At 38.9% G+C, this 115343-nt stretch carries 95 protein-coding genes (2 of these 95 cut by a window edge); 47 read left to right on the top strand and 48 right to left on the bottom strand.

The annotated features are described in order from the left end of the window. Both FHT21_RS14440 and FHT21_RS14445 read right to left on the bottom strand, forming a co-directional pair. Positions 1 to 620 carry the start of a PAS domain-containing sensor histidine kinase gene (locus tag FHT21_RS14440; RefSeq protein WP_167295335.1) on the bottom strand. The gene continues 1240 nt to the left of window position 1, outside the view, so 620 of the gene's 1860 nt are visible here — the first part of the coding sequence; the start codon lies at positions 618 to 620; its stop codon lies beyond the left edge, outside the window. Positions 621 to 651: 31 nt separating this feature from the next. Beyond that, positions 652 to 1695: a DNA topoisomerase IB gene (locus FHT21_RS14445; RefSeq protein WP_167295336.1), complete on the bottom strand. Its 1044-nt coding sequence runs from the start codon at positions 1693 to 1695 to the stop codon at positions 652 to 654. 92 nt (positions 1696 to 1787) lie between these two features. Between FHT21_RS14445 and fmt the strand changes: the two genes are divergently transcribed. Beyond that, positions 1788 to 2696 (top strand): methionyl-tRNA formyltransferase, encoded by a 909-nt coding sequence (gene fmt / locus FHT21_RS14450; protein ID WP_167295337.1) that lies wholly within the window; start codon positions 1788 to 1790, stop codon positions 2694 to 2696. A 71-nt stretch (positions 2697 to 2767) separates the two neighbouring features. Here the strand turns inward: fmt and FHT21_RS14455 are convergent, their stop codons facing one another. The 3 genes from FHT21_RS14455 to FHT21_RS14465 form a co-directional block, all read right to left on the bottom strand. Next, positions 2768 to 3514: a hypothetical protein gene (locus FHT21_RS14455; protein WP_167295338.1), complete on the bottom strand. Its 747-nt coding sequence runs from the start codon at positions 3512 to 3514 to the stop codon at positions 2768 to 2770. Between the two features lie 130 nt (positions 3515 to 3644). Beyond that, the gene (locus FHT21_RS14460) at positions 3645 to 4484 is read right to left on the bottom strand and encodes an aminotransferase class IV (protein ID WP_167295339.1); all 840 of its coding nucleotides are present in this window, start codon (positions 4482 to 4484) and stop codon (positions 3645 to 3647) included. A 3-nt stretch (positions 4485 to 4487) separates the two neighbouring features. After that, positions 4488 to 5516 (bottom strand): RluA family pseudouridine synthase, encoded by a 1029-nt coding sequence (locus FHT21_RS14465; protein ID WP_167295340.1) that lies wholly within the window; start codon positions 5514 to 5516, stop codon positions 4488 to 4490. Between the two features lie 102 nt (positions 5517 to 5618). Between FHT21_RS14465 and FHT21_RS14470 the strand changes: the two genes are divergently transcribed. From FHT21_RS14470 to FHT21_RS14480, 3 genes are all read left to right on the top strand, one after another. Then, positions 5619 to 6647 carry a DUF6588 family protein gene (locus FHT21_RS14470; protein ID WP_167295341.1) on the top strand — a complete coding sequence of 343 codons (1029 nt, stop codon included), beginning with the start codon at positions 5619 to 5621 and terminating at the stop codon, positions 6645 to 6647. 19 nt (positions 6648 to 6666) lie between these two features. Beyond that, positions 6667 to 7581, top strand: a complete 915-nt coding sequence (locus tag FHT21_RS14475) for a pyridoxal-phosphate dependent enzyme (RefSeq protein ID WP_208398924.1) — start codon at positions 6667 to 6669, stop codon at positions 7579 to 7581. 245 nt (positions 7582 to 7826) lie between these two features. Beyond that, positions 7827 to 8684 (top strand): SGNH/GDSL hydrolase family protein, encoded by an 858-nt coding sequence (locus FHT21_RS14480; RefSeq protein WP_167295342.1) that lies wholly within the window; start codon positions 7827 to 7829, stop codon positions 8682 to 8684. Positions 8685 to 8978: 294 nt separating this feature from the next. On the opposite strand, the gene FHT21_RS14485 is transcribed toward FHT21_RS14480, so the two are convergent. Both FHT21_RS14485 and FHT21_RS14490 read right to left on the bottom strand, forming a co-directional pair. Beyond that, a complete protein-coding gene (locus FHT21_RS14485; protein ID WP_167295343.1) occupies positions 8979 to 9284 on the bottom strand; it encodes a GNAT family N-acetyltransferase in 306 nt (101 codons plus the stop codon). Between the two features lie 126 nt (positions 9285 to 9410). Beyond that, the gene (locus FHT21_RS14490) at positions 9411 to 9776 is read right to left on the bottom strand and encodes a helix-turn-helix domain-containing protein (RefSeq protein WP_167295344.1); all 366 of its coding nucleotides are present in this window, start codon (positions 9774 to 9776) and stop codon (positions 9411 to 9413) included. A gap of 98 nt (positions 9777 to 9874) precedes the next feature. On the opposite strand from FHT21_RS14490, the gene FHT21_RS14495 reads away from it, so the two are divergent. From FHT21_RS14495 to FHT21_RS14510, 4 genes are all read left to right on the top strand, one after another. Further along, positions 9875 to 10627 carry an SDR family oxidoreductase gene (locus FHT21_RS14495; RefSeq protein ID WP_167295345.1) on the top strand — a complete coding sequence of 251 codons (753 nt, stop codon included), beginning with the start codon at positions 9875 to 9877 and terminating at the stop codon, positions 10625 to 10627. Positions 10628 to 10781: 154 nt separating this feature from the next. Beyond that, entirely contained in the window at positions 10782 to 11135 is a 354-nt protein-coding gene (locus FHT21_RS14500) for a hypothetical protein (protein WP_167295346.1), read from the top strand. An 897-nt stretch (positions 11136 to 12032) separates the two neighbouring features. Further along, entirely contained in the window at positions 12033 to 13109 is a 1077-nt protein-coding gene (locus FHT21_RS14505; protein ID WP_167295347.1) for an RICIN domain-containing protein, read from the top strand. Between the two features lie 577 nt (positions 13110 to 13686). Continuing rightward, on the top strand, positions 13687 to 13932 hold the full coding sequence (locus FHT21_RS14510) for a hypothetical protein (protein ID WP_167292724.1): 246 nt from the start codon (positions 13687 to 13689) through the stop codon (positions 13930 to 13932). Between the two features lie 114 nt (positions 13933 to 14046). On the opposite strand, the gene FHT21_RS14515 is transcribed toward FHT21_RS14510, so the two are convergent. The 13 genes from FHT21_RS14515 to FHT21_RS14575 form a co-directional block, all read right to left on the bottom strand. Beyond that, entirely contained in the window at positions 14047 to 15735 is a 1689-nt protein-coding gene (locus FHT21_RS14515; protein WP_243853998.1) for a sigma-54 dependent transcriptional regulator, read from the bottom strand. A 343-nt stretch (positions 15736 to 16078) separates the two neighbouring features. After that, positions 16079 to 16705 carry a TMEM175 family protein gene (locus FHT21_RS14520; RefSeq protein WP_167295348.1) on the bottom strand — a complete coding sequence of 209 codons (627 nt, stop codon included), beginning with the start codon at positions 16703 to 16705 and terminating at the stop codon, positions 16079 to 16081. Between the two features lie 7 nt (positions 16706 to 16712). Then, positions 16713 to 17327, bottom strand: a complete 615-nt coding sequence (locus tag FHT21_RS14525; RefSeq protein ID WP_167295349.1) for a dienelactone hydrolase family protein — start codon at positions 17325 to 17327, stop codon at positions 16713 to 16715. Positions 17328 to 17331: 4 nt separating this feature from the next. Next, positions 17332 to 17637, bottom strand: a complete 306-nt coding sequence (locus FHT21_RS14530; protein WP_167295350.1) for a GNAT family N-acetyltransferase — start codon at positions 17635 to 17637, stop codon at positions 17332 to 17334. A 3-nt stretch (positions 17638 to 17640) separates the two neighbouring features. Further along, positions 17641 to 18576 carry a ring-cleaving dioxygenase gene (locus FHT21_RS14535; protein WP_167295351.1) on the bottom strand — a complete coding sequence of 312 codons (936 nt, stop codon included), beginning with the start codon at positions 18574 to 18576 and terminating at the stop codon, positions 17641 to 17643. Between the two features lie 5 nt (positions 18577 to 18581). Beyond that, entirely contained in the window at positions 18582 to 20885 is a 2304-nt protein-coding gene (locus FHT21_RS14540) for a sensor histidine kinase (protein ID WP_167295352.1), read from the bottom strand. 2 nt (positions 20886 to 20887) lie between these two features. After that, the gene (locus FHT21_RS14545) at positions 20888 to 21577 is read right to left on the bottom strand and encodes a YoaK family protein (RefSeq protein ID WP_167295353.1); all 690 of its coding nucleotides are present in this window, start codon (positions 21575 to 21577) and stop codon (positions 20888 to 20890) included. A 13-nt stretch (positions 21578 to 21590) separates the two neighbouring features. Continuing rightward, on the bottom strand, positions 21591 to 22064 hold the full coding sequence (locus FHT21_RS14550; protein ID WP_167295354.1) for a DNA starvation/stationary phase protection protein: 474 nt from the start codon (positions 22062 to 22064) through the stop codon (positions 21591 to 21593). Between the two features lie 22 nt (positions 22065 to 22086). Then, complete coding sequence (locus FHT21_RS14555; protein ID WP_167295355.1) at positions 22087 to 22521, bottom strand: DoxX family protein; 435 nt, start codon at positions 22519 to 22521, stop codon at positions 22087 to 22089. A 3-nt stretch (positions 22522 to 22524) separates the two neighbouring features. Continuing rightward, positions 22525 to 24417, bottom strand: a complete 1893-nt coding sequence (locus tag FHT21_RS14560; protein ID WP_167295356.1) for an amidohydrolase — start codon at positions 24415 to 24417, stop codon at positions 22525 to 22527. Between the two features lie 27 nt (positions 24418 to 24444). Then, positions 24445 to 25185 (bottom strand): M17 family peptidase N-terminal domain-containing protein, encoded by a 741-nt coding sequence (locus FHT21_RS14565; protein ID WP_167295357.1) that lies wholly within the window; start codon positions 25183 to 25185, stop codon positions 24445 to 24447. Positions 25186 to 25196: 11 nt separating this feature from the next. Continuing rightward, entirely contained in the window at positions 25197 to 26576 is a 1380-nt protein-coding gene (locus FHT21_RS14570) for an alginate export family protein (protein ID WP_167295358.1), read from the bottom strand. 16 nt (positions 26577 to 26592) lie between these two features. Continuing rightward, on the bottom strand, positions 26593 to 27225 hold the full coding sequence (locus FHT21_RS14575; RefSeq protein WP_190326304.1) for a hydrolase: 633 nt from the start codon (positions 27223 to 27225) through the stop codon (positions 26593 to 26595). Positions 27226 to 27773: 548 nt separating this feature from the next. Between FHT21_RS14575 and FHT21_RS14580 the strand changes: the two genes are divergently transcribed. From FHT21_RS14580 to FHT21_RS14595, 4 genes are all read left to right on the top strand, one after another. Beyond that, a complete protein-coding gene (locus tag FHT21_RS14580) occupies positions 27774 to 29465 on the top strand; it encodes a sigma 54-interacting transcriptional regulator (RefSeq protein WP_167295360.1) in 1692 nt (563 codons plus the stop codon). 6 nt (positions 29466 to 29471) lie between these two features. Beyond that, positions 29472 to 31826, top strand: a complete 2355-nt coding sequence (locus tag FHT21_RS14585; RefSeq protein WP_167295361.1) for a histidine kinase dimerization/phosphoacceptor domain -containing protein — start codon at positions 29472 to 29474, stop codon at positions 31824 to 31826. Between the two features lie 6 nt (positions 31827 to 31832). Further along, complete coding sequence (locus FHT21_RS14590; protein ID WP_167295362.1) at positions 31833 to 33746, top strand: sigma 54-interacting transcriptional regulator; 1914 nt, start codon at positions 31833 to 31835, stop codon at positions 33744 to 33746. A gap of 176 nt (positions 33747 to 33922) precedes the next feature. After that, positions 33923 to 35875, top strand: coding sequence for a sigma 54-interacting response regulator (locus FHT21_RS14595; RefSeq protein ID WP_167295363.1), 1953 nt, complete (start codon positions 33923 to 33925; stop codon positions 35873 to 35875). A 31-nt stretch (positions 35876 to 35906) separates the two neighbouring features. Here FHT21_RS14595 and FHT21_RS14600 read toward each other — a convergent pair whose 3' ends face one another. Then, entirely contained in the window at positions 35907 to 37529 is a 1623-nt protein-coding gene (locus tag FHT21_RS14600) for a Na+/H+ antiporter (RefSeq protein ID WP_167295364.1), read from the bottom strand. Between the two features lie 483 nt (positions 37530 to 38012). On the opposite strand from FHT21_RS14600, the gene FHT21_RS14605 reads away from it, so the two are divergent. Next, entirely contained in the window at positions 38013 to 38831 is an 819-nt protein-coding gene (locus FHT21_RS14605) for an alpha/beta hydrolase (protein WP_131032265.1), read from the top strand. A gap of 562 nt (positions 38832 to 39393) precedes the next feature. Here FHT21_RS14605 and FHT21_RS14610 read toward each other — a convergent pair. The 6 genes from FHT21_RS14610 to FHT21_RS14635 form a co-directional block, all read right to left on the bottom strand. After that, a complete protein-coding gene (locus FHT21_RS14610) occupies positions 39394 to 40335 on the bottom strand; it encodes a hypothetical protein (RefSeq protein WP_167295365.1) in 942 nt (313 codons plus the stop codon). Between the two features lie 34 nt (positions 40336 to 40369). Next, positions 40370 to 41578: a DUF4998 domain-containing protein gene (locus FHT21_RS14615; protein WP_167295366.1), complete on the bottom strand. Its 1209-nt coding sequence runs from the start codon at positions 41576 to 41578 to the stop codon at positions 40370 to 40372. Between the two features lie 12 nt (positions 41579 to 41590). Then, on the bottom strand, positions 41591 to 42856 hold the full coding sequence (locus FHT21_RS14620) for a DUF5000 domain-containing lipoprotein (protein WP_167295367.1): 1266 nt from the start codon (positions 42854 to 42856) through the stop codon (positions 41591 to 41593). Positions 42857 to 42871: 15 nt separating this feature from the next. Then, positions 42872 to 44797 (bottom strand): RagB/SusD family nutrient uptake outer membrane protein, encoded by a 1926-nt coding sequence (locus tag FHT21_RS14625; protein ID WP_167295368.1) that lies wholly within the window; start codon positions 44795 to 44797, stop codon positions 42872 to 42874. An 11-nt stretch (positions 44798 to 44808) separates the two neighbouring features. After that, positions 44809 to 48051, bottom strand: coding sequence for a TonB-dependent receptor (locus FHT21_RS14630; protein WP_167295369.1), 3243 nt, complete (start codon positions 48049 to 48051; stop codon positions 44809 to 44811). Between the two features lie 140 nt (positions 48052 to 48191). Beyond that, a complete protein-coding gene (locus tag FHT21_RS14635; protein WP_167295370.1) occupies positions 48192 to 49601 on the bottom strand; it encodes an alpha-L-fucosidase in 1410 nt (469 codons plus the stop codon). 236 nt (positions 49602 to 49837) lie between these two features. Here FHT21_RS14635 and FHT21_RS14640 point away from each other — a divergent pair, with 236 nt between their 5' ends. From FHT21_RS14640 to FHT21_RS14655, 4 genes are all read left to right on the top strand, one after another. Further along, complete coding sequence (locus tag FHT21_RS14640; RefSeq protein ID WP_167295371.1) at positions 49838 to 51271, top strand: HAMP domain-containing sensor histidine kinase; 1434 nt, start codon at positions 49838 to 49840, stop codon at positions 51269 to 51271. Between the two features lie 12 nt (positions 51272 to 51283). Next, positions 51284 to 51988, top strand: coding sequence for a response regulator transcription factor (locus FHT21_RS14645; protein ID WP_167295372.1), 705 nt, complete (start codon positions 51284 to 51286; stop codon positions 51986 to 51988). A gap of 594 nt (positions 51989 to 52582) precedes the next feature. Further along, the gene (lat, locus tag FHT21_RS14650) at positions 52583 to 53914 is read left to right on the top strand and encodes an L-lysine 6-transaminase (protein WP_167295373.1); all 1332 of its coding nucleotides are present in this window, start codon (positions 52583 to 52585) and stop codon (positions 53912 to 53914) included. Between the two features lie 2 nt (positions 53915 to 53916). Continuing rightward, on the top strand, positions 53917 to 54318 hold the full coding sequence (locus FHT21_RS14655) for a hypothetical protein (protein ID WP_167295374.1): 402 nt from the start codon (positions 53917 to 53919) through the stop codon (positions 54316 to 54318). Positions 54319 to 54711: 393 nt separating this feature from the next. Here FHT21_RS14655 and FHT21_RS14660 read toward each other — a convergent pair whose 3' ends face one another. Further along, a complete protein-coding gene (locus tag FHT21_RS14660; protein ID WP_167295375.1) occupies positions 54712 to 56073 on the bottom strand; it encodes an acyl-CoA dehydrogenase family protein in 1362 nt (453 codons plus the stop codon). Positions 56074 to 56210: 137 nt separating this feature from the next. Here FHT21_RS14660 and FHT21_RS14665 point away from each other — a divergent pair, with 137 nt between their 5' ends. Beyond that, complete coding sequence (locus FHT21_RS14665) at positions 56211 to 56585, top strand: YtxH domain-containing protein (RefSeq protein ID WP_167295376.1); 375 nt, start codon at positions 56211 to 56213, stop codon at positions 56583 to 56585. 111 nt (positions 56586 to 56696) lie between these two features. Here the strand turns inward: FHT21_RS14665 and bshB1 are convergent, their stop codons facing one another. The 3 genes from bshB1 to FHT21_RS14680 are packed head-to-tail and all read right to left on the bottom strand — an operon-like array spanning position 56697 to position 58555. Beyond that, positions 56697 to 57413: a bacillithiol biosynthesis deacetylase BshB1 gene (gene bshB1, locus FHT21_RS14670; RefSeq protein WP_167295377.1), complete on the bottom strand. Its 717-nt coding sequence runs from the start codon at positions 57411 to 57413 to the stop codon at positions 56697 to 56699. An 8-nt stretch (positions 57414 to 57421) separates the two neighbouring features. Beyond that, positions 57422 to 57934 carry a glutathione peroxidase gene (locus tag FHT21_RS14675; protein ID WP_167295378.1) on the bottom strand — a complete coding sequence of 171 codons (513 nt, stop codon included), beginning with the start codon at positions 57932 to 57934 and terminating at the stop codon, positions 57422 to 57424. Positions 57935 to 57940: 6 nt separating this feature from the next. Continuing rightward, entirely contained in the window at positions 57941 to 58555 is a 615-nt protein-coding gene (locus tag FHT21_RS14680; RefSeq protein WP_167295379.1) for a DUF4294 domain-containing protein, read from the bottom strand. 109 nt (positions 58556 to 58664) lie between these two features. Between FHT21_RS14680 and FHT21_RS14685 the strand changes: the two genes are divergently transcribed. The 3 genes from FHT21_RS14685 to FHT21_RS14695 all read left to right on the top strand — a co-directional run bounded on the left by FHT21_RS14685 (position 58665) and on the right by FHT21_RS14695 (position 62851). After that, positions 58665 to 60872 carry a bifunctional (p)ppGpp synthetase/guanosine-3',5'-bis(diphosphate) 3'-pyrophosphohydrolase gene (locus FHT21_RS14685; protein WP_055906427.1) on the top strand — a complete coding sequence of 736 codons (2208 nt, stop codon included), beginning with the start codon at positions 58665 to 58667 and terminating at the stop codon, positions 60870 to 60872. 163 nt (positions 60873 to 61035) lie between these two features. Beyond that, entirely contained in the window at positions 61036 to 61533 is a 498-nt protein-coding gene (locus tag FHT21_RS14690; protein WP_167295380.1) for a transcriptional repressor, read from the top strand. A gap of 37 nt (positions 61534 to 61570) precedes the next feature. Next, a complete protein-coding gene (locus FHT21_RS14695; RefSeq protein WP_029278901.1) occupies positions 61571 to 62851 on the top strand; it encodes an adenylosuccinate synthase in 1281 nt (426 codons plus the stop codon). A 213-nt stretch (positions 62852 to 63064) separates the two neighbouring features. Here FHT21_RS14695 and FHT21_RS14700 read toward each other — a convergent pair whose 3' ends face one another. Next, positions 63065 to 63436, bottom strand: coding sequence for a hypothetical protein (locus FHT21_RS14700; protein ID WP_167295381.1), 372 nt, complete (start codon positions 63434 to 63436; stop codon positions 63065 to 63067). Between the two features lie 127 nt (positions 63437 to 63563). Here FHT21_RS14700 and FHT21_RS14705 point away from each other — a divergent pair, with 127 nt between their 5' ends. Next, entirely contained in the window at positions 63564 to 64820 is a 1257-nt protein-coding gene (locus FHT21_RS14705; RefSeq protein WP_167295382.1) for an anthranilate synthase component I family protein, read from the top strand. Between the two features lie 209 nt (positions 64821 to 65029). Here FHT21_RS14705 and FHT21_RS14710 read toward each other — a convergent pair whose 3' ends face one another. The 4 genes from FHT21_RS14710 to FHT21_RS14725 form a co-directional block, all read right to left on the bottom strand. Continuing rightward, entirely contained in the window at positions 65030 to 65836 is an 807-nt protein-coding gene (locus FHT21_RS14710) for a M48 family metallopeptidase (protein WP_167295383.1), read from the bottom strand. Positions 65837 to 65932: 96 nt separating this feature from the next. Further along, positions 65933 to 66580, bottom strand: a complete 648-nt coding sequence (plsY, locus tag FHT21_RS14715) for a glycerol-3-phosphate 1-O-acyltransferase PlsY (RefSeq protein WP_029279402.1) — start codon at positions 66578 to 66580, stop codon at positions 65933 to 65935. A 49-nt stretch (positions 66581 to 66629) separates the two neighbouring features. Beyond that, positions 66630 to 67472 carry a carboxylating nicotinate-nucleotide diphosphorylase gene (gene nadC, locus FHT21_RS14720; protein WP_167295384.1) on the bottom strand — a complete coding sequence of 281 codons (843 nt, stop codon included), beginning with the start codon at positions 67470 to 67472 and terminating at the stop codon, positions 66630 to 66632. A 142-nt stretch (positions 67473 to 67614) separates the two neighbouring features. After that, on the bottom strand, positions 67615 to 68013 hold the full coding sequence (locus FHT21_RS14725) for a DUF4783 domain-containing protein (RefSeq protein ID WP_167295385.1): 399 nt from the start codon (positions 68011 to 68013) through the stop codon (positions 67615 to 67617). Positions 68014 to 68186: 173 nt separating this feature from the next. Here FHT21_RS14725 and gpmI point away from each other — a divergent pair, with 173 nt between their 5' ends. Together gpmI and FHT21_RS14735 are read left to right on the top strand one after the other, a co-directional pair. Further along, positions 68187 to 69710 carry a 2,3-bisphosphoglycerate-independent phosphoglycerate mutase gene (gene gpmI, locus FHT21_RS14730; protein WP_167295386.1) on the top strand — a complete coding sequence of 508 codons (1524 nt, stop codon included), beginning with the start codon at positions 68187 to 68189 and terminating at the stop codon, positions 69708 to 69710. After that, the gene (locus FHT21_RS14735) at positions 69710 to 70240 is read left to right on the top strand and encodes a hypothetical protein (RefSeq protein WP_167295387.1); all 531 of its coding nucleotides are present in this window, start codon (positions 69710 to 69712) and stop codon (positions 70238 to 70240) included. Before gpmI ends, FHT21_RS14735 begins: the two co-directional genes overlap by 1 nt. 52 nt (positions 70241 to 70292) lie before the next feature. Here FHT21_RS14735 and bamD read toward each other — a convergent pair whose 3' ends face one another. Continuing rightward, on the bottom strand, positions 70293 to 70913 hold the full coding sequence (gene bamD, locus FHT21_RS14740) for an outer membrane protein assembly factor BamD (RefSeq protein WP_167295388.1): 621 nt from the start codon (positions 70911 to 70913) through the stop codon (positions 70293 to 70295). A gap of 317 nt (positions 70914 to 71230) precedes the next feature. Here bamD and lon point away from each other — a divergent pair, with 317 nt between their 5' ends. From lon to FHT21_RS14755, 4 genes are all read left to right on the top strand, one after another. Beyond that, positions 71231 to 73702 carry an endopeptidase La gene (gene lon / locus FHT21_RS14745; RefSeq protein ID WP_167295389.1) on the top strand — a complete coding sequence of 824 codons (2472 nt, stop codon included), beginning with the start codon at positions 71231 to 71233 and terminating at the stop codon, positions 73700 to 73702. Positions 73703 to 73785: 83 nt separating this feature from the next. Next, entirely contained in the window at positions 73786 to 74736 is a 951-nt protein-coding gene (locus tag FHT21_RS14750) for a lipid A deacylase LpxR family protein (protein ID WP_167295390.1), read from the top strand. Between the two features lie 47 nt (positions 74737 to 74783). Further along, a complete protein-coding gene (locus tag FHT21_RS25065) occupies positions 74784 to 74906 on the top strand; it encodes a hypothetical protein (RefSeq protein WP_262889356.1) in 123 nt (40 codons plus the stop codon). A 12-nt stretch (positions 74907 to 74918) separates the two neighbouring features. Continuing rightward, positions 74919 to 75299: a L,D-transpeptidase family protein gene (locus FHT21_RS14755; protein WP_262889364.1), complete on the top strand. Its 381-nt coding sequence runs from the start codon at positions 74919 to 74921 to the stop codon at positions 75297 to 75299. On the opposite strand, the gene arfB is transcribed toward FHT21_RS14755, so the two are convergent. Further along, a complete protein-coding gene (gene arfB / locus FHT21_RS14760) occupies positions 75300 to 75710 on the bottom strand; it encodes an alternative ribosome rescue aminoacyl-tRNA hydrolase ArfB (protein WP_167295391.1) in 411 nt (136 codons plus the stop codon). 74 nt (positions 75711 to 75784) lie between these two features. Here arfB and cmk point away from each other — a divergent pair, with 74 nt between their 5' ends. The 6 genes from cmk to FHT21_RS14790 all read left to right on the top strand — a co-directional run bounded on the left by cmk (position 75785) and on the right by FHT21_RS14790 (position 84711). Then, positions 75785 to 76465, top strand: a complete 681-nt coding sequence (gene cmk, locus FHT21_RS14765) for a (d)CMP kinase (RefSeq protein ID WP_167295392.1) — start codon at positions 75785 to 75787, stop codon at positions 76463 to 76465. Between the two features lie 261 nt (positions 76466 to 76726). Beyond that, complete coding sequence (locus FHT21_RS14770) at positions 76727 to 77557, top strand: DUF1080 domain-containing protein (protein ID WP_167295393.1); 831 nt, start codon at positions 76727 to 76729, stop codon at positions 77555 to 77557. A 60-nt stretch (positions 77558 to 77617) separates the two neighbouring features. Next, positions 77618 to 79120, top strand: coding sequence for a TPM domain-containing protein (locus FHT21_RS14775; protein ID WP_167295596.1), 1503 nt, complete (start codon positions 77618 to 77620; stop codon positions 79118 to 79120). Positions 79121 to 79247: 127 nt separating this feature from the next. Next, positions 79248 to 80228: an SH3 domain-containing protein gene (locus FHT21_RS14780; RefSeq protein WP_167295394.1), complete on the top strand. Its 981-nt coding sequence runs from the start codon at positions 79248 to 79250 to the stop codon at positions 80226 to 80228. A gap of 449 nt (positions 80229 to 80677) precedes the next feature. Continuing rightward, positions 80678 to 82612, top strand: a complete 1935-nt coding sequence (gene rpsA, locus FHT21_RS14785) for a 30S ribosomal protein S1 (protein WP_039482263.1) — start codon at positions 80678 to 80680, stop codon at positions 82610 to 82612. Positions 82613 to 83037: 425 nt separating this feature from the next. After that, positions 83038 to 84711 (top strand): beta-N-acetylhexosaminidase, encoded by a 1674-nt coding sequence (locus FHT21_RS14790; protein ID WP_167295395.1) that lies wholly within the window; start codon positions 83038 to 83040, stop codon positions 84709 to 84711. Here FHT21_RS14790 and FHT21_RS14795 read toward each other — a convergent pair. Beyond that, positions 84708 to 85091, bottom strand: a complete 384-nt coding sequence (locus FHT21_RS14795; protein WP_167295396.1) for an AraC family transcriptional regulator — start codon at positions 85089 to 85091, stop codon at positions 84708 to 84710. The two genes, FHT21_RS14790 and FHT21_RS14795, sit on opposite strands and share 4 nt — an antisense overlap. A 185-nt stretch (positions 85092 to 85276) precedes the next feature. Between FHT21_RS14795 and FHT21_RS14800 the strand changes: the two genes are divergently transcribed. Then, a complete protein-coding gene (locus FHT21_RS14800) occupies positions 85277 to 85477 on the top strand; it encodes a hypothetical protein (protein WP_167295397.1) in 201 nt (66 codons plus the stop codon). 83 nt (positions 85478 to 85560) lie between these two features. On the opposite strand, the gene FHT21_RS14805 is transcribed toward FHT21_RS14800, so the two are convergent. The 3 genes from FHT21_RS14805 to FHT21_RS14815 all read right to left on the bottom strand — a co-directional run bounded on the left by FHT21_RS14805 (position 85561) and on the right by FHT21_RS14815 (position 88254). Next, the gene (locus tag FHT21_RS14805; RefSeq protein WP_167295398.1) at positions 85561 to 86229 is read right to left on the bottom strand and encodes a hypothetical protein; all 669 of its coding nucleotides are present in this window, start codon (positions 86227 to 86229) and stop codon (positions 85561 to 85563) included. Between the two features lie 9 nt (positions 86230 to 86238). Then, positions 86239 to 87654 carry a hypothetical protein gene (locus FHT21_RS14810; RefSeq protein ID WP_167295399.1) on the bottom strand — a complete coding sequence of 472 codons (1416 nt, stop codon included), beginning with the start codon at positions 87652 to 87654 and terminating at the stop codon, positions 86239 to 86241. A gap of 198 nt (positions 87655 to 87852) precedes the next feature. Next, positions 87853 to 88254 (bottom strand): DCC1-like thiol-disulfide oxidoreductase family protein, encoded by a 402-nt coding sequence (locus tag FHT21_RS14815; protein WP_167295400.1) that lies wholly within the window; start codon positions 88252 to 88254, stop codon positions 87853 to 87855. Between the two features lie 262 nt (positions 88255 to 88516). On the opposite strand from FHT21_RS14815, the gene pyrR reads away from it, so the two are divergent. From pyrR to FHT21_RS14845, 6 genes are all read left to right on the top strand, one after another. Then, on the top strand, positions 88517 to 89065 hold the full coding sequence (gene pyrR / locus FHT21_RS14820; protein WP_167295401.1) for a bifunctional pyr operon transcriptional regulator/uracil phosphoribosyltransferase PyrR: 549 nt from the start codon (positions 88517 to 88519) through the stop codon (positions 89063 to 89065). Between the two features lie 2 nt (positions 89066 to 89067). Further along, the gene (locus FHT21_RS14825) at positions 89068 to 89997 is read left to right on the top strand and encodes an aspartate carbamoyltransferase catalytic subunit (RefSeq protein WP_057933671.1); all 930 of its coding nucleotides are present in this window, start codon (positions 89068 to 89070) and stop codon (positions 89995 to 89997) included. A gap of 302 nt (positions 89998 to 90299) precedes the next feature. Further along, a complete protein-coding gene (locus FHT21_RS14830; RefSeq protein ID WP_167295402.1) occupies positions 90300 to 93323 on the top strand; it encodes a tetratricopeptide repeat protein in 3024 nt (1007 codons plus the stop codon). Positions 93324 to 93327: 4 nt separating this feature from the next. After that, on the top strand, positions 93328 to 95025 hold the full coding sequence (locus FHT21_RS14835) for a TonB-dependent receptor (protein ID WP_167295403.1): 1698 nt from the start codon (positions 93328 to 93330) through the stop codon (positions 95023 to 95025). A 225-nt stretch (positions 95026 to 95250) separates the two neighbouring features. Beyond that, positions 95251 to 95958 carry a DUF2071 domain-containing protein gene (locus tag FHT21_RS14840; RefSeq protein WP_167295404.1) on the top strand — a complete coding sequence of 236 codons (708 nt, stop codon included), beginning with the start codon at positions 95251 to 95253 and terminating at the stop codon, positions 95956 to 95958. A gap of 26 nt (positions 95959 to 95984) precedes the next feature. Beyond that, positions 95985 to 96542, top strand: coding sequence for a hypothetical protein (locus tag FHT21_RS14845; protein ID WP_167295405.1), 558 nt, complete (start codon positions 95985 to 95987; stop codon positions 96540 to 96542). Positions 96543 to 96645: 103 nt separating this feature from the next. Here the strand turns inward: FHT21_RS14845 and FHT21_RS14850 are convergent, their stop codons facing one another. Together FHT21_RS14850 and FHT21_RS14855 are read right to left on the bottom strand one after the other, a co-directional pair. Continuing rightward, on the bottom strand, positions 96646 to 98142 hold the full coding sequence (locus tag FHT21_RS14850) for a hypothetical protein (RefSeq protein WP_167295406.1): 1497 nt from the start codon (positions 98140 to 98142) through the stop codon (positions 96646 to 96648). Continuing rightward, a complete protein-coding gene (locus FHT21_RS14855; protein WP_167295407.1) occupies positions 98139 to 98714 on the bottom strand; it encodes a sigma-70 family RNA polymerase sigma factor in 576 nt (191 codons plus the stop codon). The genes FHT21_RS14850 and FHT21_RS14855 overlap by 4 nt, the downstream gene beginning before the upstream one ends. Positions 98715 to 98875: 161 nt before the next feature. Between FHT21_RS14855 and FHT21_RS14860 the strand changes: the two genes are divergently transcribed. Further along, entirely contained in the window at positions 98876 to 99778 is a 903-nt protein-coding gene (locus FHT21_RS14860) for a class I SAM-dependent methyltransferase (protein ID WP_167295408.1), read from the top strand. 344 nt (positions 99779 to 100122) lie between these two features. Here the strand turns inward: FHT21_RS14860 and FHT21_RS14865 are convergent, their stop codons facing one another. Genes FHT21_RS14865 through FHT21_RS14880 form a run of 4 tightly spaced genes read right to left on the bottom strand, consistent with a single transcriptional unit; the run spans position 100123 to position 106563 of the window. Beyond that, positions 100123 to 101724: a SusD/RagB family nutrient-binding outer membrane lipoprotein gene (locus FHT21_RS14865; RefSeq protein ID WP_167295409.1), complete on the bottom strand. Its 1602-nt coding sequence runs from the start codon at positions 101722 to 101724 to the stop codon at positions 100123 to 100125. Positions 101725 to 101727: 3 nt separating this feature from the next. Next, positions 101728 to 104829, bottom strand: a complete 3102-nt coding sequence (locus FHT21_RS14870) for a SusC/RagA family TonB-linked outer membrane protein (RefSeq protein WP_167295410.1) — start codon at positions 104827 to 104829, stop codon at positions 101728 to 101730. Between the two features lie 32 nt (positions 104830 to 104861). Next, entirely contained in the window at positions 104862 to 105875 is a 1014-nt protein-coding gene (locus FHT21_RS14875) for a FecR domain-containing protein (RefSeq protein WP_167295411.1), read from the bottom strand. Positions 105876 to 105921: 46 nt separating this feature from the next. Further along, positions 105922 to 106563: an RNA polymerase sigma-70 factor gene (locus FHT21_RS14880; RefSeq protein WP_167295412.1), complete on the bottom strand. Its 642-nt coding sequence runs from the start codon at positions 106561 to 106563 to the stop codon at positions 105922 to 105924. A gap of 150 nt (positions 106564 to 106713) precedes the next feature. Between FHT21_RS14880 and FHT21_RS14885 the strand changes: the two genes are divergently transcribed. The 5 genes from FHT21_RS14885 to FHT21_RS14905 form a co-directional block, all read left to right on the top strand. Next, the gene (locus tag FHT21_RS14885) at positions 106714 to 107604 is read left to right on the top strand and encodes an ROK family protein (RefSeq protein WP_167295413.1); all 891 of its coding nucleotides are present in this window, start codon (positions 106714 to 106716) and stop codon (positions 107602 to 107604) included. 259 nt (positions 107605 to 107863) lie between these two features. Next, on the top strand, positions 107864 to 110977 hold the full coding sequence (locus FHT21_RS14890) for a SusC/RagA family TonB-linked outer membrane protein (protein WP_167295414.1): 3114 nt from the start codon (positions 107864 to 107866) through the stop codon (positions 110975 to 110977). Between the two features lie 18 nt (positions 110978 to 110995). Beyond that, positions 110996 to 112633 (top strand): SusD/RagB family nutrient-binding outer membrane lipoprotein, encoded by a 1638-nt coding sequence (locus tag FHT21_RS14895; protein WP_167295415.1) that lies wholly within the window; start codon positions 110996 to 110998, stop codon positions 112631 to 112633. 84 nt (positions 112634 to 112717) lie between these two features. Further along, on the top strand, positions 112718 to 114343 hold the full coding sequence (locus tag FHT21_RS14900; RefSeq protein WP_167295416.1) for a LamG-like jellyroll fold domain-containing protein: 1626 nt from the start codon (positions 112718 to 112720) through the stop codon (positions 114341 to 114343). Between the two features lie 398 nt (positions 114344 to 114741). Then, positions 114742 to 115343, top strand: partial view of an SPOR domain-containing protein gene (locus FHT21_RS14905; protein WP_167295417.1) — the 5' end (the start) only. The gene runs 1108 nt beyond the window's last position; only the first 602 of its 1710 coding nucleotides appear in the window; its start codon is at positions 114742 to 114744; the stop codon falls past the right edge of the window.

Consider the following 115343-nt stretch of genomic DNA (forward strand, 5'->3'; position numbering starts at 1 on the left):
CTATCGTAAACCTGTAGCAAAAGTTCAGGAAAAGGTTGACCAATAATTTCAGGCAATCCATCTAAAAGTTTTAAACCAATTACAGCTTTACTTTTTCCCCATATTTTTAACAGATCATCATTGGCATCTTCTATAATAAGATCTCTCCCCCTCAAAATGCCAATGGCTACAGGTGCATCATAAATCATTTGCCTAAACAAAGCCTCACTTTGCTCTACTTTAAACTTGGCATTTACCAGTTCGGTTACATCGGTAGCATTATTTAAAATGCCCCAAACCTTTCCTTCGGTATCCATTAACGGTTTATAAATAAAATCGAAATAGAAGGTTTGGAGTACATTATCATTTAAAAGTACCACCTTATCTTCTTTGGCTTCGTAAGCCACCGCGGTATTTCTTACCTGGTTGAGGATATTAAGAAAGGGTTGATCTTTTAACTCGGGCAGTGCCAGGGCCAATTCTTTACCTATTACCGATGCATCTCTCCCCCAGGCTTTAAGCATAGCCCTGTTGGCCACCTGAATAACCATATTTTCGCCAATATAAAGTGCAATTGGCATTGGAGACTCTTCTATAAGCGTGTTAAAAATATTGGCTGTATCGTCGAGGTTAATTAACATAACAGGATAAAAAACAAATATAATTGCTTTTTTACTTACTATCTGATTTTAGAAAAGATAATAACACCTTTTCGTTGTGTTCTAAGCTAACTTTACCCTTAAGCGAGTTATTATTGATCTTTTTCAGATATTTTTCCAGCTGATTGTTCTCGTAAGCTGTAAGCAAAAACGGGTAAACGTAAGCGCTTTTACATACTGCACGGGTATTACCTAGTTTTTTGGCTACACAATCTAAAACGGCAACAATTGTTTTTTTACTGTTTAAACCGGCATTTTCATTAAACTGGCACTGGGCAAACTGGCGCATGGCTTCGAGGGTGCCACCCCAGGTCCTGAAATCTTTTGCAGTGAAATCATCGCCCGTAATTTCTTTAATGTAGGCATTTATTTTACCAGAATCGATGCTTTTGTGTTCGTTGCCATTGGTGTAAAACTGAAAAAGTTCCTGCCCTGGAATATCCCGGCATTTTTTAACCAATTTGGCCAGTGTGCGGTCGTTCAGCTCTACTTTTTGCCGCACTCCTTTTTTACCCACAAAATCCATGGTAATTTTACTGCCATTTATTTTTACATGCTTATCTCGCAGGGTGGTAAGGCCGAAAGAGCCATACAATTGCTTATAGCTTTCGTTGCCTACCCTAATCAGTGTTTTCTGGAGCACATCTACCGAAATGGCCAATACCTTACGCTCGTCAAAATTTTTTCGGCGGAGGTCTTTCTGTAAGTTTTTCCGGGCTTTAGGTAGGGCTTTGCCAAATTCGAGGAGGCGGAAATATTTATCTTCAGAACGGCGGCTTGTCCACTTGGAGTGATATTTATATTGTTTCCTCCCAGCAGCATCAATGCCTGTAACCTGCAGGTATGCGTTAGGTTTATTGGCTATCCATACATTTTGCCATGCTGGTGGAATAACCAATGCTTTTATCCGGTCTAGGTGTTTCTCTGCTGTTATTTTGTTCCCATCTTTATCTTCATAATAAAATTTCCCTGGTTTTCCTTTACGGTAAATCCCAGGCATGCTATCAGTTACATACACCAATCCACTTGCCTGAACAACATCTTTGCCTTGTACCATTTTTTGCTTATAAGTATGGGTTTATTTTTAGTTATTTTGCAGAACTTAAACGTGGGTAGCCACGTTATTTTTAGAAACACAACACTTTCATTATGAAAATAGTTTTTATGGGTACGCCCGATTTTGCGGTAGCCTCTTTAGATGCCTTAGTACAAGCCAATTTCGATGTAGTAGCAGTGGTTACTGCGCCAGACAAACCTGCAGGCCGTGGTCAAAAACTGAATGAAAGTGCAGTAAAAAAATATGCTGTAGAAAAAAATATTCCGGTGTTACAGCCAGAAAAGCTGAAAAACCCTGAATTTCTCGAAATCCTTGCCAGCTATAAAGCCGATTTACAAGTTGTAGTGGCTTTTAGAATGTTACCGGAAGTAGTATGGAATATGCCGCCAAAGGGAACTATTAATCTCCATGGCTCGCTTTTACCGCAATACCGTGGTGCAGCCCCGATTAACCATGCCATTATTAATGGAGAGAAAGAAAGTGGTGTAACTACGTTTTTCCTTACACATGAAATTGATACCGGTAATATTATTCTGAGCGATAGTGTTGCCATTGCCGATAACGAAACCGCCGGCGAGCTGCACGATAAACTAATGGTTGTTGGTGCCAACCTGCTGGTAAAAACGCTTAAAGCGATTGAGGCTGGTGAGGTTAGCGAACAGCCTCAACCACAAAGCGGCGATTTAAAACATGCGCCTAAAATTTTTAAAGATGATTGCAAAATCGATTGGAACAATCAGACGCAAACCATTTATAATTTAATCCGCGGACTGAGCCCGTACCCTACTGCCTTTACTTTTTTAAACGATAAAATACTAAAGATATTCAAGGCCGAAATAGAAGATAAAGAACCGGGCATTGTTGCTGGAGGTTTTTTAACAGATGGCAAAACCTATTTGAAATTTGCCGCTAAAGATGGCTTTATTAAACTGTTAGATATTCAGTACGAAGGAAAAAAACGGATGCTGATTGAAGACTTTTTAAGGGGAATGCGCTTGTAAAACTGATTTACAAAGCTTGAAAAATCACCAGACAGGCTTAATTATGCACTGTCTGGTAATCATTTTAAACACTAGCGATTATAATTATCGACAGCTCTTTCGATATTTTTTTTACCAGATTCGCTGACAAAATAACCACCTATACTCAAAGCGGCGCCTAGTCCCAGCAAAACAAAACTACCGGTATAATTGCGGTCAGCATATTTGGGCACACCGCCGAATGAGGTCCCTATTTGTTTACCCTCAGCCATTAATGTAACCCCACTGGCTATAATTGCAGCCCCAGCCGCTACATACATGGCAATGCCGGTAATTTTGGTGTTTCTGTACTGCCTTAACAATGCTAAACTTTTAGGATTATCGGCCATGGCCTCGTTTAAATTGCGGTAATTTACTTTTTTCAGGTCGTTGTAGCTTTTGTTCATAAACATTCGGTTGTTCACCACTTGCCTCCGGTAATCTCTAAAGCCGTAGTATTCAGCGTCAATAGGAGCATCATCGTAAACCACTTCCTGATAAATATTGAGTTTACCTTCAATTATCCGCTCCGCAAAGGAAGCCTGTCCCAAAAGATTGAGTTTCCGGGTATTGGCAAAGAAACCATCCTCATTGTTAAAAAATTTGACCTGCGACACCGGCACCCGCCTTGAATCGGCCCGCAGCGACCAGCTGCCTGTAAAATCGGGGCGTAATCTGATCTTTTGTGCATAAACTGTAGAATCTGAATAGAAATACAGAAAGTTTCTGGATTCGTTCAACTGTTGTGAACGTGCGTTCAGGCCATAGCAAGCCATTACGAGAATGAGTAATTTTTTCATTTCGGTTAAATTTGTGTGTGTAACCAATAATACTAAAAATATAGTTCAGGCAAACACAAATCGGCAGAAATAAAATGTAACATCGGCGAAGCAAAAGAAATTTGCCTCACAAACTTATCACTTGTTAATCCTATAAAGCGTTCAGTTTATCGATTAAAACCTTCGAAACTTCGTTAAAGTAGCGCTTTCGACCGTAGCCCATCACCCATTGTATGCCCTGAGTGGCGTTGGTAATAAAAACCTCTTCGGCTTCTTTTAATATTTCAGGGTTAATTTGTGCTTCGATTAAAGGCATATCGTTCATTTTGCACAACTGCATAATGGTTGTACGCATTACACCACTTATGCAACCTTCAGCAAGTGAAGGGGTATAAATCTGTTTATTGTACACTACAAAAACATTTGCACTAATGCTTTCGCAAAGAAAGCCATATTGGTTCAGAATCATCGCCTCATCCAAACGGTTCTGGCTTTTAAAAAGGCCGGCCATTACATAAAGCAAGGCGTTGGAGGTTTTAAAATTCGAGAGTTTATTAACCGGCTTAGTCATTTCGTCAAAAACATCAATGATCAAACCTTTGCTATTTAACTCATATGTAGATGCTTTTAAGGGAATGCCTTCTAAAACATAACCTGCTTTATTTGTTTCAGGCGTGTAAACACCTGCTCCGCCCCTGTAAACAGAAAGGCGGAAACGGACATTACCGTTCCATTTGTTGCGTTTTGCTAAATCGGCGGTTTTTTGACGCAGAAAATAATCATCCATTAAAGCATGTCCGTCGATTTTTAACGCTTTCATACCCGCGGTTAATCTATCTGCATGTAAGTCTGCAAATTGCAGCTTATTATTGATCATCCGCATACTTTCGAACAATCCATCACCAAATTTGAAACTTCTATTCGAAGCGGTTAAAATTGGGGCATCTACCGCCAGAAATTCATCATTAAATAAAAGGTACTCCTGAAGCATATTTTATGATGTAGCGATATAATTTTCCCATTTGGTTAAGCCAGCTTTAAAATCGGGTGGCAATGGCGATTCAAAATACATATACGCTTTAGTCGTGGGGTGGATAAAACCCAAACTTTGTGCGTGTAAAGCCTGACGGGGCAACAATTCGAAACAATTATCTACAAACTGTTTGTACTTATTAAACGTAGTTCCTTTTAAAATCTTGTCACCACCATACATTGCATCGTTAAAAAGTGGGTGACCAATATGCTGCATGTGCGCCCTGATCTGGTGCGTACGACCGGTTTCGAGCTCACAACTGATCAAAGTTACATAACCAAGACGTTTTAATACTTTATAATGTGTTACCGACCATTTCCCTTTTTCTTCATCATCGTAAATGTCCATTACACGACGGTCTTTGGCACTCCTTCCGATGTAACCAGTTACTGTTCCATCGTTTTCGATATCGCCCCAAACCAGTGCAATATATTTACGGGTAATGCTGTGGTCGAAAAACTGACGGGCCAGGTGGGTAATCGATTTTTCATTTTTACTGATCAGCAATAAACCAGAAGTATCCTTATCAATACGATGCACTAACCCTGGTCGGCCATCATTGCCTGGCAGCTGAGGCAGTTGTTCAAAATGGAATGCCAAAGCATTAACCAAAGTTCCGGTATAGTTATTGAACCCAGGATGCACAACCATCCCTGCAGCTTTATTCACCACCAAAAGATCGCTATCCTCGTAAATAATATCAAGCGGTAAATCTTCAGGATAAACCTCGGTGTCGCGTGGCGGATGAGGTAAAACAATAGATATTTCATCATAAGGTTTAACCTTATAACTCGCTTTGATCTGTTTCTGATTAACCAGTACATTCCCTGCATCAATTGCATTTTGAATACGGTTTCGCGAGGCATTTTCTACGCGCACCATCAAAAACTTATCGATACGCAGCAAAGACTGCCCCTTATCGACAATTATTTTTAAATGTTCATATAATTCCTGCTCTTCTGATTCTTGCAATTCGACCACATTTTCCATGGGACAAAAATAAACTTTTAACCTCAAGAATTTTTTAATGATTACAGTTTTCGGAAAAACAACCCTATCTTTAGTACAATCAAATCATCCTAAATCATTTATATGAAAAAATGTTACGCTTTAAAGGCCTTATGTGCCTTATTTTTATTGGTAATGGCTCAAAAAGCAAGTGCTCAACAAGATGTTGGAGACTTATTTGTGGGCGGACCAGCAGATGCAACCAAACTGGTTAATGCCTATTTTGATCCTTTATACAAAGGCTTGGGCTTGGGTTTAACCGATGGATGGTCGAACACTGCCAAATCGAAAGGTTTTTTAAAGTTCGATGTCCGTATTTCCGCTTCAGCAGCCTTTGTTCCGCAATCGGCCAGAAGTTACGATGTAAATGCATTGGGTTTAAGCAATATTAAACCTGCCCCAGGAGCATCATCTATAGGTCCTACTGCCTTTGGCGATGACCATGAAGGGGGTAAAATGCAGATTTATACCAGCAGTGGAATTCCGACCAATAAATTCTTTAACCTGCCACAGGGTGTAGGTTTTCATATAGTACCTTCTTCACAAATCCAGGCTACTTTGGGCTTACCCAAAAACATTGATGTTACCTTAAGGGCGATGCCAAAGATTAAATTAGGTAGCGATTTAGGAAGCTTATCGATGATCGGCTTCGGTGCAAAAGTTGAACTTTTACCTCCTTTTATGGGTTCGACCACAGAGAAATTAATACCCGTAGATATCGCAATCGCAGGAGGCTTTACCCAGTACAAATATAATTTGCCTTTGAATATCAATAATACGGCAAATTCGGATCAGCGTATTGATGCCAAATTCAATGGGGTAAATTTTGATGCCATCATTTCTAAGAAAATCATGTTTTTCACTCCTTTTGCCAGCATCGGTTATCAAACCTCTAACACCAATTTAAAGGCGCTTGGTACTTATAAATTCGAAGATGGCGCAAACAATGCAACTTATGTTGATCCAATCTCGGTGAAACAAACCGATATTGATGGTGTAAGGGGAAGTTTAGGCTTTCAGTTGAAGTTTGGTTTCTTTAAATTTTATGGTTCGTATACCCAGGCAAAATACAGCATGGTTAATGCCGGTTTTGGCTTTGGTATCGGTAAATAATTAATTTTCGAATATAATAATGCTTAAAACACCTGAAATACTCAGGTGTTTTTTATTTTTACGCGTGTTCGAAGAAATATATAGCCCGGTACAAAAAATAACATTTGCGCCTTTTAATAACCTGTTTGTTAAGCGGGATGATCTTATTGATCCTTATATTTCTGGGAATAAATGGCGTAAGCTTAAATATATTTTAGCGAAGGCCAAAGCAGATCACAAAACGCATCTGGTTACTTTTGGGGGTGCTTACTCCAATCACCTTGTGGCTACAGCCGCTGCAGCATCAAGGTCAGGCTTAACCGCAACAGCTTTTGTACGTGGAGAAGAAGTAAAAAATGAGATGTTATTGCTATGCAGTTTATTTGGGATGAAACTCATTTTTACTGACCGAGAAAGTTACCGGGATAAACAACAATTATTTGGGCAACATTTTGCCAATGATACCCAGGCTTATTTTGTTGATGAAGGTGGAGCTTCAGAGGAGGCGACAATTGGCTGTGCAGAAATTATTGGCGAGTTAACCGAAACTTACGATCATATTTTCTGTGCCGCCGGAACCGGTACAACTGCAGCAGGATTGTTAAAAGGAATTCGGCAACAGGGATTAAATACCCAGCTGCACATTATTCCTGTGTTAAAAGGCGGCTCGTTTATTAAAGATGAAATAGAGAAATACACTCCATTTTCCGATCAGTTGAAACTTCATCTCGATTATCATTTCGGCGGTTATGCCAAAACTACCCCCGAACTGATCGGCTTTATCAAAACCTTTACAGCTCAAACCGGCTTACTTTCAGATCCTGTTTATACCGCAAAAATGTTTTATGCCATTATCGATTTACAGAAACAAGGAGTTATCGATAAGGATGAAAAGGTCCTCGCCATTCATACCGGAGGATTAATGGGGCTTTTGGGGACGAAAGATAAATTTTAAATAAAAAGGGGGCATTTCTGCTCCCTTTAAATTATTTAACCTTTAATGATTGCTGAATTCATATAAATATATAAGACTACCCTGTAAGTTGAGATAAAAATCGACCAGTACCTCAAAAAAATAGATGTTTGGGGCTAAATCCATGGATCCATTTTAAAAAGACCAATTGCTTCAAAACTTAAAATTTTCTAACTAAATTCATCGCTGATCTTCACCTATAGATTAACTATGATTTTTAACACGGCATGAGCAAAAAAAACTTTAAAAAATTAACTACATCACTTTTATTCATCCTGATTATTAATTTTTCGTTTACCCCTGCAAAAGAAATTAAATGGACGGCCATAGGCGATTCCATTACCTACCTTAACAATCATTTAAATGAAACGGGTAACCGCGTAAAAAAAGGCTATCTCGACCGGGTTAAAGACCGTTTGCCGAACATCAGCTATATTAACCAGGGCCATAATGGCTGGACAACAGTTGGCATTGCAAAAGAAATCAACAAGCTAGGTATTGTTCAATCAGACTTATATTCGGTTTTTCTGGGCACAAACGATTGGTGGAACGGAATCCCAGTAGGTTCATTAAACGATTATATTAACAATACCGGAACCGGCACTACCTGTGGTGCTTACCGCATCATTGTCGATAAAATCAGGAGTTTAAATCCAAGTGCTAAAATTGTATTGATTACACCTATACAGCGCAACGATTTTGTATATATAGCCGATGCCAACAACAATGCATTTGGATCTTATAAGGCAAAAAACGGGCAAACTTTAGAAATGTTTGCCAATGCCATCATCGAAATAGCAAAACATGAAAATTTCCCTGTGGTTGACTTGTATCATAACCGAAAACTCAAACTTGAAAAAGCAGTTAAATTTAAAAGGCTGAAAAATCCTTTAACAGGAGCATATCAGAACTATAAATATCCCGAATCTGCTTCCATTCCCTATAATCCCAAAAAAGATGATTATCCTTATCCGTTAGATGCAGCGAAAATGACTTATGATGGTTTGCATCCTTCTGATCAGGGCAATAAGGTAATTGCAGAAAACCTGGTGACGCTTTTTAAGAAAAATTATCATGTTTTGTAAATGCCTGACAATATGTTGCAAACCTGATCAATAGCACTGAACATGAATAAAAAAGGTTCCTCATCGTTGAGGAACCCCAATAAGATCTCTAAATCGTCCCGTTGATTTGATTCTTACTATAAAAGTATGGCTACTTTCTTTTCAATGAAATAAAAATAGAGCAAGGCCACTAAATAATAGATGAAGATGCACTATCTATACACATTGAATAATAAATTGTCTAAAACAAGCCGTTTAGTTGTTTTTATAACCTCCGCTCATTAAAAACCTGAAATTCGGCAATTGCTGTTGAACCTAATCGTTTTCACGCACTTTGTTCCAGATATCTTTGTAAAGTTCTTCATGCCGTTTAAATTGCAAATGCACATAAGGGCAGAGTGGAATTACCTTCAGGTTATTTGTCCGTACATAATTTACCATTGCATCTAGCAATAGTTTTGCGTAACCTTTGCCTTCTTTCTCGGGATCAATTTCGGTATGATAAACCGTTAAATTTTCTCCCTGAATATCAAAAACCATTTCTCCGTATTTTTCGCCTTCATCATAAAGTTCAAATGCGCTAGGTTCTTTTTTTTGGATATTCAATTTAACTTCTGCCATAATACTAACTCGATATAATTTTAAAATATATTAATCAACTGATCGCAGCATTAACATCTGCCAAATCCATTAAAGGTAACCAATATCTGCTGATTTATGCATACCTATACTCATACTTTAACGGTTTTATGATCTATTATTCTTTAGCATTTTATTCTTCCTGCCCCAGGCACTTAATTGACAAAAAATGGGAAGAAATTCTAGTGCAATCGGGGTTAGTTCATATTCTACCCTTGGAGGAACCTCCGCATAAACAGTTCTTTTAACTAGTTCATCCTGCTCTAATGCCCGCAACTGTAAGGTTAACATCCGTTCTGATATATATGGAAATTCTTTTTTCAACTCGCTAAACCTCATTTTTCGGTTTCCAAGTTTATCCAATATTACAATTTTCCATCTCCCTCCTATTTTGTTGGCCGCATAAGTCAGATCGCAATCTGTTATAAATTTTTCGTTGAAGGTATAGGTAGAATTTTCTTTTCGTGCCGTCATTACTTACAAATTTGTTTGTACCACACAAATGGTAGTGCATGCTATAAAAATACATGGTACGAGTTATTATTGCAAGATCAATTTAATCACAAGAAAATATGGACTTATATTTAACCGGAAAAACGGCATTGGTAACCGGGGCCTCTAAAGGAATCGGTAGAGCAATAGCAAAAGAACTGGCAAAAGAAGGTGTAAAAGTTTTTATAACAGGCCGCAACCAAAAATCATTAGATAGCCTTTTCAACGAGATCGTTGCCGAAGGTAGCCCTGCTCCTATTGTTTTTGCTTATGACTTGCTAGCGCCTAACGCCCCTCACAAAATTGCTTCTTCGGCTTTATCTTCGCTTGGGCATGTTGACATCCTCATTAACAATGCGGGGCAAAGTCAGCCTGTAGATGCTACAGGGCCAAAAGAACCCTGGACAAAGTCGATGGCTTTAGATTTTGAGCGCCCCAGACTACTCACGCAAGAGTTGTTACCGCATTTTATAAGCCGGAAGCAGGGTACGATACTCAATTTGACCAGTACTTATGAATTACGATCGTTGAATGTTTCTGCTGTTGCAAAGGCCGCTGTGGTAATGTGGTCTAAACAACTTGCTGGCGAGTTAGGTAAATATGGAATTAGGGTGAACTGTTTGCAACCTGGACTGATCGATACCGAAAACATCCGGCCCTATTTTCCTGGTGATGAGCGTCGGAAATATGCAGAACGCGAAATACCTTTGCAAGATTTTGGTGAAGTGCAGGACATGGCAAACATGGCTGCCTTCCTCGTTTCGCCACGTGCCAAATATGTAACAGGAACTGTTTCTGTTGTTGATGGCGGAGGAAGACGTTCGGCATTCTGATATTAAAAAAGGCAGAAAAAAATTAATTGATCACCGTATCGAAATATGAATGGAAGAGATTAAGGATTATCTGATCCACAGTCAGCTTTTTTCAAATTAGTCAAAACTATATGCCATAAGTGGCGTTGAAATAATAGGACTTATGAAAAGCGATATGCAAAAAAAAGATACTCAAACACATTTAATCAACGAGATTACCACCAGCGGGCTACAAACAGTGGCAAAAAAATTTGGCGCTTCGGCATGTAAAGCACAGATTAGAAGAGGCGTTTCTAAAAGCATCAGTTTAATTGAAGCATTATTGAAGATTGCTTTGATCAATCCCAAAGATTCATCAAAAAGAGTACAAAGAGATATAGAATATGTGGGTTTATGTATTATAGCTGCTTATACTTTTTATCGCGGTTTTAAAGAAAGAAAGCGTTTACAGATTTTTGAAGGTTTTTTTCTGACTGCTACCCTTGGAGGTGTACTGTTAGTAACGCAGTTTCAAGCTAATAAAAAATAAATCGCCTGATTTTTTAATAACGAGAATTGAAAATGATACCCTTTAAAGGTATCATTTTTTATATAACCTCCTTTCTCGGCAGCGCCAGATTCCTGAACATCAATTAAAATGACAGATAAATAGTCAAAAATTGGCATAAACCACTTCTGTTTTCTTTGTTTTTTTATTTACTGAATAAAAAATAAACGTAAAAAAGACGTTTATAAAAATTATACTTTATATAAAAAACTTAAAACAAGGCCATAATCTCAAAAATAAAAAGAGTTTACCCCCTCATTTTTATTAGATTACCCCTCACTACAAGCACTTTTTTTATGCTTAATTTGTTTTAACCAAGTATAAAGTATGATAGATCCCAATTATCCTGGATTAACCAGCGGGGTAATTGATGGTTGTAAGCATTAAAATGGCTATAACCAGTTTTCCGAAATAACAAACCGTTTAACCGATTGAGAAAAACTAAATTATGCTACAGAACGCCCAACTACCCTTGTATTTAGAAATTCTTCTCCTATTGAAGATCAGCAGAATAGCAGGCTTAGCCAAGAGACACGTGCTAATTAACCACTCAATCAAATTTTGCGAGGTCGCTTACAGTTCACTAAACACCCGCAGATAACTTAATCTCTTTATAGCGAAATTTCAGGAACTGTTTAACCGCCAGCTAATATTCTTTATTGCAATAAAAATCTTAATGATTTAAAAAATCAGCAACAGGTTTATTAGCTAGTAACCAGTGGCAACCTGTTCCTGTGCTTTAAAACAATTTAAAACCGCTTTAAAGTATACATTCTAAACTAAAAAAGAGGAGCCCAACTAAATGGGTTGCATATGTCTTCTTTAAATAACCAAACGAACATCTACATGTGCCTGTTCATTCATCTTTACCTAATTTTTATGAAAACAAAATCTTTTACTTCAGGTTTAACCAGCATCTTTATGCTCGGATTGATTTTATTTGCCGGCAGTTGCAGAAAAAGCGATCTCCCAGATCCAGACACAACCAAAGACCTTTCGATAAAGGGAAAACTGAGTGCAATACCGCCTAACGAAACCCCGTTATCTGTCGGAAACGGTACTTTCTACATCGTAAACCGCAAAAGTGGAAAAGTTCTTGATGTTGGTGGATTTCAGACTGCAGACGGTGCAAATGTTTCCCAATATGCCAGCAATGGAGGAACAAATCAGAGATGGAACTTAACACTGCTTTCTGGTGGTTACTATTCGATTATTGGTGTACATAGCTCCAAAGGACTTCAGGTAGACCAGGCAGGAACGGCCGACGGAGACAATGTAAATATATCTACCTACACTGGGGCAACAAATCAGCAGTGGCTATTTACATCACTGGGCAATGGTTATTATCGTATTGTAAACAGAAACAGCGGCAAGGACCTTGATGTTGCCAATCAATCAATTGATAATGGTGCTAATGTTGACCAATGGAGTTACTTGGGTGGCGAAAACCAACAATGGTCTTTATTAACCGTTAACGCTAACGGTCAATTGGGCTGGGTACTTAACAGTACAGGGGTGCCTGCCGATGTACTTACACGTATTACCAACGCCATGAATGATGCCTGTTCGAGGTATAATGCAGGTGCTAACTGGCCGTCGCGTACGCTTACGGTAGAATACAATACAGGTGTACCCACAGCTGATGGCAGTACAAATGGCAATATCCGTTTTGGTGCAAACAGCAGTTACCAGAGTGTCCGTACGGCAATGCACGAAATTGCACATACCTATGGCGTTGGTTTAAGCAGTGGATGGTCATCAAATACCTCTACAGGCGACTTTCTGGGCGCTAATACAGTTGCACTCATTAAGATTTTTGATGGTCAAAGTGCTGCAATACATACAGGTGGCGGTCATTTTTGGCCTTACGGCTTAAACTATGATAATGAATGGAGTGAAACAAATGCCTTCAGACAAGTAAAATTAGTTTTTGCCATGCGATCGGACGGGATGTAGAACAGCAACAGATGCTCTTGAATAAGACCTCCCCGATATTTGAATTAAATATCGGGAGGTTTTTTGAACGTTTTCCACAAAAGTTCGACGAAATATGCATTTTATAAAGGCTATTTCAGTAAGTTTGATATTAATCATAAACCGCCTATCCATTGCTCCAAATAGTTGTTTCTCCTATTAGTATGCTTTAATAGGTCTATCACGACAATACTTCTACAAGTATTGCGACAAAACAATCAATATCGCGACAAAAAGCAAGCTTAATTAAAAATCCTTTTGAGCAATCTTTTTTCCTGATGGTGCACCTGCCCTACCTGCAGCCTTTCGATGATGTAAACTTTATGAGAATTAAGTTACAATTCTGTAATTAAGTTCGTGAAATCCTTAGTATAGAAACTAAACGCATTGCCCGTTCTCGCCAATTGCACGCACAACATTAAGCTAACAAAAAATCAATTAACAAAATATTGATTTACAAAAAATTAAATACAAATCAATAATAAATCATTAACGATATAAAGTAAATTTATGATGAAATTTTTATAAAAAAATCTGTCTTGAACTGAAAATTGAATTATTGAATTTAAAACAAAAAAAAGAGGATGTTAACGTATTTAAATGGTTATCTTTAAATAAAAAAACCATGATTATAGATCCAAATAAAGAAGAACTTTCTGACGATAAGGAAGATGCGTTAACCAGTGAGGAAGATGCGTTAAATCAAAGTACAATCATCAGTGATGAAAGGGCTGCTGAACACGATGCCGACTTGTTAGACCAGGCAGACAAGGCCTCCCGCTCATCTTTCGAATTGGATATTTAGGCCAATCGTTGTACCAGGAAAAATGGCGATATCTTTAGAAAAGTTCAGGAGATATCGCCATTTCAGCAAACAATACTCAAAAGAATAAGCACGAACACTATTGCTTCAAGATTATCAATAAACGTGTTTTTTGGCCAGGCCAAGCTTTTTGATTTTCGAATTTAATGTAGTTGCCGGAACACCCAATAATTTTGCCGCGCCATGCTGACCGGAAATCCGCCCGTTACATAATTCTAATACAGTGAATATATGATCGCGTTCATTTTCAAATATGGTTTTAACAGCCCCAGCTGAAGATATAGATTGTTTGTTATTGCCCGGAATTTCGATATCCTTAATCAGGGTCCCATCTGCCATTACCACCTGCCTTTCGATGAGGTGCTCCAATTCTCTTACATTGCCAGGCCAGCTGTAAGCCATCATCGTGGAAATTGCCTTTTTTGAAAATCCATCAATATTTCGATTCAACTTTTTGGCGAATTTCTCTAAGAAAAAAGTAGCCAACGCAGGTATATCCGATTTCCGATTTCGAAGGGATGGCAATGAAACCGGAAAAACATTTAACCTATAATATAAATCACGCCTAAACCGCCCGGCCTCCACTTCTTCTAAAAGGTTTCTGTTGGTGGCCGAGATGATGCGCACATCAGTCACAATAGTTGTTTTACCGCCAACACGCTCTATTTCTTTTTCCTGTAAAACACGGAGTAATTTAACTTGTAAATCGAGCGGTAACTCCCCAATTTCATCCAGAAAGATTGTACCCTTATGTGCCTGTTCAAACTTGCCGATCCTTCTTTCCGTAGCACCTGTAAAACTCCCTTTCTCATGGCCAAAAAGTTCAGATTCGATCAAATTAGGTGGAATGGTGCCACAATTAACCCTAATCATTGTTTTCTGTTTTCTTGCAGACGCATCGTGAACCGCCTTGGCGATCAATTCTTTACCCGTCCCCGTCTCACCTAAAATTAAAACCGTAGTTTGTGTAGAGGAAATTCGATTGAGCAGGCTGTAAACTTCCTGCATTTCCGGACTGCTGCCAACAATTTCTGGGTGTGTAAGAATTTCAGGTGATTCTTCCGGTTTAAAAATGAGGTATTCAGCAAGCTGAGTACTCAGTTTTTCGATTTCATTTTCTAACTGCTTAATTTTCCCCTCAGCTTGTATTGATGTTTTGGGGCCATTTATAATTTCAGACTTGGCAAGTGTTCCCAGATTGGGCGAATATCCATTTCTTTCCTCCATTACAGCCAGCAGTCCGGCAATAAAATCGGCAATGTTACAGCAAAAAGTCAATCCTTCTGCACTTAATTCCCGCTTGTGATTATGAAGTTCAAAAGTCCCCAGTATGCGACCGTTGTTCTCTAATGGAATATAACAATGAAAATGATATTCTGTAGGATGATTGGTGAGGCAATGGTTCTCACCAAAATCAGTTATCCAGTCTTGTCGCGATTTGAGCACAGGAAAATCAAAACCAGCTATCTCTTTTGTAATAAGTGAAAGGCTAACCGGATCGGAAATGGTTTCGGTGCAGGATATTTTCCCTGAAATGACCTCTGTAAGATAGGCTCTTGTAATGTGGTCCATTTCATCGTTATAAAGAATTAATGCACCGCAATCAATCGAGAATAAAGGATGGAGTTTAGAAAACACCCCCTGAAACAGTTCTCTTAGCGTAAAATTCTTTTCTTGTTCAGCTACGGTTTCTGCCCTTATTTCGAAATAAGAATCGGCATGAGGTTTAACATCGTTGCCATCAACATTAATGCCCGTGTTAAAATCTGTTTCCTGCTTTCTCATTTTTTATAATTGATCTTTCCCGGAATATTTATCTGGGAATTGGATGAATGAACTTTAATGCAATTACCAAAACGAACAACATCGGGAAGATTTTTCGTCACCTCTGAGCGATTGAGGATTGATCCGATAAGAATTGGTCTTTGCTTATTGTTCAAACCCGCGAATTCAAAGAACATGCCAAAGGCAAGAATACGGTGCTAATGCTATCTTGGCAATACCGTGATTATAAATGGTTCACGATATTCCGCTAAAAGGCGATTTTGAATACGAAATATAGTAGAAGGGATTAGTCATGATCAACAACCATAATTTCGACATTTATTATGACTCAAATCCTTTTTAATTACAAAGCTGGTGTTTCGGTAAAGTTAATTTTCTTTGATGATGCTGCCCAGAAAACCCAGAGTAAAACACAAATACCTAGGGCTAAATCCGGATAGAAGAATGAAACAACAAAAGCGGCTAGATAGGTTGGGAACCCATACAGGTAGTTGTTCCGGAGTTGTCTGATGGCGGCATCACTGATTCCGGGACGTAATAATTTTTTATCCGAAGTAGCTTGTTGCCACAACAGGTTAAAAGCCAGGTTAATCAAAACGAACAATCCTGTGTAAATGGTTACCGAAAGCTGTTTCGAATCACTGAGAAAAAACTTAGCCAATAAGGCGCTGGGATAAGAAACAAGCGAAACCAGGAACAGAATAAATCCATTGGCAAACATGAGCCCTGTGTTTCGCTTGTAAATCTGTTTAAAAATTTTATGATGATTTACCCAGATAATGAAAATGCTGAAAAATGAAATGACAAAAGCAATATAACCAGGCCATTGAATTTTCAGTGCATTTAGTAAGTGAACGGGCGTATCACCATCCTTCAGTTCGGGAATGTGAAGTTCGAGTACCAAAAGCGTAACTGCGATGGCAAAAACACCATCGCTAAAAGCCTCTATTCTACCCGTTTCTTTTTCCATTTATAAATTAATCGTTAAAAATTAATTTATTCACCTGTGTAATTTCTGCCTGGCTGATAGTGTGCCCCATATTTTCGTAAATAATCTCGGTAACCCTTGCCCCCATTTCTTCTAATAAAACAGTTGATTCTTTAACCCTGGATACGGGAACATGCATATCTGGATCGCTGCTTCCGATAAAGATAGGTGTACCGTCAAAGTCGCCATGATAATTGCGGTGATCTACCTTTTCACCGATAAGACCACCTGTGAAAGCCACTACACCACCATAACGCACCGCATTTTCGGCAACAAAATCGAGCGTTAAACAGGCACCCTGTGAGAAACCCAAAAAGTAAATCTGTTCTTTTGTAAAACCTTGTTTTTCCAGATCAAGTACGGTTTCTTTTATGGTATTTAATGCATTCGATAAAGAAGGTTCGTTAGCTACCCGAGGGGCCAGAAATGACTGTGGATACCAGGTGTTATTTGTCGCCTGTGGCGCCACCAATGCAAAATTGGAAACGTTAAGGTATGCTGCCATTGATAAAATATCCTGTGCCGTTCCCCCACGTCCATGGATCATGATCAGCACTTTTTCTGCCTGATCGAAGCTTTTTCCAGCTTTTATAATTTCTTTCATCTCGCTATTCTTCTTCTTTTACTTTATTCCAGATATCATGGTATAAATCTTCATGCCGCTTAAACTGGATGTGCACGTATGGGCACATCGGGATCACCATCAATTTATTTTCACGGACATAGGCAACCATCGCATCAAGCAACATTTTAGCATACCCGAGTCCTTCTTTTGCGGTATCTACTTCCGTATGGTAAACGGTTAAATCATTATCCTTGATGTCGAAAATCATTTCGCCAACTTTTCCGTCTTCATCATAAATGTCGAACGAACTTGGTTCGCTTTCCTGAATATTCAATTTTACTTGCGCCATCTTTTAAACTAATTTTGGAAGTAATTTATCCAAATCTTCGCGTAAATGCTCGTGTTGATGTGGTAATTTTAAATGTGTTCCCAACTCATTCAAAGGTTCGTCAACCGTAAAGCCTGGATTTTCTGTAGCGATTTCGAAAAGTACACCTCCTGGTTCGCGGAAATATAAAGAGTAGAAATAATCACGGTCGATTTTAGGCGTAATCTGTAAGTTTTTACTTAAAATCTGCTCCCTCAATTCCATTTGAATATCTTCGTTTTTAACACGGAATGCCACATGGTGGTTGGTACCGGCAGCATTTCTGCCCCTGTGGCCAGACGGAACTTCCAACAAATCTACAATGGCTGCATTTTCTACCGTATCGGTAATAAAACGATAGCGGTTTTCTTCTTGCCCCAATAACCGGTAACCAAACAGATCGGTGAGTACCTTAGCCGTTTCATCGATGCTTTGCAAAGTTAAAGTGGTACTGTGAAAGCCTTTGGTCGCGGTATCTTTTTTAATCTCGGTAGTTTCCCAAGGCGTTCTTATATCTGCTGTTTTTGGCACAATTAAACTCAGCGACAAACCATCGGGATCTTTAAAAGCCAATACCTGCTCCCCAAAACGTTCCGTAATTTCTTTCGTCTTAACATTAGCTACACCGAATCTTTCTAACCAGAACTGATGGCTGCCCTCAGGTACCGAGTAACCAATTTCTGTTGCCATGCCCACGCCTTCCGTCCCCTGGCCAATTCCATCCCATGGAAAAAAAGTAAGGATGGTTCCAGCCGCCCCGGTTTCATCACCATAATAAAGGTGGTAAGTACCAGGGTCATCAAAGTTAACTGTCTTTTTCACTAACCTTAAACCTAGTGTTTTGGTATAAAAATCGAAATTTTGCTGTGCATTGCCAGCAATCGCTGTAATGTGGTGTAAACCTAAAATGTTATTATTCATATCGTTTAATTTTTATTTATTAATAGTGCTGAGCTTTCTGTAATTAATTCGTTGTGCCGTTTAAAGATGACATCAAGCACAAGGCCATCATCATTCCACATTTTTATTTCTCCGTTAAGCTGTTCGGTAAGACCCGTCATTAAGCTCATTCCAAGTGATTCGGTATGATCAGGATCAAAGCCTGCTGGCAAACCAATCCCTGTGTCTGCAATTTTCAGTTCGCAGCGCTCCTCTCCCATAAACAGGAAAGAAATGTGCACTTTACCTTTTTTATCATCCGGAAAAGCATATTTAATCACGTTACTAATGGCCTCGTTCAGGATCAAACCAAGCGGAACGGCTTGTGCAACATCTAATTTAATCACCTCTGTTTCCAAAGTGAACTGGATTTTATCAGTACCAAAACATTCGATCATGTAATCGACCAGTTCTTTGATGTACCATTTCATATCAATTTCTGCTAGATTATCAGATTGATAGAGTTTCTGGTGGATAAGCGACATGGCATGCATCCGGTTCTGACTATTTCTGATGGCCACTAAAGCATCTTCATTATCCAGGTAAGCCGATTGGGTATTAAGCAGACTGATAACAATCTGCAGGTTGTTTTTAACCCGGTGATGGATTTCGCGCAGAAGCCATTCTTTCTCGTTGAGTATTTTCCTGAGCAATTCGTTCTGCGCGTTTATTTCTCCCTGCTTTTGTTCTAAAATAAGATTGCTACGCCTTTTTAAACGATACCGGTTATAAATCAAACCCACAAACATGGCAGCGATTAATAAACCGGCAATAAATATATACCTCAATCTGCCCTCATTTTCGATCGTAACTTTCTGCAATTGATTTTTTTGACTAAGCAATGCAATGTCTTTATCCTTTTTCTCGGTCTGGTATTCAATTTCCAAACCCGAAATTTGTTTGTTCTTTTCGTTGTTCCAAATAGAGTCTGTTAATCTCTTGTACGTTTTATAGTGTGCCACTGCCGACCAAGGCTTATTCAGTGCAGAATCCACATCGAACCAAAGCCGGTGCAACTGAGAAAGTGCCAACAAGTTTTTCTGTTGTAAACTTTGTTTTTCATGTTCTTGTAAATAACCGTCGGCAGCTACAAACTGTTTATCGTGAATCAGTTTCCTGATGATACTCCGGTATAAATAGATCTGATTCGGATCATCTTTAGGCAGATCGTGATGAAACTTTTGCAGTTCTTTAAAATAAGGTTCCGCTTTGGCGTACTGCTCAATATCGTAATAGGTGTTGAACAAAATGTATGGGATCCGAAGTTTCATCTGCGTATCAGTTGGCGGGTATTTTATAATCAGTTCTTTCAGTGCGGCTATACCCTCTTCGAACTTTTTCATCCGCACCAATATGGTAGCTACGTTGGCCATAATGGTTTGCATATAACCAGGGTCTTTATACCGTTCTGCAATTTTCTTAGCCACCAACCAATAATCAAGCGCTTTCTGATCATTCCTCAGGTAATAATAGGTTAAGCCTAGATGGTTGTTTATAGAACTTCTTTGCAAACTCGTATCGGCCAGTTGATCTGCGGTTTTTTCGGCCAGCAAACCATACTTTAATGCATTGGAAAAATTACCAAGGCCAATATTGGTAATACACATATTGTTGTAAACACCTTGCAGTTCCTTAAATCCAATAGCTTTGTAAACAGCTAGGGATGAATCCATCAGTTTAATGGCATAAGCCGGTTGGCCTTTTATATTGTAATAATCGCCCAGGTTTTTAAGCGAGTTACCTTCTTCTAACTTATTGCCAGTCTGGCGGTATAGGGCCAGCGATTTTTCATTGTAGCCGATCTTCTTTTCAAGATCTTTTCCCTCATTGCCAAAAAGATTCCCCATAGCAGCATAAGCGGCTGCCAATTGATCTTTTAGATCCATTTTACCGGCAAAAGCGATTGCTTGTTCGTAGATTTTGGTACTGCCTATCTTATCTCCAGATTCGCGGAGAATATTGCCTTTAAGCACCGTACTCATAGCTATTCCCTTAGGATATTCGATTTTACCGGCCAGGTTAAGCGCTTGCTGTTGAATACTCATCGCTTTAGCTAAATCTGCTTTTATTTCACCGGGCAAATTGAGATAATATGTCCCCAGATCAACTAATAAATCGACTTTCTTTTCTGTTTGTCCAAGCCTGCGCAGTTTCATCTCAGCAACCTCTACCTCTGTCTTGGTCCTAATACCCTGCCCTTTTACAAAGGCAGGGTTGATCAGAACGAAAGTGATTAGCAAACATTTAATGTTCTTGTTTAAAAAAATGATTGCACTATTTCTGGCCAGCATGTTTAAAGCTTAACATTGTTTATGCTTGATTTTGTGGTATAATAGCAAATAATCATTGCGACACCGGGTAGCATAATGCCCACCAAACCAAATAGCTGCCCGATCCAAGCGCCAAGAATGCATCCTATTAAAAAGCCTCCTAACGTAATCAATCCTCTGTTTATCCCCGAAAGGAAATCGGTATTTTTAAAACCAGAATTGCAAAAAGACCTGATATCGAGTGCGAACTGGGTTACATTGCCCGTCATCATAGTTGTTGGTCCATATGTTTCCTTTACAAAAAGTTTCCCAAATGCGTTTTGCAAACCCATAGCGAAAACAACAATCATGGTAACCAGATACATGGGCCAGGTAATTTCTCCATTATCGATATAGCCGAGCGAATAGGCAATTGCCCCACCAAGCAATAGGATAATCCCCTCGCATAAAAGCAGAAAATGCCTGTTCGAAAATCTCGCCGATATCCAGCCTCCAGCCATAACCGAGAGCATAAATATTGGGAAAGTTAGCAGCTTGATCCATGCATCCCCGTCCGAGCCTTTAATCATTTGATAAGCGAATACGATAAAGTTTCCGGTAACGTGTGCCGAGAAAATTTTATCGGCAGCAACAAAGGTAATCGCATCACAAAAGCCAGCTATAATGGTTAATACAAGGGTTACAAACCAGATATTGTTCTGTTTTTCTTCCATTTTGTTTTTGATTTTATGATAAATGTGCCCTTAACACCCAGGCCATGGTTTCGTGTGTTTCCATTAATCCTGTAATGTAATCGCTTGTTCCGGCGTCTTTAAGCGCACCTGCATAATTATCAATGTTTTCTCTTAAATGGATCAGGATACTTTCATGATCGGCAAGCAGTATTTTGATGTAGGTTAATGCATCGTTTTTACCACGGTCATCTTCGCTTAAGTGAGTTAATTCCAGAAATTGTTTAAGCGATGCGGGTGCGTAATGACCGAGTTTACGGATACGTTCTGCAACTTCGTCAACAATACTTTCCAATTGGGTGTATTGCTCTTCAAAGAATTTGTGTTTGTTGTAAAAGTCTGGCCCTTCTACATTCCAATGTGCTTTGCGGGTTTTGGTGTATAAAACGTACTCATCTGCAAGAATTTTGCTCAACGAATGTGCAACCTCGGCAAGGTTTTCTGCGCTGATTCCAATTTTGGCTTCCATAATTTGTGATTTAATGTTTATATTAATTAAAAAGTGTATTGAATAAATAATGATCTATTGAAATAGTGCCAGGTCCGATTACCCATAAAAACAGCATAGCTAGTGTATACATGTAAGGCACATCGCGTACCTCAACAGAATCTTTTCTGTGTACTACAAAGTACCCGATAGCCGTTACGCCTATAGATGGCAGAAGGAACAACCTGGTTCCAACACCTATGGCAACGAGAAACGGCACAATGGTATCAGAAAATGTAGCCACTAAACCGTTCAGTTTATCGGGCAGCCCCAGGGGATTGGGTACATGCTCCTTTTCTCCATTTTGAACACGGAACTTTTTCATTCCATGAACCCTAAAAAGCTCAACCATGAGCAGCACCCTGAAAGTAAGTACAGCCCAATTGTTAAAGTCTGATCCCAAATCAGAATATAATAGGTATTTGATGATATTTTCCATAACTTAAAAAGCAAAGCATGAGCAGCCCAGAGCGCCCCAAAATGCGGTGTAATTGTTTACAGGGAGGTTGCTGGTCCTTACCGCATCGTGATTATGGTTATGGACATTACAGCTACCCACGCAGGAATGCACCATTGCTAAAACTGAACCGGATCCGTTTGCCCCTTTTGTTTTTCCTTGCTGATCTGTTTTATGCATCAATGGAGAATAATATCCATTATAGTTTTTGGTTGGCGACCAGTCTGGGAGAATCGGGATTTTTGGCGGTGAAAACGAAGAGAAATCACCTTTTGCATACACAATTTTGCCATCAACAATTGTTAAATCGGATTCGATACTTTTGATCTGTTCGTCGGTAACTTCGAAGTAATCGTGATTTAAAACAGCCAAATCTGCCAGCATGCCTACTTCGATATCGCCCTTTTTTTGCTGCTCGTTCGAAAACCAGGCACTGCCTCTGGTGTACAGTTCTAAAGCGGTTTCTCTTGATAAAACGGTTTCTTCACTGTAGATTTTTAAGCCACCAACTGTTTTACCGGCAGTTAACCAAAACATCGAAACCCATGGGTTGTAACTGCTTACGCGTGTGGCATCAGAGCCTCCGCCAACGGGAACTTCCATTTCGAGCATCTTTTTTACCGGCGGCGTTTGTAAGACAGCTTTTGCACCATATCTTTCAGTAAAATATTCGCCCTGATAGGCCATCCTGCTCTGGATCGCTATACCGCCACCTAAAGCTTTTACACGTTCAATGTTCCGTTCGTCAATGGTTTCGGCATGATCGAAAATCCATGGCAAACCAGCGAAAGGAATATCTCTATTTACCTTTTCGAAAACATTTAGAAAGCGGCTGATACTTTCATTATAAGTGGCGTGAAGCCTGAATGGCCATCTTTTTTCGACCAGCAAACGTACTACACGTTCCAGTTCAGGCTCCATATTATCCGAAAGGTCTGGCCGTGGCTGAAGAAAATCTTCGAAATCGGCTGCCGAGAAAACCAGCATCTCGCCTGCCCCGTTGTGGCGGTACATATCATCTCCCTGATAAAGTTTTACAGTATTGGTCCAGTTATCAAAATCTTCAAATTCCTGTTTTGGGCGTTGTGTAAACAAGTTATAAGCAATGCGAACAGTAAGTTGTTTTTGCTCATTTAATTCGTTTACAACTTTATAATCGTCGGGGAAATTCTGAAAACCTCCACCAGCGTCAATTACACTGGTAATCCCGAAACGGTTCAGTTCTGTCATAAAATGACGGGTAGAATTTACCTGATGTTCGTAAGAAAGTTTCGGACCTTTTGTCAGCGTAGAATATAGAATCATCGCATTCGGGCTCGCGATAATCAATCCGGTAGGTTGCCCATTCATATCTCTTTGAATTTCTCCACCCGGAGGTGCAGGCGTATCTTTGGTATATCCAACGGCTTTAAGTGCAGCGCGGTTCATAAAAGCACGGTCGTATAAGTGCAGAATAAACACAGGTGTTTCGGGCGCAATGGCATTTATTTCTTCCAGGGTAGGCATTCTCCTTTCAGCAAACTGAAATTCAGACCAGCCCCCAACTACGCGCACCCATTGTGGTGATGGGGTAATATCTACCTGCTCCTTAAGCATCCGCAAGGCATCGGCCAGTGACGGAACACCATCCCAGCGTAATTCCAGATTGAAATTTAACCCACCACGGATTAAATGAATATGGGAGTCGTTAATCCCAGGAACTACCCGTTTTTTGCCAAGGTCAATCAGCCTCGTTGCAGAACCCGAAAAATTCATAATGTCGCTATCACGACCAACAGCGATAAACTTGCCATCTTTAATGGCAACAGCTGTTATTTCTTCCTTGTGCTTCGTAATGGTATGAACTTTACCATTGAATAAAATTATATCTGCAGTCATGGTATCTTCTATTTAGATTTCGAGATCTTAATTTTTAATGGCAGCAATTGCTTCCTGAATGCCTTCTCCAGCTGTTGTAAAAAATGCTGGCCCTGCTAAAAGGATGACTTTCGCTACTGGCTTAAAGGTTGACATGTTCTTTTCTTTTAACCAGGTTTGGGTTCTGTAGGCTTCGAAAATGCCTTTTACAACATTACCTGCAACCAATGCCGTTGGCGAGTCGATCCCTGCATCTTTTAAATCACTTGCAAAAGAAAAGTTTTTTACACCAAGTTTAAGCGCTTCTCTCATGGCGATGCTGCCTACTCCAATCATCAGTTCTGGTGTAAATTTATTCCGATCGCCAAGACCAATTAAAAGCAGGCGTTTACCACCTATAGTACCCTTTGGCGGAGAAATTAGAATGGTTTCGTTGGCGTGACCAAGAAATTTCCCGCTTTTGCGAATTTCAGTGATCAAACCTTTCATATCCTGATCTAGGTGTACCAAACCATTTAATGCAGGCGGAAGTGCTGGTGGTGAGTTAAAAATATCTCCTTCTGTATATTCGAAAACACAGGCAACCTGTAAATCACTAACCTGCGCCGATGGTCCCTGAACAACACCTTCGATGGCAATTCCATCTACTGTACCCCAAACTTTAGCCGTTCCTATTGCGGTTGTGTTTTGTGCAAATGCTGTTCCTGTAATAAATACAGAAAATATGATGATGGCTAACCTGAAGTTTTGGAAAGCAGTTATTGATTGTTTAGCGAAGTTATTTTTCATTTTTTTATTGTTTAAAATTTGTATGATACCTGAGCATTAAAAAACTTTGAATTGTCCCAGAGTGGTACGATATCTTTTATAAAATCACCTACCCTGAAATATTGCCCCCCACAACTGAATGAAAGGTTGTTATTGAATTTATAATCTGCACTGAGCAGATAAGTGGTACCGATAAAGCGGTGATCGGAAAGGGAACCTGCTGTGTTATAATTTCCGCTTGGGCGATAGATGCCATCATTTGTTGAATACCTCCAGTTGAAAACAACATCAGCCTGAACGCTTAATTTATCAGTTAAGGTTAGTGTTAAGTATGGATGCAGATCAATTAAATTCGATGGTCCGATGAGTGGGTTAAAGCCAAAATACCCTCCTTTCGGATATAAAGGGTTAAAGGTCTGTAGCTTTCCATTACCTGCTTTCTGGTCGCCTGAAATATAATCGTTCCGAAGGTTGATGGATGGCTTAAACCTGGTTTGTTCGAAAGTATAACCCAATTCAATAGCCATCGTCCAGGCATTAATATTACCATTTCCGAACCTACCAAACTGGTAGGCCGCTTCTACATTATAGATAAAACCACCGCCACTTTTCCAATACCGGGTAGCTACCGTATGCCGTACTTCTTTTGCTATGCCTTCTTCAAATTCAGCATCGTCACGCCTGATGCCTAAATAATAGAAATCAAAGTTTCCACCTTTTTCGATATTGAGATTTGAATAAGCTCCCCAAAGATTGGCCTGATGGCTGGGGCGATTATCAAATACCCCAAAATTAACTTCATCGGCTTCTAAAACAAATGCATCTAACGAAAATCGTGGTGTTGCATACATCAGCTTGGCTCCTGTAAAGTATTGCCGGACTGTTGTACCCTCCCGCACAGAAATTAACCTGCCCGAACCGTAATTTATTTCCTGCCTGCCCACCCGAACGGCTAATTTGTTTAATGAATCTTTAAGTATCCTATATTCTGCGAAAAGGTTTTGAACGGCAAGCTGATCCTCATCAACCGGAGATGGCCCATATTTACTGCCGTTTTCGAGCGCACTGTTTACCTGGGCAAAAAACCGCAGTCTTTCTCCAATATTTAAATCGGCATAAAGCGAATAGCGCTGTAAAAAAGAATAATTAAACCCCTGATCCTTAACCCAATCCTCATTAATTTTTCCTCCATATTCCTCCCTGATCTCGCCACCAAAACTGAGGTATACTTTTTTATTAACCGAAAGCAGCAGGAACTTTAATGTATTATAGAAGTTCCTGGCCGAATCTTTCAGGTTGCTATAATCCTCATCGTAGCGCATAAGCCTGATGCTTTGGCCGGATGCACTTGTTATTGAAAAGCAAGTACAAACTACTGCTATGATCGCCAAACGGGGATAATCAGTTCTCATTTTATGTAAATGAGGATTAGTGTTTTACCATTTTGTGTGCATACTGGATACCAAGACCATAACCTGCACCGTATTTTTTCATCAGCGTGGTTACAGGCTCATAGGTTCCGGTTCTGGCCCAATCTCTTTGAAGTTCAAGGATGTACTGCACAGAGGTTACCGGTTTTACACCAGCATGCACCATTCGTTGAACTGCACGCTCATGCGCCTCATTGCTTACATCTCCACAGGCATCAGTAATTACGAAAACGTCAAAACCTTCTGATAAGGCTGATAAAGCCGGACCAACGATACAAACACCTGTCCAAAGGCCTGCCAATACAAGTTTCTTTTTTCCGGTTGCAGTGATTGCTTTGTAAGCGGGTTCATCTTCCCAGGTATTCATCGAAGTTCTATCGATATAATTTGAGGTAGCCTGGGGATAAAATTCTTCAATCTCTGGAAAAACAGGGCCAGCAAACGATTCTTCAGCAACTGTGGTTACGATAGTGGGTACGTTAAAGATTTTAGATGCACCACAGATAATGGCTACATTGGTACGAAGTTCGGTAATAGAGATGCTTTTGGTTGCAAAAGCCATTTGTCCTTCAAAATCGATTAATACCAATGCGTGGTTTTCTGGAGATAATAAATCTGGTGATGGTTTCATAATTAAATATTTTTTGTTTCCCTCAATGTCCCAAGAAACATACCACCAAACAAACATCTAAATATCAACAACTTACATAAAACAGCATAAAATATGATTAACTATATATCGTTGATTTACGAATTTGAATATTGCTTTTTAATACAAAGCACACAATAGGAAAGGTGTGTGCTGCCCACAGAGAAATCGGAGAAAGATACAAAGGCGCAGAGTTGGGTATTTAGTTAATTTTCTGAATAGCAATTTGATTGAGGTATCGTCATTCCTCCTCAGCAATGACGACCTATTTTTGGGTTTTGCTATTATTTGATCGGAAAGATGCTGACCACAAAGTAGCTATTAGACCTTAAAACAATAAAAATTGCGAAAAAAACAAGTTCAGGCAGACGACACAGGGGTAATAACGAAATAAAAAATAAAATATTAACACAAAAATACTGCATAATACACTAAATATCAGTATTAAAAACAAATAAATAACGAAATTTCGCTACCGATTTAACGAACAAAAAATAATTAATTAAAATAATAAACCCTAATTTAGCGACATGGAAAGCAAGGGTAATTTAGCTGAAACTCAAAATCAAGAACATACCATCCAGAATATTGATGGAGCGACTGCACTTGAAATCGAAAATGCACGCTTATTTAAAAAACTCGAACAAAAAGAAAGGGAAAATGCAGTTTTGTTATCGTTAAGCAATTCCATTGCTTCCATCAGGAATAAACTTGATCTCTTCGATGTCATCGATCAAAAGTTAAAAAAACTATTTGATTTTGATGATTTCGTGATCTGTTTGATTAATGATGATCAGGAAACCCATAGTGCTTTTATCTACAACCAAAAAGAAGATTTCCTTAAAACTACAGGTATAGCACCAGAATCATCTAAGAAATATACGCTCGATGACGGTATGTGCAGGGCGATAATCTCATCGGAAAAACCGACTGTTTTCAATGTTGAAGAAGTTTTAATGTGGGATGATGCACCGGCCTGGCTGGAATTTTGGCACAATAAAGGTATTAAAGAAATGATCGGGCTCAAAATGGTCGACAGATCGGGTTGTATCGGTTTCTTTTACCTATATATTAAAAACGCAAACTCACTATCGAACATTTATTTTGATTTGCTTCAGGGCATTTCGCTGCAAATCTCAATAGCCATATCGAACATCCTGGCCAATGAAAAAATTGAATTACAGCTGGCAGAAATCAATCAATACAAACAAAAACTAGAAGATGAGAAAACTTACCTAAAAGAAGAGATCCAACATAAATACAACCATACTGAGATCATCGGACAAAGCGAATCGTTAAAAAGCATTTTTCACCTGGTAGATGCCGTGGCAGCTACTGATAGTACAGTATTGATTATTGGAGAAACAGGAACAGGAAAAGAACTCATCGCAAGGGCCTTACACAACTCATCACTTCGCCACAATGAACTGATGGTTAAAATCAATTGTGCCGCAATCCCCGCCAGCCTGGCCGAAAGCGAACTTTTTGGACATGAAAAAGGCAGCTTTACAGGTGCAACAGAACGGCGGATCGGAAAATTCGAACTGGCCCATAATGGCACGCTGTTTTTGGATGAAATTGGTGAGCTCTCGCTAGACCTTCAGGTGAAACTACTTAGGGCACTCCAGGAAAAAGAAATAGAACGCATTGGTGGTAAGGGTGTAATTAAAACGAATGTTAGAATTATAGCTGCAACCAACAGGAACCTGTTAAAAGAGATAGAAAAAGGAAATTTCAGAAGTGATCTCTATTACAGATTAAACGTATTCCCAATTTCAATCCCGCCGCTAAGGGATCGGTTGGATGACATCCCGCCGCTAACAACCTTCTTCATTGAACGCATTTCCAAAAAAACCGGGCGACAGGTAAACGCTATTTCCAAAAGCGCCTTGAACAAACTGATGCTCTACCCCTGGCCAGGAAATGTAAGGGAGCTGGAGCACCTAATTGAGCGGAGCATACTATTAACATCGGGCAACATATTAAAAGAGATACACCTGCCTAAAATAGATAGAAATGAAGCCATTAACGGTTCGGAGGAGCAAAAAATCAAAAGCATCCACGAAAACGAGCGGGACCATATCTTGGCAATATTAAAACATTGTAAGGGCAAAATATCCGGTGTCGGTGGGGCTGCAGAAATGTTACACATCCCAGCGACTACCCTTAACTCAAAAATTAAAAAATTTAAAATTAAACGGGAGCATATCCTGAATAGGTAAATTTGAATGATCGAATTAAATAGTTTGCTTAAAAAAGCCGGAACAGTAAAGCACATCAATAAAATGGTGGTTTTCTTTGTTGTACTTAGTTCTTTTATTCTAATTCTCATTAAGAGCAATAACAGTTCGGCCAGAAATCAGGTAAACAACTTAAATGCTAAGGATTCACTTCAAAAGCTAAACAAACTTCTTGCAAACGCTGAGCCTGATACAAACCAGGTAAAATACCTGATCAAAATTTCCGATCATTTCATTAATCAACAAGAAGACCAACCAGAAAATTTAGCAAAGGCATTACCTTACCTGAAAAAAGCACTTACCTTAAGTAATCAACTCGGATCGTTAAACTGGGAATTTCGAACACTTATGCTTTACGCCCAGTTTTTAAACAAAAAACATTTGCGGGTGCAGCAGGCACTCACCTACGAAAAGGCAATCGTTATTGCACAAAAAACCGGAAACAAACGTTTTGAAGCCAGCGCATGGTATTCGTATTACATCAATGTTCCCGATACCGTTTCGGATTATAAAAACAAAACATTTTACAACCGGGCAGCCACTGCACATGCCTTATATAAAGAAATCGGCACCTCTTTCCAGGAAAAATACAGGGAGGCAACACTCCTAAAAGCAATGGCCGACTTCCATTTAGAGGAAGAAAAATTTGATTTATCAATAAAAGAGCTTTTTGAAGTTATAGCGCTGGATAAAAAATTTAAACTCCCAGACCTCCCAATGGCTTACGATTTACTTTCGGCAGTTTACGAACGAAAAGGAGAACTAAGCAAGGCCTTAAATTATGCTTTACTAAGTGTAAAAACGGCTCAAAGCAGTCATGAGGAAGTACTCGGCACCTATTTAAACAGAGTAGGTTCTGCCTATGAGGCCATGGGCAAAGCTAAAGAAAGTATTGCCTGGTACCGTAAAACCCTTGATGGTAGCGATAAAAAAGATCCTTTCCGCTTTGTTACGGCATATGCCATTACGAGCCAAATGATCAAACTAGGTGAAGCCAAAAAAGCACTCTCCATACTTCAAAAAACATGGAACGAAGTGAACAATCCGTCGAGCGGGCATCAATATTTTATGTTTCTGGCATTTGGCGAGTGTTATGCTGCGTTAAAAAAGTACGATCTGGCTAAAAAGTATTTCGACAAACTACTGGAAGATGCTACATTAAAAACATATTCCAACCCTTTCCAAACTTCAGTTTTCTTCTCTGTAAGCGAATTTTACTTTGCCCAAAACAAATATGAGCTTGCTTTACAATTCGCCGAAAGGGCGAGAGAAAACCAGATCAGTATGACCTTGCCAAGGCAGATCCGGTTAAATGAAATTCTTTACAAAATAGATGTATCTACAGATCGTCCGGCCGAAGCCATTATTCACCTGCAAACTTTTCATAAGCTTAGAGATTCTATGCTTAGCCAGGAGAATTTAAACACCATTGAGCGATTGAAGATCGAATTCCAGGCTTCGCAAAAGGAGAATGAAAATGAAATCCTTAGAAAGAAATCACAATTGCAAAGTCAGGAACTTAACCGCATTCAATGGATCAAAAATGCCACTATCGCGGGACTGGCATTTTTAACTATCGTGCTTGTTTTAATCTATGGCAGATTTCGTTTGAAAAAGAAACTTCATGATACTTTAGTCAGGAAAAAAGCGGATATAGACCTTGCCTATGCCGAACTTGAAGTAAATATTCAACAAAAAAATAATTTAATTGAAGAGAAAGAAAGCCTAATTAAGGAAGTGCACCATCGGGTTAAAAACAACCTGCAGTTAACAATGAGTTTGTTAAACAGCCAAAGTTATTACCTGGAAGATTTATCGGCAATTGAGGCCATAAAAGAAAGTCAGCACCGTTTGAAAAGTATTGCGTTGATTCATCAAAAGCTCTATCAAACAGAAAATCTGGCCACCATCAACATTCAGCCCTATATCGTAGAATTAGTTGAATATTTAAAGGAAAGCCTGAACGACGATAAAAAGATCAGCTTTGAATTGGATATTTTAAATCTCGAACTGGATATTTCGAAAGCTGTTCCGCTTGGCTTAATTATTAACGAGGCGATTACCAATATTTTCAAATACGCTTTCCCCGATAGACAGGGCGGAAAAGTAATCATTTCCCTAAAAGAATGCCTGACAGATCATTATCAACTGTTTATTAAGGATAACGGCATTGGTTTACCCGCCGACTTTGATTATGAACAGAGCAACACACTGGGCATTATTTTGATGAAGGGACTAAGTGCCCAAATTGATGGCATTTTCACGATGGAAAGCAATGACGGTGTTTCCTTAAGCCTGACTTTTATGAATAAAAATGAAGATTTATTCCTGTTGAAAGATTAATTAGAGATGAAGACCGAAAAAATTCTAATTGTTGAAGATGAGTTTATCGTTGCGCACGATCTGCAGATGATTTTGCAGCGTGCCGGCTACCATGTTGTTGGCATTGCTGATTCTGTAAAAAATGCGCAGGCCTTATTGGAAAAACATCAGGTAGACCTTGTTCTTTTAGATATTTACCTAAAAGGCCGGTTAACCGGCATTGATCTGGCGCGGGACTTAATGAAAAGTCAAATCCCTTTTATTTATGTCTCCGCAAATTCGAATGAGAAAGTACTGGAGGCTGCAAAGTCTACCTGCCCGTACGGATTTATTGTTAAGCCTTACCGCGACCGGGATATTTTATTGAGCATTGATATTGCCAGGTACCGCAGGGAAAATAGCAATAACATGAAAATGAGCAGCGAGCGCTTTATGCAGGATTTTATTGTAGATATTTCAATGAAATCATTAACCTGGCAAAAGAAAATATTAGCCATTGCAAGTGCCTTTCAACCTTATATTCCCTTTGATTTTATTGCACTTTCGGGTATTGGGAAAGACGGAAAACGATATAGCGAAATTGGAATCACCAGAAAAAACTTTAATCAGTATGATTTATTTACAGCAAATGAGTTTTTAAAATACACAGGTTTAAGCATGGCAGAATACGATACCATTAATCAACTGGTACCGGAAACCACCGCTGATGCCATTTACATTGGTGATGATTTTGAAGGGGTTAAAAGGGCCGCTCCAATGAAAAACTTAATCGCCACTACCTATCATCTTTATTCCAATCTGGTTAAAACCTTCTACCTGGAAAATGGCGATCAAATCAGCTTTTCATTTTACAGTAGAACCGAAAATATTTACCAGCCCGCCCACATGGAGCTGCTTAATTTTTTATCAGGCACCTTAGAGAAAAAGCTAGCGCATATTATTGAACTTGAAAAAGCTGGAACGGAATCAGTTTTACATCAAAGCGACTATCCTTTAGCTAAAAAAGATTTTGAAAACATTATCGGTAAAAGCACGGCTTTGCTGAGTGTTTTAGATAAGATTAAGATTGTTGCACCAACCGACACTTCGGTATTGATTACCGGAGATAGCGGAACAGGGAAAGAAGAAATTGCCAAAAGCATTCACCGCCTATCGCATCGAAACACAAAACCGATGGTGGCCGTAAATTGCGCTGCCCTACCAGCTGATTTAATTGAATCTATTTTATTTGGTCACGAAAAAGGTTCATTTACAGGAGCTTTGAACGCGAGAATCGGCAAATTTGAGGAGGCTAATGGAGGCACGATCTTTCTTGATGAAATCGGAGAAATGCCTTTCGACCTTCAGGCAAAGCTTCTCCGGGCTTTACAGGAGAAAGAGATTGAGCGGATTGGTGGCAAGCAACCTATTAAAGTTGATTTAAGAATAATTGCGGCAACAAACCTCAATCTGGAGAAAGAGATCGCAAAAGGCAGGTTCAGGCTTGATCTTTTCTATCGTCTTAATGTTTTTCCAATACACGTTCCTCCGCTTTGTCGACGAAAAACCGACATCCCACTATTGGCTGAATATTTTGTTCAGAAACATGCAAAGGCATTAGGAAAAAACATTTCTGAAATTCCCGCTGATTTTATGGATCGGCTGATGTTGTATGATTGGCCAGGCAATATCAGAGAACTGGAACATGTGATGCTGAGGAGTATGCTGCTTTCATCGAATGGAAAACTTAATCCAGATCATTTGGAGCTTGGAATTAAAAACGAGGAGCCCCTTACCCAAAATGGAATAAAAACGATTATCGACAACGAAAGAGATCATATCATCAGGGTTTTAGCGCGCTGCAAAGGAAAGGTTGCTGGCAGCGGTGGCGCAGCCGAGCTCTTAGGCATTCCGGCAACAACATTAAATTCTAAAATTAAAAAGCTGAATATAAAACGTTAGTGACATTTAGTAAATCGACGATATATCATGAATTTAAAAGAAGAACCAAAACAACAATCCGCTGATATACAAAAACTTAAGAACTGGTATTTTTCTTGACTTGAAATGATTGTATTAACCTGCTTAAAGTCTTTGCCGGTTATTGTTTTTTACATTACGCCCGCCTGAAATAGAAAATGAAACAGAAAATCTTAATTGTAGAAGATGAATTTATTGTAGCCAACGATCTGAGGATCATGCTCGAAAAAGCAGGCTATAAAGTGTGTGGGATAGCTCCATCGGTGATAAAGGCGCTTGAGTTAATCTCAACTAAAGAACCCGACTGGATATTATTGGATATCTTTTTGCAGGGCGACAAAACAGGAATTGATTTAGCCGGGCAACTTACCGAAATGGGAATTCCATTTATTTATATTTCTGCAAATACCAACCAGGGAATTCTGGAGGCCGCCAAAGCGACCTTGCCACACGGTTTTTTGGTAAAGCCTTTTCGCGAGAAAGACCTGATGGTAATGCTGGATATTGCCCGTTACAGGCAGGAGCAAAATTTAAAGTACAATCAACATACAGAACCATCGTTTCACAAACAAATTGAATACATCGTAGAAAAGCAGGAACCGGTTTCGGAACGGTTGAAACAAATTAGTACTGTATTGCATCCGGTTGTACCTTTCGATTTCCTTTGGATCACCAAATCAAATCCCCGGACGACTACAAAAGACATTAATATTGTGCGTTCGCCTGATGGCAAATTTAACACGCTCAATAATGAAACTTTATTGAAAGAAATTAAAGTTTCCAATCGTGATTTTAAAACATGGAACAGTACTGCGCTTGTTCATAATGGAAAATCAATTTTTAATGGTTATGACTTTAGAAAACTAAGGATGGAAAGCCCCTGGGTACAAGCCCTTTCTGATCATTACCGGCTTGAATCGGCCCTGGTTACCGAAATTAACAGGAATGACGAGCTTTTCCAGTTTGTTTTCTTCAATCACCTTTCTGATTTATATACAAAAGTGCATACCGGAGTTATTAATCAGTTTAAGAAAAGCCTGGAGCTGGTTTTAGACCAGGTTATTTACGGAAAAGATATTACGGTAGAAATCCCTGCACCAACCTTACCTGCAGTTGAAGAACTGATTGTTAAAAGAGAGAACCCTGAAATTCCGAAAGATTTTCATGGTATTATCGGGAATAGCACCTTACTGCATGCGGCTTTCAAAAAATTAGAACTGGTGGCACCAGATGATACTTCGGTACTTATCTTAGGAGAAAGTGGTACCGGTAAAGAAAAAATCGCTCAGACTATTCATAAATTATCTCCCCGTAAAAACAAACCCTTAATTACCGTAAACTGTGCAGCATTACCTTTAACCTTAATTGAATCAGAGCTTTTCGGACATGAAAAAGGTGCATTTACGGGTGCGAACGAAAAACGGATCGGGAAATTTGAACAGGCAGATGGTGGTTCGATCTTTTTAGATGAGATAGGCGAACTCCCTTTTGAGGCACAGGTAAAATTATTAAGGGTGCTTCAGGAAAAAGAAATTGAGCGTTTAGGCGGAAATTATACTAAAAAGATAAATGTCAGGATTATAACCGCCACCAACCGTAACCTTGAAAAAGAAGTATCAGATGGCAGATTCCGCCTGGATTTATATTATCGGTTAAATGTTTTCCCTATTGAATTGCCCACATTGAGGCAACGTAAGGAAGATATTCCAGCGCTAGCGACCTATTTTATTTATAAATACGGCAAAAAAAGTTCATCTGCTGTTACCGGAATCTCTACTGAAGCCCTGCACAAATTACAGCTATACGACTGGCCTGGAAATATCAGAGAATTGGAACATTTGATGGAAAGAACGATATTGTTAACCGAAGGAGAAACGATCACCAAAGTTGATCTTCCTAATCCGACATCCACTACAGGTTTTTCCAGTGATGATCATTTCAAAATAAAAACGATGGAAGAAATGGAACGGGAACATATATTGAACATTTTGAAAATGTGCAAAGGCAAGATTTTTGGAGCGGGTGGAGCAGCAGAAATCCTGAATATTCCGTCAACTACGTTAAATTCGAAAATTAAAAAATTAGGAATAAAATTCGAATTTGTTAAATAGCATCATTTACATTAGCACAAATTAAAATAATCTATTTTTTTAAGGCACCCTTGCCATGTGGGATTTTAGTGTCTGATAAATCAATCTGCATTTCCTGTTTTCTAATTACCTCATCGCTAAATCCTTTTTCCTTACGGATTTTATGCAGCTCTTGCCGTTGTATGTGATAAATATCTTTTAAAATATGATTGTACACTTCCATCTCGGCATTTTCGATTGCTTCACACTCCATCGACTCCAACCTTCTGGATGCATGGTTTAAACTGTTTTCGAATTCATTTTTCAAACCTTTTACCAAAGCTATCCCCTCAGTCTCTTCAACATACTTTTCTTCTAAGCGGTTTAAAGAAACCTGTAAAAGGCGGAGTTTAATGCTGGCTTCTTGTTGCTCATCGGGCACCAATGGATCAATTTCTTCAATATGAATCATCTTGATAATGTAAGGCAACGTAAGCCCCTGAAAAACCAACGTAACCAAAATAACCACAAATGTGATAAATATGATCAGATTCCGGTGTGGGAAATTAATGTGGGCTGCAGTGGTGAGCGGTAATGAAAGTGCAGCAGCCAATGAAACTACGCCCCGCATTCCGGCCCAACCGATAATCAATGGCCCTTTCCACCCGGGATTAGCTTCCCGCGCCCTCACTTTCTTAAATAACCATCTAGGAACAAAGGCTACCGGATAAATCCAAGCAATACGCAGCACGATAACAAGCACACTAATAATCAGGCCATAACTACAGGCTTCCCAAAGCGAATAGCCTTCTAAACCAGCCATAATGATAGGTAATTCCAATCCGATCAAAATAAATGCCAAAGCATTAAGGATAATGGTCAGTGTTGCCCAAACATTGATGGCCTGAAGCCTACTTTGCCCATCTACAAAAATTTCGTGCGAACGATAAGATAAGAACAAACCGCCGCTAACCACGGCCATAACGCCCGAAAAATGGAGTTGCTCTGCTGCCAGATACATAAAATAAGGCGAAATTAAAGTGATGGCGGCATCGATACTTGGCGTGGTGGGTAAAAACCGGTGGATAACATACAACACGTGCGCAATGGCCAAACCGATCACAATTCCCATAACGGTACTTAAGAAAAAATCGCCAGCCGCATTTGAAAGTGAAAACTGACCCGTAATCACCGCAGCCAATGCAAACCGGAGTACGATTAAACTGGATGCATCGTTAACCAAGCTTTCGCCTTCTAATATCGTTGTAATGCGTTTCGGAATTTTTATATTTTTAAGTACAGATGTAGCGGCTATAGCATCAGGAGGCGATACAATTCCACCCAACAGAAAGCCCATGGCCAGTGTAAAACCAGGGATCATGGAGGAACTTAAAAATGCAACAGCCAGTGAAGTAATGATTACCAAACCAAAAGCCAGCAAACTAATTGGTCTTCGCCAGCGCCAGAAATCGTTCCAGGAAGTATACCAGGCAGCCTCATACAGTAAAGGCGGTAGAAAAATCAGGAAGATCACTTCAGGATCAATCGACATGGCAGGAATACCTGGAATATAACTGATCCCCAAACCTGCCAGCACTAAAAATATGGGATAGGAAATTTTTACCTTTTGCGCCAACATGATCAACAGGAAAGCTACCGAAAGTAAAATAAGAAACTGAAGAAGGGTATAATGCATGGCTTTTTCTCTCACAAAGAATAAACCACAAATATAATCAACAAATAACCAGTTATTTAAGCTTTAAAGGGCTGTTGTTTCAACAAAACAACTAACGATATGACGTGATTTTACCTAAAATACCATCGAAACCGGCTAAGTAAGCCATTAAGTTGATCAAAGTGCAATACATTGAAACCACTGCTTGAAATTGCTGTTATAATCAATACGATTGTCTTACCTCTAGAGCACAATTAAAAATAATCAACCAAAACCAGCTCTACCGGACACTAACGTAAATTAACGAAATAACGCAAATAATTTATTGAACAAAGAATAACAATCATCTAAAAACCAACTACTTAACAAAACGGATCACAAATTGTAATATTGGCAGCACAAGATATAACATACAGTTTAGTGATCACCTCAACATCAATTATTGGTTTTAGGTAATTCACAAAAACTGTTTAAACAACTAAAATTAATCTAATAAAAAAAGCTATGAGTACGATTAAAGTAAAAGACGGAACTGAAATTTATTACAAAGATTGGGGAACAGGACAGCCAATCGTTTTCCATCATGGATGGCCATTATCTGGAGATGACTGGGATACACAAATGATGTTTTTCCTGAAACAGGGATATCGGGTGATAGCGCATGACCGCCGCGGGCATGGCCGATCAGGTCAAAGCGCCAATGGTAATGATATGGATACTTATGTGGCCGACATTGCAGAACTCACAGCAGCACTCGACTTGAAAGATGCCATTCACATTGGCCACTCAACCGGAGGTGGTGAAGTGATCCGTTACGTTGCAAAACATGGAAAAGGTCGCGTTGCAAAAGCAGTATTGATCAGTGCAGTAACGCCGATTATGATCCAAAACGAAAGCAATCCGGAGGGTGTACCATTGGCGATATTTGATGAAATCCGTCAGGGTACCGGTTTTACCAGGGCTCAATATTTTTACGATTTCCCGGTAGCATTTTACGGTTGGAATCGTGATGGCAAAACAGTTCAGGAAGGAATAAAACACAATTGGTGGCGCCAGGGCATGATGGGTTCTGTATTGGCACATTATGAGGGAATCAAAGCATTTTCGGAATCAGATTTTACCGAAGACTTAAAAAGTGTGGAGATTCCGGTATTGGTATTGCATGGAGAAGACGACCAGATTGTTCCTTTCAACCAGGCACCAAGAGCGGCAAAACTGTTGCCAAACGGAAAATTGATCTCTTACCCGGGTTTCCCTCATGGTATGCCAACTACTGAGGCAGAAACGATTAATAAGGATATTTTAGCGTTTATTAAATCGTAAAAACTAATTAACCACTGATGCGCACAGATAAACACGGCTGTTTGTTGGTGCGCATTTTTTTGTTTGTAAAACAGAGAAGTTGTGATCCAGGAGTTGGAAGAACAGTCATTGTGCTTGAATATCTGCAATTGTATTTAAAAAGGTCCTTCGACAAGCTCAGGATGACAAATGACTAAAACGGGCCGTCATTCTCGCGCAGGGGGGAATCTTAATGCAACCTATTAACCCTATCAAGGCATTACGATTATTCATAAGTTTTCCTTTTTTCAGAGGTATTCATGAGCACTCCGTGGTTCCCAATCAACCCGATAGCTATCGGGTTGGGAATGACGATCCTTCACTACCTGCTATCCGAACTGGATTGCTGTATAAATAAAACATAGGCCTGGTATCCACCACAGCCTATGTTTTCACCAAATTAAATCAGCACCTAAAAAGAATCAAATCTCATTAAGGCTGAATTTATGACCGGTCCTCACCGGATACCTCATCCATTGATGTTTGCTCAGGTTCCTGATTTAACAAAGCATCAAAGGGAATATTTTAAATGATAGCATACACCTTATCTGCTGCTGCCTTTAGTTTCATAATTTAGTTTCGGAAAATCCTTTTGGGCCTGTTTAAACTGAAGATCATATTCGATCGGCCAACCAAAAGCTTTTTCTGCAACATCCTGTAGGTTTACTCCAGATGCACCACTCCAGAAATGAATAAATTCTCCAAAATTCAGATCTCTTTTGTACCGCCCGCTTTTGTTTTTTGGGAAGTTTAATGCCAGGAGTTCAAAATACCTATTGAGTACCTTTCCTTCGCCATACTTACTATAAATAGGAAAAAACCAGTTTTTGAACCACTGCGTTCCCGATCTCGGAAAGTCGTCGTACTGGGTTTGCATTTGGGTAAATACCTGATGAGCCTCGTTGGCCATTCCTATGTTTTTGAGCACATCATAATTGAAAATCTCCATAAACTTACTATCTCCCCACAGTACATCAGAGGGCGAGCCTTTTGTACTATAACTAGCACTGGTTACAATATGCCCCATCTCATGTATCGGCATCCCAATCTGTTCGCCGGTAGGATTGTTCCATTGTGCTAAACCGCAGTCTATTACGTTCCTGTAATCATGGCTTGCATCAAAAAAAGGTGATGGATGCCCTCCTCCATAATCTTTACCCATCGCGCAGTGCAGGATAACATACAGTTTCGGGTCCAGTCCGAAATCGCCATAGTTACGTTTAACATAGGCCCAGCAATCTGCCATTACGGCGATAGGCCATTTAATATTGAGCGGCATATTTTTATCATAAAAAACAGCCACATGTGCATTGCTTTTTATCAGTTTCAGTTCTTCCTGATGTTCAAACCAGTGCTCTTTCCATAAAGAATCAGGAGTACTCGTTGTTTTGTCAGACTGATCCTTAGCCTTAGCTTTGGATTTTGAAACTAGTCCCAATAAAAAAATCGGGACTAGTACATAAATGATTGCTTTAGTATTATTCATAATTGTATTATTCTCCATTATGGAGAAGAGTTCCTTATTTATTCCAGAACGATATTTCACTAATATTGCTGTAATAGGCATCGCCACTGGCCACCTCAATTACCCGAATCCGGATGTATCGCATTGCGGGCAGGCCATCAGGCAGGGCAACTTTAAATGGAGCCGATCCATCATCTGAACGTTCTACCGTTTTAAGCAGCGTCCATCCTCTTCCTTTTGATTCTGCTGTCCACCCTGGTGAATTTCCTGGCGACTGGGTTTCTGCGCCTGTAAGGTCTGCAATTCCCCAGATTTCAAATTTAGTAGGGTTATTACAACAGTCGCGCCCGATAATTTCAAACTGCGCCAGGTTTGCTATTGCTTTTCCCATATCAAAGGTAAAATGATGCGGAAGGGAGGTCTTGTTGTCACTATGAAAAATATCCGGATATCCGGTGGGTGCCTTATTGCCGTTCCAGAGTTTAGACAAAGAGGTTTCGCTCGAATAAGTACCCACGTCATTCGCCAGCTTTAGCGGACGGAACAGCGATTTATCCACCGGCACCATAATATTGCTCAAAGAATCGAAATCTGCTGTATAAAAGGTATCAATCGCCGATTTTACCGGTACATAGGCCGACCTGAAATAAATCTTTGTCCCGGTTTTGTAGTTGGCAAGCCTGATCGAATTTTCATCAGGACTTAACGCGCTTTTGTGAATGGTACCATCATTATAGGTATAGCGTATTTCGGTTGTAATATTGATGGTATCTGGCTTTTCAAAATTGAGTGTAATGCCATTATCATCCAGCTGATAAGGATCTGTTGAAACCAGAAACCTGTTGGTTAGACTCGATTTGTAACTATCGCCATAAACCTTTACGTTGCTGATTTGCACCGGCACCGATTTATAGCCAATTTTATCATAAGAATAAATGGTAAAGGAATAATTATACTCTACGAGTTTGGGAATAATTACCGATACATCAGTGATAGCGCGGTCGGGAGCTTTCATTTCCAATGAATCTGCCGAATTGTTCCAGAATATCCGGTAATGGGTTACACTCGGATCAGGACTTGCCTTCCAATTGAGCTTTACCCTATAGTTTCCGGGTGCAGCACCAACCTTGCCGGCAAAGCCTGGATATATCCGTTCTTTTCCGTCAAGATACTTTCTGTAATCAAGTGCATCCTTGCTACAGCCACAAAGAACTATAATGGCCATAAAAACCATCAAAATGCTGTTTATATGTTTAGTTGTCATCTGTTTTAATTTTTAATTGGTATTTCCCCAAAAAGATAATTCCATCACGTGGGCAAAATCTGCATTTCCCCAGGTCGAATTAACGGCCAGTCTGATAAATCTCACTTTAGGAATATCAAGTGCAATGTTAAATTCAAAGCCTGCTTTTACAGCGGCGAGATCCACAGGTGTGGTTTGCCCTGGTGCATTACCAGAGGGAGGCGGCGGACAGGTAAAATTCCCAAGGTTGATCCAATCGCCTACAACAGTTCCTTTTGCCGAACTTACCGGTAATTCGATATCTGCCGGTGCAGTTTTGGCTGATCCCCAGAGTGTCCAGGCCTTAGGATTACCATGATTATAAGAATAATCGTTACCATAGGCTTCTCCCCTTTCCCACAATTTATAACGACTGAGCTTGGTAAGTACCCCCATGTCAAATGTGCAGAGCTGTAGCGGTTTGCTATAACCGGCTTCTGTATGCCACCCCGGATCGGAAGTATTGTTATCCCATAACCTCGAAGTATTCCATCCAAGGCCTGTTGCACCCAGAGGAGAATCTGATGGTAGCCGATATTCGCTGAACTGCGCTTTTGGCACCATAATCTCAAATATGGGACTGATTGATTTAAATAAGGTATCGGATATATTTCCCCATCTATCGGTTACATATACGCCAAAATCTCTTTTTAGAGTATCAAATCCCCTTACACTAAAATTGATGTTTTCGGCTTCGGTGTAGAACTGTTCTATCGGAAGCATTTTCCCTGTTGTTTTATCATTGGAAATCACAATCACCCCAATTGGTTTCTTAGCTGGGTTACTGGCGATTACATTTACCCCACCAAAATCAGCCTGAAGCTGAACTGTTGGATAAACGGACAGATAAGATGGTGTTGCGGGGTGTACACGTACCTGGACAGGATCACTTTTCACATTCGCACGCGATACGGCATAAAGCGTAACATCGTAATCGCCGCTTTTTTCGAAGCCTTCTACCTTGATCGTGTCGCTATAGTAAGAAGATTTACTCTGCCTTACAGTACGCGAATTGATCCGGTATTCTGCCTGTACATACAGCAGGTTTTCGGAATTGGGCAGCACATAAGAAATTACTGCAGCTCCGGCTAGGTTTTCTACTTTTACTCCGGTGAGTGCTCCGGGTTTTGTCATATCTTTCGATACCACCTCATTAAAACCTTCGCTTTCTTTACAGGAGTAAAACGAGCAGGCCACAAATAACATGGCAATAAACTGCAATGCAAAAAGCCTGTTATATATTTTTGATCTAATTTTCATTATCTTCTATTTAATTTACCAATAAGGATTTTGAACCAGGTTTGGGTTAACGATCAGATCGTTGTATTTAAGTGGCCACAAATAGTCTTTCAGGCCAAATACAGGAATTACCAGATTACGCTGACGGTAATAACCTTCAGGTGTGGTATCCTGAATATTCCAGCCCTGAAGTGGTTTGCTGAGCACATCCTGCATCACTTTCCAGCGCCTTAAATCCCACCCTATTCTGCCTTCAAAACAAAGCTCAATTCGTCGTTCCTGTTGGATGATCGACCGCAGGCCATCTTTACTCGAAGCCTTGCCAGGATTGGTTGAATAACTCGCCCACGACTCTTTAACACCTTTTAAACCTGCACGTGTGCGTACTTTATCGATATAAGTATAAACATCTGCCGTTGGGCCATTTACCTCGTTAAGCGTTTCTGCGTACAGCAGATAAAGTCCAGCCAGCCTGATTAGCGGCATCCTGAAACTTGCCTGGGTAACCTCAGTACCAAAAACCGACTGGTAATTAACCAGTTTGCTTGGCCAGTAGCCTGATACATTTACCCTGATATTGTCTTTTGGGCCAGCCAATGAAATTCCACCACGGGCCTGCACATACAACATGTTCTCAGGATCTGTTTGCCCGTTGCCAAAAAAACAGCTCCCATCAAAAGATAAATCGGCATAAAAGCGAGGCTCCCGATCCATGTGCATTTTTACGGTCTGGTAACCGCTTTTTAAATAGTATTTACTTTCGGTACCTGCTGTCGCGACTGTATAACGGCCTCTGTAATCGTAGCCGGTATCTTCAGCCATTGGCACACCATTTTTAGAGTAAAACAGTTCAGCCATTCCGATGGGCACAGCAAAATTTCCCGGTGCGCCGCCCATATTCTGCACCATGGCATTGGTGAGCCTGGGTATAGCCATTGATTGCAAGCCGAATTCAGGATTGAGTGCCCAGATTACCTCAGGATTTTTTTCCCAGTTCTCGGTAATGCTCTGCCTAATGTCCATCACTGTTTTCAATGGCGCAGGTATAGTTGGAAGATTGCCCGGAGAGCTAAAATGATAAAGCGAAAGGTTGCTTTCTTCGCACGATTTTACCGCAGCCTGGCAGGCCAGCATCGCTTTGTTCCACTTTTCTGCGCTAAATGAAGTAGGAAACAGATTTACACCATTTTTATCTTTAAACCCAGTATAATCAGGATTCCCATTAAAAAATGGACTTGCCTGTGTGGTGAGTACCTCTGCTTTTACCGATAGGGCAATGTTCTGTGTAATTCGGCCTAAACTCCTTGCCGGATCCTGTATGGTTCGTGGAAGATCGGGCGTGGCCTCATCCAATAATGATACGATATAAGCAAATGCCTCGTCAACGGGCGCACGTTTTATCCTTACCTCATCTGTACCGGCATCTATCGGCAGGTTCTGTTTAATCAAAGGAATGGGACCATACATCCTTAACAGATAAAAGTGATAATATGCCTTTAAAAACTTTATCTCTGCAATCCATCGGTTACGTTCAAATTGTGGTAGATCTTTCGGACGATCGATATTCTCCAGAAAGATATTACATCTCCTGATTGCCTTAAAAATTGGCTGTCCAAGCTGTTCCCCGTCCCAATAATTTAGCGACGGGTTATCAGTCGATTGTACGCCCCTAATCAAGTGGAAACCCTGCTCTGCACCTCTGCTGCCCAATGTTGCCTCTGTTAAAGTATTGGGGAAATAAATCTCTCCAGAAGTGGTAAAAGCAGCATCGCTATTGGATGGCCCCATGTTCTGCAGGGTAGAGTAACAGGTAAAAAGGTAATTTTCGGCCTCATTTCTGTTTCTGAAAGCATAATCGATTGTGGCCACATTATCTGGTGTTACATCCAGGTATTTCTTGCAGGAAAGGGTCATCCCCGAAATCACTGCAATGAGTATGAGAAGTTTTATATTGAATTTCATTACAAGCGTGCTTATAGGTTTACGTTGATTCCGATGTTATATACCTTCTGGATCGGATAGCTGAAGCCATTTGAGGCCAGTTCCGGATCCCAGTCTTTGAACCTGCTCCAGGTGAACGGGTTTAAAGCATTGAAATAAATCCTGCAATTAGACAGAAATGCTTTTTTTGACAACCTATCAGGGAAAGTATAACCGATTTCTATCGACTTGAGCCTGATAAAAGCACCATCACGCATCCACCAAGAACTGGTTTGGAGATTATTACTAATCTCGGAAGAGGTGGTTCCCAAACGTGGATACTTGGCATATAGATCCTGATTTTCTTCTGTCCAGTGGCTATCGGCAAAGGGCTGAAGTACCTGCCTGTTGGATAGGAATGGACTAACCTGTGACGGATCAATAAAGAAACTCGTGCGGCCTACACCTTGAAAGAAAAGCGAAAGGTCGATCTTCTTAAATCCCATTGAAAGCCCTGCACCATAAACAATTTCAGGTGTCGAAGGAAGGCCGATAAATACCTGATCGGCTTCGGTAATTTTTCCATCATTGTTTACATCGGTATATTTGATATCTCCTCCCTTAGGCGCCGATGCCCCAGCACCAAAAAGCTGCGTAGGAGAAGCTGCGGCTTCCTGATCGTCGACAAAAAGACGCTCAGCAATGTAACCCCATCTTACGCCAATTTTCTGCCCGGAAAGTATCCTCCATGGCTCTTTATAGGCTGGCTGCTCATATTGTCCGTATTTATTCTGCGAAAAGGTAAAGTTCATCCTTCCCGACATCCAAAATCCACCCCTAAAAGTCTTACTATAATCGGCAGAAAAATCTATCCCTCTCGAATCAGCAGTACCCAGGTTGGCGCTCACGCCGGATTCAAGCCCCATAGTAGAAGGAATTGAAGCCCGCTCCATCAAAATATTATAACGATGCTGTTTGTATACTTCGGCAATAATATTCAGACTTTTAAACAAACTGATCTCGAGCCCTATATTGGTCTGTCTGGAAGTTTCCCAGGTAACAGCATCATTTGCATAATTGGTAATGCTTACCCCTGGCCTGGTAACGCTGTTCGCTTGTCCAAAATAAGCAGGGTTGCCACCATTCAGGTTCACGTTCGAAAGATAGAAGAAACGCTGTGCACCAATGGCATCGTTACCTACGAGACCATAGCTTGCGCGCAGTTTAAGCTTATTCACAGCCTCTTTTAAGCCGCCGTTCCAAAATGATTCATTGGAAATTACCCACGATCCACCGATAGTTGGAAAGAAACCAAACCTGTTCTTTTCAGCAAAACGCTCTGATCCGTTATAGCCAAAGTTAAATTCGGCAAAATAGCGGTTATCGTAACCATAACCCAACCTTCCCGATAGGCCAACATTACGGTAGGGAAGCGAATACTGAAGGCTGGATAAATTGGTGGCTGGATCTACTGCATTAGCGTATAAACGCTGTTGCCTGGTAGCGATCAATGTACCGCTGATATTGTGTTTACTGCCGAGCTGCCTCGAGTAATCCAAAACAGCCTGCATATACACAAATGTATTAATGTCTTTAAACCCTGGTTCAAAACTCAGGTACTCTGAAGCCTGGCCTGGCTGGTTATTGATCCAATTGAGGCTATATTGATTGCTGATCCTGTCATAGGATGCCACATTGTAAAAAAACGGAGAATATTGCCTGGTGAGGTCGAAATAAGAATATCTATTGGTGTTAAACATTCCTTTAAAAGACAGGCCTTTGGTCAGGAAGTTAAGATCCTGGTTCAGCTCAAGCTGGGCCGACATTCTTGATCTCGAAAAAGATTTATATCCCTTCAGCATATCTGCATAAGGATTGGAAAAACCAACTGTATTTCCTGTGCCTTCAGTTGAGCTATTGCCAAAAAGAATATGCGTATCAATGCCTAATGATGGATCTGCAGGATAAAATGCTGGAAATAACACAGGGCTGGTATGAAGTGCCTTCTTATAAAGGTCGGCAGAGAAAGAGCCATCATCCGTAATCGGCCCGTTGTATTCATCAAAAGTTCCCGACAGCCTGAGTACTACTTCTGTAGTAGGCGTAACATTGATGTTGACATTGGAACGAAGCTGGTAGTTTTCGAGTTTAACGTTATTGTTGAAGTTATTCACAGGGCTTACCTTCAATATCCCATTATCGCGGTTATAAGAGGTACCGATGTAGTATCTTGCAATCTTTCCGCCTCCGCTTACGCTTCCGTTTAAGCGTTGGTTATTGGTGCTGGTTTTAAACAATTCATCAATCCAATTTACTGCAGGATATACATACTTGTTGCTCCCCGGTGCACCACTTAAAGTTTGCTCTCGGTTATAAATATCGTTCTGACTAAACCTTGGCACTCCTAAAGGATTTCTTGTGGTGATGGCTTCATTGTACATCTTCATAAAAGTAATGGGGTCGGCAATTTCCAGGTTTTGTGTAGCCTGAGAAATGGAATTTTCAAAACGGATGTTTACTTTCGCATTGCCTTCAACACCTTCCTTTGTGGTAACCAAGATTACCCCGTTAGCCCCTCTGGCACCATACAAGGCCGTGGCGCTGGCATCTTTTAAGATGGAAAAACTTGCAATGTCATCTACTTGTAGCCGTGCCAGATCTGTTGGGGTAAGCTCCACGTTATCTACCAGGATCAATGGATCTTGCTTGTAACCGAAGGTAGTTACCCCACGGATAAAAAAGGTAGAATTATCCAATCCGGGCTGGCCACTCCGCTGGTAGGCCACTACCCCGGCAATCTGCCCGGCCAGGGCGTTGGTCAAATTGCTGGATGGGATCTTTAGCTTGGCAGGTGTAATACTGGTAACAGACCCCACCATGGCTTCTCTCCGCTCCTTCTTTCCAAAGGCGGTAACCACTACATCCGTAAGATTGTTGTCATCCGAATGCAGTACCAGATCTACCTTTAGCCTTAATGGATCGGCAATAAAAGTAATCTGTTTGAATCCCACAGATGATACGACAACCATAGATTTGGCTGTGGCATTCAGCGAAAACTTACCATCGCCATCGGTAATGGTTCCCATAGCACTCTGGCCTTTAACCTGAAGGCTTACGCCCGGAATGCCCAGACCAAGCGAATCTTTAACCGTCCCGGTAATTTTAATTGTTGCGCCCTGTTGCGCATAAGTAGAACTGCCCAAAAGCAATAAACAGGCACTAAATACTGCGAACAGTACCCAGAGGTTTCCCAGATAAGGCAGATGCCTTACCTTAGCAGTAAAATTTTGGTTCATAGAGTTTGGTTGGTTTTATGTTTAGATTATTTCAAAAAATGCTTGTCGATATTGCTTGGAGTAGTCAATTTCCGCCTATATCTGTCAAACAAGAGCAGTTAATGAATTAGCCGGGCCAAAAATGATCCGGCTAACACATCTTATTTTCTTTCGTTAAACACCCCGAGTTCAGCAATAGCAGGCGGACTGTCGAAGTCGGTAATGGTTACCTTTATTTTTTCGCACCAGATGCGCTCGAACCTAAAAATGCTCACCTTTTTCTCTCCTTCATTTTTTGCAGCTAAAGCATTCCATTTACCATTTGCATAGTACTGTAAACTATAAGTAGCTTTTCGGTTATTGCCTGCGGTAAGCACCACCATATTACAGGGAACAGCTTTTTCGAAGTTTAACTCATACCACGGCGATTTTACGGTGTGATTTGATGACCAGCTTGAACCGAAATCATCATCATTGGCAAAGTCCATGATATTCATATCATCACTCCAGCTGCTGTTACTTTTTACGTGCTTCGCAATGTTACTTGAAATGATTGGCGCAGCGTGCGCCGGAATACGTGGAAGATCTGTAGATTTTTTATAAATCTGGCCCATTTCTTTAAGTGCTGCCAAAGCATTATCATCGATAAGACCGTTTTTACCTGGCGCTACATTGAGAATAAAATTGCAATACGCACCGTTGTATGGAACAATAAATTTATTCACCAGCTCAGGTACATTTTTTACCGGAGTAGAAGGGAAAGAGGTTTTCCAGAACCAGTTGGCCTGAAGCGGAAGACAGGCAAGCGCCGGAAGTTTATTGTTTTCTTTAGAAATAAACTGACCTGCGCCTTGTTCGTAAGATTTGATATCCGTATAAAATAATGCCTGTGTTGGATATTTCGCTGCATTTAAATCCATTACCAAACAGTTAGGCTGTAATGACTTGATTAAATAATATATATCTTCAAAAGGTACCTGGTCATAAGAAATCCTAGACCATGGCGCATCCCATCCATCAATAATCAACGCTGTGATCTCACCATAATTGGTGAGCAGTTCGGTAATCTGATCTTTGATCATTTTAACACTCGCTGGTGTAATCTGGTTTGGGCGGATGCCATGATGGGTATCCAATATAGAATAATACAACATTACTTTTAATCCGTTTTTACGGAAAGCATCTGCATATTCCTTAACCACATCGCGCTTTAGCGGCGTATTCATTACATTGTATGCTGTAGTTTTAGTATTCCAGATCGGGAAACCACTGTGGTGTTTAGTGGTAAGACAACCATAAGTCATGTTAGCGGATTTTGCCGCTTTTGCCCATTGATCAGCATCGAGTTTTGGTGATTGGAACAATGAAAGATCGGCATCCGGATCAGACCAGTCCTGATCCATAAAAGTAGGCATCCCGTAATGGATAAACATGCCCAAACCAAGGTCAACAAAATCCTGCTGAAGCTCAGGCAAGGGTTTATTGGCCGATTTTTGCTGAGCCATTGCCGGGTAAATAGATGTCGTTCCCGAAACGATAAGTAATAATGATAAAATCCTTTTAAAGGTCATCTCTGTTTTTTTGGGTTTACGTATTTGTGTTAGTTAATTAAAAAATGGGACTGATCTGTTTTGTTATTAATTTCGATCAATCAATAGAAATCTGATTTACAGGCAGCATCTAACTTTATTATTCAAAGCTACGGCCGACATCGAAAGAATTTGTCGAACGAAACCGTAACAGAAACCTAACAAAAGCTTAACGTTATGGTATTTATAAAATAATACGGCTATTTTTAAGGGATAAAATGAAAGATCGTATATATAAGTCAGTAGTGTTGGTCAGTTTTCTGATTTTGCTTCTGGTACAACTCAGATTAACCTATAATTCTTACGTACTAAGGGACAGGGATTACAGTTTAAAGGAAAAAACGCTGATTAATGACGAATATGGGCGCAGTATATCGGAAGATAAAGTTTACAAGGATGGTGGAAAGATTATCGACTCGATCCTCTCCATAAATATGCCTGCGCTCAAACAAGCTTACCTAAGCAATCGGAAAGAATTTGTTAAACTGTCGCAAAGCGTTAGCAATACATTGTTAAAAGACCTGCAGAAGGAAAGCACTATGGATAGTGTTTTCCGGTCGATCGTTAAAAGGAATGGGTTAGATTCCAATCTGCAGTATTTGCTCACCTTCCAGTCAATAGAGATTAACTTTGATACCAATATCGGCAACATCCCCATATTTGACACCAGTACCGATACGTTGTTCAAAGCAGACCAAAAAACACCGTTTGGCGTCATAATTGATGGCACATTGACTGATCCTAACGTTCAGAACAGGGTTACCAACCTCTCTGTTAGCGGCAAACTGGTATACGATTACAGAGTTACCTTTAATCTTTTTGTCGATCCTCCGGGCCGCACATTAAAAGTTGCCTATCAAATGCTGCCAACATTTTTATTGGTTGCACTTTGCATCATTATTATCGTAGGCATTAATTATTACACCTATATCAGCTGGATGCGGCAGAAAAAAGAAACGGATGTTAAATCCGATTTCCTAAACAGTATTAAACATGAATTTAACACCCCCATTACCACCATTTTGGTAGCAAGCAAAAGCCTGCATGAAGATGAGGTGCTTAATGACAGGATACGCGTAAACGCACTCGTAAATATTGTAGAAAGACAGGCCCGACGACTTCACTCCCATATTAACCAGATGCTCGAGATTTCGGAAATCAATAACAACGTCCATCTGGAAGAAACAGACCTTAACTATGCAATTCTTACTTTGGTTAACGACTATAAAATAAAAGTTCAGGCTCCAGACAGCCTTACTTTTGATCCTCATGGTTCGGAAATACTGATTATGATGGATCCTTTTGTATTTACCACCATGTTACAAAATATCCTCGACAATTCCTTTAAGCACAATCATAGCGATATAAAAATGACTGTACTTTTTATCACCACCAATAAAGATGGTTATACCCTTCACATTAAAGATAACGGAAAAGGAATTGAAGACACGATGAAAGAAAAAATATTCGATAAGTTTTTCCGTGCGGGCAAAGATAATGCGGTTTCGGGCCTGGGGCTTGGCTTATATTACGTTAAACAATGCATTGATATTCATGGCTGGGAAATCAGCGTGAGAACAGAACCTGGAAACGGTACCGAATTTCTGGTGCATATCCCTAAGGAGCAAGCTATAATAAGTACAAATCATTAATCCAAGAATTTTATGCTTTATGATATCGTAATAATTGAAGATGAAATAGACCTGGGTAATGTGATTTCGGAATACCTGAAATTGCGGGGATTTAGTGTGCTATGGTTCAAGACTGCTTCAGAAGCATTGGTATATTATAGCGCAAACCGCCTTGATAACAAATTGGTTATTATTGACATACAGTTGCCAGATATGAACGGCTTTGACCTGGCCTCAGAAATGGTAAAAATCAACGCCAGCCAACCATTTTTCTTTCTTACCGCACACAACGAAAAACAGGACCGTCTTCGCGGTCTCAAGATTGGTGCAATAGATTATATTTCGAAGCCATTCGAAATTGAAGAGCTGGTACTTAGGATAGGCAATATCATCAATAAGTTTTCAGGCGTTCCAACTGTACAATCTTCATCCAGTTCAGGATTTATCAATATAGGCGATATCAGGTACCAAAAAGATCAGCTGTTTCTACAGATGCCCGACAGTAAAGAAGTTTCCTTAACCGTTAGAGAATCGGAAGTATTAGACCGTTTGGCCGGAAATATTAATCAGGTAGTTAAAAAGAAAGATATTTTATTGGCGCTGTGGGGAAATGACGATTATTTTAATGGAAAAAGCCTTGAAGTTTTTATTTCCAGGCTAAGGCGGCTCTTTAAGGCTTCAAACCATGTCAGTATAGAAAACGTATATGGCCTAGGCTACATTCTAAAAGTAAAATGATTGAAAAGGAAGGATATATTTTACAGAATCAGGGCAATCAAAAAAGTTTCCGCCGGAACCGAACATCAAAAATTTAAGGTTTATCTCACATACAACAACGTTACCAATTTCCTTAACGAGATTATCGACAACTTTCAATATTAGGCGAACAAAAAGAACATTGCTATTAAGCTAATTGCTGAAGAAAAAGACTTTTCTGCCTAGTTTGATATTAACATACTGGATAAGATTATCTTTAGCACGAATTACTTAACAAGGAATGCAGTACCAATCCCCTCTTAGAAAAACTACAGAACCTATCAACAATAAGATCGTATTGCAGGGGTTAAATAAACCGCTGTCAATTGACCCCGTTACAATCCGTGACAAGGCAACCGAGCCTATATAGACCACTAAAAAAGGGCTAGCTAAAAAACTTTTCGCTGGAATTTCAGCAAAAAAGTTTTCCACATCTGTGAAGTCCAAAACCTAATTTTGTCCATAATCATACTTTAAACAGTTTAAACCTATTTTTTATGTAAAGCGCGCAAAAAGTGCTTAAATTTTGATTTTAGGCACATTTACCTAAATTTGGAATATACCAAATCCAAGTTTATGTATCAACTAACAGTACCTGCAGATCGCGTTAACGAATCGTTAAGTAAACACATTTTGGCCGATGGTTTCGACCTGACTTATGATATGGAAAAAAGTCATGGCGCTTACATTTACGATGCCAAACACAACAGAACTTTACTCGATTTTTTCACTTGTTTTGCTTCCGTTCCTTTAGGCTATAACCACCCTAAAATGATCAACGATGAAGCGTTTAAAAAAAATCTTCTCCTCGCTGCATTAGCTAATCCATCAAACTCTGATGTTTACACCCAGCAGTATGCGCAGTTTGTTGAAACATTTTCTAAAGTTGGTATTCCTGATTACCTGCCACATGCTTTTTTTATTGCTGGCGGTGCCTTAGCAGTAGAAAACGCGATTAAGGTTGCCATGGACTGGAAAGTGCAGAAAAACTTTGCAAAAGGATATACTGAAGAAAAAGGCTTTAAGGTTTTACACTTCGAAAGGGCTTTTCATGGCAGAACGGGTTATACTTTAAGTTTAACCAATACGCTGCCTGATAAAACAAAATGGTTTGCCAAGTTCGATTGGCCAAGGGTGGCTGTTCCAGAAGTTAAATTTCCACTTTCAGGAAATAATTTAAGTCAGGCCATTCAAACCGAGGAAATATCTTTAGCCCAGATCAAAAAAGCCTTTGCTGATAATAAAGACGATATCTGTGCAATAATTGTGGAGCCAATCCAATCTGAAGGTGGGGATAACCATTTACGTGAAGATTTTTTAATCCAGCTTAAAACCTTAGCCGATGAAAATGACGCCTTTTTAATTTACGATGAAGTACAGACTGGTGTTGGTTTAACAGGAAAATTCTGGTGCCATCAGCATTTTAGTGAAAAGGCCCGGCCAGACATTATAGCCTTTGGTAAAAAAATGCAGGTTTGCGGTATCCTCGTTGGCAATAAAGTAGACGAAATTGAAACCAATGTATTTAAAGTACCAAGCCGGATTAACTCAACATGGGGAGGTAATTTGGTTGACATGGTTCGGTCTACACAGATTTTACAAATTGTAGAGGAAGATAACTTGTGCGAAAATGCGGCAAAAGTAGGTACGTATTTAAGAGATCAGTTAGAAAACATATCGAATAAGTTTGATCAAATGACAAATGTGCGCGGAAGAGGCTTATTGTGTTCTTTTGATTTCCCTACAAAAGAAATGCGCAACGCATTTATTGGTAAAGGATTGGAAAACAATGTGATGTTTTTAGGTTGCGGTGAGAAAACCATACGTTTTCGCCCGGCACTTTGCATTGAGCAAAAACATATTGACGAAGGCTTGACGGTTATGGAAAAAATATTGCCTTTATTGTAGGCATGAATAGAAAACTGTTGGTTTATTTCATGGTTGCAGGGGTTTTAGCATTGATCTTTTTCATGGTTAAAGATGTTTTTGATCAACCTGCAACGGAGGATATGAAAGCCGGTTTTAAAGAAATTGCCAGATATAGAAATGCAAACAATACCGGTCCGGTACAACGGATTTACATCGTAACGGTTAAAGATTCGGTATGGAAAGAAATGGAAGATTATGGCAATTTAATGCCCCATACCAAATACGGCAATACAAAAGTTTATTTCTTCATGCAGGGTGAAAATATTCCAAAAACATTACAGCCAGGAGAAGTAAATTTTGATCCGGCTTTTAACAAGGCCTGCATTGCCTTGTACGAAAAAAGTGCCATGAGCCACGTGGCGTTTAATAAACATCCTTATTAACATGGGATAAAATTGCAGAAGTTAATTGCCCAAAAGATTTAATCCTTATTGATTTGGAAATGGAGCGTCCTGTGTTTTTGGCGTTTTCAATTCTTTTAATCTGTCCGTAGAGTTCCGAAGGGCTCTACGGATTATCGCATGGAAAAGAGTCTCTGACTCGTTATTTCGTCATTGAGTTTGAAAACTCATTACCATTAGCCAATTCTTAGAGACGCTGCGCTTAACTCTACGAACAGGATGTTATATACAGAGTCTGTCCGTAGAGTTCCGAAGGGCTCTACGGATTATCGCATGGAAAAGAGTCTCTGACTCGTTTTTTGCCATCGAGTTTGAAACTCAATATTATTGGCCAATTCGTAGAGACGCGACGCTTAACTCTACGAACAGGAAAGATTAAACAAAAGCCGAAAATCCTGTAATAGCTCGACCAACAATCAGTGTATTAATTTCTTTTGTGCCTTCGTACGAATAAATCGCCTCAGCATCAGCAACAAAACGGGCCACATTATATTCTAGTAAAATACCGTTTCCACCCATTACCTCCCGGGCTTTACTCACTACATCACGTGTGCGTAACGAGCAAAAGACCTTGGCCAAAGAGGCATGTTCATCCTTTAACAAGCCCTGATCCTGCAATTGTGATAACCTAAAACACAGCGTTTGCATAGCCGTTAAATTCGATAACATCTCTACCAGGTGATTTTGAATCAATTGAAAAGATGCAATGGGTTTACCAAATTGTTTTCGGTTCCGGGTATACTCCAAAGCATTTTCATAAGCACCACGGGCACAGCCTACAGCCTGCCAGGCAACCCCTGCCCTTGTCATTTGCAGTACTTTAGCGGTGTCTTTAAATGAGTTTGCATTTTGCAAACGATCAGCCTCTTCTACCTCACAATTGGTTAAGGTAATAATTCCATTCTGCACAATCCGTAAAGCCATTTTATCCTGCATTTTCTCTACGGCAAAACCCGGATTATCTTTTTTTACAATAAACCCTTTCACTTCTGCACTTTCCTCATCGCGTGCCCAAATAATTAAAATATCTGCAAAAGTGGCGTTACCGATCCATTTTTTCTGGCCATTTAACACCCATTTACCATTTATTTTTTTGCATGTTGTCGTTAGTCCTCCAGCAGCAGCCGAGCCCACTTCAGGTTCAGTTAGTCCAAATGCACCAATAATTTTAAATTGCTGCATCAGTGGTAACCATTGCTGTTTTTGTTCTTCCGATCCACATAAATAGATCGACCCCATGGCCAATCCACTCTGTACACCAAAAAAAGTAGAAATCGAGGTATCAATCCTAGCCATTTCCATCGCCAAAATCCCTTCCATCAAATTCGATTTACCCGGACAGCCATAACCTTTATAGGTTAAACCACAGATATTCAGTTCAGCTAGTTTTGGGATAATTTCGAAAGGGAATTCTGCTTTATTCCAGTAATGATTTACGATGGGTTTTACTTCTTTTTCTAAAAAAGCACGAACTTTTAACTGAAGTTCACGGTCTTCATCTTTTAAGGCTTCATCTCCTAAATGGTAAAAATCACCTTCAATGGGTGGCAATTCTTTCTTTTTACCCGATCCGCCCATCATTTTCATCATGCCCTGGATCTGTTTATCATCCAGGTTCGATATGGTTTCGACCATTTTCGGTAAATCAACTTTCTTCGATAAAGTTTCCAGTTTATCGAAATCTACATGTTTAAAAAGATTGTACGCGTTTTTGAGAGATGAGAATATATTCGCCATTATTATTCGTTTTATGAATAACACATAAGCCGTGGTTTTGTTGTCTTTGGGCTAAAGGTTTTAACAAAAGCAGGGTACCCGCAAAAATTTAAAACTAAGTCTGATCTAAATTGTTATTTTGAAAAATTTAATTAACTATGAGCATAGAAAATCAAAATCAGGACCAAGAACAAAGTTTCTTCGATAAAGCAAAAAATAAATTAAACGAATTAAAAGATAAAGCAGAAGATGCTTGGGAAGATGTTAAGGACAAGGCAGAGGATACATGGGAAAATGTAAAAGACAAAGCCGAAGAGTTAAAAGACAAGGCCGAAGACAAGTATGATGAGCTAAAAACAAAAAGCGCATTTGCGGCCGGCGAAGCCAAGGGAAATGTAGAGGCTACCGGCGAAAATCTGAAAGATAAAGCTAGGGATTTGGCAGACAAAGCTGCGGATAAAGTTGATGAGCTTAAAACTCAAGCTGCTTTCAAAGCCGGTGAAATAAAGGGTAATCTTGACGCCAGTAAATAATCATTTGTTTTTAAAAACTAAAAAGGCAAACCGAATAGGCTTGCCTTTTTTATTTCAATTACTAAAAAATTTATTGATTAAAACGGGAGAAAATGGCGACTACCTAAACGACTACCTCAAATCAAATAAATTATCAACGCCTAGCAATTTTCTCGAGGTAAAACCTTCGCCAAAAGTGGCGCCGATGCTCTTTCCGAATTCTCTTGCACGGCCGATTACACTTTCAAAAAACTCGGGAGATGAAATATAAGTCTGCAATCCATCTACATCAGGATTATAAAACTGTGTTTTAAAAGCCTTGATAGATTCAATTTTCTTATCCATATGATCAGATATATCTACGATAATATCAGGCTTTAAATACCTATCTTGAATGAATTGCAATAACAATCTTGGGCGATGTGCTTCTTGCTTAACCCCATCAATTGATGTTTCTATTTTTGGCAATCCCGATAAAAAAACCGAATCGTAAACGAGGTCGCCTGCCCTTCCGTGATCAGGATGGCGGTCTTCCAGCGCATTGCTTAAAATAATTTCTGGCTGGTATTTCCTAATGGCTTTAATTACTTCCAAACGGTGAAATTCATCATTCTGAAAAAAGCCATCCCTCAACCTTAAATTTTCACGGACATGTAAACCTAAAATTTTAGCAGAGGCCACTGCTTCTTCATCTCTCGTTTCTGCTGTACCACGTGTACCCAGTTCGCCACGGGTTAAATCTACAATCCCAACTTTTTTACCAAGGGCAATATGTTTTAAAATGGTACCTGAACAGCAAAGCTCGGCATCATCGGGATGCACGGCTATAACTAAAATATCTAATTTCATTGTTTAATCTATTGGGAATTTTGATTCAGCAACTGCTGAATTTTCTTTTTAATTTTCGAACTCAATGGCTTGGTGAATGGCAAAAAATAATCTATCAACTCGCCATTTTTGTTCACGATGTATTTATGAAAGTTCCAACGGGGTTTCGAACTCAATTTTGAATTTTGTTTCTTATCGCTCAAAAACTGATAAAGTGGGTGGGCAAGCGGTCCTCTAACCATAATCTTATCAAAAACCGGAAATTTCACACCATGGTTAATCTCGCAAAAAGATGAGATATCAGAACCGTTTAGTGGCTCCTGTTTTCCAAAATCATTGGTGGGGAAGCCCAGAATTTCAAAATCAGGGCTATTAATCTCGTCTTTAAGTTGTTGTAGCTCTTTTAATTGCGGTGTAAAACCACACGCTGATGCTGTATTTACAATTAAAACAACTTTGTTCCGGTAGGCTGATAATGGCTGTTCTTCACCATTAATTTTCTTAACCTTAAACGAATAAATATTCGGAATGCGTTCCTGCATTATATTTTATTGATAAAATCCTGAAGTACGGATAATAGATTCTATATCCCTATCCTCGTTCGGATCGTAAGTGCTTTTTAAATTATGTCCTACCACACGGGCAACAATCTGATAAGAAAATGCAGCAAAACCACCCTTGGTCTGCTTTATAATGTCGTATGTTGTTCTACCCACCTCGCGGTCGATCAGTTTCGTTAAAATCTGACCTTGAGTAATCGTTAACTCCTTTATTTCGCGGTTAAACATATCTTTAATTTCTTTATCGCATTGTTTAACCAGTTGTTTCTGTTCCTTTTTTTCTGGTGTACGGGCAATATCCTGCTCCAACTGTTCGTATCTACGTTTTGCAAACATTGCATATGGCATTACTTTTAATACGTTATACCGTAATCGGTTGTACGCAGCCTGTTCTGCCGGCGATTTCCATATCCTTGCGGCATAAATAGATACATCATTAAGCTGCATCCACGGAATCATTACACCATTATCATTTGTTGAGGCTACTCTTATTGTATCGTTTTTACCCAATTTAGGGAATATTGGCGTGGCAGGATCCTGAGCCCATAGCGAAATGCTACAAATCATTACAATACAAAGAAAAAAGAGCCCTTTAATTTTCATAAATTTATACTTTTACAAAGTTAGGTGTTATTTCATATATTAGTTGTTTCACAAAACTAATATAAGTTTTATTCATAAATAAGACGCAATTTTTACGCAAAAAATACAAATGAAAACAGAGTTAGTGATTGATTTAGAGGCGGAAAAGCAAGAGATTCTAAAAAGATACAGGGCATTATTACGGGCAAGCAAATCTACTTTACAGAAAGGCGATAAAAAAGAAATCAGGAAAGCTTTTGATATGGCGCTGGAAAGCCATAAAGATATGCGCCGAAAATCCGGTGAACCTTATATCTACCACCCTATCGCTGTAGCGCAGATTGCTGCTGAAGAAATTGGCCTTGGAACAACCTCTATTGTATGTGCCTTACTTCATGATGTGGTAGAAGACACCGATATCACTTTAGAGGATATTGAGCGCGAATTCGGTAAAAAAACTGCTAAAATTATAGATGGTTTAACCAAAATATCCGGTGTTTTCGATACCAATAGCTCATTACAGGCTGAGAATTTCCGAAAAATGCTGCTAACCCTGGCCGATGATGTGAGGGTAATCCTGATCAAACTTGCCGATCGTTTGCACAATATGCGTACAATGGATTTTATGCCTCGCCACAAGCAGCTTAAAATCGCTTCAGAAACCATTTATTTATATGCTCCATTAGCCCATAGATTGGGTTTGTATGCCATAAAATCAGAGCTGGAAGATCTTTCAATGAAATATCTTGATCCTGACACCTACAAATTCATAGCAAAGAAATTAAACGAGAAAAAAGCAGAACGGGCACTGTTTATCAAAAAATTCGTTGAGCCTATTGATGAGATTGTTCATGAGCAAGGTTTAGTGGCCGATGTTTATGGCAGACCAAAATCAATCCACTCTATATGGAACAAGATGAAAAAGAAAAATATTCCTTTCGAAGAGGTTTATGATCTTTTTGCCATCCGGATTATTTTGGATTCGGCCCCTGAAAATGAAAAGGCCGATTGCTGGAAAGCGTATTCAATTGTAACCGATTTATACCGCCCAAATCCAGATCGATTGCGCGATTGGGTTTCATCGCCAAAAGGAAACGGTTACGAAAGTTTACATACCACGGTAATGGGGCCACGCGGACAATGGGTGGAAGTGCAGATCCGTACGCAGCGCATGAACGAAATTGCAGAGAAAGGTTTCGCTGCACACTGGAAATACAAAGAATCAAGTAATGATAACGGTCTGGATCAATGGATCCAGAAAGTTCGCGAAATGCTGAGCAATCCTGAAGCCAATGCTTTGGATTTTCTTGATGATTTCAAAATGAACCTTTTCTCGGATGAGATTTTTATTTTCACGCCAAAAGGCGCTTTAATCCAGCTACCCTTAGGTGCTACAGCATTAGATTTTGCTTTCGAGATCCATACCGACGTTGGGGCTACCTGTATCGGCGCGAAGGTTAACCATAAGCTGGTTCCCATCTCATACAAACTTCAAAATGGCGATCAGGTGGAGATTATTACCTCGAGCAAACAAACGCCTAAGGAAGATTGGTTAAATGTGGTGGTTACTGCAAAGGCTAAATCAAAAATCAAATCCTCTTTAAAAGAGGAAAAACGGAAAATTGCCGAAAATGGCAAGGAAATCTTAGAAAGGAAGCTAAAATCGTTAAAAATCACTTATAATACCGATAATTTACAAAAACTCAGCTATTTCTTTAAGCTGCCTTCTACACAAGAACTTTTTGTGAATGTTGCCCTCGGAAAAATAGAACTGAAAGATATTAAAGAATATCTATCGAGCGAGAAAGAAGTTGAAAACCGTGGTCCGGAACGCCCTGAAAATCTTTCTGTTGATGGAATCAAGAGTAAAATTAAAGGTGGGGAATCTGATATCTTACTCATTGGTGAAGATATGCAGCGAATTGACTATACATTGGCAGCTTGTTGTAACCCAATACCTGGCGATGATGTTTTTGGATTCATTACCGTGAGCGAAGGCATCAAGATACACCGCACCAATTGCCCAAATGCAGCACAGTTAATGGCTAATTATGGTTATCGCGTGGTAAAAGCCAAATGGAACAAACAACAGGAATTAACTTTCTTAACTGGCTTACGCATTGTTGGTATTGATGATGTGGGCTTAATTAACAACATTACCAGGGTAATTTCTACCGACTTTAAAGTAAATATGAGGTCGATTACTGTTGATACAAATGAGGGGATTTTTGATGGTTCGATTATGATTTTCGTAAACGATACCGAACACCTGGAAAACCTGATTAAGAATTTATTAAAAGTTAGAGGGGTTACCGGGGTAACGAGGTTTGATGCCTAATGAGTCGGAAGTCAGGATTTTGAGTACTAAGTCGTAAATTATTTGAGTTTACTTCTGACTCCCGACCACATACCTCCGACTTAATACAAATCTGTGTAATCATTTAATCTGTGTAATCATTTTTCAAAACTAATTGACTACCTTTGAATGGAGTTTAAAAACTATGTCAGAACAAAAAACAAATGAGCTCGTTCGCAAGATTTTTGAGGCTTATTTAGAAAACAAAAATCTACGTAAAACACCAGAGCGTTTCGCTATATTGGAAGAAATATATTCAAGAAACGACCACTTTGATGTAGAAACCCTTTATATCCATATGAAAAACCAAAAGTACCGCGTAAGTCGTGCTACGGTTTATAACACATTGGAGTTATTGGTTTCATGCGATTTAGTTACCAAGCACCAGTTTGGTAAAAACATGGCACAATTCGAAAAATCGTATGGTTACCGCCAGCACGATCACGTCATCTGTATCGAGTGCGGTAAAGTAGTAGAATTCTGCGATCCCCGTATCCACCAGATCCAAACCATGGTGGGTGATCTTTTAAAATTTGATATTAAACACCATTCGTTAAATCTTTATGGCTTCTGTTCTGATTGCAGTATGGCCAGAAAAGTAAACGAAAATGTAGCTACAGCTGCAAAAATTGAAGCAAATTAAATCAAAATTCAAATAAAACCAGCTTAATTTATTAATAATGACGCAAGTAGATGTACTTCTCGGCCTGCAATGGGGCGATGAAGGAAAGGGAAAAATCGTTGATGTACTAAGTCCAAAATATGATCTTATTGCCCGTTTTCAGGGTGGCCCAAATGCCGGACATACTTTAGAGTTCGATGGCAAAAAATTCGTTTTAAATACAATACCTTCAGGAATTTTTAACGAAAAAACCATGAACCTTATTGGTAATGGCGTAGTAATCGACCCTATTATCCTAAAAAGAGAGTTAGATAATTTAAAAAAAGCTGGTCATGATCCTGTTGCCGATGGCAAATTGGTAATTGCCCGTAAAGCACACTTAATTTTACCAACCCACCAATTATTGGATGCGGCTAACGAAGCACGCATGGGTAAAAATAAAATTGGATCAACCTTAAAAGGTATTGGTCCAACGTATATGGATAAAACCGGCCGTAACGGTTTACGTGTTGGCGATACCACCCTACCTGACTTCAAGGAGCGTTATACTAAATTGGTAGAAAAACATACTGAAATCCTTTCTCACTACGAAGGTTTCGAATATGAATTGGCCGAAAAAGAAGCATCATTCTTTGAAGCAATCGAATTCCTAAAAACAATTCCTCATGTAGATAGCGAACATTATGTGAATGGTTTCTTAAAAGAAGGAAAAGCGGTTTTAGCAGAAGGTGCTCAAGGAACGTTATTGGATGTTGATTTCGGATCTTATCCTTTTGTAACCTCAAGCAACACTACTACGGCTGGTGCTTGTACCGGTTTAGGTATTGCCCCAAACAAAGTTGGTGCTGTTTACGGTATATTTAAAGCATATTGCACACGTGTTGGTGGCGGTCCATTCCCTACCGAGTTAGACAATGAAGTTGGCGAAAATTTGCGTGCCTTAGGTCACGAGTTTGGCGCAACTACAGGCCGTGCCCGTCGTTGTGGCTGGATCGATCTGCCTGCATTAAAATATGCCATCATGTTAAACGGTGTAACCGAATTAATTATGATGAAAGCCGATGTTTTGGATACTTTCGACACCATTTATGCTTGTACCCACTACGAATATAATGGCGAAACGATTGATTACATGCCTTATGACATTATTTCTATCGAACCAAAACCAGTATTAAAAGCAATTGATGGTTGGGCTACTGATGTAACTAAAATTACTTCTGTGGATGAAATTCCAGCTAAATTGACTGATTACATTGCATTCTTAGAAAAAGAATTAGAAGTGCCTATTAAATTCCTTTCAGTAGGACCAGACAGAGCGCAAACTTTGGAGTTACGTTAAAAACACCCAATTCCGTCACCCTGAATTTATTTCAGGGTCTTTTAGATGTTGAAATAAATTCAGCATGACGACCAAAATAAAAAAAGCAATCCATAATCGGGTTGCTTTTTTCGTTCTAGAGTTGTCAACTTTAAAGGCAGAAGCACGAGAAAGCCGATAATTCTTTACCAATTGAGATAGCAAATTAACTTAGCAACCTGCTTATGAGCATCCTTAATCCTCTAACCAAAGTAACTCAGAGAAAACATATTTAGCCTTTTTCGGGATTATAAAATTCTCAGGTACAGAAACAATCACTTCTTTTAAATCTTTGCGTTTGATGTCGCCCTTCATAATATTAACACCCTTAAAAAATGGAAGGGCTTTATCAGGACCACATTCAGCGAAAACATATAATGTATCTCCTGTTGATTCTTGCTTACATACATATAGGTTTACCTGTTCTTTGTCGATCCCGCACCGTTTCATACTTGGAAAGAACCATAAAATATCTACTATTGCACAAGAATCTTCTGCATTAGTCGTTTCCATTTTCACTTTTGCAGCCTGGAGTTTGTTCAAATAAACTTTTCTTTGTTCGAGCATCGAGCAACTGAATATTAGTGCAGCAGCAAGGAGAAGAAATAGATACTTTAATTTCATAACTTAATAATTATCCAAGATAAAATTAATTTCTTACAATTCTCATCTCAATTTCTACCTTTGCCGCAGCTTGAAAACCCTACAAAACATATCCGATTTTAAACAAAAAGCATTGCACTGGGCCAACCAGTTCGAGGTTTGTTGCTTTTTAGATTCGAATCATTACAAAGACGATTATTCTGCCTACGACTTTATGATCGCAGCAGCTGCACAGGATGAATTAAAGTGTTCAGCATGCAATGCATTTGATCAATTAAAAAGTTTTTATGCTACACATAAACAATGGATTTTTGGTTTTTTCAGCTATGATCTAAAAAACGAAATCGAGGATCTCAGTTCAAGTCATTTGGATGGTTTAGATTTCCCCGATCTTTACTTTTTTGTTCCAAAATATTTAATAGCTTTTAAAGATGGCAAGGCAGAAGTTTTAATTGGCCATCATTCCATCTTGGATGATATCGAATCTTTTCGATCAGAAGCAGAAACTAAGCTAAATTCGATTAAGATTGCGCAAAGGTTATCGAAAGATCAATACATTCATAAAGTAGAGGCCTTACAAGATCATATTATTAGGGGTGATATTTACGAAATTAATTTTTGCCAGGAATTTTTTTCCGAAAATGCAGAGATAGATCCTATCCAAACTTTCGAGGCGCTGAATCAAGTTTCTCCTACCCCATTTGCAGGTTGTTTTAAAGTTCACGGTAAATATATTTTATCTGCAACACCAGAAAGGTTTTTATGCAAACGTGGATCTAAACTTACCTCACAGCCCATTAAGGGCACCGCCAAAAGAAGTTCTGACCTGACGGAAGATGAAGCCATAAAGCAACAACTCAGGAATGATATTAAAGAACAGGCCGAAAATGTAATGATAGTTGATCTGGTGCGTCATGACCTTACTAAATCGGCTGTTAAGGGTTCCGTTACAGTAGACGAGTTATTTGGCATCTACAGCTTCCCACAGGTCCATCAAATGATTTCTACCATTAGCTGTGAACTAAATCCAGAGATCCATTTTATCGATGCTATTAAAAATGCATTTCCAATGGGTTCTATGACGGGTGCTCCAAAGGTTAAAGCCATGAAATTGATTGAAGAATACGAAGTAACCAAAAGGGGCATTTATTCGGGCTCTTTTGGCTGCATCAGTCCGGATGGAGATTTCGACTTTAATGTGGTGATCCGAAGTATTTTATACAATGCTGAATCTAACTATCTATCCTTTCAGGCTGGTGGCGCTATTACCTACGAATCTGACGCAGAAAAGGAATATGAAGAATGTCTGCTTAAAGCCAGTGCAATTTTGAAAGTGCTGGGCAATTAGTTCATTTGTTCACTGGTAATTAGTTTATTGATCATCGGTTCATTATTCAGCCCAATTCGTCATTCTGAATTTATTTCAGAATCTTAGTGATTGGAAAGCCCCTGAAATAAATTCAAGGTGAGGATAAAGAAAAAGGTGGAAGTCTCTGCATCATGCATAAATCCTCCACCTTTCTTACCTTTAGCACTAAAAACCCTACACCTTAAACCTTACTTCTTATAATACTGCTGTGCTTCAGGTAAATATTTTTGGATCTGTGCAATACGTGTAGCATCACTTGGGTGGGTACTTAAAAACTCAGCTGGCTTTTGAGCTCCTGCAGATGCAGCCGACATCCTGTTCCAGAAAGCAGTAGCATTTTGTGGATTGTATCCAGCCATGGCCATAAAAATTAACCCCAAACGGTCGGCTTCTAATTCTTGATTGCGGCTGAATTTTAACATCGCTACTGGTGTACCAACACCGTAAAGGGTATTAAAAATAGACTGTGTTTTTGGGTTTTTAGATAATGCTACACCCGCTGCTGCACCAATTCCCTGGGCAACCATTTCCTGCGACATCCGTTCTGCAGAGTGACCTGCAATAGCATGGGCAATCTCATGGCCCATTACGGTTGCTAAACCAGCGTCATCTTGGGTAACAGGCAAAATACCCGTATAAACCACAATCTTTCCTCCCGGCATACACCAGGCATTTTTCTCGTTGTTCTGTACCACATTAACCTCCCACTGGTAATCTGCAATTAGGTTACCGTAGTTATTGCTGTTCATATACGATTTTACAGCTGTAATTAATCTACTGCCAACGGTTTTAACTTTCAAAGCCTGTGCATTCGAGGCGGGCAAAACCGTAGTTTTATTCTCCGTTAAAAAGGTGCTGTAAGCTTGGAATGCCATTGGTAAAACCTGGTCGTTACTCACTAAATCAAATCGGCTACGCCCAGTTAAAGGGACGGTAGAACATGAGTTAAATAATAAAATCCCAGCAACACTTGCCGTTAAAAATAACTTTTTCATAAATGCGATTTTAAATGATTAGTAAATACTGATAAGCAAACCCGAAGATTAAACAGTAAGCCTATAAATAAGTTTTGGTGAAATGTGTTTTGTTAATTAATTAGTTTTCTTCCTAAACAAATACACTTTAGATTCTTTGCCCTTCAGCAATCTTTCGAGGTTTTTTTGATGCGTAACTAAGATTAAAATGCAAACCACCATGCCGTAAAGCACTTCAGATTTGATAGAGACCTGAAACAAGAAGACCACACTTAGCGGAAAAGTAAATCCTGCGCAAATGGAGCTTAATGAAACATATTTAGTTAACAGCAATACCACCACAAAAACCAGAACACAAAGCATAGATGCTTCGAAGTTAACTGCCAAAATCATTCCAAAAAGTGTAGCAACCCCTTTGCCCCCCCTAAAACCTGCAAAAACTGGAAACAAATGTCCCATTACTGCAGTTACACCGAGTGCAAGTTGATAATTTACGAAAACTACTGAATTTTGCGGCCCGGTTACCGACATGCCGATCAGATAGGCCAGATTGGTTGCAGTATAGCCTTTTGCAATATCGATGATCATAACAGCAATTCCGGCTTTTTTCCCCAATACCCTAAAAGTATTGGTAGCACCAGCGTTGCCACTTCCGTATTCCCTTACATCAACGCCGTAAAAGGCCTGACCAAGCCATACAGCTGTTGGTATAGATCCGAAAAGGTAAGCAATTAATAGCGCGCTGAGAGAATAAACCGTAACCATAGCCTACAATGATACAAAAAATAAGCTTTTAATTTTATAGCAAATCACTTTAGTATGCTTTTAAACTCATATCCAGGCTTTTCACAGAATGTGTAAGTGCACCCATCGAAATAAAATCTACTCCACATGCTGCATATTCAGCAACGTTCTCTTCAGTAATTCCTCCTGAAGCCTCTGTAATAAATTTACCATCTATTAATTTAACCGCTGCCTTTAAGTTTTCGAAACTAAAATTATCAAGCATAATACGATCTACACCGCCAATAGCCAAAACCTGGGATAACTCTTCCAGGTTCCGCACTTCAATTTCGATCTGAAGAGATTTATTTTGATCTATAAGATATTTTTTAGCGGCTGTAATGGCGTTTGAAATTCCCCCTGCATAATCTACATGATTATCCTTAATTAAGATCATATCATATAAACCAATGCGGTGATTTACACCTCCTCCTATCCTTACTGCCCATTTTTCTAAATAACGAAGCCCAGGAGTGGTTTTACGGGTATCTAAAATTTTGGTTTTAGTTGTTTTTAACAGTGCAACAATCCGATGGGTTTTAGTAGCAATACCGCTCATGCGTTGCATGCAATTTAAAACCAATCGTTCGGCAATTAAAATAGCATGTGTACTTCCTGAAACGGTTAAGGCAATATCTCCTACTTTTACTGTTACACCATCTTGCAAAAGTACATCAACCTTTAAAGTATCGTCAACCTCTTTAAAAATCTCAAGGGCCAATTCAACTCCAGCCAAAACGCCGTCTTCTTTGATAATCAGTTTTGCTTTTCCCTGCGTTCCTGGTGGAATTGTTGAAAGTGAAGTATGATCTCCATCACCAACATCTTCGGCAAGGGCATTTTTTATGAATTGATGTATAAGTTGAGTATCCAAAATGTAGATTTTATGCCGCAAAAATAAGAATTATTTGTTAGCAGACAATTTACTGAAGGGTTAAAGTGATTTGTTAACCTGAGTAATCTAATTCAACATCCTACCGGAAACGCTTCGAAGGCCGAGCTAATTTTTAATGACCTTAATCTTTAGCTGGTTCAATCCTTAATTCGGTGATCGAAAAGCTGGTATTGAATTTTTTCATGGTGATAGACACCCTGAAAGTCTCTTTGGCGGTACTTAGAATAATTACACCAAAACGATAATTTGGATTTGTATTAATTTTATGAAAAATGCTTGTTTTTACTGGAGGATGTTTAACAAAAAAATCTCTTAAAATCTGTTCACCCTGTGCTTTAGAGTATACATCTTCTTCATCAACAATAATAAGTTCGATAGTTGAGGCGAAATTTTTTGCAATTTCTTTTGAGTTGCTGGCCTTAAAATACGACGATAAATCATCAATAATATCTGCCTGAAGCGCTGTAGGGTGATATAATGACGACAAACTAATAATGAGTAAAAATAAGCTCCGGATCATTTCTGTATTTTATACAGAACCCTATAGCTAAAATTATGCCATTAGCACATCAAAAAAAGGATTTCTTCATTTGTATAAGCTTCAATAAAGTTATATTTGCGATATAAACAAAACACTAAAACATGTTATAAACGAAAATGTTTTAATGTATATCAAAAAATTTTACACTAAAAATGGTAAACAATAAAAAACTCGCACTTATAATTCTAGACGGTTGGGGCTACGGAAAACAAGATAATTCTGATGCAGCATATGCCGCCAATACTCCTTTTTTCGATTCTTTATTACAGAAATACCCAAATTCTAAGCTTGAAGCATCTGGTGAAGCAGTAGGTTTACCAGCCGGGCAGATGGGAAATTCTGAAGTTGGACACATGAACCTAGGTGCAGGTCGGGTAGTTTACCAAGAGCTCGGACGAATCAACAAATCGATTACCGACAGAGAATTGCACAGCAACCCAGTTTTGGTAAGCGCGTTTGATTATGCTAAGCAGCATAACAAAGCCGTTCACTTCATCGGCCTCGTTTCAAACGGTGGCGTACATGCCCACATCGAACATTTAAAAGCTTTATGCGATGCCGCAAATGAAGCTAATGTGCCAAACACTTTTATTCATGCTTTTTTAGATGGCCGTGATACTGATCCAAATTCTGGTCTGGGTTTTATTACCGATCTGGAAAATCATATCCAAAATACCAATGCTAAATTGGCGACCATGGTTGGCCGTTATTATGCAATGGACCGCGATAACCGCTGGGAGCGTGTGAAGCAAGCTTATGATGTAATGGTAAATGGCATTGGCGAAAAAACCCAGGATGCTTTGGCAGCAATAAAAAAATCCTACGCTGATGGCATTACAGATGAGTTCTTAAAACCAATAGTATTAACACAGGCTAATGGAGCTCCTGTTGCCACCATACAAAATGATGATGTGGTTATCTGTTTTAATTTCCGTACGGATAGAGGCCGTGAAATTACTACTGCATTAACGCAAAAAGATTTCCCTGAACAGCAAATGCATAAACTGCCATTGTATTATGTTACCATGACTACTTATGATGAGAGCTTTGAAAAGGTAAATGTAATTTTTACCAAGGATGATTTAACCCAAACCATTGGAGAGGTATTGGCCAATAACAATAAAAATCAGATCCGTATTGCTGAAACCGAAAAATACCCTCACGTAACTTTCTTCTTCTCTGGTGGCAGGGAAGCTGAATTTAAAAACGAAAAACGCCTTTTAATCCCTTCTCCGAAAGTAGCAACCTACGATCTTCAACCCGAAATGAGTGCTGCAGGAATTACAGATGCTATTACCAAAGAAATGGAAACAGGGTGGGCTGATTTTATTTGCTTAAACTTTGCCAATCCAGATATGGTTGGCCATACAGGTGTTTTTGAGGCCGTGGTAAAAGCAGTAGAAACTGCAGATAAATGTGCAGAAGCTGTAGTAAAAAAGGGGCTGGAGCGTGGCTATTCGTTTATTCTCTTGGCTGATCACGGAAACTCCGAATTTATGATCAATGGTGATGGATCTGCCAATACTGCACATACCACCAACTTGGTTCCCTGTATTTTAATTGATAAGGACTATAAAACCATTGCTGATGGTAAACTAGGCGACATTGCCCCTACCATTCTAAAAATATTAGGCGTGGCTATTCCAGCAGAAATGACAGGAAATGTTTTAGTATAATGATTAAAAAACTTTATATCCTGGTATTTGCTTTGGCGTTGTTTTCCTGCAACCAGCGAAAAGAAGCTGAAGCAAATACTGGTTTACGCTATTTCGATATAAAAGGATATTTCGGAAAGGAAATTTTGCGCTTACAAAAGCTAAACCCTATTGTAAACAAAACCGTTAGTGTAAACGGGGCAGCTGAAAGCAAAACGTCTAAAATCGCTGACTGGGCAAAAGAATTAGCCATTTTCGTTAATGCCGACATTAATAAAATATCGTGGAAAGGAAGTTTTAAAACAAAAGAACAGAACGGAGTAGATATTTATACTTCCGATCATAAAAAAATCCCTATTAAAAAGGTTTCTATTACCTGGAAAGGTCAGAAAGCAGGCAAAATAGAGATCATCATCGATAATAAAAATATCTTATATCGATCTCAGGATACTTTAACTTACTATCCGGATAGCTTATACACAATCAAAAAACAACAGAAAATTAGATTGCTAAAGGAGAAAAAGTATTCAGTTATTGGAAAACTGAAATAAAAAAATGGGACTCGAAATATTCAAGTCCCATTTTTATTTAAAGGCTGTATTTTTATTTTAGGCTTGCAATCTGTGCTTTATCGTAGGTTACCCAATCGATAATGTCTTTTCTTAACGGCTGTAAGGTTAATACTTTCTGAAAATCAGCGATAGAGTTATTGAACAAAGCTACGCAAGCTGCTTTTTCTTCTTTTTTCTTTGCTTTAAAAGACCTGAAAATTGCATAATCTTTGTAAGCTAAGCCACGGTTCTGAAACATTTGCGCATCTTCATCGCCATTAATTTCAATGGCTTTTGTAAAATCTTTGAGAGATGCCAAATAAAAATTTTCGCGCATGCTATTTAACGATTCTTTAGGATCGTTAGCAATTTTTAACCTTGCTATACCACGATAATAATAGGCAGAAACCTCTGTAGGTTTAATGGTTAACAATCGGCTGTAAGTAGCAATACATTTCTCATATTCTCGATTTTGGAAGTAAGAATATCCGAGCATCTGGAGCACATTTGCATTATCAGGAGTTTTGGTATCAGCTTTTTCTAATTGTATAGCAGCAGTTTTATAATCACCTTTCATCATAGCCTGCATGCTTCTTTCGTAATTGCTTTGTGCGAAACTACTAGTTGATGTAAAAATAATTAATCCTAAAATCGCCTTTTTAAAATAGTTCATGTATGAGTAATAAGTTTAACAAATCTAACGCCTAACCAAATTTATAGGAGAAATTTTTTGCAATATAATCCTATTCTGATAATTTAAAAGTTTTTAATTTTCTTTCATTCAAAACCAAATGCCCTAAACATTAGCTTAAACGCTAAAATATGCTTTATATGATATTGACGAAAATATTTATATTACTCTGCCTTTTTAACATAAGATTAATATTATTTTCACTTTGGCACAAGAGTTGAATTTATTAACTTAATACCAAAATTAAATAAAGTGAATACGATTAAACTGCCAGTTTGTCGTTAGCGGAAAATGTGATAATGAGTAAACAAGATATATTTGATTTCCATACAGCAATGCCAATTATAAATGAGGATACCGAATTTTTTCCCTTAATGTCTCAACAGGACGAGGAGGAAATGAATAATGAGGAAACGCCCGAAACGTTGGCCATATTGCCTTTGCGAAACACCGTTTTATTTCCAGGCGTAGTTATTCCTATTACGGTTGGAAGAGATAAATCCATTAAATTAATTAAAGAAGCTTACAAAGGAAATAAGATTATTGGGGTTGTTTCTCAAAAAGATGTTTCTATCGAAGATCCTACTTTTGAGCAGCTTAACACAGTTGGTACTGTGGCAAACATCATTAAGCTGTTACAGATGCCTGATGGAAATACCACCGTAATTATCCAGGGTAAACAACGTTTCAGCTTAATTGAAGAGGTACAGAACGAACCTTATATCAAAGCTGTTGTTAAAAAATTCGAAGAACAAAAGCACAAAGCAGATAAAGAGTTTAAAACATTAATCGCTTCTATACGCGAGATGTCTGCGCAGATTATCCAGCTTTCACCAAATATTCCGAGTGAAGCCAGTATTGCACTAAAAAACATCGAGAGCAATTCATTTTTGATCAATTTCATTTCGTCAAATATGAATGCCGAAATGGCCGATAAGCAAAAAATCCTTGAAATGGATAAATTGCAGGAAAGAGCGCAAAAAGTAATGGAACTTTTAATGGTCGAATTGCAGATGCTAGAGCTGCGAAACCAGATCCAGTCTAAAGTACGTACCGACCTTGATAAGCAACAGCGCGATTATTTCTTAAACCAGCAGTTAAAAACCATCCAGGAAGAATTGGGCGGCAACTCTGCCGATTTAGAGTTTGATGCTTTACAGGAAAGGGCTAAAAAGAAAAAATGGACGCAGACTGTTGCTGATCATTTTGATAAGGAACTAGATAAGTTGGGTAGAATGAACCCTGCTGCTCCCGATTACTCTGTTCAGTTAAATTATTTAGAACTCCTTTTAGATTTACCCTGGAGCGAGTTTACTAAAGACAATTTCGACCTAAAAAGAGCACAGCGTATCTTAGATAAAGATCATTTTGGTTTAGAAAAAGTTAAGCAGCGTATTATCGAATACTTAGCCGTATTAAAATTAAAGCGCAATATGAAAGCGCCGATTTTATGTTTGGTAGGCCCTCCGGGAGTTGGTAAAACATCTTTAGGAAAATCGATTGCGAAAGCATTAGGTCGCAAATACGTACGTATGGCTTTAGGCGGTATCCGCGATGAAGCCGAAATCCGTGGTCACCGTAAAACTTACATAGGTGCCATGCCGGGCCGTATCATTTCGTCTATTAAAAAAGCTGGAGCAGATAACCCTGTTTTTGTTTTGGATGAGATTGATAAAGTGGGAACCGACCATCGTGGTGATCCATCATCCGCTTTGCTGGAGGTTTTAGACCCTGAGCAGAACAATGCTTTTTACGATCACTATGTAGAGGTAGATTACGATTTATCAAACATCTTATTCATTGCCACAGCAAACTCTTTAAGTACAATACAGCCTGCTTTGTTAGACCGTATGGAGATTATTGAGGTGAACGGATATACTATTGAAGAAAAAATAGAGATTGCAAAAAAATACCTGTTGCCAAAACAGAAAGAAAACCATGGTTTGCAGGCCAAAGATATTGCGCTTAAACCTGCCCTAATCGAAAAAGTAATCGAAGATTATACAAGAGAATCGGGCGTACGTGGTTTAGAGAAAAAAATTGGCTCTTTGGTGCGTGGTGTGGCTACGAAAATTGCAATGGAGGAGGCCTACGATGCAAACTTAAGCAATGAAGATATTGAGCGTATTTTAGGTGCCCCGATTTATGATAAAGACTTATACGAGGGCAATGAAGTGGCTGGAGTGGTAACAGGCTTAGCCTGGACAAGTGTTGGAGGTGATATTTTATTTATCGAATCGAGCTTAAGTCCGGGGAAAGGAAAATTAACCTTAACCGGTAACCTGGGTGATGTAATGAAAGAATCGGCAGTAATTGCATTGGCTTATTTACGTGCGCACGCAGCTGAATTTGATATAGACTATACTTTATTTGATAACTGGGATGTTCACGTTCACGTGCCTGCAGGTGCTACACCAAAAGACGGACCTTCGGCCGGGGTAACGATGCTTACCGCCTTAACGTCGGCATTTACACAACGTAAGGTAAAACAGCATTTAGCTATGACTGGTGAGATTACCTTACGCGGAAAAGTACTTCCTGTTGGTGGGATTAAAGAAAAAATTCTTGCGGCAAAAAGGGCAAACATTAAAGAAATTATCCTTTGCAAAAGCAACCGTAAAGATATTTTAGAAATTAAAGAAAGTTATATCAAGGATTTAAAATTCCATTATGTAACCGAAATGAGCGAAGTAATTGAATTGGCCTTAACCAAGAATAAGGTTAAAAAGCCTTTAGATTTAAGTGTTAAAATTGCACCGATTGTAAACTAATTGCTAATTCTTTTGGATTAACAATCGAAAATCCAATTACAATAAATACTTTTATAGCCTAGGTAAATTGCCTGGGCTTTTTTATGAGATCATTTTTATTCACTATAGGTTTTTGTTTGGCTGTTTCAACCAGTTTTTCTCAATCATTTAAAAACGAATTCGGTTTTAAAACCGAAAACGATGCTTATTTGGCCACATTAAACGATAGATATTATACTAACGGATTATTTATCTACTTCCGCCATGCTATTAATACCGAAAAACTATCTGATAAAATAGAGAAAAAGACCTACGAAATTTCTGCCGGACAAAAAATGTATACACCTTATTGGGGGCAGGTACCTAACAAAGAAGATCAGGACAGGCCTTTTGCAGGTTATCTTTATGCAGGTGGTGCATACTCTATTTTCTATAAAAATGAGAGTGTTTTAAAAACCAGTGTAGAATTGGGAACGGTAGGCCCCAACTCGCTTGCCCAAGCGGCACAACGTTTCCTGCATAAAACCGTAGGTTTTTATACGCCTGCAGGTTGGGATTACCAGATCAAGAATGAACTGGCTGTAAACCTTGCCGCCAACTACAGTAAACTACTTTTTAGGCCTGAAGATCCTATTGTGGACATCAGTGCACAGGGTTATGCCAATTTAGGAACAACTTTTTCGGGTTTGGGTACATCAGTGCTTTTTAGAGCCGGTAAATTAAATCAATTGTTCAACAGTGCCTATCATAATGCGGTAATCGGAAATTCAAAAACAAAAAGCTTAAACAATTCAGAGTTTTTCTTTTATGTAAAACCACAATTAAACTTTGTTGCTTACGATGCCACCATACAGGGAAGCCTTTTTAATGATAACAGTCCATTAACTTTTGGGGTAAAACCGATTGTTTTTGAGCAACAGTTTGGTGTAAATTATAGCTCAAAAAGGTTTACTGCAGATTTCAATATCATTTTTAAAACTAAAGAAGTTAAAAGCGTGGCTAAGGCACAGAATTACGGTGGTTTGAGTTTGTATTATCGGTTTGGGAAGAGTTAGAATAATCGGTTAACTGTTTAAATTGGTTAATTGAAAATTTTCAGTGTATGAAAAAAGCAATCCTTTTTACCATTTTATTCTTTATTGCCTGTGCTGTAATTTACAATTTATACCCTGAAAAGAAATTACCTTTAAATACCGAAATCGATTATATCATTGTTAAAAAATAAAATAGACAATTACTGGCTTATTCAAAGCAGAAATTGATTAAAACTTATCAGATTTCTTTGGGCGACAGCCCAGTTGGACATAAAGCGTATGAAGGTGATGAAAAAACGCCCGAAGGCCTGTACACCATCAACGCCAAAAATGCATTTAGTGGCTACCATAAAAACCTTGGGGTTTCTTACCCTAACTCAAAAGATATTGCACACGCAAAACTTTTGGGAAAACCCGTGGGTGGCGATATTAAAATACATGGCATCAGAAACAATTTCGGTTTTATCGGCAAATTTCAAAGATTTTCTGACTGGACCAATGGTTGTATGGCATTAACCAATAGTGAAGTTGATGAGCTGTATGCTACCGTAAAAATTGGAACTAAAATTGAAATCAGACCCTGATTAATCTATTGAAGGTTTTTTACGGCTTTCTTTCCGATTTGCGGTAACAGCTTTATTTTTCAACCTTTTCTCGATAATACCTTTAGGGATTTTGGTTGGCTTTCTTTTTTTCTGAACAATCAATGCTTTTTTCAGCAAATCAATCAGTTTTGCAATCGTTCTCTCTTTATTTAGCAGCTGGCTCCTATCTTCCTGGGCAACAATATGGAGCAAGCCTTCGCTATCTAAACGATGCTGCAGTTTTTCTTTGAGCAATACTTTTTCTTCATCAGTAAAATATGCAAAGGTTTCAATATTAAAAACCAACTCTACCTTACTCGAAACTTTGTTTACGTTTTGCCCGCCTTTACCTCCGCTACGTGAGGTTTTAAAAATGGCTGATCGTAAAATTTCTTCTCTGACAGGTAACATGCGGCAAAAGTATAAAGAATATCGATTTAAAAAAAGTTAGCAAACCCATTGGCTTTTTTTACCTTTGTAGCAGAATGAAGAAAAACTTGGTTATAGCTATTGATGGCTATTCATCTTGCGGAAAAAGCACCTTGGCAAAGGCATTGGCTAAAAAATTAGGTTTTATTTATGTAGATAGCGGGGCAATGTACCGGGCCGTTACTTTATATTTTTTACGGAACCATATCGATATTACCGACGATGCTAAAGTTGAAGATGCTTTACAACACATCGAACTAAATTTCCATTCGCGCGATTACGAATCGCACATTACCCTTAACGGTGAAGAGGTCTCAGATGAAATCCGTTTAATGCCTGTTTCTGAAAATGTAAGTGAAGTTTCAGCACATAAAATTGTCCGCCATGAAATGGTGAAACAACAGCAGCGTATGGGTAAATCCAAAAATATTGTAATGGATGGGCGCGACATCGGCACTACTGTTTTCCCTGATGCACCTGTGAAATTCTTTATGACTGCTGATCCGAAAATAAGGGCTGAACGTAGGTTTAAGGAACTGGAAAGCAAAGGCAATAACGAAACCACTTTAGAAGAAGTTTTCGAAAACCTTGCGCACCGTGACTATGCCGATACCACTAGAAAAGAAAGTCCGCTGGTTAGAGCTGATGACGCCATTATTTTAGATAATACCGATCTTACACAGGAGGAACAATTGGATTTTGCATTGGAAAGAGTGCAACCGTTTTTGGTTCATTAGTTCATTGGTCAGTGCTCTCATCGTTGATGATTAATGGCTGTATCCATCGTTGCTGAGGCATGAAGCAATCTTACAACGAAAGCTTGGTTAATTGTTTAAATTGATAACCGGTTCCAAGCTATTGGCTACAAGACTATCAACCATGAACTATCTGGCTATCCACCATAAACTTCGGACTCCCGAGTTAAGACTCCCGGCTTCCCTACCGTTTTCTCAGATAGAAAAAATTTCATATTTTTAGCACCTAACCCAAATGTTACTATGAAATTAAAATCAATTTACCTTGTTGTATTATTTTTATCGATTACGATCCTCAACGCCAGGGCCCAAAAAGGCTGGATCAATCTCTTTAACGGGAAAGATTTAAAAGATTGGAACGTTAAAATTTCCAAACATGAATACAAAGAAAATTATGCCAATACTTTCCGCGTAGAAAATGGTGTAATGAAAGTGAGTTATGATGGATACAAAGAATTTAACCAACAATACGGACATATTTTCTATAAAAAACCGTTTTCGGCTTACCTATTAAAAGTAACCTATCGTTTTGTCGGCGATCAGGCTAAAGGTGGTGAAGGTTGGGCAACCAGAAATAGCGGTGCCATGTTACATTGCCAAGACCCGGCAACAATGTTGAAAGATCAGGACTTCCCGATTTCTATTGAAGGGCAGATTCTTGGTGGTGATGGTGAGCACGAACGCCATACCAGTAACGTATGTACGCCAGGAACACTGATTAATTATAATGGCAAACTATTTACACCTCATTGCTTAGATTCTAAATCGAAAACTTATGCTGGCGACCAATGGGTAACCGCAGAATTTTTAGTGTTAGGCGATTCTGTTATCAAACACATGATAGCCGGTGAAGTGGTTTTAGAATATACTAAGCCTCAAATTGGTGGAGGTAATGTTTCGAATTTCGACCCGAAAGTTAAAATAGATGGTAAACCATTAACATCAGGTTATATTTCGCTTCAAAGCGAAAGCCACCCGATAGAATTTAAAACAGTAAAGCTTTATGATCTGGAAGCGTACATGAAAGACAAAGCAAAACTGGATAAGGTATTGGCTAAAATATTAAAAGAGTAAACTAAATCGGCATATGTTTGTTAAATGATGACGCAATAATTTTACATCTAAATTAATACAATGCTCAAAACCCATTTAATCAAACACTTTGCACTTTTACTTTTCCTTTTCCTGACCAATTTTGCAATTGCGCAAACGGCTTATCAGGTACAAGATATTCCCGATCCAAAAAACAACGGTGGTGGCTACGTTAGCGATCCTGACGGCATTTTGGGAAGCAGTACTGTTTCTGATTTAAATAACACCATTGCCCAGTTCGAACATAAAACCAACGTTCAGGTGGCAGTGGTGATTGTTAACGATTTCGATCACGATAAAGAGGATTTCGACTTTGCTTATGAGCTGTTTAATACCTGGGGAATTGGTTCAAAAACCAGCAATAATGGCTTATTGTTATTTATCTCAAAAGATCGGCGAAAATACCGATTCATTACCGGAACGGGAATTGAAGGTGTATTACCGGATGTAAAGCTTAAACATATTGCAGAGCAGAACCTCCTCCCAGCTTTCAGGCAAAATGATTTCAGCACTGGGATAACAAATACCATTAATGCCATTGGTGTAATTATTTTAAACCCTGAACATAAATCAGAGCTCAATCAGTTTTTCACCCAACACGAAAGCAATAGTTCACTCGAAAATTTTTGGCTTCCTACAGGAATTATCCTACTGGCATTTTGGGGGGTGTTCAAAATTGTAAACAGACAGGCCAAAACTGGTTTAAATCTAAAAGGCTTTGACAAGAACAAAAATAGCTATGATGCCACCATAGCTAAAGGCTGTGGAGTGGCCTTCTTTATTGTATTCGTTTCTATTTTTATCTTTATCTTTACTGGTGCTTTTGAGCTGTTCGAAAAGATAAAATTAGCACACATCCCCTACATTCTTTTTACTATCCTGGCCATATTGCTTTTCTTTCGTTACCTTTTTTATTTGTCGGCATTAAGAAAAGCACACCAGGACGACAAAAATTTCTTTGATGCTGTTGTGGCTTTCCACAAAAAGAACTGGTGGTTAGTTCTTTTCTCTCCTATAATTTTAATTGCAATTATACTCCACCTCATCAAACGCGTTAAAACGATTGATCGTTTCAAGCCAGTTTTGGATAGTAAAAACAACCCGATGATCCGAGTAGATCGCGATGTCAATATAGAAGGGAAACCATTTTTAACTGCAGGGCAACGTAAAGAAGAAGTTGTTTTAGCTTATGATTATGATATCTGGGAAAGCACAGACCATAAAGAACATATTATTAAGGCATGGCCAGCGGAAAAATACAATAGTTATACAGAATGCCCCGAATGTGCTTTTAGAACCTACGAACTGAACAAAAGCGTAACAGTTAAACAGGCCACTTACAGTCATGAAGGCCAGGCGAAGCTAGTAAACGAATGTAGCTTCTGTAAAAAAACAGAATTTATAAAATGGATAACATTGGCCATGCTGGTCGAATCTAGTTCGTCATCAAGTTCCTCTTCATCCGGCAACAGCTCATCATCTTCATCGAGCAGTAGCTGGGGCGGTGGCAGTAGCAGCGGTGGTGGTACTGGTGGAAGCTGGTAGTTGTCTTTTTTCAATCTTATCCCCACCTATTAAAAGTATTTTCTAATTTTGAAACACTTAGCACGGTGTTTGCTTATAGCGTGTTTGCAATTACCTATTAAAAACTGTTTCGCAGAACCCAATACTTATGACTAGAATTTTCTTCCTCCTCATCGCTCTTTCTATTTTTGCTAACCGTTTAAATGCGCAAGAATTGTATCGGGTTAAAGCCGACAAGTTGCGCGTAAGGGAAAGTAGTGATCCGAAAAGTAAGGTTATTGGAAATATTGCTCAAAATGAAAACATTACGGTTTTAGATGCAAGCAATGCCAAGTTTTACAAAGTAAAGTTTAAAAACCGCGAAGGATGGGTAAGCAAAGATTTCATCGAAAAAATTGCTCCAACACCCAAACCATCAACTCCTCAGGCAAATACAGCACAACCCAATGCTACCCCTCAGGCGGCAACAAACAATGATATGTACCGGGTAACAGCCGACGATTTACGCGTAAGGCAACAAGCTGATCCGAAAAGCAAAATTGTGGGATACCTGCCTAAAGATGAAAATGTTGCCGTGATTGATTCGTCAAATACAAGCTTTTATAAAATTAAAGTTACCAATGGTGAAGGATGGGTGAGTAAAGAATTTTTAGTTAGGATTTCTCCCGTTAGAGCGGCTGCCGAAAAAACAAGCATTGCCGCATCGGTACCTCAGGAAAACAAAGATTATACGAACATCATCTTTTTTGTAGTTGTGGCCTTAATACTGATTACCATATTGTACTTTTCAATTAAATATGCGAGTGGCAATAAATTTTTGATCGGTTTTTCTGTGGTTGTAATCTTGATAATCGGATATTTCTGCTACATTACTTTTATACAGGCGAAAGTGGTAACAGGTACCTTTGCCAGCAACGAAGATATACAGTACAAGACCTTTAATTTTAAATCGAAAGATTCGGTAACGGTTACCGATGCCTATACTGATTCTATTTTCACCTCAAAATACGTTATCGAAGGCGATATGATCAAACTTTATGATCAGCAAAATACGATTATGCTATTAATCAGAGATGATGCAACATTAATTGGTGAAGGTTTTACAAGAGGCACTTTTACGAAAAAATAGAAGTTTATCATTTTAGATGCTGAAATAAATTCAGCATGACGACGCGCTTTATTTCTATTCGTCAGTCTGAACTTGTTTCAGAATCTTTTTTAAAAGGCATGGATCGTCCTTCGACAGGCTACCATTGACTGGTCCTTATAAAAAGGTCGTCAGCTGACGGTTCTTCGGAATAGCCCGGAGCGTAGTGAGGACTATAAGCGATAGCAGAACTGCTGCTCCCGATGAAATACGGAGCGCTCATTTTCAAATAATTAGAAAAATCAACCTGTAAACCGGTACCTCTCTGCATTTAGATTCTGATCCCGATTGGAGGATCGGGACAGGATGACGGACCACAATATTCTAATCAGCTAAAAATCAGCAAGATTTATTAAAAAAATCTTTTCTATTAATTAAAAAAGTTTTACCTTTGCAGTCCCTAAATAGGGGAAAAAGGAGATAATTAATTAATGGCTAAAAAACAAGTAGCAGAAAAAGAATTAGCAGCAAAAACAGCTGAACTTCAGGGAGAAGGCGGACGCCTAACTGAAAAAGAAACTATTGAATCAGAAGCTGATTCAGTTTCGATCGAATCGATCAAATCATCATTAGCAACACCAAGCGAAGATTTCGACTGGGATGCAGATGAAAAAGTTTTTGGCAACTACAATGAGGCAGACCGTAAAAAGTTTGAAGATATGTATGCCGGAACATTCAACCAGATCACTAAAGGTGAAATCATCAGCGGTATCGTTGTTTCAATCAACAACAAAGACGTAGTATTAAACGTAGGTTTCAAATCAGACGGTTTAGTTTCTACTTCTGAGTTCCGTGATACACCAGATCTAAAAATCGGCGATTCAGTTGACGTATTCGTTGAAGCACCAGAAGATGCTAACGGTCAATTGATCCTTTCTCGCAAAAGAGCTAAAACCCAAAGATCATGGGAAGCAATTAACGAGGCTCTTGAAAATGATAGAATCATCAACGGTTTCGTTAAGAGCCGTACTAAAGGTGGTTTAATTGTTGATATCATGGGCGTTGAGGCTTTCTTACCAGGATCTCAAATTGATATTAAACCTATCCGCGATTACGATGTATACGTGGGTAAAACAATGGAATTCAAAGTTGTTAAAATTAACCATGAGTTTAAAAACGTAGTTGTTTCTCATAAAGTGTTAATTGAAGACGATTTAGAAAGCCAAAAAGTAGAGATCGTTTCTAAATTAGAAAAAGGTCAGGTACTTGAAGGTACTGTTAAAAACATTACTGATTTCGGTGTGTTCATCGATTTAGGTGGTGTTGACGGTTTACTTCACATTACCGATATTTCTTGGGGCCGCATAGAGCATCCGAAAGAAGTATTATCATTAGATGAAAAAATCAACGTGGTTGTTTTAGATTTCGATGATGAGAAAAAACGTATCGCTTTAGGCTTGAAACAATTAACTCCACATCCTTGGGAGAACTTAAGTGCCGATATCCAAGTTGGTTCTAAAGTAAAAGGAAAAATCGTAACTGTTGCAGATTATGGTGCTTTCTTAGAAATCATCCCAGGTGTTGAAGGTTTAATCCACGTTTCTGAAATGAGCTGGTCACAAAACTTAAGAAATCCACAAGAATTCTTAAAAGTTGGTGATGAGATCGAAGCTGAAGTTTTAACTTTAGACAGAGACGAGCGCAAAATGAGCTTAGGTATTAAACAATTATCTAACGATCCATGGCAAGAAGTTGCGGCTAAATTCCCAGTTGGAAGCAAGCACAAAGCAACTGTTAAAAACATGACTAACTTCGGTGTTTTTGTTGAAATCGAAGAAGGTATTGATGGTTTAATCCACATCTCTGATTTATCTTGGTCTAAAAAAGTAAACCACCCTAACGAATTCACTAAAGTTGGTGATGTATTAGACGTTGTTGTTTTAGAACTTGATGTTGATAACCGTAAATTAAGCTTAGGTCACAAACAATTAGAAGAAAACCCTTGGGATACTTTCGAAACGATCTTCACTTTAGATTCGGTTCACCAAGGTACAGTTGTTAAAGTAACTGATAAAGGTGCTGTTATTGCTTTACCTTATGGTGTAGAAGGTTTCGTACCAACTAAACACATGGTTAAAGAAGATGGTACATCAGTTAAAGCTGAAGAAACCAATGACTTCAAAATCATTGAATTCAACAAAGAAGCAAAACGTATCGTAGTATCTCACGCCCGTATTTGGGAAGAGGTTAAAGCTGAAGCTGTAGCAGAAGAAAGAAATGCTAAGAAAAAAGAAGCTAAAGCTGCTGTAACTGCGGTTAAAAAAGTTAAAGATTCTGTAGAGAAATCTACTTTAGGAGACTTAGACGTATTAGCTCAATTGAAATCGCAATTAGAAGGCGAAGAAAGCAAAGCTAAAAAAGGCTAGTTCTTTTTAACTGAAATATGAATCCCGATAGCGAAAGTTATCGGGATTTTTTTTGGCTATTTTTTGCCACCTATCTTATTATTCAGCCAAGGAAACACGGAATGCACGTACCTCCTCCTCCATGAATCGTCATTGCTGAGGCTGGGATTGAGCGAGCCGAAACAATCTTTTTCACTTTTCTTTTTATCTGAGACGAAATTTACATCCTGAGCTTACATTTTCTCAAATATCTTATATAGTAAATCATAATTAGAAAACGAAAGCAAGTGCCTGTCGGTAAACGTGGGCCCGCTATACTTCCTGCCGTGAAAAACGGCATCCATCCTATCCGGGTTTATGTAACAAAGTAATTCGTGCTACCAAACCTTTTCCTTTCAACCGCCAATAATGACTACTTTTGAAAAGCGTAACCTAGCCTTTTCAGCATGAGAAAAATTATCTTTTTGTTTCTGACCCTTATTTCGTTCAAAGTTTCTGCTCAGGAAATTAATATTATCCCGCAGCCGGTACAATTAAGACCAGGACTTTACCCAACCGACAAATTTAAAATTGATAATCAAACTATTATTTTCATAACAGATGATAAAGCGATGAATTCTGCTACGTTTTTAGCAGAATATTTATTTAAACATTACAAACTCAATCTAAAAATAAGTAATACTGCAGAAGACGGAAATAAAAATAGTATTAAACTTGTATTATCAGACCAATTGTATACAAACCCGAACAAATACTTTGTGTCGGTACTTTCTACAACTCTAAATGCAGGCGCATCTTCAGAACAGGGCTTATTTTATGCAGTTCAAAGCATTATCCAACTATTACCTGCAACAACTGAGAATAAACTCTTCATCCCTTCTGTTGATATAATAGATTATCCCCGATTCGACTACCGAGGCATGCACCTAGATGTAAGCCGTCATTTTTTTGATGTTGCTTTTATCAAACAATACATCGATTATCTGGCCCTGCATAAAATGAACTATTTCCACTGGCATTTAACCGATGACCACGGCTGGCGGATCGAAATCAAAAAATATCCCAAACTAACCGAAATTGGTGCCTGGCGCAATGGCAGTATAATTGGTTTATGGCCCGGAAAAGGCAACGAAAATATTAAATACCAGGTACTGCCAAACGAAATTAAAATTACGCCAAAAGATGCTGTAATTAAAGCTGATGGCATTAAACATGGTGGCTTTTACACGCAGGAACAAATTAAAGAAGTGGTTGATTACGCCGCTAAGCGCTATATCACCATCATTCCGGAAATTGAAATGCCAGCCCACAGTATGGCTTTATTGGCGGCATATCCCGAATTAGGCACCGAACCCAACAAAAAATACACGGTTGCCGAAACCTGGGGCATGATGAACAAATACAACAATGTACTGCAGGCTTCTGATACCACTTTTAAGTTTCTGGAAAATGTATTAACTGAGGTAATGGCTTTGTTCCCCTCACCATACATCCACATTGGTGGCGATGAAGCCTCTAAAGTTTGGTGGAAACAATCTGCTGTTTCGCAGCAGATTATGAAAGCCAATGGTTTGAAAAATGAAAGTGAGCTACAGAGTTATTTCATCCACAGGATGGAAAAATTTGTGAACAGTAAAGGCAAAACCATTATCGGCTGGAACGAAATTTTACAGGGCGGTTTAGCTCCAAATGCAGTTGTAATGAGCTGGCAGGGCGAAAAAGGTGGTATCGACGCTGCAAACCAAAACCACAAAGCCATTATGACACCCGAAAATAAGATGTACTTTAACCATGGGCAGTTCGTAAAAGAAGATAGCCTGGCTGCAAATAAGTTTTCGCCATTAATTGATGTTTACAATTATGAACCCATACCAGCTGAATTAAGTGCCGAGCAGGCTAAATACATTTGGGGTGCACAGGGCTGTTTATGGAGCGAGTACATTACCAATCCGGCAAAAGTACAGTACCAGCTTTTTCCCCGATTGGATGCTTTAAGCGAAGTGTTGTGGAGCCCGAAAGAAAAACGGAATTACCCAGATTTTCAAAAAAGGCTGAAAACACAGTTTAAACGCTACGATTTAATGGGAATTACCTACTCCAAAAGGTATTTAGAAAATTAGTGGATAATCTGCTTTGCCACCTGCAATTGATATGCACCCGGCGTAATCCCAACCATCTTTTTAAATGCCCTTATAAAGTAATTGGCATCACTAAAACCAAGCTCGTAACTTATTGAGGCTACCTTAGCCCCGGGCTGGGCCAGTAAAAGCTTGGCTTTGTTAATCTTTTCGGTTAGGATAAAATCGTTAGGACTGATACCGAGCTCGCGTTTAAACAACCGATAAAAGGTTGCCTTGCTCATGCAAGCCTTATCACTCAGGCTATTGATGCTGATCTTTTCGTTGAGATTTGTTTTAATATAATTTAGTACAAAAGCTAAGGGGTTTTGGTTCAGGTTATAGCCGTCGTCGCCAATTGTTTTAAGGTTTTGGGTCTGCATAATGCGTACCAATAATTCCTTTAAAGTTAAATCGGCTAAAACATCTTTTTCTTTTGTCCGTTCAGAGCAGATCCTGATTACTTTATTAATGAGATAGGCAATCTCTTCATTGATAGCTATCGGATTTAGTTCAGCATCCTTCTTGTTTTTAAAAATTAATGCAATCTTTGCATAAAAATTAAACCATGCGTAAACTATTTGCCGTCCTTTCTACCATTATTACTTTATTTGCCATTAAAGAAACGGTGTATGTATTTACTTCTACTGAAGCAGACATGGTTAAGCAAAAAGCCATTATGATTGTAATTGCTTTAAGCATTACCGTACCATTAATCATTTTAACACTTTGGCTTTGGTCGCCGGGTAGAAAAAGAAGCCAAGAATAGCGAATTGCTACCCCTTATTATCTTCATAGACGTTACTCTCGCAACTAACGTCTATACCAGTGCTAATATTTTCATGATAACTTTCAATAATAATCTCTTTTAATCTTGGGGAAATATCTATCAATTATTTCTTCCATTTTGATAGTCACTTGTCTGTTTTTGTTACCAGGACAAAGTTTTTCGTAATATTCAGGATTCCAAAAAATTAAGGTTTTAATTTCTTTCTTCGTAATTAAGTGGATAATCTCTGGGCTTCCTCCATCATTTACAAAATTATCAACTATACCTTTACAACCACGTCCAAAAACGCTATCATCTACCATGTTAAATGGACTCAATTTTCGGATATATAACCACAGTTTTTTTGTTGTATCCTGGGGTATAGGAACAATATTAAAAAATATATTGATATCTGCCGGAGCATTCTTAAACCCTGTTCGCTTAGCCGAGAACATATGCCATAAAACAACAGGAAAAGAACTTTTTAGCTTATACACGGGATAATAAGTAGTATCTACAGGATTATAACTAAAAGTGTTTACAAAATTTCCGGTTTTACTAATAAGCTTATAACTTGATGGCTTTCCGTCCGGAACATTTGCATATTCTATTATTATTGTACTATCTGCATATTGTTGAAAAAATTTATGCATGGGGGTAATACCTTGAGAATAGCGCGTAAGATAATTTTGCCCGAAACTATAATGCCATGATAGCAAAAATAAAAAATAAAAAATAAGAAGTTTTTTCATAATAAACAGTTAGTTAATGCAATTGACATTAGAATTATTTAGCATTGGCGTAACTTTATTATCGAATAATGAATCTATTCTTAAATGTATAGTGGTGCCAGGTACATAATAAACTTGCGTATTCTTTACGTTTTGAATAAAATAATTTGTTTCTCTTAATCCTTCCCAAGCTAGTCCCAAATAATCATATTGGTCATAATTGCTATAGTTTGAATCATATTTTTGAGCAAATTCGTTTAATCCCGCAGCAATTACGTTAATATTTTTTGCCATATACTCATGGTGTATTGTTTCTATTGAAGTACCAGACAATTTACTTTCAAATATATCAATCAGCTCGTTTAAATCCATATTTTCAGGTTTTTTAACCCAGTTTGAATTAATTTCGGATGCACCAAATATCAAATACGCCCTCTGCATTAAATTAGCATGGAAAGCTTCGTGTAAAAGCGTTTTAGCAACTTGTAATACTGGAGCATTGCTATTAATAAAACTTCGATTCAAATTAATTTCAAAATTTTGATGATTATATGCATCCCAAGTTGTCTCCGCTCTTTTACTGCCAGCTAATGTTTTCACCTGAAATTTCAAGTTATAAGTTTGACCTGTAAATGCATTTATTAATGAATCGAATTTGGTATTGTTTCTTAAAAGTTTTTCTAAGGCACACTTGGCTTTGGGATTATTGGTTATACTTGAATCTGTTCTGATTATTAATGGGCAAGCAGCAATACCAGTTTGCCCTCCAATACAACCACAATCAGATAAATAAGCTCCCCCAGCTAATGTACCTGCACAATCTACAGGTCCACCGTGATCTGGCTCAGGGTAATCGCCCAAATTGCCACTACAACTTGTGTAAAGAAACTGCGACGATGAGCCAGTAGTATTGCCATACCCATCATAATAGGTAGTAACAAGGTACCAGTTGGTACAAGTAATCGCCATCAATTTGTTTTTATTTACCCCTTTTAAAGGCTTTTTATTATTAATATCAAGCGTTTGCTTGTATAGCGCTATCATACCCCTATCGGACATATAACCTTCAAAATAGCCCTTTTCTGGGTTATAAGCTACTTGAACCTGATAGTTGTTTTTATTTTTATGAATCAGCAGCATATAGCTTCCACCAAGTTCACCTTCACCAAGCTTCATCTTTACTAAAACACCAATTACGTCTGTACCATCATCAAGTTGAAATGTCCTTGCGGTATTCCAGTCTACTTCTTCTTTAATTTGCTGGCTGGTACCTTTGTTCGATTGAAGTACGGTCCCCTTATTTGCATTGCTTTTTAAGTACCAATCTTTTGCACTGGTAATAGGGTCTTCTAAAATTTTATCTTTTTTACAAGCATTAAAAATAAAAGATATTCCAAGTACAATAAAACAAGTAGATACAAAAAAACTAGAAATAGATTTTTTCATGAGGTTAATTTAGATTTAGTGCTCAAACTTTGATGTGAGAGAAATGAGTAATACAAATATGTAAAATACTTTTGTTATATGCTAATATAGAATGTTATTTTACACAGAAAGAGAACATATAAAGTAATAAGCAATTAAAAAAATTTGAATTAATATTTACATCAACAAAAAAAAGACGTTACACGCAATGGTTATCAATTAAGCGATAAACTTACTTTTTAATTCAGGAGTCGGCCCCCAACAACTCTCCTGCTTTCCCCACCATTGGTAACGGTTTTTGGCAATAATATCATAAACCCAATCGCGTATAAATTTGGGAATAATAAGAAACGCATAAAGAAGCGGGATTAATCCATTAAGTTTTCGGGCCACACGCAATGCTGCTGATGACTTGGTATAGAGTTTTCCATCCTCCAGCAATAAAATCGTATTCAACTTTTCTGGGTCAGCATTAAATTTAGGCAATATTTCCTTGGCGTAATTACCTTGTAGTGCCGTAAACTTGAATTGATCTTTTTTATCATGGGCAATAACAAACTGAACCGATGCATTGCAAAGATTACAAACGCCATCAAAAAAGATTACAGGTTGTTGCATCATATGCTATAAAAATAAAGCTTTTTAATTCAATAAATATCTGAAGAATGTATAATAAAGATTAATTGATAAGTAGGTTAATCAACATACAGTGTACAGCCAGGCTAATACTAGCAGAAAGGCAAAAATTGCTTTCCAAAAAATAGAATAAGAAAACAGTTTTTTTAATGTTGTAACAGAACAATTTAAGCGTAAAGCTAAAAACAATCGATCTTCAACTTTCTTAGCTTAAAACATTTTTATATATTTGCCCAATCCTTCTTCAATGCAAAAGAAAACACTTCTTGACGGACAAAAAATTCAGATTACAATTAAGAGGCTCTGCCATCAATTAATTGAAAACCATGACGATTTCGCAAATACCGTTTTAATTGGCATCCAGCCAAGGGGTATTTTTTTGGCAGATCGCATTCATCAGGATCTTCAACAGATTCTAAAAAACAAGAAAATTTTAAAGGGAAACCTTGATATTACTTTCTTTAGGGATGATTTCCGCCGTAAAGACGGATTGGTTACCGCAAGCAGTAACTCGATCGATTTTATCGTCGAAGGTAAAAAAGTAATCTTAATTGATGATGTACTTTGGACAGGCAGAACCATCAGGGCAGCGCTTGATGCCTTGCTTGCATATGGTCGTCCGGAGAAAGTGGAACTTTTGGTTTTAATAGACCGCAGGTTTAGCAGGCATTTACCTATAGAACCCGATTATATTGGGCATCAGGTAGATAGCTTAAACTCACAACAGGTAAAAGTAACCTGGGCGAGTGAAGGAAGTGAAGACAAAGTGATTTTAATATCCGAAAATAATAAATAAAAATGGCAGCAGAAAAACTATCAACCCGACATCTTTTAGGCATTAAAGATATTAACCGGAATGATATCGAATTGATTTTCGAAACTGCAGATAATTTCAAGGAAGTGATAAACAGGCCGATAAAAAAGGTTCCTTCACTTCGTGATATTACGATTGCCAATATCTTTTTTGAAAACTCTACCCGTACTAAACTTTCATTCGAACTTGCCGAAAAAAGACTTTCGGCTGATGTGGTTAATTTTGCGGCTTCATCTTCGTCGGTAAGCAAGGGCGAAACCCTTATCGATACCGTAAACAACATCTTATCCATGAAAGTTGATATGGTGGTGATGCGTCATCCCTATGCTGGTGCCGGTCAGTTTTTAAGTAAACATGTAAAAGCGCAGATTGTAAATGCCGGAGATGGTGCGCACGAACACCCAACACAGGCCTTACTTGATGCTTTCTCTATCCGCCAAAAATTGGGTGATGTAGCTGGCAAAAAAGTGGTCATCGTGGGCGATATCCTGCACTCGCGTGTAGCCATTTCGAACATCCTGTGCCTACAGCGTTTAGGTGCAGAGGTAATGGTTTGCGGCCCTACAACATTAATCCCAAAACACATCCATCAACTTGGAGTAAAAGTTGAGCATAACTTAATTAAAGCTCTGAACTGGTGCGATGTAGCAAACATGCTGCGTATCCAATTAGAACGCCAAGACATTAAATATTTCCCATCGTTAAGAGAATACGCCATGATGTACGGCCTTAACAAACAGATCTTGGATAATCTCGATAAAGAAATCATCGTCATGCATCCTGGCCCAATAAACAGAGGTGTTGAGATCACCAGCGATGTGGCCGACAGCAAACAATCGATCATTTTAGAACAGGTAGAAAACGGCGTTGCCATCCGGATGGCCGTGCTGTATCTGTTGGCAAGCCAGGGGTAGATTAGTTAGGAGTCGGAAGTTTTTAGTCCAGAGTCATGAGTCCTAAATTTAAATGATTAACTGGCTAACCTTTCTATTAAGATTGTTTCATTGCCTAAAAAGCCGCCTCTTAATGACGGATGCGGCGACACCAATAAACCAACGACAACTGAACGAGTGAACCCAAATTTTCCACATTCGTACACCCCTTAATACCAAACCAAAAATCCTGTCGTTAATTTGTGTTATTAACAGATGTTAATTACTTCTGTTGATAAGCTTTGATACTATTTCTAATTTAGTACCAACCATATTTGAAACCAATGCAGAAAAAATACTTACTAATTCCGCTAATTTTAGCAGGAAGTTTTAGCACCTACGCTCAGGTTAGCGCTGTGCAAAACCTCAACAAAAACTATCAAACGGGCTTAGAATTATTAGACAAAGAAAAATACACTGCAGCTGCACAACAGTTTAAACTTGTTGAGCTGCAACGTTATAAACCTTCCACCCAAACGGAAAGCAATGCAGAATTATCTTTACTAAAGGAGAATGCAAAATTTTATGCCGCCGTTTGCGCATTAGAGTTAACCAATAGCGATGCCGAGAGTTTGTTTCAGGCCTTTATCCGCGATTATCCGTTAAACCCAAACACCAAACTGGCTTATTTCTATGTTGGAAAAACTTATTTCAACCAGAAAAACTATAAAAAAGCGCTAGAATGGTTCGAAAAAACCGACCCTTCTACACTTTCGGGCAAACAAAGAAACGAATACCAGTTTAAGCAGGGTTACGCCTATTTCGAACTTAAAGACTACGATAAGGCAGAACCTTTATTCGAAAAAGTTAAAAAAGAAGAAGGCGATTTTCAGGAAAGTGCTACCTACTACTTTGCTTATATCAATTACTTAAACAAAGAGTATAAAACGGCATTGGCCAACTTCGAAAAGTTAAAAGGCTCTCCTACTTATGAGGCCAGTTATCCATACTACATCACTTCGATGTACTATCTCGACGAGCGTTACGATGATGTGATCAGTTATGCTTTAGCTGCGATTCAAAAAACCAAACAACAGTTCGAACCAGAAATGTTGAGTTTGGTTGCTGCATCGTACTTTGCAAAATCTGAATTCAAAAATGCCGAAAAATATTTTGCTGAATATTATGCAAAAGATAAAAGCGAAACCAAGAACAACCTCTTCATTTACCAATATGGATACTCTTTGTTCCAAAATAAAAAGTATAAAGAGTCTGTTGCCGTTTTAGAAAAACTGAATACCGATGATATTTACCTGCAAAACGGTATGCATACTTTGGGTAAAGCATTTATACAGTTGGGCAACAAACAGAAAGCACAAAGCGCTTTTTTCAGGGCTTCTCGTTTAAGTTTTGACAAGGGAATACAGGAAGAAGCCTGGTTAAATTATGCCAAATTAAGTTATGAATTAGAATTCCACCAGCAAGCTTTGGAGGCTACTCAGGGTTTCTTAAAAACTTTCCCAAAATCGCGTAAAATAAACGAAGCCAAAACTTTATTGGGCGAGGTTTTATTAACCACCAAAAACTATCAGGCAGCGGTAGACATTTTAGAGCCTATTCCTGATAAAAACCTTGAGGCTAAGGAAGCTTATCAGAAAGTTACTTATTTCCGCGGATTAGAGTTCTATAACGAAAGGGCTTTCCCTAATGCATTATCGATGTTTTTGCGTTCTGAAAAGTTCCCGGAAGACGATGAAATTAATGCCTTAAATACCTACTGGAAAGCAGAATCGATGTACGAACTGCGCAAATACGGAGAAGCGGTTACCACTTTCGAGAAATTCTTGAAGATGCCGGATGCCGATAAAACTGGTGTTTATAATTTCGCAAACTATGCTTTGGCTTATGCCGCTTTCGAAGACGAAAAATATAGTAAAGCAGCAAATTATTTTGAAAAATTTTTGGCGGGTAACGATAAAGACCAAAAAACAATTGATGATGCGACCATTCGTTTAGCAGATTCTTACTTCGTAAATAAGAATTATGGCGATGCAATGGCGAATTACAACAAAATCATTAACAGACATACCACTTCTGAGGATTATGCTACTTTCCAGAAAGGAATGATCCAGGGACTGGAAACGCAGTATGATGCAAAAATTGCAACAATGCAAAGTTTGTTAAAAGCTTTTCCGAATTCGAATTATGCAGATGATGCTGGTTTCGAAACGGCTTATACTTATTTTAACAAGGGTGATTTTGATAAATCTAAATCAGATCTGGTAGAATTGATAGCCAAGTACCCACGCAGTAGTTATGTAGCAAAAGCGCTGGTAACCATCGGCTTGGTTCAATACAACCAGGATCAGGACGATGCCGCTTTAGAATCGTTTAAAAAAGTAATCCGCGATTACCCTACTGCCGATGAAGCTAAACAGGCAATGGAATCGATCAAGAACATTTACGTAGATCGTGGTGATGCAAATGGTTTTATCGCTTATGCAGCTACAACGCCGCTTGGAAATTACTCAGGCTCAGAACAAGATAACATCGTTTTTGCTGCAGCCAATAATACCTATCTAAAAGGCGATGCCAATGGTGCATTCCAAGCTGTAAATGCTTATTTCGATAAATTCCCAAAAGCTAACCACGAAAAGGAGGCTAAATTTATCAGAGCAGAATCATTGGTTAAATTAGGTCGCCCAGATGAAGCCATTCCTGATTATGAGTTTATCTTAAACGATTGGACGAGTGATTACACCGAACGTTCTTTAGTAAGTATCTCTCAACTCTTCTTAAACCAGAAGAAATACAACGAGGCCATTGTTTACCTGAAAAGATTAGAAACTACCACCGATTACAAGTCGCACTATAGTTTTGCCATCAACAATTTATTAAAGGCTTACACCGCCTTAAATATGCCTGATGACATGCTTAAATATGCACAGTTGACCAAAGAATCGGAAAAAGCTTCAGAAGAAGAAAAAAACAGTTCCAGCTTATACTCTGGCAAGGCTTATTTGTTGAAAGGTGATACCACAACAGCCATAAAAGAATTTAAAAATGTGGTGGCTAAAACAAAAACCATTGCCGCTGCCGAAGCAAAATACAATTTAGCTTTATTGGAATACAGCAAAGGTGATTTCAAAACCTCATCTAAAACCTGTTTTGATCTGATTAACAACATGGCCGCTTACGATTATTGGGTAGCAAAGGCATTTATCCTTTTATCTGATAATTATGTTGCCCTGAAAGACAATTTACAGGCGAAAAGTACACTTCTCAGTATAATTGATAATTACGAAGGCAAGGATGATATCATCCCGACAGCCAAAGAAAAACTAGAAAAACTAAACCAGAAGAAGTAGCATTATGAAATCGATTAAATATATATATAGTTCACTGTTTTTTTTAGCTGTTGGATTAACGACTGCTCAGGCGCAGGATAAAAAAACGGAGGAAAAAGGGGTGGTAAATGAGGAGATAGAAGTAGTACGCCCGTATAAACCAATTTTGGCCGAGGCTGTAAAGCTAAGAAGAAGCCCGAATTTGGATGATGTTAAAACTTACAAAGCAAAATTAAACTACAGCATCCTGGATAGAAAGCTGGAGTTGAACAGCGATATCCAAAAGTTACAGGCACAAGCCTTAGCAGAAGAAAAAGAAAGCATATTGGTTAATAACTATGTAAAAGGTGCATTCGGGTCCTTGGCTACCCTTTTGGGAGAAGCTTATTTTAATACCGGTAAAGATGAAGGCTTACAGGTAGGTGGTTATTTTAAGCATTTTAGTCAGGAAGGAAAGCTGAACAAACAGAATAGCAGCAACCAACAGTTAAGTGTTTTTGGCCGTAGTATTTTAGAGCAGAATACGGTGAGTGGCCGCATTAATTTTGAGCGTAACGGCACTTATTTTTACGGCATAGATGATGCTAGGCCTACACTTAATCCTAACCCAGATAAACAGGCCTTAACCACGATTGAACTGGAAGGTGAGCTGGTTAAAAACTTTACTGAGGATGAAGATGCTTTTAGTTATGCTTTAAAAGCCAATGGTTACATCTGGAATGATAAATTTAGTGCTAAAGAAAATTACCTGAGCTTAAACGGTTATGTAAACAAACGTATTAATTCGTTAAACTTAGGTTTAGCCGCATCAACTGAATTCGGTAATAGCAAAGATGCTTTAACCAGCGTTGGTAATAACCTTTTGCGTTTAAATCCATATATCCGTTTGCAGGTTAAAGGTGCTAAAATTACAGCGGGGATTAATTTTGTGCAGGAATTTGGTGCATTCAGCAGCTCTAAAATATTCCCTGCCATTACCGCCGATTTCACTTTAATTCCTGATTACCTACAGGTTTTTGGAGAAGTTAAGGGTGATGTAAACAGAAACTCATTAAAAGGCTTTACAGATGAGAACCCTTGGTTGAACAACAATATTGTCGTTAAAAATACAGTTGAAAAACTAAGTTTCAGTGCTGGTGTTAAAGGTACCGGAGGGCCAGGCTTTGGTTACAAAGCACGTGTATACGTAAAACAGTTTGACGATATGCCACTATTCATCAACAATTATACTGATTTTAACAAGTTTGATGTAATCTACGATTTCGGTAAAACGAAACTAACCGGTTTAGAAGGTGAAATCTCTGTTCAGGTAAGCGACGCCTTGAAATGGACAGGTAAATTAAATCTAGACGATTGGAAACCTGCTTCAGAGACTTACTCTTGGTTTAAACCAGGGTTAAAAGTAAGTTCGAACCTCGTTTATACCTACAATAAAAAACTAAGCTTTAATGCTGGTGTAGTGATCCAGGATGATGTTAAGGCAAAAGTAAACATTGCGAACCCTGTTAATCCTTCGCAGTATGTGATTCCAAATCCATCGATTGAATCGATTGTTACGGTGAAGGGATTTGTAGATTTAGGGCTTGGTGCAGATTACAGGATAAACAAAAAATTCTCTGTTTTTGCGAAAGCAAACAATATCTTAAATACCAACTACAGCAGGTACTTATATTATCAGGTAAATGGATTTAATATTTTCGGAGGATTAACGTATTCGTTTTAAGCGATAAGAAATATAAAATTCATTTTTAATAATTTATATGCCTTTAAGTTAAACTTAAAGGCATATTTTGTTTGTGGGATTATAGGCTGCCGATCATTATCAAAAACAACTTTAAGATAAGTTATTCCCGGAAGAATTATTAATAGCTATTCTCTTAATTGAACAACATTTATATTGTTGTGATTTCTACTATATTTACTTTAGTTAGCGTAAAATTAAGGTGAAATGAGAATCCCAGCAATACATGGATATATTGACAGAAGAATCTTAATCAACTTCACAGCCGACCCAAAGATTGTGAAAGAACTGATTCCCTTTCCTTTTAGACCAAAAGTTTATATGGAAAAGGCCATTGTTGGAATATGCCTAATCAGACTAAAAAATATAAAACCAAAAGGGTTACCAAACTTTATGGGTGTAAATTCTGAAAATGGTGCTCATCGAATTGCAGTTGAATGGGATGAGGACGGTGTAACAAAATCAGGAGTTTATATACCGCGTCGAGATACGTCACTAAAATTAAATGCGCTCATTGGTGGACGAATATTTCCAGGCAAACACCTTCATGCAAAATTCAGCATAGAAGAAGAAAACGGAAATTACCAAATTAGCTTTAAGAGCTCAGACAATACGGAGATATTAATTGATGCTAATGAGACTCATTTGTTTAACAATAAATCAATTTTTAAAACACTAGAAAATGCGTCGGACTTTTTTGAAAACGGCGACCTTGGATATTCACCAAATAAAGACAAGTTTGATGGTCTGAGATTAAAAGCATACCATTGGAAAGTTAGACCACTTGAGGTTTTGAAGGTAAAATCAAGTTTTTTTGAAAATGAAGATCTTTTCCCCCGAGGATCAGTGACTTTTGACAATGCGCTGCTTATGACAAATGTTGAGCATGAGTGGAAAAGCGAAACAAACAAATAACTATAAACATTACAGCTCAAAAAAGAATGAAGCAAATATTCATAACCATCTTAAGCATTTTCGCCCTGACCGCTTACGGGCAGGATAAAAATAACTATACTCATTTCAATAAATTAACAGAAGTTGAAGGAACAGATTACGTAATTGCAAGTGTTGAAAATTGGGGAAAAATACCTGATGCGAAAAATAAATACCTACTGTTTATTAATACTAAAAACGGGCAAACAAAACAGGTAGATTTCCCGAGTGATGGCTATTTTGAAAAACTGGAGCAAGTTAAGATTGACCACCTAGGGATCAATCAAATTATTATCTCAGCTCAAACTATTGATCTTGACGAAAAAAAGGGAATAGACTGGAACGACCCAAAACAGATTATAATCTTATCTCCTGATGGACAAAAAAGAACACAATTAACAGATAATAAATTCTTCGTAAATACCTGGGTTGTGAATAAACAAACCGGAACTATTATTGTAACGGGCCATACTGATACAAACAACAATAACAAGTACGATAAAACAGATAAAAGCGAAATTTTAATTTACGACTTAAAAATCCTAAAGCAGATCAGTAAAATTTGAGACGCCTTATATATAAGTTTCTCTATTATTACACCTGAAATTTCTGCTTTTATCATTTTTTGAATCGCAGTATATCTCATTTTTAATTTTGTTTCTACTATAGTTACTTAAACCTATAGCCTATCCCAATCCTGAAAACCTGATTGGTCTGTTTAAAAGAGCCCAAACTATTACTCACTTTATATGGTGTTAACCATTGGTAGCTTCCGTTAATATCAAATTGTTTAATGTGAATACTGATGCCACCTGTAAACCCTATATTTACCTTATTGCTTACTGTATTTACTAAGGTCGAATCGATTTGCTTGCTATGGTATAATGTATCACGCGGATCGGCGATCGGGTTTAACCTGGTAATCATTTCAGACTGCTTGCCCACAAAACTAATTACGGGACCTGCTTTAACACTTATATGTTTTGAAAGCTTATAGGCAGCTGTTAAAGGAATATCTACTGTAATCACTTTTCGTGTAGCCGTAATTGTGAACGGTGGTAACGAATCGGGACGGTAATAACTTGGATGTGTAAATTCTCCTACAATTTTTTGATAGCTATTAACATTTACGCCAACAGCAAGTTTCCATTTCTTACTTAACGCATATGTACCAAATATACCTGCGTAAAAACTGCTATTCCCTTTCTGCACATTCATTCCTGTTGTTACACCATAACTATATGTGGGTTCTATAATTTCGCTTTCTTGTTTAATTTTAGTCGTTTTGATTTTGGGTGATTTGATATTTTTTACTTTCGGGGTTTTACCTGCAGTGGTGCGATCTGCTTTATTGTTGCTTCCTCTCCTACTGTTCTTTATTGAGGATGTACTTTGTAAATCGACAGGGGCATAGGTTTGTAAAACAACTCTTTGATTTAAAATGGAAACAGGTGAAGCAAGTTGTTTAAAAAATCCATTTGTTTCCTGATCACTATCCGGTATTAATAACAGATTTTGTCTGTTCATAAATGAACGATCAATATTGCGGCCTTTAGGTTCGTGATTATCAACTTTTGAGCTAGGCTTTAATGATCTCGAACTCAAATTTTCAAATCGTCCAAAATTATCTCGTTTTTGTGTACCATCGTGTTTGTTTTGAGAAACAGCATTAGGTTTCACAGCAGACAAAATAAGCTTTTCATTATCATTCACATCTTTTACAACCTGAGCCGAATCATTGTCAACACCTCTGTTTTGCACCACAACATCATTTATTGCATTTCCATTCTGATCAATACTATCCTTGATTACAGTCGTATCGCCCAAATTGTTGTAATTTATCACCTTGCTACTATCAATAACTATTGAATCGAGAATTGCGGGTTTAACTTTCTTTTCTATTTCTTTCTGTTTATTTTTTGATTTCAGCACTGTAAAGTAGCCTACAGTAGAAACCGTAGCAGCTACAGACAATGTATACCCAATTATTTTAAACAGTTTGGCTCCTGTAGATAAATTAGGGCCATGGCCACCGATGGTACTAATCGGCATCTGCTCATTGAGCAATTTGTGCATACCTGCCCATGAAGCATCCGCAGCATCCTGAACCGGAAGACTATCGAATTTATTGCGCCAGAGTTTATGATACCATGCTGAATTTCTCATCTTCTTTTTATGTTTTCAGTTGGTTTATCAATGGCTGAGGAAGCTAACATTGTCCTCAACTGTTTCTTTGCTTCTGTAAGGTGCCACCTTGAGGTACTCTCGGTAATATTCAAATGTTCTCCAATTTCCTTATGCGAATAGCCGTCTATAACCGAAAGGTTAAAAACCAACTGGGTAGCGGTTGGCAACAGGCGTATCAATTTTAGGAGATCTTCTACAAAAAGTTTATCTAACACCGACGGCTGGATAAAGATTTCCTCTATTTCATCTGTACTGATGGTTTCGTTAAACTTCGCCTCTCTTCGGCTAATATCAATGCACGACCTTACCATCACCGTCCTAATCCAGGCGCCAAATTCTCCTTTTTTAGCATCGAAAGTATGGATATGCTGAAAAACCTTCAAAAAACCAACGCTCAAGGCATCATGCGCCAGATCATCTGATTTTAAATAACGAAAACATATACGCAGCATATCGGCATAGTAAAGCTTATAGAGACCTTCCTGTGCTTGCCGCTCATTAGCTTTGCAGCCTCTGATTAGTTTAGTATCCTGCTTAAAAAAAAGGTTCATCCATTTGGTTCGGTAAGCGTTTTTTCATGGTGTTATAATAAGGTTACGCAGTGGATATGAAAAATGCTGGGTTAAAATTAATTTATTTTTGATTGATACATTTTGTTTTTCGACCAAGCGTTTTCAGTACTGGCTTCGTATGATCTTATAAACCCTGATCTATGCGCCATAATGAAAGCTATAACCGACACAACGAATGGTACAATGAACATTTCCCATCCGAAAGTTCTAAAAGCGATTTTTATGGAAAGATAAGGGCTACAGGCGAAAACAATGTTGCCCACTGGCTGCAACAACTATTTTTCAGTTGTCTTGATCCGCTTCTGGACAGAAAAGACCGAAGCTGGCTTACCGTAGGAGATGCCTATGGATTTGACGCACAATATATCCTAAACTCAGGCAATGAGGCATTAGCAACAGATTTGAATACCGATTTTTTAAATGTTGCATTAAAAGAGGGAATTATTAACGCCTGTGCCGCAGAAAATGCAGAAAAGCTATCGCGAGAAGACAATAGCTTTGATTTTGTGCTTTGCAAAGAATCTTACCACCATTTCCCCAGGCCATATGCTGCCATGTACGAGATGATCAGAGTAGCCAGATCGGGTGTGGTGGTGATGGAGCCGCAGGATCCGGTAACAAAAATGCCTTTACTTTTAATGTTAAGTAACCTTTTTGCCCAAAACGGGCAATTTATTAACAAACTATGGAAAAACCGTTTTTCATTTGAGCCTGTTGGAAATTTTGTATACAAGGTTTCTGAACGGGAATTTGAAAAACTGGCTGCAGGTTTAGGCCTGCCAATGGTTGGTTTTAAAAAAATCAATCCAAATTACTGGTTTAGAGGGGCAGAATCGATATCGACCGACCAATACAACAGGCAGTTTTTCTTTATCAAAATGAAGAAGTTTCTTTTTGATGCCCTCGTTAAATTAAGAGCTATGCCTTCACAGGTGCTAACGACAGTTATTTTTAAACAATTGCCTGATGAGCAAACGATTAATCTGCTTAAGAAAAATGGCTATCACCTGGTTTACATTCCCGAAAATCCTTATCTAAATTAAGATACCCACTCTTATCATTTCACCTATATCTAAATAAAACATGAAAATCAACTCAACACCTAAAACCCTTTATTTTTTCTCAATCTTAATGTTACTAGGATTTTTGATACTAACTTATTTTTTTTATCCCCGTGTGCTATGGAGCGAGTTCTTCGCATCAGCAGCTATTTTTTTGCCCGTTGCAGTTGGGATAATGATTTCCGCTATTCTTCTATTTCTGGGCATATACCTGCTGATAAAAGGCCTTAACCATGGAAAAGAAAAAAAACACGTTAGATATTTATAGACATTAAAACACACCTATTATTATGGGATGATTTAGTTGTGTCCTCAATATCCAATCATTACTTGTCCCACCAAACCCTAGCAGTAAGCACATCGCCTCCAGCTATTCTTGCTACAGCATCTTTATAATTCCGGGGGTTGTTCAGCACCTCTGTTGATAGATAGATCATCCTGCGGGGAATAGTGCCATTGGTTACATTACCTTTATAATTTATCGGAATAAGTTTAGGATAATCGCTCCGTTTCCAGTTTAGCCAGGCTTCTATAAAATTAAAATTAGTCCCAGTAGCCACCCAATATTGTGTATTTATTTCAGCTATTGCATTTTGTGTGCTGCTCTCATCAAGTGGATTCTGGTTAACAAATGTAGTAATCTTATTGGCATCAACCGCAGCCAAAGGGTCTAATTGCGCAAGTGATTGTATGGCTCCGGTTAATCCGTTGGCATAATGTAGTTTTGCTGTCCCATTTATATTCCATCCTCTTGCCTTTGCTTCTGCCAGTAGAAATTCTGTTTCTGCATAACTCAAAATAAAGATTGGTCCACCTAGTTTAAGATACACGGAAGTTCGTGGTCGGGAGTATTTCCCGAGCGGGGCAAAATCACTTCCGCTACCTGTACCGCCTGGATAGTTTGGAGAATGGCTGATATCAGTTACGCCACCCTGTAAATCATACCCATTAGGCATACCCAGCTGAACGGCTGCATCGGTATTTCCGTTTAGGTTTTGGTCAGCATTTTTAGACAGTCCGTCTTTTGGTACCTCACCAATTACACCTAATCTTGGATCGTTAGTGTTTTTTAACTGATCGATTAAGGTTTTACTCCAGCGTACTTCCAGGTAATCAGAAAAGGTTCTTAAAGCAAGTGATGTTCCGTTCTGGCTGTTGAATGAGGAAGCATCAGTTAAAAGGATTGCATTGTCATTTATATCTGTAAAAGTTTTATCTGCGGCTTTCTCTGCCCAGAGCCTTGCTTTTTCTGGATCGACCTTGATTAAACGCATTGCAATCCTCAGCATAAGCGAGTAGCCAAACTTTTTCCATTTTGTAATATCGCCCTTGTAAAAAAGATCGGCAGTTGGCCCTGGTTTTTCGGTATCCAGTTGTGCTGTAGCAGCTTCAAGATCTTTCAGCATTTGGTTGTAAATAGCTTCCTGGCTATCGTAAATCGGATATTTAATACCCTGCATAGCCTTAACTGCCTGCGTATAAGGCACATCACCATAGGTATCGGTAATCCGTTGCAAAATCAACACAAACATAATATCACCTATCGCAATCAGGTTTTTATAAGCTACAGGATCTTTCAACCTGGCGAGCCTTTGCATCTCTCTAATATAAGAAGCATCAGTATAACCTTCATCAAAAATGCGGCCCTGATAATCGGTAAAGCTGCCCACATTGATGTATTTATCGCCATTATTGTAATAATAATAGGTTGAGGCAAGCAACTGCATCATCGTGCTTTGATACAAAAGCTGGTAATAGCCCAGATTAGAATACTTTAGCTGTGCCTGCCCAAGCAAACTATTAGGGTCATAATTGTTTTCGGTGAGCTTGGTCGGATCGGTATTAATCTCATCCAGCTTTGCTTTCGAACAGCTACTCGCTAAAGTGAGGAAGAACGCACCAATTATATATAACTTGTTCCAGCTCATCCTTTATTTGAATTTAAAGTTAAAATTGACTCCAAAGCTACGTGTAGCAGGTAATGAAGCACCTTCTATCCCCGCATAACCCAATGTAGGTGAAAACTGCGATTCGGGATCTATGTTTTGAGTGTACTTAAGCAAGGTAAATAAATTCCGGGCTACCAAATCAATTCCTATACTGCTAAACGGTGTTCTTTTTAAAAAACCTTCGCTAAAAGAATAACCCAATGTAGCTTGTCTCAGTTTGATAAAACTGCCATTAAGTACTGATAATGTAGAAATATTGGTGGCTAGCTCAGGGTAATAGGCATAAGCCGGAACATTTATCGTGTTCTTCTGCCCATTTTCTAGTACCCCATCGGCAACGATACCCGTCTCTCTACCCGCCAGAGTTGCCTTATTTAAGCCAAGTACGTAGCTATAATATTCTGTTGCCGAAAGAATTTTATTACCAAAGCGATAATCGATCAAAAAGGAAAAATTAAACTGTTTATAGCTAAAACTGTTGCTTATTCCTCCATATAATGTAGGCATGGTGCCGCCCATTGGGATAAAATTACCCCGTTTAGGTATGCCGTCCGATCCGATAATGATATTTCCACTGGCATCGCGCAGATAATCATAAGCCATAACCTGAGTAATCGGTTTACCAACTACCAACGCGGTATTGGCGTTTAAAGGCCTATAAGTACCTGTAAGTGTATAATTGCTATTTCCATCAATAGAGAGTAAGGTATTCTTTACCTTGGTCATGTTAAAGTTAATCTGCCATTTGCTCGTTGTTGTAAGCAGGGGCGTGTAGCCTAATGCAAGTTCTATCCCTGCATTGCGGGTTTCGCCAAGATTAACGTAAGCCGAGGTGAAACCTGTGGTAACGGATTGTTTTGCGTTAATGATTTCATTGTGGGTAATGCGATTGAAATAGGTAAAATCGATATCCAATCGGCTATTGAAAAACTTAAGATCGAGACCCGCTTCTATTTCGTTTAAGGTAAAGGGCTTTAAATTGTAATTGGGTAAATCGCCAGAAAAGCTGCCAACGGGAATACCATTTACCTGGTTATCTACTGTGTAATAAATTTGCGTCGTATAGGGTACAATGGGTTCGCCGCTGGTTTTGGCAAAATCAAGACGCAGTTTACCAAAATTCAGTCCTTTCAACTTCAACAGATCTGAAAAAATAAAACTGCCCGAAATCCCTGGTACAAAAATACCACGGTTATTGGCAGGTAGAGTTGAATAAATATCGTATCGCCCCGTAACTGAGAAATTAAGAAACCGCTGATAGCTTAGATCGGCCGTGTAATAAGCAGATTCTGTTACGATCCTTGATACGGCCAATGTTTTGGTACTGGTAATCAGGTTTTCGGGGGTATATAAATAAGGTACCTTAAATTGCGAGCCTTTTAGCTTTTCACTATTGCCTTTTCTTTCACGGTAATTAGCCCCCATTGAAAGTTCGAGATTAAACTTATCGCCCAGATTCCGGCTGGCACTGAACAGGATATCGCTGTTAAGTTCAGAAGTACGGTTCTGATCGTAGGCATTTATCCCGCCCTGTCTGTTGATAGAAAAGGCAATTCCAGTGGGCAAAATACTCACTACTTCATCTTTACTTGAATCGTAGCCAATTCTTCCCTGTAATGATGCCCAGCTGGCCAACTTATATTTTAATACGGCTGAAGTGATATAACGGTTTCTATTAGCGTAATCAGCCTGTTTGTTCATTAAAAAATAAGGATTGGTTTTATATTCATCCGCATTCCACCGCGTTTCAAAACCTGTTCCGGCATCAAAACCAGGTGCCAGGATAGCTTGGTCTAAGCTGGTAGCCAGGGCAGAAATTCCATAATTAGGATTTAACGGACCATCGCTAAGGTAACTTTTGTTTTTGTTCCTTTCATAAATGTAATTACCAGTAAAGCTCAGCGATATTTTAGGATTTAAAGCCACTATGCCATAAAAATTCAGCGTTTTACGGTTGAGGGCTCCATTGCTTAAAACAGAATTATAATCTAAATTGGAAACCGAAACACGATAGTTATTCTTTGTATTTCCTCCAACCAGCGAAAGTGTATTGATAAATGCCGGAGCTATACGGTAAAAAGTCTGAATGTTATTTTTAACGGGAGCATAAGGACGCATAGAGCCATCTACCTGAGGGCTTAATTTGCCATCCATAAGTTCTCCCCAGCTCAACAAACCCGTGGTAATTGCATTGTACAGATCAGCTGGACGTTTATTTTGTGTACCCTGACCGTACAGATATTGAAAATCGGTCGAATTAACAGGAACATCGAAGGCCAGGTTTGCATTGTATTCAAACTTAGCCCTGGTGTTTTCTCGCCCACCTTTGAGGTTAATAAGGATTACACCATTTGCCGCCCTGGCTCCGTACAAAGCTGAAGCCGCTGATCCTTTTAATATGGTGATGGTTTCAATATCATCTGGATTGATATTGCTGATCCCATCGCCGTAATCGGCGCCACCATACTCGTTGGCACTTCCCCTGATACTATTATCAATGGGTACACCATTTACGATAAATAATGGGGAAGCAGCAGTCATACTCGAAACACCTCTGATAAGTACGCGTGCGGCAGAACCCGGGCCACCGTTTACACCGGTAATATTTAGTCCGGCAACCCTGCCTTGCAGTGCCATAATCAGATTACTTTCTCTTGCTTTGGTGATAGATGAGCCTTTAATGGTGGTAAGGGCATAACCTACTTTATCATTATCTTTTTCGATCCCCAAAGCCGTAATTACCACTTCTTTTAAAAAACGGACACTATCTGTATCTATTTTTCCTTCGGCATTTTTTCTGATCACGATGAGATGATTGGGCAGTACAGAATAAGTATAACCACTGTTGAGCAGGAGTTGATCGATCACCTTTAGGGCTTCCTCTTCTTCTACCTTAATGGATACCAGATGTTTAGGGATTTTAGATTCACCGTAGGCAAAATGGTAAACAGTTTGTTGTTGTATCGCTTCTACAACCTGCTCAAAATTTGCCCCGTTAAAATTTAAAGTAACTTTAGTTTGCGCATTGGCAAATAGCGGAAAAATCAATCCAATTAACAATATGATCCGCTGCGCACAATTCATGGCTACAAATATACATTGCTTAACTGTTTGTGCTAGCGGTAGATATATACATTTTTACCCTTTATTGAATAATTGAAGTTTTCGATCAGTTTTAGCACATTTAAAGCTTCGGCAATGGTTTCTTTATCTACATGTCCGGTAAATCTTACTGCTTTAAGTTCAGGTTCTTTAAAAGTTATTTTAACATCGTACCATCGCTCAAAAAGCTTGGCAATTTCATCAAAACGGTTATTTTTATAAATGAGTTCGTGGTTTGTCCATGCGGTTTCCATAACCCTGTCGGTCCCTGTTCCACTAAAATGGGTGAGTTGGCTTAAATTGGATTTGCCATCAACCAGGGTAAACTTATCGTTTGGCTTTAAGGTAAAAGTTTGTTTGGTATTATTTTTAAGTGAGATGGCAACGCTTCCTCTAATTAAGGTGGTTTCGATAAAAGCATCGTTTTGATAGGCCTTAACGTCAAACGCTGTGCCCAGAACCTTTACGGCCAATTGCTCAGTGTGTACAATAAAGGGATGTTGTGCATCTTTTTTCACTTCAAAAAAGGCCTCACCCGATAGGTAAACGTTTCTGGTATCACCACTAAAATGTTCAGGGTATCTCAAGCTACTCTCCGAATTCATTTTCACGGTAGAGCCATCGGCCAGTATAATGGTTTTAATTTCGGTTGCCTTGGTTTGCGCTTGCTTCAAAGCCAGCTGATCTGTTTTATTGAAGAAAATAGCTTCTCTGTTATACACCAAAACGCCAGCCAAAACAATAGCTGCAACAGCAGCAATTTTTAGCCAAACACTGTAACCTTTATTTTTGGCAACTTTTAAACGGGGTTCATCGGGTACCTGGATCTGTGCCCTGATCCGATCAAAAACAAGGTCGATATTTTCTTCTTCAGCTGTTTCAGATTCAAAATAAGTCTGCAGCTGTTTATATTCTGCTCTAAGTGCTTCGTTATCGGCTAAAATCGATTCCAGTTCAACAGATTCATCCGGTGAAATTTCACCGGCCAATTGTTTTCCAAGCAATTCTGTAAATCTTTGATCTGTCATTTTTTTTTAACCCTTTATGATATGTTCCTTTTTCTGTTAAAATTGCCTACAAGAAATAAAAAAAAGATAAAGTACCCACTAAGATAATCAGGGAGATCAGTTTTCCAAGTTTTTTTTCATCTGGTCCTTTGTCTTGTAAGGGCTGTAATATTAAGCGGAGTTTTGCAATAGCCCTGAACAATTGGGTCTGCACCGTTCGCGGCGAAATATTCAGCAGTTCTGCCACTTCCTTATATTTCATTCCACTTTCTTTGATCAACCTAAAAACAGTAGCCGCCTGAGGCGCCAAACCAGCAATGGCAAAATCAAGTTGCCGGTGCAGTTCTTTGGTTTCCAAAATATACTCTGGTGTTTGTGCTGTTACCGAAACATCCTCTTCAGCATCAACTAAATCGATAAACGTAATGGAAGAATTTTTTTTAAGGTATTTGAGTGATTGATTTTTTACAGCGATAAAAAAATAACTTTCGGGATTTAATACATGGGTACTTGTTGCGCGGTTTTCCCAACATTTAACAAATACCTCGGTAACCAGATCTTCTGCAGCCTGTTTATCAACTACATAATAAATAGAAAATTTGATTAACCTACTGTACAGAAAGCGGTAAAGTTGCTCAAAAGATTTTATATCGTCCTCGAGGCAAATCTTATTCCATAAAACGACTAGATCTGGCTTAGCTGCTTTCAACTTGGTTAGTTTGGTGAATCAAATGTAAGGTAATAAAAAATATTTCATAAAAAAATCTTGCCGCTGTAGGCAATTTAACAAAAAAAGAACTCTTCATTCGGTACTACAATCAGGTACAAGCCATTTATAGATCTATTGAAGCAGAAAACAATGAATAAAAACAAATATGTGTTGGGCATTGATATCGGGGGTTCGCACATTACAGCTGCCGTACTCGATATGCAACAGCGGAACATTCTTAAAAATTCCTATACGCGCGAACGTGTCGATTCTCATGGCTCAACAGAACAGATTATCCGCACCTGGCGCAGTGCAATTAAAGCGGCTTATCAAAAGGTTGATATCAAAATTGGCCGTATAGGTATTGCCATGCCAGGGCCTTTCGATTATGATAAGGGTATCTCTTATATCGCTGGAAATGACAAATATGCAGCTTTTTACGGTCTAAACGTAAAAGACATGCTGGCCAGCGAACTGCAGATTAACCGGGATCAGATTTTAATGAGCAACGATGCGGCCTGCTTTTTGGCCGGAGAGGTATTTGCAGGCGAAGCCCATGCCTACCAAAATCTAATTGGTATTACCTTGGGCACAGGACTCGGAAGTGCCGTTTGTAAAGAAGGAAAAATTACCGATGCCAACCTGTGGTGTTCTTCTTTTTTGAATGGTATAGCAGAGGATTACCTTTCTACCCGTTGGTTTTTGAAACGTTATTATGAGCTCACAGGTTTAAATATCCTAAATGTCCGCGAACTGACCTTGCTTTATGAGGAGAACCAGACGGTTCGTAAAATATTTACAGAATTTGGGCATAACCTTGGTCTTTTTCTTAAAGATTTTCAACAGGATTATACAGCGGAGGCAATTATAATTGGAGGTAACATTGCTAATGCGTCTGGTCGTTTTATGCCCAATGTGATTAAATATCTCGAATCGCAAGGGATCGACACGCCTATTCATATATCCAAACTGAATGAAGATGCAGCACTAGTTGGTGCTGCAGGTTGCTGGGCCACACAAACAAAAGAGACAGTTGAATAAACCTGACTTAGATTAAATATTATAGCATAATAGTCCTTTTCAGGCAATTGATATTATCCGTATCAAGGGCTTTGTAACAGGAAAGATGCTGAAATAAATTCAGCGAGATGGAACAGAAAAAATTATTTAAAAATAATTCAATTCCCTTGTAGGCAATTTGTGTAAGCAAAATACTCTTAACTATAAAACCTGATGGATGGAAATCCCGAAGGCGACAAACAATTAACCAAATACTTATTCAAAATTATTCATAATGAATATGAAAAAATCTTTACAGCTAACGTGCTTATTGCTTTATGCATCCACAGGCTTGTATGCAGCTGCACCAAACGATCATTTTAATCACGCTGTTTCTTTCCATGCTATTTACCAGGATGTGATTAAAGGAACAGTAAAAGACGAAACAGGTGCAACACTGCCGGGTGTAACCATTACTATAAAAGGAGCGCAGGGCGGAACCCAAACCAACACTTCAGGACAATACAGTATTACTGCGAAAACAGGCGATGTTTTGGTGTTCTCGTTTATCGGCTACCAGCGCAAGGAGGTTACCGTGGGTACGCAAAGCACCATTGATATCGCTTTAACTCCTGACTCTAAAAATCTCGAAACCGTTGTAGTAACGGCATTAGGGATAAAAAGATCAGAAAAATCCTTAACCTATAATACGCAACAGGTATCGGGCGATGAATTGTCAAAAGTAAAAAGCCCTAACTTAATGAACTCCCTTAACGGTAAAGTTGCCGGTTTAACCATTAGTCCAAGCGCATCGGGTGTTGGTGGTTCGGCAAAGGTAATTTTAAGAGGAAGCCGTTCGGTAAGTGGCAATAATCAACCTTTATATGTAATTGATGGGGTACCGATTAGCAATAATGGTAATGCCAATGGTCAGCAGAACAGTGTATTTGGTGGCGGTCAGGATGGTGGCGATGGTATTTCTAACCTTAATCCTGATGATATTGCAAGCATCACGGTTTTAGAAGGAGCGTCAGCAGCTGCCCTTTACGGTAGCCAGGCACAAAATGGTGTAATTTTAATTACCACTAAACAGGGTAAAGCAGGCAAAGCCGAAATTGGCTTTTCATCGGGTGTAACCATTGATAATATTGCTTACGAGCCAAAATTCCAGAACAGCTACGGACCTGCATCTACCACAACGAGAGATAGCTGGGGCAGTGGAATCAGCAATACGACAGATAATTTAAAAGATTTTTTCAAAACAGGGATTAATACCTCCAATGCGATAAATCTTTCGGGCGGATCTGAAATAGCACAAACCTATTTTTCCTATTCAAACACTTACGCCAGCGGTATTCAACCAGGCAATAAGTTAAACCGGAACAACTTAAACCTTCGCGAAACAGCTAAGTTTTTCGACAATAAATTAACTGTAGATGGAAGTGTAAACTATATCAATCAACGCATCAACAACAGCCCTTCTTTAGGTTTATATTTAAATCCATTATTAGGCTTGTATCTTTTCCCTAGAGGTGTTGATATTACTCCATATAAAGATCAGTATTTATTAGCTGGCAATACAGGTGGCGCACGCCAAAACTGGTTGGGTGGCCCGGCCGACATTAACCAAAACCCATGGTGGTTGATCAATTTAAACCCAAATATATCTGTCCGTAACCGTTTCTTATTGAGCGGAAGCATTAAATATGATGTTGCGCCATGGTTAAATGTGCAGGTTAGGGGAAATATGGACCGTACTACAGATGATTATGAAAACCGGAGATACTCTGGTATTGCGACCAATTTCAACTCTACCGGAACAGGCTATTTTGCGCAGAGCAATCAAACTTATGTTCAGAAATATGTAGATGCAATTGCCAACATTACCGTTCCAATGACCGGTTCTGATTTTAAAGTGAATGGATTAATCGGTGGAAGCATCAATGACCAGAAAACTTCAGGTTTATCTTTAGCAGGGAACCTTTCGGCGGTCGATTTCTTTTCACCAGCTAACACCATCGTTGCCCTTCCAGGTACCTTTAGCGGAAATACATTAAGCAATGTAGTTCCTATTGTTCCTAACCACAGCCAGTTACAGGCCGTATTTGGTAACGCCAATATTTCATATAAAGACTGGGCTTTCTTAACCGTAACAGGCAGAAACGATTGGTCTTCTAACTTATCATATACACCAAATGATTCTTATTTCTATCCTTCAGTTGGTTTATCATTTATTGTTTCGCAGATGTTCAAACTTCCTGAGGCCATTACCTATGCCAAACTGAGAGGAACTTATGCAGAAGTTGGAAATACCGTGCCGCCTTATCTTACTTTTATCCAAAACACCTTAAAATCAGACGGTGCATTAAATTTTAATACCAACGCAGCTTTCAGAGAGTTAAAACCCGAAAGAACAAAATCGTTCGAGGTAGGTACCGATTTACGTTTCCTATCAAACAGAATCAATTTCAGCTTTACATATTATAAAACCAACACCAAAAACCAATATATTCCTGTAGTTGCACCTCCTTCTTCATTGGTATCAACAGGATACCTGAATGCAGGTAATGTAGAGAATAAAGGTTTCCAGTTTATTTTAGGTGCTGATGTTGTAAAAGGCGACGGGCTGAACTGGAACACTTCGATAAACGGTTCATTAAACAGAAATAAAATTATCGATATCGCTTCGGCCGATAAAATTAACAGTGTAGATTTAACAGGGGCTGGCAATACTTCTTATATTTCGAGGTTAAAAGTGGGCGGTTCTTATGGCGATATTTATAGCTATACTTTACAAAGAGATGCACAAAACCGTATCATATTAGGTGGTGATGGAACAACAGCTTCGCCATATACACCTTTAAAAAGTAAAGAATTTAACTACGTAGGCAATCCTAATCCGAAATTCCAATTGGGCTGGAACAACAGCTTCAATTACAAAGATTTTAGCTTAAGCTTCTTGGTCGACGGTAAATTTGGCGGGCAGGTATTATCGCTAACCGAAGCTTTAATGGACGAAGCAGGAGTATCTGAAGCAACCGGTAATGCAAGGGCCCAAGGTGGTGTCAAAATTGATGGTGTAGATACAAAAGGTAATGCAGTATCAACAACGGTTAACCCACAAGCCTATTATTCTTTTGTCGGGGGCAGATCGGGTGTATCAGGCGAATATATCTATAGTGCTACAGTAGTACGTTTAAGAGAAGCAGCTTTAGGTTATACCCTTCCTTTAACTGGTAAAACGTTTAAAAGTGTTAAATTTTCAGTTACTGGCAGAAACCTGTTTTATTTCTATAAAAAGGCTCCTTTTGATCCGGAAATCACCATGTCTACCGGTAATGGTTTATCTGGCGTAGATGTTTTTAACCAACCTGCAACACGCAGTTTAGGCTTCAATCTAAATTTATCATTTTAATTCTATTCAAAAAACAACATGAAAACTATATATCATAAATCCACGAATAACAGGATTAAAGGATTGTCTGCTGTTTTGCTGGCATCTTTGATGGCCTTAAATTTTGGATGTACCAAAAACTTTGAAGATTTTAACACCAACCCAACTGCACTTTCACCTGAGCAGACTACTGCGCTTTTAAAATCGGCAATTGGCCCAATTGAGCAGGAAATTTTTCACAACTATCAAATTGCGCAAAATCTAAGTGCCGATGCTTTTAGTGGCTACATGATGGCACCTACGCCTTTTGGTGGGGGAATCAACAATATGAACTACTCATTAAATGATGGTTGGAACAGTGCTGGTTTTAACGACCAGTACAACTATGTAATGGCACCAATTTCTAAAATCGGCCAGAGCGAAGTAAAAACCAAATCGCCCGAAGCCTGGGGAATCGCTCTTTTGGTTCAGGTAATGGCCATGAGTAGGGTAACCGATAAATTTGGCCCTATTCCATATACTACAGCTGGTTCTTCTTTGGTATCTACGCCTTATGAGGATCAGAAAACGGTTTACAATGCTTTTTTTAAACAGATCGATACAGCAGCCAATAACTTACAAACTTATATTTCAGCAAACCCCGGTAAAACGGCCTTTTATGATAAAGGCGATTTAATCTATGCAGGCGATCCGGTTAAATGGTTAAAATTGGCCAACTCTTTGCGTTTGCGTTTAGCTACGCGTATTGTAAAGGCCGATGCTGCAACAGCAAAACTTCAGGCTGAAAAAGCCTTAAGCGCACCAGGCGGTTTATTAACAACAGCAGCAGATAATGCGGCCGTAGCGCAGTCTGGCACAAGAGATAACGATTTATGGGTGGTTACCGTTGCTTACGATGGTGATAATGCTTTAGGTGCAGCTTTGCAAACGTATTTGGTAGGCTATAACGATCCACGTTTACCGATTTATGCCAGACCTGCTACTGATCCTTTATTTACGGGTCAATATGTAGGAATCAGATCGGGTGCAAATACCTCATTTAACGGTTTGGGCAAAGCAGGTTATAAAACCTATTCTACCTTAAACTCTACTGATAATGTAAAATCACCAATCGGACAAAAAGCACCACAAATCTTAATGACTGCTGCTGAAGTTTGGTTTTTAAAAGCAGAGGCTGCATTACGTGGCTGGACAGGTGCAGGAGATGCACAAACCAACTATGAAACCGGAATTACCACCTCATTACAGCAATGGAATATAGCCGCAGGAAGTTATTTATCAGATGCAACCAGTACACCTACTGCTTATGTTGATCCGAAAAATGCAGCAAACAATGCTGCAGCTGTAAGTACAATAACCGTAAAATGGGACCCTACTTCTACCAATGAACAAAAATTAGAGCGCATTATTACACAAAAATGGTTGGCAATTTTTCCTGACGGACAGGAAGCCTGGAGTGAATACAGACGTACAGGTTACCCTAAATTATTTGCAGTAGCCAATAATAACAGTGGCGGAAGTATCAATACCCAAACCCAGATCAGAAGATTACCTTTCCCATCAACTGAATATGGAAACGGTAATAGTACCGAGGTTGTTAAAGCGGTTGGCCTTTTAGGCGGGCCAGACAATGGTGGTACTAGACTATGGTGGGACGTGAATAAAGCGAACTTCTAACACACAAATATCACAAGGTAGGATACCAAAAGTTGTCCTACCTTTTTTATATCAAACCAATTTCTAACCAAAATTTTTAAACCTATGAGAAAACTAACCGTTTTCGGCGTACTGCTGTTAACAGCTTTCGCCCTGTTGTATGCTTGTAAAAAAGCTAATTCTGAAAAGGAAGACAATCTATTAAACACCAAAGGCGCTGCCAAAGCCGCTACCAATGCCTCTACCCTTGCTTTAACCGGCCCATTCATGACCGCCTATGTAGAGGTAAATAGCAACAATTTTGTAAATCCGGGCTGTTATACCTACGGAACTTCAGCAAGTCAGTTATTTGGTGTTTCTGTTATTTTCGCTGCCAATATCAATTCTGTAAATGGCACCCCTACCCTTTACTTCAATCCACAGGTACAAGAAACCTTAAATTCGGGCAAGGTGGCTTACCTTAAATCATTAGGCATAAAAGTAGTGCTCGATGTACTTGGAAATCACCAAGATGCGGGATGGGGCTGTTTTACCACTTATGCCCAGGCTGATGCCTTTGCCATTCAATGTGCCAATGCTGTACAGCAATATGGTTTAGATGGAATTGATATTGATGATGAGTATTCTACCTGTACCACAAACGATGGCTCATTGGTACTTGCAGCAGCAGCACTTAGGGCTAGAATGGGTGCTGATAAACTGATTACCATGGCCGCATTTAATCAGGCCAATTATTTTACCTCTACTTATAACAACCAAAAACTGGGCGATATTTTAGATTATGTATTTGAGCAAACGTACTTCTCTACCAATTATGCAGGGCGTTTACAACCTTATATTAATGCTGGTGTACCCAAAAGTAAATTGGGTTTAGGTACCGATTTAGGCAATAGCGATCAGGCAGCAGTAGCTACTTATGTAAAAGACAATGGTTTGGCCAGTGCGATGGTTTACAACGTAGCAAATAATTCGCAAACTAAGTTATCGGCCATGTCTAACGTACTTTATGGATCGGCAACTGCTGTAAAACCAAATTGTATAGATGGCACTGGAGGTACACCACCAGCAGCTGGAAACCGCTCATTGGTTTTCGACGGCACTAATGAGTACTTAAATTCGAATACTTTCAATCTTGCTGGCACCAGCTTAACTTACGAAGCATGGGTTAAACCAACGGCTTTTAAAGGTACTGCTCCAAATATCTCGACCATTATGGGGGTCGAAGTGAGTGATGCCAACGTGGCATTACTGCGTTTAGATGATGCTTCCCTAGCCAACAACAAAGTACAGTTTGTACTGAATACAGGTGGTGCAACACCTAAAAAACTAAACTCCACTACAGCACTAAGCACCAATACCTGGTATCATATTGCAGCAACGTATGATGGCTCGACCATGAAAATCTACATCAACGGCACTTTAGATGCCAGCATGAACGCAACAGGTACTATTGTTGCTAACGGCACATTCCAGATTTCGAGAAGCTGGGATGCCAACAGAGGCTTTAACGGCCAGTTCGATGAAATGCGGGTTTGGAAATCGGCACTGGCACAATCTACAATTTCTGCCAATAAATGTAGTGTTAGTGCAACAAGTACCAATTTAGAGGCTTACTGGAAATTTGATGAAGGAACAGGAACTACCGTCGCCGATGCAACTGGACATGGACACTCCGCTAGCTTACTTAACATGGAGAGTACTGATTGGTCTACCACAGTTCCTTGCTTATAGGTTTTCTTTATAGCTGTTATTCTTGCGATAGGTGTTTCGGTCCATCATTTAGAAAATACAATGGACGGTGAAGATACCGTCCATTGTAAATTTTACGCTGTCCTTTCTACATACGCTTTTCCATAGTAAAGCGTTTCTATAGCTTTAAGCTTTAGCTTCAAATTTGATATTATAATCGATTTAGCCATTTGCTTACTAGCATACCATTTCTATCTTTGTAACCGTTATCTTTGCACGGATACAGATATAGGTTTAAAAAACTGTGTTTTTTCATGATTAAAACAATAAAACTGTACTCGTTTTTGTCCCCCTTTTGGAATAGGATGTATAATAGCACCTGTAGACACTATTTGAAGGTAGAATATAATTTTTAATTTTAAACGCTTAATTTTACCCGAATGGATATCTTATCATACCTACTAGAACTCTTGCAGCAACGCAAAGAAGTTGGGATTACCGGCTTGGGCACTTTTTATAAAAAGAAATACCCGGGAAGATACGATAAGGAAAAACAAACGTTTTTGCCTCCCGGATATACGCTGCAGTTTTCGGCCGAAGTAAGCGAAGAAGAAGCTTTAGCCAACTTTATTTCTACAAAAGCAAACATCAATAATGAAGATGCCCGTAATCACATTGCCAAGTTTGTTGAAGAAGTAAATCAAAAATTAGAATTAGACCATGAGGCTGAGCTGCAAAATACTGGCCGTTTATTTTTTACTGAACAAGGTTTAGGTTTCGAACCGGTTAAAAACATGAACTATGGTTCTGAATTTTACGGACTTCCATCATTAGCAGAAACCGTAATTAAGGAAACAAAAACGGATTCACCTCAACAAGAGGAAGAAGTTTACGACGAAATTGCCGAGGCACCAAGTGTACCCTCACCTTTTGAGAATAAGTCATACCACGCTCCGCTAATCGAAAATGTAGAACTGGATGAAGTTAAAGATGATCTTAAGAACACCTTAAAACATTCAGAAAATCCTACAGAAGAGATTGT

Source organism: Pedobacter sp. SG908, assembly GCF_011759615.1.
Lineage (GTDB): Bacteria > Bacteroidota > Bacteroidia > Sphingobacteriales > Sphingobacteriaceae > Pedobacter > Pedobacter riviphilus.

Excerpts from the sequence above, each read along its gene's own strand:
- FHT21_RS14445 (WP_167295336.1), bottom strand. The coding sequence starts at position 1,695 with ATGGTACAAGGCAAAGATGTTGTTCAGGCAAGTGGATTGGTGTATGTA.
- fmt (WP_167295337.1), top strand. The coding sequence starts at position 1,788 with ATGAAAATAGTTTTTATGGGTACGCCCGATTTTGCGGTAGCCTCTTTA.
- FHT21_RS14455 (WP_167295338.1), bottom strand. The coding sequence starts at position 3,514 with ATGAAAAAATTACTCATTCTCGTAATGGCTTGCTATGGCCTGAACGCA.
- FHT21_RS14460 (WP_167295339.1), bottom strand. The coding sequence starts at position 4,484 with ATGCTTCAGGAGTACCTTTTATTTAATGATGAATTTCTGGCGGTAGAT.
- FHT21_RS14465 (WP_167295340.1), bottom strand. The coding sequence starts at position 5,516 with ATGGAAAATGTGGTCGAATTGCAAGAATCAGAAGAGCAGGAATTATAT.
- FHT21_RS14470 (WP_167295341.1), top strand. The coding sequence starts at position 5,619 with ATGAAAAAATGTTACGCTTTAAAGGCCTTATGTGCCTTATTTTTATTG.
- FHT21_RS14475 (WP_208398924.1), top strand. The coding sequence starts at position 6,667 with ATGCTTAAAACACCTGAAATACTCAGGTGTTTTTTATTTTTACGCGTG.
- FHT21_RS14480 (WP_167295342.1), top strand. The coding sequence starts at position 7,827 with ATGAGCAAAAAAAACTTTAAAAAATTAACTACATCACTTTTATTCATC.
- FHT21_RS14485 (WP_167295343.1), bottom strand. The coding sequence starts at position 9,284 with ATGGCAGAAGTTAAATTGAATATCCAAAAAAAAGAACCTAGCGCATTT.
- FHT21_RS14490 (WP_167295344.1), bottom strand. The coding sequence starts at position 9,776 with ATGACGGCACGAAAAGAAAATTCTACCTATACCTTCAACGAAAAATTT.
- FHT21_RS14495 (WP_167295345.1), top strand. The coding sequence starts at position 9,875 with ATGGACTTATATTTAACCGGAAAAACGGCATTGGTAACCGGGGCCTCT.
- FHT21_RS14500 (WP_167295346.1), top strand. The coding sequence starts at position 10,782 with ATGCAAAAAAAAGATACTCAAACACATTTAATCAACGAGATTACCACC.
- FHT21_RS14505 (WP_167295347.1), top strand. The coding sequence starts at position 12,033 with ATGAAAACAAAATCTTTTACTTCAGGTTTAACCAGCATCTTTATGCTC.
- FHT21_RS14515 (WP_243853998.1), bottom strand. The coding sequence starts at position 15,735 with ATGAGAAAGCAGGAAACAGATTTTAACACGGGCATTAATGTTGATGGC.
- FHT21_RS14520 (WP_167295348.1), bottom strand. The coding sequence starts at position 16,705 with ATGGAAAAAGAAACGGGTAGAATAGAGGCTTTTAGCGATGGTGTTTTT.
- FHT21_RS14525 (WP_167295349.1), bottom strand. The coding sequence starts at position 17,327 with ATGAAAGAAATTATAAAAGCTGGAAAAAGCTTCGATCAGGCAGAAAAA.
- FHT21_RS14530 (WP_167295350.1), bottom strand. The coding sequence starts at position 17,637 with ATGGCGCAAGTAAAATTGAATATTCAGGAAAGCGAACCAAGTTCGTTC.
- FHT21_RS14535 (WP_167295351.1), bottom strand. The coding sequence starts at position 18,576 with ATGAATAATAACATTTTAGGTTTACACCACATTACAGCGATTGCTGGC.
- FHT21_RS14540 (WP_167295352.1), bottom strand. The coding sequence starts at position 20,885 with ATGCTGGCCAGAAATAGTGCAATCATTTTTTTAAACAAGAACATTAAA.
- FHT21_RS14545 (WP_167295353.1), bottom strand. The coding sequence starts at position 21,577 with ATGGAAGAAAAACAGAACAATATCTGGTTTGTAACCCTTGTATTAACC.
- FHT21_RS14550 (WP_167295354.1), bottom strand. The coding sequence starts at position 22,064 with ATGGAAGCCAAAATTGGAATCAGCGCAGAAAACCTTGCCGAGGTTGCA.
- FHT21_RS14555 (WP_167295355.1), bottom strand. The coding sequence starts at position 22,521 with ATGGAAAATATCATCAAATACCTATTATATTCTGATTTGGGATCAGAC.
- FHT21_RS14560 (WP_167295356.1), bottom strand. The coding sequence starts at position 24,417 with ATGACTGCAGATATAATTTTATTCAATGGTAAAGTTCATACCATTACG.
- FHT21_RS14565 (WP_167295357.1), bottom strand. The coding sequence starts at position 25,185 with ATGAAAAATAACTTCGCTAAACAATCAATAACTGCTTTCCAAAACTTC.
- FHT21_RS14570 (WP_167295358.1), bottom strand. The coding sequence starts at position 26,576 with ATGAGAACTGATTATCCCCGTTTGGCGATCATAGCAGTAGTTTGTACT.
- FHT21_RS14575 (WP_190326304.1), bottom strand. The coding sequence starts at position 27,225 with ATGAAACCATCACCAGATTTATTATCTCCAGAAAACCACGCATTGGTA.
- FHT21_RS14580 (WP_167295360.1), top strand. The coding sequence starts at position 27,774 with ATGGAAAGCAAGGGTAATTTAGCTGAAACTCAAAATCAAGAACATACC.
- FHT21_RS14585 (WP_167295361.1), top strand. The coding sequence starts at position 29,472 with ATGATCGAATTAAATAGTTTGCTTAAAAAAGCCGGAACAGTAAAGCAC.
- FHT21_RS14590 (WP_167295362.1), top strand. The coding sequence starts at position 31,833 with ATGAAGACCGAAAAAATTCTAATTGTTGAAGATGAGTTTATCGTTGCG.
- FHT21_RS14595 (WP_167295363.1), top strand. The coding sequence starts at position 33,923 with ATGAAACAGAAAATCTTAATTGTAGAAGATGAATTTATTGTAGCCAAC.
- FHT21_RS14600 (WP_167295364.1), bottom strand. The coding sequence starts at position 37,529 with ATGCATTATACCCTTCTTCAGTTTCTTATTTTACTTTCGGTAGCTTTC.
- FHT21_RS14605 (WP_131032265.1), top strand. The coding sequence starts at position 38,013 with ATGAGTACGATTAAAGTAAAAGACGGAACTGAAATTTATTACAAAGAT.
- FHT21_RS14610 (WP_167295365.1), bottom strand. The coding sequence starts at position 40,335 with ATGAATAATACTAAAGCAATCATTTATGTACTAGTCCCGATTTTTTTA.
- FHT21_RS14615 (WP_167295366.1), bottom strand. The coding sequence starts at position 41,578 with ATGACAACTAAACATATAAACAGCATTTTGATGGTTTTTATGGCCATT.
- FHT21_RS14620 (WP_167295367.1), bottom strand. The coding sequence starts at position 42,856 with ATGAAAATTAGATCAAAAATATATAACAGGCTTTTTGCATTGCAGTTT.
- FHT21_RS14625 (WP_167295368.1), bottom strand. The coding sequence starts at position 44,797 with ATGAAATTCAATATAAAACTTCTCATACTCATTGCAGTGATTTCGGGG.
- FHT21_RS14630 (WP_167295369.1), bottom strand. The coding sequence starts at position 48,051 with ATGAACCAAAATTTTACTGCTAAGGTAAGGCATCTGCCTTATCTGGGA.
- FHT21_RS14635 (WP_167295370.1), bottom strand. The coding sequence starts at position 49,601 with ATGACCTTTAAAAGGATTTTATCATTATTACTTATCGTTTCGGGAACG.
- FHT21_RS14640 (WP_167295371.1), top strand. The coding sequence starts at position 49,838 with ATGAAAGATCGTATATATAAGTCAGTAGTGTTGGTCAGTTTTCTGATT.
- FHT21_RS14645 (WP_167295372.1), top strand. The coding sequence starts at position 51,284 with ATGCTTTATGATATCGTAATAATTGAAGATGAAATAGACCTGGGTAAT.
- lat (WP_167295373.1), top strand. The coding sequence starts at position 52,583 with ATGTATCAACTAACAGTACCTGCAGATCGCGTTAACGAATCGTTAAGT.
- FHT21_RS14655 (WP_167295374.1), top strand. The coding sequence starts at position 53,917 with ATGAATAGAAAACTGTTGGTTTATTTCATGGTTGCAGGGGTTTTAGCA.
- FHT21_RS14660 (WP_167295375.1), bottom strand. The coding sequence starts at position 56,073 with ATGGCGAATATATTCTCATCTCTCAAAAACGCGTACAATCTTTTTAAA.
- FHT21_RS14665 (WP_167295376.1), top strand. The coding sequence starts at position 56,211 with ATGAGCATAGAAAATCAAAATCAGGACCAAGAACAAAGTTTCTTCGAT.
- bshB1 (WP_167295377.1), bottom strand. The coding sequence starts at position 57,413 with ATGAAATTAGATATTTTAGTTATAGCCGTGCATCCCGATGATGCCGAG.
- FHT21_RS14675 (WP_167295378.1), bottom strand. The coding sequence starts at position 57,934 with ATGCAGGAACGCATTCCGAATATTTATTCGTTTAAGGTTAAGAAAATT.
- FHT21_RS14680 (WP_167295379.1), bottom strand. The coding sequence starts at position 58,555 with ATGAAAATTAAAGGGCTCTTTTTTCTTTGTATTGTAATGATTTGTAGC.
- FHT21_RS14685 (WP_055906427.1), top strand. The coding sequence starts at position 58,665 with ATGAAAACAGAGTTAGTGATTGATTTAGAGGCGGAAAAGCAAGAGATT.
- FHT21_RS14690 (WP_167295380.1), top strand. The coding sequence starts at position 61,036 with ATGTCAGAACAAAAAACAAATGAGCTCGTTCGCAAGATTTTTGAGGCT.
- FHT21_RS14695 (WP_029278901.1), top strand. The coding sequence starts at position 61,571 with ATGACGCAAGTAGATGTACTTCTCGGCCTGCAATGGGGCGATGAAGGA.
- FHT21_RS14700 (WP_167295381.1), bottom strand. The coding sequence starts at position 63,436 with ATGCTCGAACAAAGAAAAGTTTATTTGAACAAACTCCAGGCTGCAAAA.
- FHT21_RS14710 (WP_167295383.1), bottom strand. The coding sequence starts at position 65,836 with ATGAAAAAGTTATTTTTAACGGCAAGTGTTGCTGGGATTTTATTATTT.
- plsY (WP_029279402.1), bottom strand. The coding sequence starts at position 66,580 with ATGGTTACGGTTTATTCTCTCAGCGCGCTATTAATTGCTTACCTTTTC.
- FHT21_RS14725 (WP_167295385.1), bottom strand. The coding sequence starts at position 68,013 with ATGATCCGGAGCTTATTTTTACTCATTATTAGTTTGTCGTCATTATAT.
- gpmI (WP_167295386.1), top strand. The coding sequence starts at position 68,187 with ATGGTAAACAATAAAAAACTCGCACTTATAATTCTAGACGGTTGGGGC.
- FHT21_RS14735 (WP_167295387.1), top strand. The coding sequence starts at position 69,710 with ATGATTAAAAAACTTTATATCCTGGTATTTGCTTTGGCGTTGTTTTCC.
- bamD (WP_167295388.1), bottom strand. The coding sequence starts at position 70,913 with ATGAACTATTTTAAAAAGGCGATTTTAGGATTAATTATTTTTACATCA.
- lon (WP_167295389.1), top strand. The coding sequence starts at position 71,231 with ATGAGTAAACAAGATATATTTGATTTCCATACAGCAATGCCAATTATA.
- FHT21_RS14750 (WP_167295390.1), top strand. The coding sequence starts at position 73,786 with ATGAGATCATTTTTATTCACTATAGGTTTTTGTTTGGCTGTTTCAACC.
- FHT21_RS25065 (WP_262889356.1), top strand. The coding sequence starts at position 74,784 with ATGAAAAAAGCAATCCTTTTTACCATTTTATTCTTTATTGCCTGTGCT.
- arfB (WP_167295391.1), bottom strand. The coding sequence starts at position 75,710 with ATGTTACCTGTCAGAGAAGAAATTTTACGATCAGCCATTTTTAAAACC.
- cmk (WP_167295392.1), top strand. The coding sequence starts at position 75,785 with ATGAAGAAAAACTTGGTTATAGCTATTGATGGCTATTCATCTTGCGGA.
- FHT21_RS14770 (WP_167295393.1), top strand. The coding sequence starts at position 76,727 with ATGAAATTAAAATCAATTTACCTTGTTGTATTATTTTTATCGATTACG.
- FHT21_RS14775 (WP_167295596.1), top strand. The coding sequence starts at position 77,618 with ATGCTCAAAACCCATTTAATCAAACACTTTGCACTTTTACTTTTCCTT.
- FHT21_RS14780 (WP_167295394.1), top strand. The coding sequence starts at position 79,248 with ATGACTAGAATTTTCTTCCTCCTCATCGCTCTTTCTATTTTTGCTAAC.
- rpsA (WP_039482263.1), top strand. The coding sequence starts at position 80,678 with ATGGCTAAAAAACAAGTAGCAGAAAAAGAATTAGCAGCAAAAACAGCT.
- FHT21_RS14790 (WP_167295395.1), top strand. The coding sequence starts at position 83,038 with ATGAGAAAAATTATCTTTTTGTTTCTGACCCTTATTTCGTTCAAAGTT.
- FHT21_RS14795 (WP_167295396.1), bottom strand. The coding sequence starts at position 85,091 with ATGCAGACCCAAAACCTTAAAACAATTGGCGACGACGGCTATAACCTG.
- FHT21_RS14800 (WP_167295397.1), top strand. The coding sequence starts at position 85,277 with ATGCGTAAACTATTTGCCGTCCTTTCTACCATTATTACTTTATTTGCC.
- FHT21_RS14805 (WP_167295398.1), bottom strand. The coding sequence starts at position 86,229 with ATGAAAAAACTTCTTATTTTTTATTTTTTATTTTTGCTATCATGGCAT.
- FHT21_RS14810 (WP_167295399.1), bottom strand. The coding sequence starts at position 87,654 with ATGAAAAAATCTATTTCTAGTTTTTTTGTATCTACTTGTTTTATTGTA.
- FHT21_RS14815 (WP_167295400.1), bottom strand. The coding sequence starts at position 88,254 with ATGATGCAACAACCTGTAATCTTTTTTGATGGCGTTTGTAATCTTTGC.
- pyrR (WP_167295401.1), top strand. The coding sequence starts at position 88,517 with ATGCAAAAGAAAACACTTCTTGACGGACAAAAAATTCAGATTACAATT.
- FHT21_RS14825 (WP_057933671.1), top strand. The coding sequence starts at position 89,068 with ATGGCAGCAGAAAAACTATCAACCCGACATCTTTTAGGCATTAAAGAT.
- FHT21_RS14830 (WP_167295402.1), top strand. The coding sequence starts at position 90,300 with ATGCAGAAAAAATACTTACTAATTCCGCTAATTTTAGCAGGAAGTTTT.
- FHT21_RS14835 (WP_167295403.1), top strand. The coding sequence starts at position 93,328 with ATGAAATCGATTAAATATATATATAGTTCACTGTTTTTTTTAGCTGTT.
- FHT21_RS14840 (WP_167295404.1), top strand. The coding sequence starts at position 95,251 with ATGAGAATCCCAGCAATACATGGATATATTGACAGAAGAATCTTAATC.
- FHT21_RS14845 (WP_167295405.1), top strand. The coding sequence starts at position 95,985 with ATGAAGCAAATATTCATAACCATCTTAAGCATTTTCGCCCTGACCGCT.
- FHT21_RS14850 (WP_167295406.1), bottom strand. The coding sequence starts at position 98,142 with ATGAGAAATTCAGCATGGTATCATAAACTCTGGCGCAATAAATTCGAT.
- FHT21_RS14855 (WP_167295407.1), bottom strand. The coding sequence starts at position 98,714 with ATGAACCTTTTTTTTAAGCAGGATACTAAACTAATCAGAGGCTGCAAA.
- FHT21_RS14860 (WP_167295408.1), top strand. The coding sequence starts at position 98,876 with ATGCGCCATAATGAAAGCTATAACCGACACAACGAATGGTACAATGAA.
- FHT21_RS14865 (WP_167295409.1), bottom strand. The coding sequence starts at position 101,724 with ATGAGCTGGAACAAGTTATATATAATTGGTGCGTTCTTCCTCACTTTA.
- FHT21_RS14870 (WP_167295410.1), bottom strand. The coding sequence starts at position 104,829 with ATGAATTGTGCGCAGCGGATCATATTGTTAATTGGATTGATTTTTCCG.
- FHT21_RS14875 (WP_167295411.1), bottom strand. The coding sequence starts at position 105,875 with ATGACAGATCAAAGATTTACAGAATTGCTTGGAAAACAATTGGCCGGT.
- FHT21_RS14885 (WP_167295413.1), top strand. The coding sequence starts at position 106,714 with ATGAATAAAAACAAATATGTGTTGGGCATTGATATCGGGGGTTCGCAC.
- FHT21_RS14890 (WP_167295414.1), top strand. The coding sequence starts at position 107,864 with ATGAAAAAATCTTTACAGCTAACGTGCTTATTGCTTTATGCATCCACA.
- FHT21_RS14895 (WP_167295415.1), top strand. The coding sequence starts at position 110,996 with ATGAAAACTATATATCATAAATCCACGAATAACAGGATTAAAGGATTG.
- FHT21_RS14900 (WP_167295416.1), top strand. The coding sequence starts at position 112,718 with ATGAGAAAACTAACCGTTTTCGGCGTACTGCTGTTAACAGCTTTCGCC.